88 protein-coding genes, 2 tRNA genes and 3 rRNA genes (2 of these 93 running past the window's edge) are annotated in these 115,343 nt (G+C 62.8%); 43 read left to right on the top strand and 50 right to left on the bottom strand.

Features of this window, described 5'->3' with window-relative positions; translation table 11 throughout:
• The 16 genes from DAD186_RS00415 to DAD186_RS00490 form a co-directional block, all read right to left on the bottom strand.
• A protein-coding gene (locus tag DAD186_RS00415) for a TrbL/VirB6 family protein (protein ID WP_065247041.1) crosses the window boundary here: on the bottom strand, positions 1–1,440 show its beginning. Its footprint begins 2,082 nt before the window's first position; the window shows 1,440 of its 3,522 coding nt (coding positions 1–1,440); it begins with the start codon at positions 1,438–1,440; the stop codon falls past the left edge of the window.
• A complete protein-coding gene (locus tag DAD186_RS00420) occupies positions 1,430–1,780 on the bottom strand; it encodes a DUF6507 family protein (protein WP_065247042.1) in 351 nt (116 codons plus the stop codon). The genes DAD186_RS00415 and DAD186_RS00420 overlap by 11 nt, the downstream gene beginning before the upstream one ends.
• 85 nt (positions 1,781–1,865) lie before the next feature.
• Positions 1,866–2,174: a pore-forming ESAT-6 family protein gene (locus DAD186_RS00425; protein ID WP_065247043.1), complete on the bottom strand. Its 309-nt coding sequence runs from the start codon at positions 2,172–2,174 to the stop codon at positions 1,866–1,868.
• A gap of 48 nt (positions 2,175–2,222) precedes the next feature.
• Entirely contained in the window at positions 2,223–2,558 is a 336-nt protein-coding gene (locus DAD186_RS00430) for a hypothetical protein (protein WP_065248638.1), read from the bottom strand.
• 557 nt (positions 2,559–3,115) lie between these two features.
• Positions 3,116–4,963, bottom strand: coding sequence for a hypothetical protein (locus tag DAD186_RS11015; protein ID WP_157457052.1), 1,848 nt, complete (start codon positions 4,961–4,963; stop codon positions 3,116–3,118).
• Position 4,964: 1 nt separating this feature from the next.
• On the bottom strand, positions 4,965–5,387 hold the full coding sequence (locus DAD186_RS00440; RefSeq protein ID WP_065247045.1) for a hypothetical protein: 423 nt from the start codon (positions 5,385–5,387) through the stop codon (positions 4,965–4,967).
• A 249-nt stretch (positions 5,388–5,636) separates the two neighbouring features.
• Positions 5,637–5,945 carry a pore-forming ESAT-6 family protein gene (locus tag DAD186_RS00445; protein WP_065247043.1) on the bottom strand — a complete coding sequence of 103 codons (309 nt, stop codon included), beginning with the start codon at positions 5,943–5,945 and terminating at the stop codon, positions 5,637–5,639.
• Positions 5,946–5,993: 48 nt separating this feature from the next.
• A complete protein-coding gene (locus tag DAD186_RS00450; RefSeq protein WP_065248638.1) occupies positions 5,994–6,329 on the bottom strand; it encodes a hypothetical protein in 336 nt (111 codons plus the stop codon).
• Positions 6,330–6,819: 490 nt separating this feature from the next.
• Positions 6,820–8,736, bottom strand: coding sequence for a hypothetical protein (locus DAD186_RS11020; RefSeq protein WP_208854261.1), 1,917 nt, complete (start codon positions 8,734–8,736; stop codon positions 6,820–6,822).
• Position 8,737: 1 nt separating this feature from the next.
• Positions 8,738–9,313 carry a DUF6507 family protein gene (locus tag DAD186_RS00460; RefSeq protein ID WP_065247047.1) on the bottom strand — a complete coding sequence of 192 codons (576 nt, stop codon included), beginning with the start codon at positions 9,311–9,313 and terminating at the stop codon, positions 8,738–8,740.
• Between the two features lie 294 nt (positions 9,314–9,607).
• Positions 9,608–9,916 (bottom strand): pore-forming ESAT-6 family protein, encoded by a 309-nt coding sequence (locus tag DAD186_RS00465; protein WP_065247048.1) that lies wholly within the window; start codon positions 9,914–9,916, stop codon positions 9,608–9,610.
• Positions 9,917–9,964: 48 nt separating this feature from the next.
• On the bottom strand, positions 9,965–10,300 hold the full coding sequence (locus DAD186_RS00470; RefSeq protein WP_065248638.1) for a hypothetical protein: 336 nt from the start codon (positions 10,298–10,300) through the stop codon (positions 9,965–9,967).
• Positions 10,301–10,778: 478 nt separating this feature from the next.
• A complete protein-coding gene (locus DAD186_RS00475) occupies positions 10,779–12,620 on the bottom strand; it encodes a hypothetical protein (RefSeq protein ID WP_065247049.1) in 1,842 nt (613 codons plus the stop codon).
• Between the two features lies 1 nt (position 12,621).
• Positions 12,622–12,957, bottom strand: coding sequence for a DUF6507 family protein (locus DAD186_RS00480; RefSeq protein ID WP_065247050.1), 336 nt, complete (start codon positions 12,955–12,957; stop codon positions 12,622–12,624).
• Positions 12,958–13,257: 300 nt separating this feature from the next.
• The gene (locus tag DAD186_RS00485; RefSeq protein WP_065247043.1) at positions 13,258–13,566 is read right to left on the bottom strand and encodes a pore-forming ESAT-6 family protein; all 309 of its coding nucleotides are present in this window, start codon (positions 13,564–13,566) and stop codon (positions 13,258–13,260) included.
• 48 nt (positions 13,567–13,614) lie between these two features.
• Positions 13,615–13,950, bottom strand: a complete 336-nt coding sequence (locus DAD186_RS00490) for a hypothetical protein (protein WP_065248638.1) — start codon at positions 13,948–13,950, stop codon at positions 13,615–13,617.
• Positions 13,951–14,530: 580 nt separating this feature from the next.
• On the opposite strand from DAD186_RS00490, the gene DAD186_RS00495 reads away from it, so the two are divergent.
• Genes DAD186_RS00495 through DAD186_RS00510 form a run of 4 tightly spaced genes read left to right on the top strand, consistent with a single transcriptional unit; the run spans position 14,531 to position 21,901 of the window.
• Positions 14,531–15,832, top strand: a complete 1,302-nt coding sequence (locus tag DAD186_RS00495) for a ubiquitin family protein (RefSeq protein WP_065247051.1) — start codon at positions 14,531–14,533, stop codon at positions 15,830–15,832.
• Positions 15,829–16,578, top strand: a complete 750-nt coding sequence (locus DAD186_RS00500) for a hypothetical protein (RefSeq protein WP_065247052.1) — start codon at positions 15,829–15,831, stop codon at positions 16,576–16,578. Before DAD186_RS00495 ends, DAD186_RS00500 begins: the two co-directional genes overlap by 4 nt.
• Complete coding sequence (gene eccCa / locus DAD186_RS00505; protein WP_082991000.1) at positions 16,575–20,666, top strand: type VII secretion protein EccCa; 4,092 nt, start codon at positions 16,575–16,577, stop codon at positions 20,664–20,666. The genes DAD186_RS00500 and eccCa overlap by 4 nt, the downstream gene beginning before the upstream one ends.
• A 2-nt stretch (positions 20,667–20,668) precedes the next feature.
• On the top strand, positions 20,669–21,901 hold the full coding sequence (locus DAD186_RS00510; RefSeq protein WP_065247053.1) for a DUF6177 family protein: 1,233 nt from the start codon (positions 20,669–20,671) through the stop codon (positions 21,899–21,901).
• Positions 21,902–22,305: 404 nt separating this feature from the next.
• Here DAD186_RS00510 and DAD186_RS00515 read toward each other — a convergent pair whose 3' ends face one another.
• The 5 genes from DAD186_RS00515 to DAD186_RS00535 all read right to left on the bottom strand — a co-directional run bounded on the left by DAD186_RS00515 (position 22,306) and on the right by DAD186_RS00535 (position 28,016).
• Complete coding sequence (locus tag DAD186_RS00515) at positions 22,306–23,550, bottom strand: glycoside hydrolase family 32 protein (RefSeq protein WP_065247054.1); 1,245 nt, start codon at positions 23,548–23,550, stop codon at positions 22,306–22,308.
• A 48-nt stretch (positions 23,551–23,598) separates the two neighbouring features.
• Positions 23,599–24,420, bottom strand: a complete 822-nt coding sequence (locus tag DAD186_RS00520) for a carbohydrate ABC transporter permease (RefSeq protein WP_065247055.1) — start codon at positions 24,418–24,420, stop codon at positions 23,599–23,601.
• Positions 24,421–24,450: 30 nt separating this feature from the next.
• Positions 24,451–25,332: a carbohydrate ABC transporter permease gene (locus DAD186_RS00525; RefSeq protein ID WP_065247056.1), complete on the bottom strand. Its 882-nt coding sequence runs from the start codon at positions 25,330–25,332 to the stop codon at positions 24,451–24,453.
• On the bottom strand, positions 25,332–26,729 hold the full coding sequence (locus DAD186_RS00530; protein ID WP_065247057.1) for an extracellular solute-binding protein: 1,398 nt from the start codon (positions 26,727–26,729) through the stop codon (positions 25,332–25,334). Before DAD186_RS00530 ends, DAD186_RS00525 begins: the two co-directional genes overlap by 1 nt.
• A 159-nt stretch (positions 26,730–26,888) precedes the next feature.
• Positions 26,889–28,016 (bottom strand): LacI family DNA-binding transcriptional regulator, encoded by a 1,128-nt coding sequence (locus DAD186_RS00535; RefSeq protein ID WP_065247058.1) that lies wholly within the window; start codon positions 28,014–28,016, stop codon positions 26,889–26,891.
• Between the two features lie 260 nt (positions 28,017–28,276).
• Here DAD186_RS00535 and DAD186_RS00540 point away from each other — a divergent pair, with 260 nt between their 5' ends.
• Together DAD186_RS00540 and DAD186_RS00545 are read left to right on the top strand one after the other, a co-directional pair.
• On the top strand, positions 28,277–31,084 hold the full coding sequence (locus DAD186_RS00540) for a PD-(D/E)XK nuclease family protein (protein ID WP_065247059.1): 2,808 nt from the start codon (positions 28,277–28,279) through the stop codon (positions 31,082–31,084).
• Positions 31,081–34,701 (top strand): UvrD-helicase domain-containing protein, encoded by a 3,621-nt coding sequence (locus tag DAD186_RS00545; protein WP_065247060.1) that lies wholly within the window; start codon positions 31,081–31,083, stop codon positions 34,699–34,701. Before DAD186_RS00540 ends, DAD186_RS00545 begins: the two co-directional genes overlap by 4 nt.
• Here the strand turns inward: DAD186_RS00545 and DAD186_RS00550 are convergent.
• Both DAD186_RS00550 and DAD186_RS00555 read right to left on the bottom strand, forming a co-directional pair.
• Positions 34,698–36,668: a glycogen debranching N-terminal domain-containing protein gene (locus tag DAD186_RS00550; protein WP_065247061.1), complete on the bottom strand. Its 1,971-nt coding sequence runs from the start codon at positions 36,666–36,668 to the stop codon at positions 34,698–34,700. The genes DAD186_RS00545 and DAD186_RS00550 overlap by 4 nt on opposite strands.
• Positions 36,669–36,759: 91 nt before the next feature.
• On the bottom strand, positions 36,760–37,785 hold the full coding sequence (locus tag DAD186_RS00555; RefSeq protein WP_065247062.1) for a hypothetical protein: 1,026 nt from the start codon (positions 37,783–37,785) through the stop codon (positions 36,760–36,762).
• An 80-nt stretch (positions 37,786–37,865) separates the two neighbouring features.
• On the opposite strand from DAD186_RS00555, the gene DAD186_RS00560 reads away from it, so the two are divergent.
• From DAD186_RS00560 to DAD186_RS00575, 4 genes are all read left to right on the top strand, one after another.
• Complete coding sequence (locus DAD186_RS00560; protein WP_236886261.1) at positions 37,866–41,291, top strand: DEAD/DEAH box helicase; 3,426 nt, start codon at positions 37,866–37,868, stop codon at positions 41,289–41,291.
• The gene (locus tag DAD186_RS00565; RefSeq protein WP_065247063.1) at positions 41,288–42,142 is read left to right on the top strand and encodes an ADP-dependent NAD(P)H-hydrate dehydratase; all 855 of its coding nucleotides are present in this window, start codon (positions 41,288–41,290) and stop codon (positions 42,140–42,142) included. The genes DAD186_RS00560 and DAD186_RS00565 overlap by 4 nt, the downstream gene beginning before the upstream one ends.
• A gap of 82 nt (positions 42,143–42,224) precedes the next feature.
• On the top strand, positions 42,225–43,241 hold the full coding sequence (locus tag DAD186_RS00570; protein ID WP_065247064.1) for a TerC/Alx family metal homeostasis membrane protein: 1,017 nt from the start codon (positions 42,225–42,227) through the stop codon (positions 43,239–43,241).
• Between the two features lie 54 nt (positions 43,242–43,295).
• Positions 43,296–44,027, top strand: a complete 732-nt coding sequence (locus tag DAD186_RS00575; RefSeq protein ID WP_065247065.1) for a VIT1/CCC1 transporter family protein — start codon at positions 43,296–43,298, stop codon at positions 44,025–44,027.
• Between the two features lie 33 nt (positions 44,028–44,060).
• Here the strand turns inward: DAD186_RS00575 and DAD186_RS00580 are convergent, their stop codons facing one another.
• The gene (locus DAD186_RS00580) at positions 44,061–44,993 is read right to left on the bottom strand and encodes a GlxA family transcriptional regulator (RefSeq protein ID WP_065247066.1); all 933 of its coding nucleotides are present in this window, start codon (positions 44,991–44,993) and stop codon (positions 44,061–44,063) included.
• A gap of 321 nt (positions 44,994–45,314) precedes the next feature.
• Between DAD186_RS00580 and DAD186_RS00585 the strand changes: the two genes are divergently transcribed.
• Complete coding sequence (locus DAD186_RS00585; protein WP_065247067.1) at positions 45,315–45,758, top strand: nuclear transport factor 2 family protein; 444 nt, start codon at positions 45,315–45,317, stop codon at positions 45,756–45,758.
• 60 nt (positions 45,759–45,818) lie between these two features.
• Here DAD186_RS00585 and gluQRS read toward each other — a convergent pair whose 3' ends face one another.
• The 3 genes from gluQRS to DAD186_RS00600 are packed head-to-tail and all read right to left on the bottom strand — an operon-like array spanning position 45,819 to position 48,127.
• Entirely contained in the window at positions 45,819–46,832 is a 1,014-nt protein-coding gene (gene gluQRS, locus DAD186_RS00590; RefSeq protein ID WP_065247068.1) for a tRNA glutamyl-Q(34) synthetase GluQRS, read from the bottom strand.
• Entirely contained in the window at positions 46,819–47,391 is a 573-nt protein-coding gene (locus tag DAD186_RS00595; protein WP_065247069.1) for a GNAT family N-acetyltransferase, read from the bottom strand. The genes gluQRS and DAD186_RS00595 overlap by 14 nt, the downstream gene beginning before the upstream one ends.
• Positions 47,384–48,127 carry a hypothetical protein gene (locus tag DAD186_RS00600; protein ID WP_065247070.1) on the bottom strand — a complete coding sequence of 248 codons (744 nt, stop codon included), beginning with the start codon at positions 48,125–48,127 and terminating at the stop codon, positions 47,384–47,386. Before DAD186_RS00600 ends, DAD186_RS00595 begins: the two co-directional genes overlap by 8 nt.
• Before the next feature lie 174 nt (positions 48,128–48,301).
• On the opposite strand from DAD186_RS00600, the gene DAD186_RS00605 reads away from it, so the two are divergent.
• Positions 48,302–48,838 (top strand): peptidylprolyl isomerase, encoded by a 537-nt coding sequence (locus tag DAD186_RS00605; protein ID WP_065247071.1) that lies wholly within the window; start codon positions 48,302–48,304, stop codon positions 48,836–48,838.
• A gap of 20 nt (positions 48,839–48,858) precedes the next feature.
• Positions 48,859–49,809, top strand: a complete 951-nt coding sequence (locus DAD186_RS00610; RefSeq protein WP_065247072.1) for a rhomboid family intramembrane serine protease — start codon at positions 48,859–48,861, stop codon at positions 49,807–49,809.
• A gap of 147 nt (positions 49,810–49,956) precedes the next feature.
• Here the strand turns inward: DAD186_RS00610 and DAD186_RS00615 are convergent, their stop codons facing one another.
• The 3 genes from DAD186_RS00615 to DAD186_RS00625 all read right to left on the bottom strand — a co-directional run bounded on the left by DAD186_RS00615 (position 49,957) and on the right by DAD186_RS00625 (position 52,285).
• Positions 49,957–50,394 (bottom strand): hypothetical protein, encoded by a 438-nt coding sequence (locus DAD186_RS00615; protein WP_065247073.1) that lies wholly within the window; start codon positions 50,392–50,394, stop codon positions 49,957–49,959.
• A 116-nt stretch (positions 50,395–50,510) separates the two neighbouring features.
• Positions 50,511–51,350 (bottom strand): aldo/keto reductase, encoded by an 840-nt coding sequence (locus DAD186_RS00620; protein ID WP_065247074.1) that lies wholly within the window; start codon positions 51,348–51,350, stop codon positions 50,511–50,513.
• 59 nt (positions 51,351–51,409) lie between these two features.
• Positions 51,410–52,285, bottom strand: a complete 876-nt coding sequence (locus tag DAD186_RS00625; protein ID WP_065247075.1) for an aldo/keto reductase — start codon at positions 52,283–52,285, stop codon at positions 51,410–51,412.
• A gap of 99 nt (positions 52,286–52,384) precedes the next feature.
• On the opposite strand from DAD186_RS00625, the gene DAD186_RS00630 reads away from it, so the two are divergent.
• Positions 52,385–54,022 carry an LssY C-terminal domain-containing protein gene (locus DAD186_RS00630; RefSeq protein WP_082991003.1) on the top strand — a complete coding sequence of 546 codons (1,638 nt, stop codon included), beginning with the start codon at positions 52,385–52,387 and terminating at the stop codon, positions 54,020–54,022.
• 3 nt (positions 54,023–54,025) lie between these two features.
• On the opposite strand, the gene nhaA (DAD186_RS00635) is transcribed toward DAD186_RS00630, so the two are convergent.
• The 3 genes from nhaA (DAD186_RS00635) to DAD186_RS00645 all read right to left on the bottom strand — a co-directional run bounded on the left by nhaA (DAD186_RS00635) (position 54,026) and on the right by DAD186_RS00645 (position 58,319).
• Entirely contained in the window at positions 54,026–55,369 is a 1,344-nt protein-coding gene (gene nhaA, locus DAD186_RS00635) for a Na+/H+ antiporter NhaA (protein WP_065247076.1), read from the bottom strand.
• A 175-nt stretch (positions 55,370–55,544) separates the two neighbouring features.
• Positions 55,545–56,927, bottom strand: coding sequence for a Na+/H+ antiporter NhaA (gene nhaA / locus DAD186_RS00640; RefSeq protein ID WP_082991004.1), 1,383 nt, complete (start codon positions 56,925–56,927; stop codon positions 55,545–55,547).
• Positions 56,928–56,978: 51 nt separating this feature from the next.
• On the bottom strand, positions 56,979–58,319 hold the full coding sequence (locus DAD186_RS00645) for a M20/M25/M40 family metallo-hydrolase (RefSeq protein ID WP_065247077.1): 1,341 nt from the start codon (positions 58,317–58,319) through the stop codon (positions 56,979–56,981).
• A gap of 111 nt (positions 58,320–58,430) precedes the next feature.
• Here DAD186_RS00645 and DAD186_RS00650 point away from each other — a divergent pair, with 111 nt between their 5' ends.
• Genes DAD186_RS00650 through DAD186_RS00660 form a run of 3 tightly spaced genes read left to right on the top strand, consistent with a single transcriptional unit; the run spans position 58,431 to position 60,614 of the window.
• On the top strand, positions 58,431–59,618 hold the full coding sequence (locus DAD186_RS00650) for a glycerate kinase (protein ID WP_065247078.1): 1,188 nt from the start codon (positions 58,431–58,433) through the stop codon (positions 59,616–59,618).
• Positions 59,599–59,940, top strand: coding sequence for a hypothetical protein (locus DAD186_RS00655; RefSeq protein ID WP_065247079.1), 342 nt, complete (start codon positions 59,599–59,601; stop codon positions 59,938–59,940). Before DAD186_RS00650 ends, DAD186_RS00655 begins: the two co-directional genes overlap by 20 nt.
• 5 nt (positions 59,941–59,945) lie before the next feature.
• The gene (locus DAD186_RS00660; protein ID WP_065247080.1) at positions 59,946–60,614 is read left to right on the top strand and encodes a nucleotidyl transferase AbiEii/AbiGii toxin family protein; all 669 of its coding nucleotides are present in this window, start codon (positions 59,946–59,948) and stop codon (positions 60,612–60,614) included.
• Here DAD186_RS00660 and DAD186_RS00665 read toward each other — a convergent pair.
• Complete coding sequence (locus tag DAD186_RS00665; protein ID WP_065247081.1) at positions 60,611–62,416, bottom strand: ABC transporter ATP-binding protein; 1,806 nt, start codon at positions 62,414–62,416, stop codon at positions 60,611–60,613. The genes DAD186_RS00660 and DAD186_RS00665 overlap by 4 nt on opposite strands.
• On the bottom strand, positions 62,413–64,374 hold the full coding sequence (locus DAD186_RS00670) for an ABC transporter ATP-binding protein (RefSeq protein ID WP_236886262.1): 1,962 nt from the start codon (positions 64,372–64,374) through the stop codon (positions 62,413–62,415). The genes DAD186_RS00665 and DAD186_RS00670 overlap by 4 nt, the downstream gene beginning before the upstream one ends.
• A gap of 156 nt (positions 64,375–64,530) precedes the next feature.
• On the opposite strand from DAD186_RS00670, the gene DAD186_RS00675 reads away from it, so the two are divergent.
• Positions 64,531–66,744 (top strand): choice-of-anchor M domain-containing protein, encoded by a 2,214-nt coding sequence (locus DAD186_RS00675; RefSeq protein ID WP_065247082.1) that lies wholly within the window; start codon positions 64,531–64,533, stop codon positions 66,742–66,744.
• On the top strand, positions 66,741–67,565 hold the full coding sequence (locus tag DAD186_RS00680) for an alpha/beta hydrolase (protein WP_065247083.1): 825 nt from the start codon (positions 66,741–66,743) through the stop codon (positions 67,563–67,565). The genes DAD186_RS00675 and DAD186_RS00680 overlap by 4 nt, the downstream gene beginning before the upstream one ends.
• On the opposite strand, the gene DAD186_RS00685 is transcribed toward DAD186_RS00680, so the two are convergent.
• Positions 67,562–68,065, bottom strand: a complete 504-nt coding sequence (locus DAD186_RS00685; protein ID WP_065247084.1) for a hypothetical protein — start codon at positions 68,063–68,065, stop codon at positions 67,562–67,564. The genes DAD186_RS00680 and DAD186_RS00685 overlap by 4 nt on opposite strands.
• Complete coding sequence (locus DAD186_RS00690) at positions 68,062–69,063, bottom strand: LysR family transcriptional regulator (protein ID WP_167550745.1); 1,002 nt, start codon at positions 69,061–69,063, stop codon at positions 68,062–68,064. Before DAD186_RS00690 ends, DAD186_RS00685 begins: the two co-directional genes overlap by 4 nt.
• Positions 69,064–69,157: 94 nt before the next feature.
• Here DAD186_RS00690 and manA point away from each other — a divergent pair, with 94 nt between their 5' ends.
• On the top strand, positions 69,158–70,357 hold the full coding sequence (gene manA, locus DAD186_RS00695) for a mannose-6-phosphate isomerase, class I (protein WP_065247086.1): 1,200 nt from the start codon (positions 69,158–69,160) through the stop codon (positions 70,355–70,357).
• An 18-nt stretch (positions 70,358–70,375) separates the two neighbouring features.
• Here the strand turns inward: manA and DAD186_RS00700 are convergent, their stop codons facing one another.
• Positions 70,376–71,758 carry an MATE family efflux transporter gene (locus tag DAD186_RS00700; RefSeq protein WP_065247087.1) on the bottom strand — a complete coding sequence of 461 codons (1,383 nt, stop codon included), beginning with the start codon at positions 71,756–71,758 and terminating at the stop codon, positions 70,376–70,378.
• Between the two features lie 120 nt (positions 71,759–71,878).
• On the opposite strand from DAD186_RS00700, the gene DAD186_RS00705 reads away from it, so the two are divergent.
• Positions 71,879–71,951: transfer RNA gene (locus DAD186_RS00705), tRNA-Ala, on the top strand.
• Between the two features lie 195 nt (positions 71,952–72,146).
• Here DAD186_RS00705 and DAD186_RS00710 read toward each other — a convergent pair.
• Positions 72,147–72,740, bottom strand: a complete 594-nt coding sequence (locus DAD186_RS00710) for a TetR/AcrR family transcriptional regulator (RefSeq protein ID WP_065247088.1) — start codon at positions 72,738–72,740, stop codon at positions 72,147–72,149.
• 84 nt (positions 72,741–72,824) lie between these two features.
• On the opposite strand from DAD186_RS00710, the gene DAD186_RS00715 reads away from it, so the two are divergent.
• From DAD186_RS00715 to DAD186_RS00725, 3 genes are all read left to right on the top strand, one after another.
• Positions 72,825–73,511 (top strand): GAP family protein, encoded by a 687-nt coding sequence (locus DAD186_RS00715; protein ID WP_065247089.1) that lies wholly within the window; start codon positions 72,825–72,827, stop codon positions 73,509–73,511.
• Between the two features lie 343 nt (positions 73,512–73,854).
• On the top strand, positions 73,855–74,631 hold the full coding sequence (locus DAD186_RS00720) for a DsbA family protein (protein WP_065247090.1): 777 nt from the start codon (positions 73,855–73,857) through the stop codon (positions 74,629–74,631).
• Positions 74,632–74,657: 26 nt separating this feature from the next.
• A complete protein-coding gene (locus tag DAD186_RS00725; protein ID WP_065247091.1) occupies positions 74,658–75,659 on the top strand; it encodes a hypothetical protein in 1,002 nt (333 codons plus the stop codon).
• On the opposite strand, the gene DAD186_RS00730 is transcribed toward DAD186_RS00725, so the two are convergent.
• Positions 75,656–77,164: a pyridoxal phosphate-dependent decarboxylase family protein gene (locus tag DAD186_RS00730; protein WP_082991005.1), complete on the bottom strand. Its 1,509-nt coding sequence runs from the start codon at positions 77,162–77,164 to the stop codon at positions 75,656–75,658. The genes DAD186_RS00725 and DAD186_RS00730 overlap by 4 nt on opposite strands.
• 335 nt (positions 77,165–77,499) lie before the next feature.
• Between DAD186_RS00730 and DAD186_RS00740 the strand changes: the two genes are divergently transcribed.
• Positions 77,500–78,716 (top strand): IS3 family transposase gene (locus DAD186_RS00740; RefSeq protein ID WP_157457048.1). Its coding sequence is split into 2 segments (ribosomal slippage): positions 77,500–77,761 and positions 77,761–78,716, totalling 1,218 coding nucleotides; the frame shifts between segments, so codons are not numbered across the junction.
• A gap of 3 nt (positions 78,717–78,719) precedes the next feature.
• On the opposite strand, the gene DAD186_RS10765 is transcribed toward DAD186_RS00740, so the two are convergent.
• On the bottom strand, positions 78,720–80,876 hold the full coding sequence (locus tag DAD186_RS10765; RefSeq protein WP_065247092.1) for an HNH endonuclease: 2,157 nt from the start codon (positions 80,874–80,876) through the stop codon (positions 78,720–78,722).
• A 432-nt stretch (positions 80,877–81,308) separates the two neighbouring features.
• Between DAD186_RS10765 and DAD186_RS00750 the strand changes: the two genes are divergently transcribed.
• The 4 genes from DAD186_RS00750 (at position 81,309) to DAD186_RS00765 (ending at position 84,760) form a co-directional block, all read left to right on the top strand.
• On the top strand, positions 81,309–81,593 hold the full coding sequence (locus DAD186_RS00750) for a GNAT family N-acetyltransferase (RefSeq protein ID WP_065247093.1): 285 nt from the start codon (positions 81,309–81,311) through the stop codon (positions 81,591–81,593).
• A 72-nt stretch (positions 81,594–81,665) separates the two neighbouring features.
• Complete coding sequence (gene dnaB, locus DAD186_RS00755) at positions 81,666–83,021, top strand: replicative DNA helicase (protein ID WP_065247094.1); 1,356 nt, start codon at positions 81,666–81,668, stop codon at positions 83,019–83,021.
• 6 nt (positions 83,022–83,027) lie between these two features.
• Complete coding sequence (locus DAD186_RS10770; protein ID WP_157457054.1) at positions 83,028–83,621, top strand: hypothetical protein; 594 nt, start codon at positions 83,028–83,030, stop codon at positions 83,619–83,621.
• Positions 83,618–84,760 (top strand): protein kinase domain-containing protein, encoded by a 1,143-nt coding sequence (locus DAD186_RS00765; RefSeq protein ID WP_065247096.1) that lies wholly within the window; start codon positions 83,618–83,620, stop codon positions 84,758–84,760. The genes DAD186_RS10770 and DAD186_RS00765 overlap by 4 nt, the downstream gene beginning before the upstream one ends.
• A 12-nt stretch (positions 84,761–84,772) precedes the next feature.
• On the opposite strand, the gene DAD186_RS00770 is transcribed toward DAD186_RS00765, so the two are convergent.
• The 7 genes from DAD186_RS00770 to upp form a co-directional block, all read right to left on the bottom strand.
• Positions 84,773–85,603 carry a spermidine synthase gene (locus tag DAD186_RS00770; RefSeq protein WP_065247097.1) on the bottom strand — a complete coding sequence of 277 codons (831 nt, stop codon included), beginning with the start codon at positions 85,601–85,603 and terminating at the stop codon, positions 84,773–84,775.
• A gap of 5 nt (positions 85,604–85,608) precedes the next feature.
• A complete protein-coding gene (locus tag DAD186_RS00775; protein WP_065247098.1) occupies positions 85,609–87,240 on the bottom strand; it encodes a serine hydrolase domain-containing protein in 1,632 nt (543 codons plus the stop codon).
• Positions 87,209–87,976 (bottom strand): SWIM zinc finger family protein, encoded by a 768-nt coding sequence (locus DAD186_RS00780; RefSeq protein ID WP_065247099.1) that lies wholly within the window; start codon positions 87,974–87,976, stop codon positions 87,209–87,211. The genes DAD186_RS00775 and DAD186_RS00780 overlap by 32 nt, the downstream gene beginning before the upstream one ends.
• Positions 87,973–91,182 carry a DEAD/DEAH box helicase gene (locus tag DAD186_RS00785; RefSeq protein WP_082991007.1) on the bottom strand — a complete coding sequence of 1,070 codons (3,210 nt, stop codon included), beginning with the start codon at positions 91,180–91,182 and terminating at the stop codon, positions 87,973–87,975. Before DAD186_RS00785 ends, DAD186_RS00780 begins: the two co-directional genes overlap by 4 nt.
• On the bottom strand, positions 91,143–92,651 hold the full coding sequence (locus DAD186_RS00790; RefSeq protein ID WP_065247100.1) for a MinD/ParA family ATP-binding protein: 1,509 nt from the start codon (positions 92,649–92,651) through the stop codon (positions 91,143–91,145). Before DAD186_RS00790 ends, DAD186_RS00785 begins: the two co-directional genes overlap by 40 nt.
• Before the next feature lie 434 nt (positions 92,652–93,085).
• Positions 93,086–93,808, bottom strand: a complete 723-nt coding sequence (locus tag DAD186_RS00795) for a winged helix-turn-helix domain-containing protein (protein WP_236886263.1) — start codon at positions 93,806–93,808, stop codon at positions 93,086–93,088.
• Between the two features lie 452 nt (positions 93,809–94,260).
• Positions 94,261–94,899: a uracil phosphoribosyltransferase gene (upp, locus tag DAD186_RS00800; protein ID WP_065247102.1), complete on the bottom strand. Its 639-nt coding sequence runs from the start codon at positions 94,897–94,899 to the stop codon at positions 94,261–94,263.
• A gap of 70 nt (positions 94,900–94,969) precedes the next feature.
• Here upp and DAD186_RS00805 point away from each other — a divergent pair, with 70 nt between their 5' ends.
• The 5 genes from DAD186_RS00805 (at position 94,970) to DAD186_RS00825 (ending at position 100,535) form a co-directional block, all read left to right on the top strand.
• Positions 94,970–95,467 (top strand): nucleoside deaminase, encoded by a 498-nt coding sequence (locus DAD186_RS00805; protein WP_065247103.1) that lies wholly within the window; start codon positions 94,970–94,972, stop codon positions 95,465–95,467.
• A 77-nt stretch (positions 95,468–95,544) separates the two neighbouring features.
• Entirely contained in the window at positions 95,545–97,713 is a 2,169-nt protein-coding gene (locus tag DAD186_RS00810; RefSeq protein ID WP_065247104.1) for a hypothetical protein, read from the top strand.
• 99 nt (positions 97,714–97,812) lie between these two features.
• Positions 97,813–98,826 (top strand): methionine ABC transporter ATP-binding protein, encoded by a 1,014-nt coding sequence (locus tag DAD186_RS00815; RefSeq protein ID WP_065247105.1) that lies wholly within the window; start codon positions 97,813–97,815, stop codon positions 98,824–98,826.
• Positions 98,823–99,527 (top strand): methionine ABC transporter permease, encoded by a 705-nt coding sequence (locus DAD186_RS00820; protein WP_065247106.1) that lies wholly within the window; start codon positions 98,823–98,825, stop codon positions 99,525–99,527. Before DAD186_RS00815 ends, DAD186_RS00820 begins: the two co-directional genes overlap by 4 nt.
• A 153-nt stretch (positions 99,528–99,680) precedes the next feature.
• Positions 99,681–100,535 carry a MetQ/NlpA family ABC transporter substrate-binding protein gene (locus DAD186_RS00825; protein ID WP_082991008.1) on the top strand — a complete coding sequence of 285 codons (855 nt, stop codon included), beginning with the start codon at positions 99,681–99,683 and terminating at the stop codon, positions 100,533–100,535.
• Positions 100,536–100,541: 6 nt separating this feature from the next.
• Here DAD186_RS00825 and DAD186_RS00830 read toward each other — a convergent pair whose 3' ends face one another.
• Complete coding sequence (locus DAD186_RS00830; RefSeq protein WP_065247107.1) at positions 100,542–102,725, bottom strand: S9 family peptidase; 2,184 nt, start codon at positions 102,723–102,725, stop codon at positions 100,542–100,544.
• Positions 102,726–102,912: 187 nt separating this feature from the next.
• Between DAD186_RS00830 and DAD186_RS00835 the strand changes: the two genes are divergently transcribed.
• From DAD186_RS00835 to rrf, 9 genes are all read left to right on the top strand, one after another.
• Positions 102,913–103,003: transfer RNA gene (locus tag DAD186_RS00835), tRNA-Ser, on the top strand.
• A 101-nt stretch (positions 103,004–103,104) separates the two neighbouring features.
• Positions 103,105–104,106, top strand: a complete 1,002-nt coding sequence (locus tag DAD186_RS00840) for a sugar-binding transcriptional regulator (protein WP_065247108.1) — start codon at positions 103,105–103,107, stop codon at positions 104,104–104,106.
• A gap of 82 nt (positions 104,107–104,188) precedes the next feature.
• On the top strand, positions 104,189–104,842 hold the full coding sequence (gene deoC / locus DAD186_RS00845; RefSeq protein ID WP_065247109.1) for a deoxyribose-phosphate aldolase: 654 nt from the start codon (positions 104,189–104,191) through the stop codon (positions 104,840–104,842).
• Positions 104,843–104,874: 32 nt separating this feature from the next.
• On the top strand, positions 104,875–106,266 hold the full coding sequence (fucP, locus tag DAD186_RS00850; RefSeq protein ID WP_065247110.1) for an L-fucose:H+ symporter permease: 1,392 nt from the start codon (positions 104,875–104,877) through the stop codon (positions 106,264–106,266).
• Complete coding sequence (locus tag DAD186_RS00855; RefSeq protein WP_065247111.1) at positions 106,263–107,315, top strand: aldose 1-epimerase family protein; 1,053 nt, start codon at positions 106,263–106,265, stop codon at positions 107,313–107,315. The genes fucP and DAD186_RS00855 overlap by 4 nt, the downstream gene beginning before the upstream one ends.
• Positions 107,312–108,265, top strand: a complete 954-nt coding sequence (rbsK, locus tag DAD186_RS00860) for a ribokinase (protein WP_065247112.1) — start codon at positions 107,312–107,314, stop codon at positions 108,263–108,265. Before DAD186_RS00855 ends, rbsK begins: the two co-directional genes overlap by 4 nt.
• Positions 108,266–108,804: 539 nt before the next feature.
• Positions 108,805–110,322, top strand: a 16S ribosomal RNA gene (locus DAD186_RS00865).
• Between the two features lie 376 nt (positions 110,323–110,698).
• Positions 110,699–113,760 (top strand): 23S ribosomal RNA (locus tag DAD186_RS00870).
• A 113-nt stretch (positions 113,761–113,873) separates the two neighbouring features.
• Positions 113,874–113,990, top strand: a 5S ribosomal RNA gene (gene rrf, locus DAD186_RS00875).
• Together the 16S, 23S and 5S rRNA genes form the textbook arrangement of a ribosomal RNA operon.
• A 455-nt stretch (positions 113,991–114,445) precedes the next feature.
• Here the strand turns inward: rrf and DAD186_RS10775 are convergent.
• Positions 114,446–115,343, bottom strand: partial view of a hypothetical protein gene (locus tag DAD186_RS10775; RefSeq protein ID WP_065247113.1) — the 3' portion only. 29 nt of this gene lie beyond the right edge of the window; only the last 898 of its 927 coding nucleotides appear in the window; its start codon lies off the right edge, out of view; the stop codon is at positions 114,446–114,448.

A 115,343-nucleotide genomic window follows, 5' to 3' on the forward strand; every position in this document is an offset into this window, starting at 1 on the left:
GCCTGCAGCGCGGTGTTCAATCGATGCGGCGGCTCCCGATCGAATGGGCGCGGCACTCTTGCCTGCCTCAACTGCCATGTGGTTGGCGTTCGTCCCCGCGACCTTGGCGGCAGCCCCGGTGTGAGAACTGGCTTGTGGCGCGCCTGTACGTGCGAAGTTGTCGAATTTTCCACCAGCTTGCTTGACACTAGCTCTCGCAACATCGTCCGCGTGGTGGGTGACGCTACCGGCGCCTGCGCGTGCGGTGGTGCCGCCAATTTTGCTGCCGGCGGCTTTCACTCCACCGCGAGCAACCGCACCGGTGCCGATCGTTCCTGCGGCCTTATGCATACCGCCCTTGGCGGCACCCTTGATCGTGGAGAGTGCTCCGGCCTTGACCGCCCCTTGGGTTGCGGCCTTAGCACCCGAGCCAGCGGCGCCCTTGATCGCAGTGCCTGCCGCTGCCTTCACGCCCCCCTTAGCAGCGGTCCCCACGGCAGCCTTGGCACCGGCGGTGACGCCGGCCTTAATTGCGCCGCCAGTGCCGCCGCTCGCGACCGTCATGACGAGGTCTGGCGCTGCGTGGCCCAGGTAGTAAGCCGGGTCCTCCTTGAACTTATCGACCTCGTTGACCACGAAGTTCTTCGTCCCTTTAGCGACGGTGACGGCGGCGTCTTTCGGGCTGAAATTCTTGATGGCGTTCGCAGCCGCGTCCTTCATGCGCCCGATTCCGCCGTTCTTGACGAAATCGTCGAGGCCTCTTGCAGCCTCCATGAGTTCTTCGCGATTATCCCAGAGAGACTTTGTCCCCTTTAACACAAGCTTTCCAAGGTCCACGACGGCCGTGAGCGTCTCTTTGACCGAATCGCCAAGTCCACGCAGGAACCGTTCGGCCACATTGCCTTCGTGCTTGCCGTCCGATTCGTCGGCATTGCCCGCATTACCGCCGCCGAGAGTCCCTGCAAGAGCCTCGTCAGCTTTCTTCATGTCCTCGCGCAGCTTCTTCACTTCGTCTTCGAGACGCGAAAGTTCAGCTTCGGCTTCGGCGATTGCGTCGTCGCGTTCGTCGTTCGGTACTTCTTCTTCCTCGCCGTCCGCATTCGTCTCTGTCTTTGTTTTCGGCATCATGAGTGCCGCAGCCATAGCTAATTCAGCGGCCATGATCTCGAGCTGGAGTCGCGCCTTGCGTTCATGGAACTCTACGAGCTTTGCCGCGTATTCATGGAGTGCTGCTTTGACCTCGTTGGTGCTCTCTTGGAGCAAGGAGGCAGATTTGAGCGGCTGACGCATACCGTTGTAGACGGTTTCGGCCTCCGGGGCCTTGTAGGTTCCGGACAGTCCGTACCACGTTTCCTGTGCAGACGAAACGAGGTCGAAGGTGCGCGAGCCTATCGATTGGATTTCGGATGCGAGGCCGGTAACAGCGCCCGGGCTGTCAATTTCGGGCAGTTCAAGATCCATTGGTGGACACTCCTGGCATGTCGGTGGCCCCGATGCTTGCATCGGCGCTGCTGGCGTTAGAGCTCATGGTGGCATCGCCCTCGAGGTACGAGGTGAGGGCGTCAATCGTACAGTTAATCGTGTTGAAGGCCTGGCCCTGCGACGATTTGACGCTAATCATGACGATGTCCTGAAGGAAGGACATCATCGCGGGTTGACTCGCGGGGCTGTGCTGAAGGGCGCTTCCGGTTGTCGAAATCGCGGAGTTAGTTTCATCGACGGCGATGGAGAGATCTTCGACGATACTTACGGCACTTTCGATAATGTGCCCCGAAGCTTCCGGATCAATGTCGTAGTGCATGGAGAGTGTCCCCCTCAAACTCAAGTGCTCGTAGAGGGGCCCGGCCGCCTGTGTTGGTGGCCGGGCCGTTTGTGTGGTGTGGGTGTTAGCCGATGTTGGCGACGGCGCTGGCGGCGCGTTGTTGGGCGCTGGTGGCGGTTTCGTCGTTTTTGCTCATGGTGGTTTTGACGAGGTCGATGATGCCGCGGACCTCGTTGGAGGCGCGGTGCCAGCGCTGTTCGACGTGGCGGTATTCTTCGGAGACGCCGTCGGCCTGGAAGTCGCTCATGGCGGCGTTGACCTGCTGGTCGCGCATGGAGATGAGGCCTTCGAGGCGGCCGATGATGCCGGCGAGGTCGCCCTGGACGGACTGGGAAACGCCGGTGTCGAACGAGATGCGGTCGGTGGTGGGCATGAGGTGTCCTCTCTAAAGCGTGTGTGGTGGCTTTTGTGGTGTGTGGGTTCAGCTCTGGCCGGAGAAGCGTGCGCCGTCGAAGTTGGCCGAGCCCTGTGCGGAGGTGGCGTTGTCCATCGACTCCTGGTCGCCGGTCTGGAAGGCGGTGTCCATGCCGCCCTGGCCTTCGAGGATGCGGCCGAGGGAGACGTTGAGGTCGTGGCTGATTTCGTCGGTGCGGGCCTTGAACTGGTCGAAGGCGGCGCGGCCGGCGCCGTTGAACTTGCCTTCGAGGGGCTCCACCGAGGCAACGAGCTGCTTGACGAGCGAGCCGAGGTCGTCGTTAGCGCCGGAGGTGTTGGTGGTGAGGGTGGAGAGGGTCTGGTTGCCCATATCGAACTTCATGAGTGCACTCCCTTGCAAAAGTGTTGTGAGGAGTGTGAACCACGGCGTCAGAGCGCGTGCGGTTCCCACGCTTCCCCTTGTGCTGTCCGGGACACACGTCCCGTTATCTGACCGTTATAGAAAAACACAACCGTCACGGGATCTGTTCGGAGTCTTTCTAAAGTTTCCGTTATGTTTCCGTGATGTTCACGCAAGTGGCCGTTGTCAGCGAATGTGTGCACAATGGCATTCGTATATTACTGCCACCACGCTCAGCAGGGGGTTTGAACTGCGTGTACACCTATGACGACCAGCTTCTCGATGCCGTTAAAGTGCGCCGCAAACGGCTCGCACAGGCGCTCTTGCATAGGTCGCCTCGTTGTGTGACCGCTGACAGAGGGACACGAAAAGGTTTGACTCAATTGTTGACTGCCGTAGTTTTGCGAACGGCGGCTGCGCATAATGGGGATGCGGATTCCTTAAAGCGCGCGCGGCCCAGTTCGAGCATCGCGATCGAATCGCGAAGTGCCCTACGGGGCCGCGAGAGAACGAAGGAGAGATTCTCTTGCACTGCTTATTTAGTTGTCGGCATTAGCCCTGGGTGCTGTTAGATCGCTTGAGTTGAGGTCGCCCGAGAAGTTCTGAACGTGCAGGCACTCAGCGCGATCCGGTATCGAAGAAAGGGCCTGATCAATCATGTGTGAGGCTTGTTCGGGTGATGTGTGACCGGCATTGTCGAAAACCTCTTGGATCAAAGCAGCGTCGATTCCGGTTGCTGATGATAGATCCTGAACGGCCTGGTCCTTGAGCGTGAAGAACTCGCGACGGAGAGCGTTGCCAAGGGGCAACGGAGCCCCGGACTTCCGGGAGAGAGAAGGTGCCGGTGCGTCTGGCGCGGAGGCTGGTACAGGCGCCGGGACTGGGTGTGGAGCCGGTGAAGGGGCTGGAGCTGGGTGTGGGCTCGGTGCGGGATCATCAAACACTGGTGCCGGGCCCGGTGCCGGTTTTGGAGCGGGTGCTGGAACCGGAGCTAGCACTGGTGCATCGTCGACGGGTGTCGGTGCTGGTGCAGGAATTGGCTGCGGAGCCGGTGCTGCTTGTGGGCCGGGCGACGGCTGCGGGCTTAGCGACGGAGGTGCCGGTTCTACATGAGGTGTTGGAACCGGGGCGTGCTGAGGGCTTGGTGCGGGTGCTGGTGTAGGCACGGGTGAATGCGGTGTAGGGGCGGGTTGAGGTGCCGATGGGGCAGGCGAGGAAGCGGTCCCTCTACCAGCTGCATCTTCGGAGAAATGTTCTTTGAGGGAACCATAAATGCCGTGGTTAAATGCTTCGCGTGGGACGTCTTTGAAAGGTTTGGCAGAAGCGTCCTTGAGGCCTTGCTTGATGCTCTTGGAACCGACGCCTTTGAATTCTTTAGCGGTAACACCTGTTGCCTTCAGCTCCACGCTCGCGCCGCCTAGGAAAATTGTCGGGACGAGCTTCCCGATTTCTTTGGCTGGGTCGTGTGCGACGGAAACGGCACCGCCTCCTACCCAGGCTATACCGTGCGTTGCGATCGATGGCATCGCGCCATACAAAGCTAGATCCCTGGCGTTTTGATGAAACCATCGTGCTCCCCCCAAGTAGGTATTGTCGTCGGAGTTCTTGCGCAAAAAGTTTCCAAATATAGCAATTGCGCCGAATTGGCTGGGTGCTAAATGTCCGAGAGCCTGAAGTTTGTTGTCCATAAAATAGGACCAAAGATTGTCGCGATGCTTCCAGACGTTGACGGCGTTGACTTTCAAGGTAAGGAGCATGATCTTTGGAAGGTCAATAGCGCCTTCGAGGGCGCCCATCACCAACGAGCCATTCAAGAAGTTAGACAAGGCTGTTTCGCCCGTATGCTTTCCAAAAGTCCCAACAAGAAGCTGTTGGGAAAGTGAAGCATCCGCCTGTTGAACACGCCTCTTGAAGTCCGCGATCGCTGCGGCAACCTCGTCCTCCCGTGATCGCGCTTCTTCCATAGCTTTCGCGCGCTCCGGGTTCTCCTCCCGTCGGGTCTCACCGGGATTGCTCGGATCGGGTTCCTCTACATATTCGTCCATCGCCTTCGCGTCAGCGTAAAGCTGTTCCACTTCGGCAATGTCGGATTCGAGCTTCTTCTTCTCTTTCTCAAACTCGCTGAGCTTCTGCGAGTAGTCCTCGAGGTGACCCTGGAGTTCCTTGGTCTTCGATGCAAGATTCTGTGAGACCTCTGATGGAGTTCGGAAAACTCGTTGGACGTCCGTACTTTCGGGTGCCTTATACGAACTTGCTATAGAGGTCCAAGAGGCGTCAGCCTCGCTGATGATGGTATTGGTGCCCTCCCCCAATGCACCGAAATTTTCGGCAAGGGCTGACACGCGGGTTGGATCGTCCAATTCTGGTAGGTCAGCGGCAGAAATCATTTCAGTCTCCCAAGGGGGTCGTCATTGGGTCAAGGTCAGGAACATTTTTGGTAACGATGCCTTTCCCGGTTGGGTTATCAGGCGTGCAGAGGCTACCTTGCTGTCGTTTAGCCGCATCGAGCCGAGCAATCTCGTCGGCCGAGTGAACAACATTGGGGTTTCGGTTCCCGGACCCGGGCGCGTCAGGCGTGTGAATTGAAGCTTCACCGGCACTGTTGAATTCAGCGATGAGTCCATCGCCATAGACGTACTTGTCGACAGCTTCCTTAACGGATTCAACGTTCTTGCGCGAAAGTCCCTGGCAATACTCAATGTCGTGCAGAATGAAAAATTCGAGACACTTCTGAGCGGCGGTCGAACTTAGAGGGCTGTGCTGGAGGGTGCTGCTGGCGTCCCCCAAGCTGTCGTTGGCGAGGTCGACCATGGCGTTGAGACCATCAAGTTACGAGTGAGCTTCAAGAGATTTTGCCCAAACTTCGTCGGGATTGATGTCGAATTGCAATGTTCGTTCCTTTGATGCACGAATTCGCCCATGTGCTTGGAGGCGTCGGCTGGCTGTATGGCTGGTGTTGTTTTGAGACAGAGGCTTGGCGCTGGGGCTTGCCCTGTATTAGGGAGGGGGTGGGGCCCGGCCGCCTGTGTTGGTGGCCGGGCCGTTTGTGTGGTGTGGGTGTTAGCCGATGTTGGCGACGGCGCTGGCGGCGCGTTGTTGGGCGCTGGTGGCGGTTTCGTCGTTTTTGCTCATGGTGGTTTTGACGAGGTCGATGATGCCGCGGACCTCGTTGGAGGCGCGGTGCCAGCGCTGTTCGACGTGGCGGTATTCTTCGGAGACGCCGTCGGCCTGGAAGTCGCTCATGGCGGCGTTGACCTGCTGGTCGCGCATGGAGATGAGGCCTTCGAGGCGGCCGATGATGCCGGCGAGGTCGCCCTGGACGGACTGGGAAACGCCGGTGTCGAACGAGATGCGGTCGGTGGTGGGCATGAGGTGTCCTCTCTAAAGCGTGTGTGGTGGCTTTTGTGGTGTGTGGGTTCAGCTCTGGCCGGAGAAGCGTGCGCCGTCGAAGTTGGCCGAGCCCTGTGCGGAGGTGGCGTTGTCCATCGACTCCTGGTCGCCGGTCTGGAAGGCGGTGTCCATGCCGCCCTGGCCTTCGAGGATGCGGCCGAGGGAGACGTTGAGGTCGTGGCTGATTTCGTCGGTGCGGGCCTTGAACTGGTCGAAGGCGGCGCGGCCGGCGCCGTTGAACTTGCCTTCGAGGGGCTCCACCGAGGCAACGAGCTGCTTGACGAGCGAGCCGAGGTCGTCGTTAGCGCCGGAGGTGTTGGTGGTGAGGGTGGAGAGGGTCTGGTTGCCCATATCGAACTTCATGAGTGCACTCCCTTGCAAAAGTGTTGTGAGGAGTGTGAACCACGGCGTCAGAGCGCGTGCGGTTCCCACGCTTCCCCTTGTGCTGTCCGGGACACACGTCCCGTTATCTGACCATTACAGACAACCACGAGCGCCTCGTTATCGCACCGTGATCTTCCAAATGTTTCCTTGCTGTTTCCGCGATGTTAATTTGTCCCGTGAGGATCGGTCCTCGAACGAGTTGCTCGAAGCGGCTGCGGGTGCTCGGTGACTGGTAATGGTCCTGAAACGTAAGTGGGCGCGCAGATTTTTGGCGTGAGGAGTACATGTAGGTCACTTCTACATGCCCAGTGCCGGGTGACGATTAAAATTGCTGTTTCGCATCTGCACGTGCAGAGGTCGCGGTTGCAGGGTGAATTGGATTGCGGTCCCGCACTGGCTAAATACGACTCAGTCGCTAGCCTGCACGGGACCGCATTAATTGGCCTCGGTCTTGACAGCCGGTGGGGTTTTAGTTCCCCGTATTGGTGAGAAGTTGATCTAGATCGGCCGCGCTGTAGTTCCCGTTGAGTCCTTCAGCGCGAAGGATGCTCGCCAGTTCGGGGTGAGCCTCGGTGGCTTGATAGAGCATCTGATCAGCCTGAGCGGCCGACACGTTCCCTCCGTTGTCGAAAGCTTCCTGAATCGAGTCTGCATCTATCCCTGACGCCGAGGACAAATCGTCGATGACCTGATTCTTGAAGTCAAAGAACTTGTGAGACAAGCCGTCGCCCGATGGTGTGGGCGGTGCTGGCGCCAAGGTAGGTGCCGGAGCGGGATCTTCCAGAACTGGTGCGGGAGGCTCGGCGACGGGCACCGGTGCGGGGGCGTCCGCAACTGGTGCGGGTGCAGGATCTTCCACAATTGGTGCTGGGGCCGGTGTTGGCGCGTTGACAACGGGTGCCGGTGCGGGTGCGGGAGCGTTGACGACGGGTGCCGGTGCGGGATTGTCCGCAACTGGTGCGGGTGCGGGATCTTCCACAATTGGTGCTGGGGCCGGTGTTGGCGCGTTGACAACGGGTGCCGGTGCGGGAGTGTTGACAACGGGTGCCGGTGCGGGAGCGTCCACAACTGGTGCGGGGGCCGGTTCCGGTGCCGGTTCTGGTGTGGGTTCCGGTGCCGGTTCTGGTGTGGGTTCCGGTGCCGGTTCCGATCCGCCATTGCTGTGTGAGGGAGGAGCGGGAGGAGTTGGTAGGGCACCGGTAGGAGCCGAGTCCTCATGCGGCGGCTCCGGGCCCTCCGGAGCGGGAGCCATAGGTTCAAGGTCAGGCAGGTCCTCGGGGCCTATTTCTGAGTCGTAAGCTTCGCCTAGTGACCCAGTTACGCCATTATTAAAGGCCTCTTGGGCCGGATCTCCGGTGACCTTTTTCTTGAGATCCTTCTTAATCTTGTCTTCAGACTTGTCTGCGAGGACCTTGAAGCCTCCTTTCGCGACATCGCCGGTTACCTTGACGCCAAGACTTCCACCGCTAGTGAAGAGAACTGGGGAAAGTGAGCCAGCCTCAGTGGCAGGCTGATGAGCAATAGTAACGACACCGCCTCCCATCCACGCTAGGCCGTGGGACACGAATGAGGGCGTAATGTCGTGCTCGAGGTCGAATACGGTCTCACTGGCCCACTGTAGGGCCGGTTCTGCATTCTCTTTTGTAAAAAGACTCCGCACTTTCTTTCCGGAGTCAACTGGATGGAGGAAAAAGTTGGCGATGTCCTCTTTATGGTCCCACACGGTCTTGGTGGAAATCTTGACCGTTCCTAGGACCAGTTTGAGGGTCCCGGCTAGCGCCCCGACCGCTCCTCGCAAGGCTCCCAAGGATTCGAAGTCCGAAACCATCTGGCTGAGCGTATGCAGGCCGAAAGTCCCGGTAGCAAATTTCCGGGCGAGAGCGCGGTCGGCCCTATTTACTTCGCGTTTAAATGCGGCTACCTCACGCTCGACATTCTCGATCCGTATCTGTGCGGCTAACACTGCAGGAGGTTTCTCGGGATTTGGGACCATACGTGTTCCGCTAGGACTGTCAGGATCGGATTCCTCAATTTCGTCCTCCATAGCTTCAGCTGCATCGAGTTCGTCATTAGCGTCGTCAATCTCGCGTTCAAGTTCCTCCTTTCGGGTCTCAAAATCCCGCAACTGGCCTGCATATTCGACCAAGTTGTCCTTGAATTCGGAAGTTTTTGTAGCGAGGTTTTCGGCGATAGCTTTTGGTGTCTGGAAAGAGGAGTGTACTTTCCAGTCTTCGGGCGAATAGTAGCCACGGATAACTCCGGTCCACGCCGCTGAAGAGTCTGCAACGACGGTCTTGGTTCTTTCGCCAATCGATAAGAAGCAGTCTCCTAGTTCTTCTACCGTGGCAGGATCGTCGAGTTCGGGGAGATCGGAAGTGGAAACCATGTTACTCTCCAGAAGTTTGTGGTGAAGTCGATTTGAAGTTGGGAGATGTCTGGTACTTGAAGGGTCCTGCATCTTCGGGTGTGCAAACAGGAGGGTGGCTAGGATCCTCTGTCTGCAGCGACTGGTTGAATGCGCCGGGAAGTGTTTCGGATGTCAATAGCGGTACATCGTTACTAAACTCGTAGGGTTTCGAAACATCGATAGGGCCTTCGATGTAGGGGATGCCTTGTGTTCCAGACGTGTTCACACCCGGCATGTCCGGGATGTTCAACGAATTCATGGCCTGTGACGAGTTCTCGCTCATCTGCTGATCGCCATCAGCGTAGTGGCCGACGGCTTCACGCGTAGCTTCCATGTTGATGCTTGCGCGATTGTAGCAATGGTCGACCTCGTTGAGGACAAAAAATTGAAGACAGCGCTCTACCATGATCGCACTAAAGGGGCTATGACTGAGCGCGCTTGCTGCAGCTTGGGTGGTTTCTTCAGTGAAACTCTTAACGTGCTCCATCTCGCTCATTTGCCACTCGGCATATTCAATGGAAGAGTCAACTTCACTAAATAGGATATTTAACTTCATGATTATTTACCTCTATTGAGCAGGCGCTCTCTAGATCTAACGGCGTGCTTCTTCCTCTGCAGTACCGGGCTTCTTTTGATGGCGCCATTGAATGGTGCAGGACATGAATAGTGACCGCCGATTTTCCAGCTGATTGCAAAGGGTTTAGTGGAGGTGCCGGGGCTGGCGTCGGCTGGCTGTATGGCTGGTGTTGTTTTGAGACAGAGGCTTGGCGCTGGGGCTTGCCCTGTATTAGGGAGGGGGTGGGGCCCGGCCGCCTGTGTTGGTGGCCGGGCCGTTTGTGTGGTGTGGGTGTTAGCCGATGTTGGCGACGGCGTTGGCGGCGCGTTGTTGGGCGCTGGTGGCGGTTTCGTCGTTTTTGCTCATGGTGGTTTTGACGAGGTCGATGATGCCGCGGACCTCGTTGGAGGCGCGGTGCCAGCGCTGTTCGACGTGGCGGTATTCTTCGGAGACGCCGTCGGCCTGGAAGTCGCTCATGGCGGCGTTGACCTGCTGGTCGCGCATGGAGATGAGGCCTTCGAGGCGGCCGATGATGCCGGCGAGGTCGCCCTGGACGGACTGGGAAACGCCGGTGTCGAACGAGATGCGGTCGGTGGTGGGCATGAGGTGTCCTCTCTAAAGCGTGTGTGGTGGCTTTTGTGGTGTGTGGGTTCAGCTCTGGCCGGAGAAGCGTGCGCCGTCGAAGTTGGCCGAGCCCTGTGCGGAGGTGGCGTTGTCCATCGACTCCTGGTCGCCGGTCTGGAAGGCGGTGTCCATGCCGCCCTGGCCTTCGAGGATGCGGCCGAGGGAGACGTTGAGGTCGTGGCTGATTTCGTCGGTGCGGGCCTTGAACTGGTCGAAGGCGGCGCGGCCGGCGCCGTTGAACTTGCCTTCGAGGGGCTCCACCGAGGCAACGAGCTGCTTGACGAGCGAGCCGAGGTCGTCGTTAGCGCCGGAGGTGTTGGTGGTGAGGGTGGAGAGGGTCTGGTTGCCCATATCGAACTTCATGAGTGCACTCCCTTGCAAAAGTGTTGTGAGGAGTGTGAACCACGGCGTCAGAGCGCGTGCGGTTCCCACGCTTCCCCTTGTGCTGTCCGGGACACACGTCCCGTTATCTGACCGTTATAGAAAAACACAACCGTCACGGGCGGGCACCGAAATACACAAACGTTCTCGTCATGTTTCCGTGATGTTCATCTTGGGGGTTGTCAAGGGGATCGAGGTTGACTGCTCCTCGAGGGGCTATTGCGACGTTTCGTCTATTTTGCCCAGTGGCGATATTGCGGTCCAGAACTACTTGCGCAGTGGACTTGGGTTGTGTTTCTGGTAGGAATGCCATGTCCGCGATAGTGGTTGCGTCTGCGCTGTTTGCATGGGAATGAGCAGTGGGCGGTCGACACTACAAGGCGGCCCCATCCCATGCGGAAAAAGCTTCCACATAAGATGGGGCCGTACCGATTATGCCGGATATTACCGCGCGAGTGGGTTACTTAGCCAGGGCTGCGAGGATCTCCTCGAGGTCTTGGAGGTGAAGGTCGCCCGTGAAATCCTTCTCGCGAAGGACTTTCAGTAGCTCTGGATTCGCCTCAATAGCATGCTCAAGTAGGTCGCTTACCTTGTCCGATGAAACATTCCAGCCTTGGTGGAGAGTCTCTGAGATCGCGGCTTTGTCGACCCCTGCAGCGATCGAGAATCTGTCGGCGGCTCGGTTTTCGAGGTGATGGAGATTCTCGAGCACAGTGTCCTCAGGGCCGCTAACGGGTCGCGCTGTTTCTAAGTTACTTGATGTATCCGACACTGGTGCAGGAGTTGGTTGTGCAGACTCCTGGCTAGTGTCCATCGTTTCTGGGGTCAATATCGGCAGGTTCGCAGGATTCGTAGTCGCATCCGGCACCGTAGGCTCAGCTGAGACTTCAGCTATTTCTGCAGGACTTTCTATGGGTTGTGTGTAGCCCCCGGTCTGAGGCAAAGCTGCCTGTGGTTGTACGGCCGGAGGCGCCGGTGGGACGTTGTATACCTTCAGACTCGGTTTGGGTGAGGGCGGTCCGATTATTGGAGAGCTTCCCGGTGCCGAATGAGAAGTGCCGGAAGTTACTCCAGTGCTGCTGACCCCATCTGCTGTTTGGTCACTGCCGGGCGTAGTGACGTTGGGATCTTCTGGAGGTGCAATGGGCGTCCGCGGATTTTCCTCGCGCCAATCAGCAACTGCTTCGTTGTAGGCGCCGATAAGGCCCTGATCCAGCGCCTCTTGGGGGACGTCTGTACCTAACTTCTTACCGACTCTCTTAGTTGAATCGCTAAAGCCGTCGGAACCGACCTTGAAATTCTTATACGCAAGTTTTCCGCCCTTTTCGATGACGACTTTTCCGCCTCCCGTGAAGGCTGTGGGTGCAAGCTCCCCGACGGTGCGTGCGGGGTCGTGGGCGATGGTGACGGCGCCCCCCGTCAGCCAGGCGGCTGTATGGCGGACGACCGAAGGTTGGACTTCCGGGTCGGGGTTTATAAAGTCAAGGTAATTTCGCCAAACACCACGTCCGAGGGCATTGATGCCTCCACCGAAAAAGAACCGCTTCTGATTTTGGTACGGCCTTACAATCAACTCTTCAAGTGGAATAGCGGCCGCCCTGAAGAAGAACTCCGTTCCATTCTTGGAGTATTTGAGTGCGTCGATAAGCTTAAGCTTTCGGTTTCTCCATTGTAGTTTCAGAATTCCGAAAACGGCATCGGAGAGTCCGTCGAAGAAGCTTCCGTTAACATACTTCCCGAATGCTGACGACACTGTGTGCGGGCCGAAGCTAGCCGCAGTGAATTTGGCGGCGAGTGCGCGGTCGGCCGTTTGGACTCGCATCAGGAACAGGCTGACAGCTAGTTCGGCGGCAGCGATAGCTTGGTGAGCGGCAGCCAGTTGCCGTTCCTTTTCAGGGTTGGGTACTTGTTGAGGCTCGCCTTCGCCGGAAGGATTCTCCTCGGGGACGGTATCGGGCAGCTGTTCGGCCGCTTCAAGTGCGGCGATTGCGGACTCTATTTGAGCTTCTAGCTTAGATTTTTCATCAGTAAGCTTTTCTAATTCGTCTGCGTACGCCCGCAAATCAGCCGCGCGCTGGGTGTTCCGATCGTAAATTTCTTCCGCGATCTGAATGGGGTTGACCATGGCCACCTGCACCAAGGAGCTTTCGGGCGACATCCAAACAGGGTCCATGGTGGCCCACACCATTCCCGCTTCACCGACAATAGATTTGGTGTCTTGAGCAATGTTGTCTAGTGCGTCGGCGAGCGAATCAACCTCAGTTGGGTTGTCTAGATCTGGGAGGTCTGCAACGGATACCATTTTATGCTCCTGGTGAGTCGATCTCGGGCACAGATGCCAAGGCGGTCTGGGAATTGCTCGCGGCTTGTGCATCGCCCTCAAGGTAGGACCGGCAAGCATCGTCGGTGCAAAGGATGTTGTGCTGAGCTAAATCATGACAACCGTCTACCCCGAACTTCACCAATACTTCGAGGTAGTGCTGGACTGCGGAAGAAGCAGCCGGACTATGCGTCAGTGCGCTGCCGGCGTCCGATATTGCGGAGTCGGTAGCGCCTGAAACCGCCTCAAGTTGGTCGACCGTTTGGCGGGCTTTGCCGATGATGATTCCGACGGCGTTAGGTTGAATGTCGTACTGCAATTGCTTCCCCTTAATTGCGGATATGAGACGGCTGTATTGGAGGTGCTCGATCTGTCTTGTCTCATGGGTCCCGGGCGTGTATCTGACGCGTGAGGGGTGTGAGCTCAGCGTCGGTGTGGTGAGCCCCTCAAGACGCCACGGTGCTATGACGTGGGATAGCAGGTCCGCAACTGTGCGCTGGTGCTGGTCCGGTGTTAAATCTTGCGCCCGTCAGTGTGACGGGTTCATGTAAGTTCAGTTCGCAGTGGTACGGGCCCGGCCGCCTGTGTTGGTGGCCGGGCCGTTTGTGTGGTGTGGGTGTTAGCCGATGTTGGCGACGGCGCTGGCGGCGCGTTGTTGGGCGCTGGTGGCGGTTTCGTCGTTTTTGCTCATGGTGGTTTTGACGAGGTCGATGATGCCGCGGACCTCGTTGGAGGCGCGGTGCCAGCGCTGTTCGACGTGGCGGTATTCTTCGGAGACGCCGTCGGCCTGGAAGTCGCTCATGGCGGCGTTGACCTGCTGGTCGCGCATGGAGATGAGGCCTTCGAGGCGGCCGATGATGCCGGCGAGGTCGCCCTGGACGGACTGGGAAACGCCGGTGTCGAACGAGATGCGGTCGGTGGTGGGCATGAGGTGTCCTCTCTAAAGCGTGTGTGGTGGCTTTTGTGGTGTGTGGGTTCAGCTCTGGCCGGAGAAGCGTGCGCCGTCGAAGTTGGCCGAGCCCTGTGCGGAGGTGGCGTTGTCCATCGACTCCTGGTCGCCGGTCTGGAAGGCGGTGTCCATGCCGCCCTGGCCTTCGAGGATGCGGCCGAGGGAGACGTTGAGGTCGTGGCTGATTTCGTCGGTGCGGGCCTTGAACTGGTCGAAGGCGGCGCGGCCGGCGCCGTTGAACTTGCCTTCGAGGGGCTCCACCGAGGCAACGAGCTGCTTGACGAGCGAGCCGAGGTCGTCGTTAGCGCCGGAGGTGTTGGTGGTGAGGGTGGAGAGGGTCTGGTTGCCCATATCGAACTTCATGAGTGCACTCCCTTGCAAAAGTGTTGTGAGGAGTGTGAACCACGGCGTCAGAGCGCGTGCGGTTCCCACGCTTCCCCTTGTGCTGTCCGGGACACACGTCCCGTTATCTGACCGTTATAGAAAAACACAACCGTCACGGGATCTGTTCGGAGTCTTTCTAAAGTTTCCGTTATGTTTCCGTGATGTTCACGCAAGTGGCCGTTGTCAGCGAATGTGTGCACAATGGCATTCGTATATTACTGCCACCACGCTCAGCAGGGGGTTTGAACTGCGTGTACACCTATGACGACCAGCTTCTCGATGCCGTTAAAGTGCGCCGCAAACGGCTCGCACAGGCGCTCTTGCATAGGTCGGAGAGGCTGCGTCGCACGTGGACAGACGGTCTTGGCAACATGCTGGGCAGTATTTTTCTTGCGGTGCTTGCCTGTGCAGTGTGCGTTGCAGTCTCGTTTGTGATGCACCTGCTCGCGACCGACACGACCTTTAAACGAAATCCTATGCAAGGCACGTCCGTAACGACCCCCGCTAACGCCACGCCTACGCCGGACGAAAAACCGGCCTCATCCGGAGAGGACGATCGATGACTACGAGTCCCTTTGTTCGCTTAACGATCCGCGGAAATGAGCGTGCCGCAGACGTCGTGATCCCGGGTTCGCTCACGCCTTCTGACGTGATCCCCGAGTTCATGGAACTCGTAGGAGAAACGACGACGATTTCAAGTCTTGGACTTTTCACGGTGCTTGGCGAACGCCTAGATCCGACGATCCCCGTGGGTGAGCAGGATCTGCTCGACGGTCAAGTCGTTCAAGTTCTCCCGCTTGCTGATGCGCCACTCGAGCCCGTCGTCCACGACGTGGTTGATCGCCTTACGTCGACCGACGTGAGCGGTCTCTGGAGCGACAAGACCCGCCCGTGGGTTCTCGGCATTCTCTCCACGGCCCTCCTCCTTCTCTCCCTCTGGTTCATCCCAGGTGCTTTCTCCCGCCCGTGGTGGCCCGTCTCCGGTATGTTTACGTTGACGATCGTCGCGGCGGCCCTTCAGGTCCGCACGCTCGCGTGGCCGCTTTTCGCCGGTTCGCTTCTGCTTACGGTCCTCGGCGGCCTCAACTTCGAGTTTGGGGGCAAGGAGAGCGCGATCTGGTGGCTCAGCGCGTTCGCCTCAACGCTTGCGGTATTCGGGGTTCTCCGCCGACGCTTCCGGGCGCTGTGGACTGCTCTGCTCACTCTCGCTGCTGGCGTTGGCATTTTCGTCGCGGCGACCTCTCTCGGCGCGACGGTTGAACAGGCCGGTGCGATCGTCGCCGTTGTCGCGCTCGCAGCGCTCGGTCTCGTGCCGCGCTTCGCGATGCAGGGCGCAGGCCTTTACACGGTGCAGGATTCTCTCGCGGAAGAGGGCGACGTGAAAGCGAAGCGCGTCGATGTCGCTATTTCCGAGGCGTACGAGACGCTCACGATGGCGGTCGGCGTCCTCGCCGTGATTCTCGCGATCTCTCTTGGGCTTGCGTCGGCGCTCGTCGTCGAGAACACCTTCGCCGCGATTACCGTGGCAGCCGTCGCCATCACCATGGTGTTCCGTACTCGCCACTTCCCCTTCGCCCTCCACCGGGCATCGCTCTGGGGCGCCGCGATCGTGACAGGCGTGTGCTGCGCGCAAGCGATTGTCGCCTCGAACCCCGACCTTTCGGTCTGGCTCGGTGTGGGCGCCATCGTGATCGCCGTTGCCATTTATACGATTCCGCGCTTTGCCTTCCGCAGCTCCGTGAACTCGGCGCTCGGCCGTCGAATCGCGGGCGTCGTTGAACGTATTTGCACGCTCGCGACCGTGCCCGCGCTCGTGGGAATTTTCGGTGTGTATAGCGAACTGTTGAGGACTTTCCAGTGAACCAAAAAGACCGCGCTCTCAAGATCAGCAAACGTAAGGGTGAAGGCGGCGCACGCCGCGCGCTTCGACGTGTCACCGGTTGGATCGGTAACGACGAAACCCCCACCCGTATCGCCCAGGCGCAGCGCGATGAGCAGCTGCCCATCACGACGGGCCGTCGTGTCGTCTTCCTCGGTGCCCACGGCGGTGCGGGCGTGACCTCGCTGCTCGTCGCGTGCGCCGGTTACCTCGCGCAAGCGCGCGGTGGTTCCGTGACGGTTGCCGGGCTCCGCTCGACGAGTGACCTTGCGTGGTTCCTCGGCGACAACCACCATCAGCGTGGAGTGCGCCTTCACGACACTCCGCTTGTGAATGCCCGTGAATCGATTGGTGAAATTTCGCGCGCTCAGCAGGTGCTTCTCGTGGACTGCGATTCGCACGTGACCGACGAAGAGCTCTCGATGCTCATGCCTCACGTGATTGTCATCGTGGGACGCCGTACCGTTCAGGGCATTGAAAAAGTGGAGAACATCCGCGAAGCTCTCGGCGACAAGCACGGTGCGACGATCCGCCTACTTCGCGAAACGCCCGAGAGCGGCCTCGGCAAGCCGCGCGGCGGTATTCAGCTCGGCGACCTCGTAGTCATTCCGCAGGACCAGCACCTCGCGGGTGATTCCCACGTGCGCGTCGAAAACATTTCCGAACCCTCGCGCGTCGCACTTGAGGAGCTTGGCGCGCTCATGATGCAGCTGGCGGTTAGTCGTTGAGTACCCGAATCGTTCATCGCCCCGCCCGTACATCGCCCTCTGCCCCGGGCGTAGCTCGCCACGAAATTGAACTTCCGCCGGCGTTGCCCGAAAATGACGGCACGGCAAACTTCCTCATGCTCATCCCCATGCTCGGTGCCGCTACGAGTATGACCCTCATGATGCTGTTCAGGGGTTCCGCGCTCGCCGCCATCGGCGCCCTCATGATGATCGTGACCGTCATCGCGTTCATCATCATGTTCATGAGCAATCGTGGTCGGTCAGTCAGGCGTCGGCAATCCCTTCGCGATCGGTACCTGACCTACCTAGACCGCCAGTCTAGTGAGTTGTACGAAGCCGAACAGGAACGAGCTCGGCTTGCGCGCACCGCCGAACCTCACCCTGGTGCGCTCCTGAGCCTCGTACGCTCCACGTCGCGCCTCTGGGAGCGTCGTCGTGATGACCAGGACTTCATGAGGCTCCGTCTTGGCATCGGCTTTGCTCCTTCCGTGGAGTTCGAGCGCGTAGGCGAGGACAACGCCATGAGTTTGGACGATGAGTTCATGTCAAGCGAGCTCGACCGCGTTGAAGAGCGCTTTTCCACGATGCCCGACGCACCCGTGACGGTGCCCTTCGACTCCGTGGGCAACGTGAGTATCGTCGGCGACCAGCCTTTCTGCCGCCGGATCGCTGTACTCCTCACTTCGCATGCGGCTGCGCTTTCCTCGCCTGAAGATATCGAAATGGCCCTCACCTATCCCGAGGGAAAGACGGGGGACTATTGGAAGTGGATGACGTGGCTTCCGCACATGGCGGACCAGGATCGCGCAACGCATCTTGGGCCGATCCGCCGCATAGCAAAAGACGAGGAACAACTCGCGGAAGTACTCCGCCCCGAGCTGCACCGTCGTCTTACCGCTGCGGCGCAAGTTCGTCGTAATCGTGGCGGCGGGGATATCTCGAGCACCATGGCCCGCATGTGGGTCGTTTCTGATCATCACGGTGAAGATGCAATTGACCTGCCCCTCGGCGACCGAGAAGTCCGCCCTTCCGATGTTGGCGTCACGATGCTTCACCTCCTCGCCAGCCGCGAGCACGAACCGGACGACATTACGCTGCGCATCAGCCCCTCGTCGGTCAAGGCCGACGAGGCGATCATTGAACGCTACGAGAAGCGCGATAAAGAACCGGAGCGCATCAACGTGAAGCTCGATGAGTTCACGCACGAGGAGGCGCAGGCACTCGCGCGCTACCTTTCGGGCGTGCGCCTTGCACCAGACTCTCTCGAACACGATGAAGCGCAACAGGCTATGCGAGCGTCGGACCTGCTCGGTGTTGAGGATCTTACGAATATCAACCTTGAGGAGGCGTGGGCGCCCCGCCCCCGCTCGAGCTTCCTGCGCGTCCAAATCGGTACCGATGATCAAGGCGCACCCGTCATGCTCGATCTCAAGGAGTCAGCGCAGTACGGCATGGGCCCTCACGGCCTCGCAATCGGTGCGACTGGTTCGGGTAAATCAGAACTTCTTCGTACTCTCGTTCTCGGTCTCGTTGCCGGGCATTCGCCCTCCGACGTCAACATGGTTCTCGTCGATTACAAGGGCGGTGCGGCCTTCGCACCGTTCGAGAATCTTCCGCACGTCGCGGGCGTCATCACGAACCTCGGTGACGACGCGAACCTTGTGGAGAGGGTCTACGCGAGCCTTGAGGGTGAAGTGAAGCGCCGCCAGCAGCTTCTCAAGGATGCCGGTAGCCTCTCGGACATCACGACCTACCGGCGCCGGCAGGCTGCCGAAGGCGGCGAGAACATGGAGCCGCTCCCGCACCTCCTCGTAATTATCGACGAGTTCGGTGAGCTCCTCACGGCCCGTCCCGACTTCATCGACCTGTTCCTGTCGATTGGCCGTATCGGTCGTTCGATCGGTGTGCACTTGCTTCTTTCGAGCCAGCGAATTGAGGGCGGTAAGCTTCGCGGTCTTGACACCTACCTGTCGTATCGCATCGGTCTGCGCACGCTGTCCGCGGCGGAGTCGCGCACGGTTATTGATACGGTCGACGCGTTCTCGCTTCCGCCGCTTCCCGGATACGGCTACCTCAAGGTCGACACGACGACCTACACAAAGTTCCGCGCAGGGTACGTTTCCGGTCTTCTGCCGAAGAATGAAGAGGACATTGAGGTTGAGAACCTCCCACACGTGTCTCTGATCGACGAGTTTGCGGTGCTGGATCGCGAAGAGCAAGCTGACAAGCAGGCAACTCCTGGCGGTGCTGACGACGAGGACGAAGAGGGCGATACAGTACTCTCGACCGTCGTCGCCCAGCTTGAGAAGCGGCCGCGTGTGACACGCCCGATCTGGCTTGACCCCCTTGAGCACGTTCTCACGCTGGATCAGGCAGCCGGCAAGCCCATGGCGACCCGTCGTGGACTTCGCATCACGAAGGACAAGCTCCTACGGATTCCGATTGGCATGATCGACGATCCGGCGCACCAGTGGCAGGGCAAGCTCAACCTTGATCTCGCGGGCCCCGGTGGTCACGTGTTTGTTGTAGGTGCGCCCCGCTCGGGTAAGACAACGGTGCTTCAAACGATCGCAGCGTCGCTTGCCCTTACGCATCCTTCGGCCGAAGCAATCGTGTATGGCGTCGACCTGCTCGGTTCGGGCCTCATGTCGATTGAGAAGCTTCCGAACGTGGCGGGCGTCGCGACACGCCAACGCCGCGAAGCAGTGCGTCGCACGATTGAAGAAGTGCAGTCCGCAATGCAGGCTCGCGAAATGCTCCTGCATCAAAGTCAAATGCCCGATCTCGAAACGGTGCGGCGTTTGGCCGGCAATGAAGTCGACTCGAAGCTCATGAGCGAAATTGTGCTTCTTGTGGATGGTTTCGGTCAGTTCAACGAGGAGTTCAACGACCTCGAAGAGAACATCAAGGACATTGTGCGCCGTGGCGCTGGTCTTGGCGTTCACGTGGTCGCGACCGGTTCGCGCCTCAACGACGCTCGCCTGTCGATGCAAACCTACTTCGGTAATCGCCTCGAGCTTCGACTCACCGACCCCGGTGAGTCGAGCGTCGCCCGCAAGCTTTCGGCAACGATTTCGGCTGATCGACCCGGCCAGTGCCTCACGTCGGACGGGTTGTTCGGGCAAATCGCACTTCCGCGAATCGATTCGAATCCCGACCGTGGATCGACATCTGAGGGGCTGTCAGCCCTTGTGAAGGCCGTTTCGGAAGCGACGACGGATCGTGCGCCGAAGGTTCGACTGCTGCCGCAGGTAGTCACACCCGACATGGTCGAGAAGGCCGAGTCTAAGAACCTCATCCCCATCGGCCTGTACGAGACCCAGCTCAATACCGCGCAGCTCGACGTGTCCGGCACGGACTGGAACGTTGTCGCGATTGGCGCCAACAAGACTGGTCGCACAAGCATGCTCAAGTACCTCGCGCGCGAAATGATGAAGCGGTGGAGCCCGGAAGAGTTGGTGTTTGCCGTGTTCGACCCGCGTCGTGGCCTGAGCGACCTGATTCCGGAGCCCTATCTTGGCGGGTATGCGTCCTCAGCGACGCTCGCCGAGAAGCTTGTTAAGGCGATCATTCCTGAACTCCAAAAGCGTGTTCCGGGCACGGCTGAGTCGGAGGAGAACAACGATAGTCAGCCACGTATCGTACTTCTTATCGACGACTATGACGTTTTGACCGCGGGCAACATGAGTCCGCTTCAGGCGCTTCAGCCGTTCCTGGCAATGGGACCGGAAATCAACCTCTCGGCGATCATTGCTCGTCGTGTTGCGGGTGCCTCGCGCGGATTGTTCGAACCCGTTTTCAACACGGTACGCGAGAGTGGAGCGACGGGCTTCATGTTTTCCGGCGACCGGACCGAGGGTCTGCTTCTCGGCGGCGAGCGTGCTCGTAAGCTCCCGACGGGTCGTGCACGCATGTTTCGTACGGGACAGCCCGGTGAAACGGTGCAGCTCGTTTGTGACGAGCCTGACGAGGACCTGCAGGAAGCGCGGGACTTCGAACGTTCGACTCACCGCACGGGTGGTGGCAGCGCCGCGAGCGGTTCTGCACCTTTGAACGCGTCCACCCCGCCCCATCACGGAAGGCACTGACTATGGATCAGCAAGCGATAATTCGCCTGCATAGTTCGCGCGAATGGACGGCAGAAGCTCTTGCCGACGTCGTGAGCGCTGTGTTCACTCCCGAGCACGAACTGTGGTCGACTGATGGCGACGCCATCGCTATCACTGATGCCTCATGCTCGACGCCGCCGATCTGGTTTATTGAGGAAGCCCTCACGGCTGCCCCCTACTATGCAGCTGAGATCGTGGGGCCGCGGGCTGAGACGATTGCGTTTGCCAAGGCGTGCGCGCGTGAGTTCGCCGCGACGGCGACGGACGTGAGTATCGACCAGCAGCTCGTCGACGATCCCGGATGGGCTGCAAGAAGGCCCCGTGAGGAACTGAAGCGGGGTGCATTCTATGAAGATGGCTCGCCTCTCGTGCCACGTATCGTGGATATGCCCGTTGCCGTTCTTGATTTTGGCCCATGGATTTCTTCGCTCATTAAGAGCGCGAAAGAAGAGTCGCATTCACTTGTTATCCGCACGCCGGAATCGACGACGATCACGCCGTACATGCGGCGCTTGTTCTATACGTTCCAAGTTGTGTGGATCCGTGAAACCGCAAACGGTCCAGTTGAGGCGCTTACCGGTCTCCCGTTCTCGTGGAGTGACGAAGGCCTACTCGGCGAGCCCGAGGATGACCGCGAACGGGCCCAGGTGGCGTTTTCGAACCTTATTATCCGTTTGCAAATTCTCCATCCCCTCGATGACACGGGAACGGTGAGCGAAGCGACTGAGCGCTTGCTCGCCGCAACCGTCGGACTCCCAAACGTGACCGTAGGTCGGACTGAGATCTCCCGAGTTCCATGGGACCGCGAGTTGGTCGTAAAGATGTCGGCTGAGGCTTCTCCCGAGCCGTTCCTGTGGTGCGTAGACGGAGGTCCGATGCACGGCACTCTCGATATTCTGCCGTCCAATCAGGGTGTCCTTGAGGACCTCACGATTGAGTTGCCGAAGGGACGAACCCCTGTGAGTGAATCCGACGCGCGCGCGCTGTGGGACATGGTCAAGGAGTATCTGCCGCTCGGGTTCATCATTGCCGAAGGAGGCGAGACCAGCACGGTTCTCGTACATGAATCTTCCGAGCATGCTGAAAAGGACGGTCTTGAGCCGTGGGACGGCGGCTACGGCTACCTTGGCTACCTCGGTGGGAGGCCCGCTGGGGAGAGCGCGGGGGAGGGGTCCGACGCTTCCTCGGCCTCCGATGAGGCTCAGGCTGAATAGTCGATACCCGAGCCCCGGAATCACCGGGCGTTCGGAGGAGATATAGAGAAGCGCCCGTCGGACCCCCTCCGCCGGGCGCTTCTCGTACCGCGGAAATCCCCTCACCGCGGCACCGCCTCACCCGCGCGACGATGTCAGCTGCGGGTGGCGATGGGAACGCCGACTGGCGGCGCGGGCGTGAGCCCTAGCTTGTGGAGTGAGGGGCGCGGCTGTGTCGCGTTGAGGCCAGTGAGGCCCGCGACACGAGCAACATCACGAATATATAACAGCCGCAGGTCAAGCGCCATCCAGAGACGGTGTTATGGAAAATTGGCCGCTGTGCGCTCGGCCACTATATTGCAGTCGACTCCGTGCCCCACACGTCTCGCGCCGCGACCCCTCAACCAGCACTCAGCACGGGGCCGTTAGTGAACGCGAATCTCGCCGTACACGCGCAGCGTTTGCGGGGTCCCATGGGAGGGGAGCACCTCGATGATCGACGCGTCGACCGCGACGGCGCCCGCGCCCTCGAGCCGTGCCACTTCGCGCTCGACGCCCGAAGAATCCACGACGGTGAGCAGGCAACCGTCGGAACCGAACTCCCGCACCCCTGCCGCGCCCGCGCTTGCGAGCACTTCCTCCGGGAAGCGAGACACGAGCAGATCGCCCTCCACGTGGAGCTCTCGCGGAAGCGTGAGGCAGCCCGCCCAGCCCTGAGCGTCGGTCTCCTCCTGCGTGCGTGAGGCGTTCTCCCACGACCACCCCCACAGGAGAACCCGGTCGCCATCGACATATGCTTGCGGCGCATAAAAGTCCGGGCCCTGATCCACGAGACCGTGAGCCGTCACGTTGTGAAAGCGCAGGCCGCACGGCGTATCGCCGTCAAACTGCACCTCGAGCGAGCCGAGCGCGTAACCGGAACCTTGAAGAACGGGCTTGCCCTCCGCCTCATTTTCGCCGTGCCACAGCCCTACGATGAGCACCCAGTGCCCATCGACGCACACGAGCTGCGGGCACTCCCACAGCGTTGAACGGGTCATATCCCGAAGGCCCGGGTCGGCACTCGAGGCGACCTCACCGAGGTACACCCAGTTTTCGAGATCGTCAGCAAGCCAGGCGAGAAGCACGGCATCGTGCGAACCATCCTCGCGTTCGATCCCCGCGCCCTGGAGCACGAAACGGTGACCCTCGGCTTCGAGAACGAACGGGTCGCGAATGCCGGTGAGGCCCTCGATGTCGGGTGTGGGGGCGGCAACGGTGAAGCGGTCAAAGATTGACTCGTCCGAATTGCCGCGCGCAACGATCGCACTCGCGAACTGAGGATTTGCCTCCTCAACACCCGAATACACAAGCGTCGGAGTACCACCCTCCCTCGTGCCCGGGCCGTGATCCACGAGCCCCACGCCGCTCCAACAACCAGCCGAATCCGCCTCACCCTCGCGCGGAACAAGCGCCGCGGGACGCTCCTCCCAGTGCACGAGATCGTGCGAGACCACGTGACCCCAGTGAATGCGGTCGTGCCGTGCCGAATGCGGATTCCACTGGAAATACACGTGCCACGTGTCGCCATTCTTGTGAATCCCGTTCGGGTCATTTATCCACCCGCGAGTGTGGACACGGTGGCGGTGCGGGAAGAACGAGGTGGGTTCCGACGCTTGCTGGGCCGTCATCGACGGTCTCCTTTCGAGAGGTGGCTGGCTTGCTGGGGCGGGAATCGACTACTTCGAGACGCCCGCCGTGAGGCCCTCTTGGAGGGCTCTTTGGCCGAAGAAGAACACGACAACCGCGGGAATCATCGAGAGAATCACGCCGGCGAGCACGATCGAGATGGAGCCGGTGCCGAGGTTACCTTGAAGCGTGACGAGGCCTAGCGGGAGCGTGTAGTTCTGTTCGCTCAGCATGAAGATGAGCGGACGGAAGAACTCGTTCCAGTGAAAGTTGAACGCGAGAACGCCCACGATAGCCATGCCCGGGACGGCGAGAGGCGCATAAATCGAGAAGAACGTGCGCCACGGTGAGGCCCCGTCCACTGCTGCCGCCTCGGCAAGGTCTGGCGGAAGGCCCATGAAGAACTGCCTCATGAGGAACGTTCCGAATGCGGTGGGAATCGCCGGCAGGATAAGCGCCCACAACGTATCCGAAAGGTTGAGGCCGCGAATGATCATGAACACGGGCACGATGGTGATCTGCACGGGCACCATCATCGTCGAGAGAATGATGCCGAACAGGAGGTTTTTGCCGCGGAACTTCATGCGAGCAAAGACGTAGCCAGCCATGGCGGCACTCAGCATTTGACCTAGCGCAATGATGCCCGTGACGAGCGCACTGTTGAGTACGAGCAGCGGCATTTTGAGCTGCTCGAACACCGCCCTGTAGCTTGAAAAATCGGGGTTGAGAGGGAAGAAGCTTGGCGGGTTCGAGAAAGACTCGGCTGCCGGCCGAAGAGATGTGGTGAACGTCCACCACACTGGGCCGAGAGTGAGGATCACGGCCACGGCGAGAATCACGTATTTCGCGATGGAAGCAAATTTGGACTGCATTGTTCTACTCCGATGCTGCGTGAGGCGTGATCACTGGTAGAAGACCAGGGCGCGCGAAAGACGGAACTGAATGAAGGTGACAAGCATGATCGCGAGCATCAAAACAAGACCGATCGCACTCGCGTACCCGAAGTCGAGTTGGCGGAAAGCAGTCTCGTAGATGACCATGACGACCGTGCGGGTTGAATCGCCAGGGCCGCCCTTCGTAAGGACGTAGGGCTGGTCGAAAATCTGCATTGCGGAGATCATCGCCATGACGGTTGCGACGAGGATCGTGGGGCTCACGAGAGGCAGGGTGATTGAACGGAATTGCTTCCAGCCCGTTGCCCCGTCGATCGAGGCTGCTTCGTACACGTCTCGCGGAATCGCAGCGAGTCCACCGATGAAGAGCAAGAAACTAAAGCCAAACTGCTGCCACACGTACACGGCGATCACCACGACCATCGCCCATTGGCCACTCGTGAGCCACGGGACGGCGGGAATATTGACGAGACTTAACAACCAGTTCACGACGCCGAACTGCTCGTTGAACAGGTATTTCATGAGAATCGAGACGCTCGCGGCCGAGAGGATAAGGGGGAAGAAGAATGTCGAACGGAGGATTCCGCGAAGCCAGCCGGGCATCTTCGATTGCACGAGTACCGCGAGCAGCATCGCGACGATGAGCTGCAATGCAACGGCGAACACCACGAAAATCGCAGTATTCACGAAGCTCACGCGCACGGTTTCATCGCCGAGGATGCGGCTGAAGTTCGTGAGCCCGACGAACTGGGGATCCGTGATGATGTCCCATCGGAAGAACGCGAGAACGAGCGAGCCGATGATGGGAAGAAGTGTGAAGACGCCGATGCCAATGAGAGTGGGCGCGAGGAAAAGCCAGGTGAGGAGCTTTGCGCCTTTCTGGTGAGTCATCAGTTCTCTCCTTCCGAATTTGAGGTGAGCGCGGCTTTGAGGTCGCGATCAAGATTCTTAAGGGCGCGCGTCACCCCATCGGCATTTCCACTGACGGCCACCGAGACGTTTTTAATAAGGGCGGTCTCAACGGCGGCTTGCTGGGGCGGAGCTGGGATGGGGCCTGAGGTTGGGAAGCGGTCGAGCGTGTTGTAAAAGCGCTCCCAGTGTGCGGGTCCGATCTTGCTGTAAAGGTTGTCGTTCACCATCGAGCGGCGAGTAGGAGTTGTTGCCGGGATGGGGAACTGGAGCTGCATAGCTTCCTTGGAGGCGGAATACTTGATCCACTCCCAGGCGAGGTCTTTCTTTTGAGAGGACTTCATGATCGCGTAGCCCGCCGCACCGAATTGATGGCGCTGGGTACGCCACTTCGGGAAGAATGCCACGTCGTACTGATCGGGACTCATCCCGCCTTCGTGGAGCCCCTGGACCCAGTAACCGCCTGCAGGTGTGGAGCCGATGCGACCCGAGGCAAAGAGACCTACGAGCGTGTTTCCGCCGCCTTCTTCGGGGCGCACCGCGAGGCGGTTGGCGATCATCTCGCGCATGAATTCGAAAGATTCGTGTACGCGCTCATCGAGGGCATTGGATTCCTTCCAGAGGTATCCGCCAGAGCGGTCTGTTTCCCCCGGGTAGAACGTCTCCCAGATTGTTTCTCCACCGTCGACACGTTCCTCGGTGAGAAAGCTTGTGTCGTTGACATAGAGCCACGGGACAATGCCGCCGAAGAGACGATTGGTCCAGAAATACGGGGTCGCATCGCCCTTCATTTCGGAGAGCATCGCGACATAGTCATCCTTGGTCCACTCATCGTCGGGCATCTCGAGCCCGTTTCGTTCGAGAACGTCGAGGTTGAGATACATGTTCGCGGCATTGAAGTCGAGGGGGAGCTGGTAGAGGCTGCCCTTATACATGAAGGCCTCGATGAGGCTCGGGTGGACGTCCGCGAAGTAGTCCTGCATCTCTTCGGCATCGCGTTCGATGTATTTGTCGAGGGGCTCGCCGAGACGATCCGCGAAAAGCTGGGCGCCTTCGGTGGCGACGTACACGACATCGGGGGCGACGCCCGCGGCCACCATGGTGAGGACCTTTGCGAAGAAGTCGCCCCAATCGGTTGCTTGGACTGCCATGACCCGGACCTTGGCTCCGGGGTGGTTTTCCATGAAGGCATCGGCGATTTTTTGTCGGCCTTCGGCATCCGAACTGTTGCCGATGATGAGGATTGTGAGTGCGTCGTCCCCGCGCCCTGGGATATCCATGGCTGAGAGCCGTGGCCATGTCGCAGCGAGGCCGGCGAGGCCCGCAAGCGCACCGCCGCCGAGAAGGGCGCGACGGCCGAAATTTGAGGATAGGGCCATGATTCCCCCTGTCTCTTCTTTGAGGGTTGAATGGGTGGATGTACGCGGGAAGCTCGAGTTCACGAAAGCTTTACACGTGTCTAAGTGGCTCCAGTATGCCTCCGGCTTTTACACGTGTCAAGGCTGCGGGGGTTTTCGCGGTTTCTGAGCTTATCGTCGCTAGGACAGGCCTTTCGGGCGTGCGACCGTTTGGCGCTCGACAAGCGGGCACGTGAAAACTGATCGATCAGGGACAACCGACTTCGGTTGTTCGATTTCGTCGATGAGCGCGCTCATGGCAGCTCGCCCCATCTCGATGTGCGGAAGAGCAATTGTGGTAAGCGGAGGGGTGAGGCGTTCCGCAAAATAATCCTCATCGTCAAAACCGATCACGCTCAAGTCGTGAGGAACATTGACGCCCGCGACGGCAGCAGCCTGCAAGAGTCCCGCTGCCACGCGATCGCGGATGCAGAAGATCCCCGTTGGTCGGCGATTAAAGGGTTCTGCGAGGACACGAGAACCCGCGCGAAAGCCATCGTCCAGCTCCCATCCCGCTGAGACAAACCGCGGTTTGATGCCGGCCTCACGGCACGCGTCGAAGAAACCCGCATCGCGTGCCCGCTTGGCGATGACGACGTCGTCGCCCGTGAACATGGCAATGCGTTCGTGGCCAACATCGATCAAACGCTGCGCGGCGCGGAAGCCGCCCTGGTAGTCATCGGGGCCAAACTCGGGGAAAAGGGTCGGCCCGGTCACGGTGACCGTCGGACCTTCCTCCTGCGTCAAGCGTTCCTCGGCCGTGAAATCCGGTGGTGGGGTGGAGCTCGCTGGCGCACAAGTGTTGAAGCAATTGAGGAGCGCGATCGGGATGGGTGCGGCCCCCGGTTCCACTCGAACGTGGACGGCGCCCATGGTCGCGATCATGAGTCCGTCGACTTCTCGCTCGAGGAGGGTGTGTATTGCGCTTTCTTGCGTGATGCCCTCGATCGAGCGATCCATGCTGAGCGTGAAATACCCGCGTTCGTGCGCGGCTTGGTTAGCGGCGCGCAACATGCGCCCAGCCCAGGGGGAGGTCATAATTTCGTCGGAAATAATCCCGATCGTACGCGTGTGCTTTTCACGCAGCGTGAGTGCCGCCCGTGAGCGCGTGTACTGGAGAGTTTTTGCTGCTTCGAGCACGCGCTTGCGCGTTTCCTCTGAAACCGTTCCTTCGGTGCGGTCGTTGAGCACCATGGACACGGTTGCGCGAGAAACTCCCGCGAGCGTGGCAACGTCTTGCGAGGTAGCGCGTTTACGCGGCGTGGGCATGGGCCTCCTTACTCGGTGCGGGCCGGGGACCGCTCTCGTACGAAACCGTGGGGGCATTGAATACAACGCGTGCGAGTCTATCTCTCCGACCCTCAGGGTCGAGAAAACCACCTGGGTAAGCCGTGAAATGGAGTACTGACGCAATTTTTTCACCCTGCAGGGCGGGGCGAGTGGGGCAGGGGCCGACGGTTGCCGGTTTAAATGTCTCACCCTCGGGATACCGTTGTGGGTATAACGGGAAATGGTCGAGAGGGGCCCTCGTGAAGATTCGATTTGGGTGGCTTGCCGATGGCGCCGCGTGGGCGCCGCGCGGGGCCGGCGCGGAGCGTTCGTGGGACATGGTCGCGGGCCCCCGTGAACTCGTGGGCGTTCTGCTCACGCGCCTGGGGTTGCTGCATCCTGATACGCCGTATGCGGTGCGTGTCGCGCATATGCAGCGGCTCATGGGCGAGGTCCATCACCCGTGGTACGCGCGCTCGCGGGAGCGAGATTCGTGGAATACGGCGCGCGCGATGCTTCGGTTGCGCGATGAAGCACTCGAGGCGGGGTGGAGGCCGCTTGAGTCGGGGGAGTTTGATGGGGCGAGCCATCCGCGCCTCAGTGCACTCGTCTCTCTGGAACGGGTCATCAACGTGGGTGTTGCGGGGGTTCCCGGCGCGAATCTTCCGCCGGGTTTTGCCGACGATCTCGCGAGCGTGCACGCCGAGCTCGAGGCGATTGTGGATTCCGGTGAGGCGTGGCCGCTTGGAATCGACGTGATCGAGTGCGCGGAGGAACCCGCGTCGCTCCCCGGGCGTTGGCCCGCGATTTTCGCTCTTCTTGAACGCTGCGGCGTAAAAATCGAGGTCAGGGCGGATCATCAACGGGTGCCGGTGGAACTTTCTCTCGTGCGCGTGCCCCAAGAACTATCCGCCGGTGAGATTGCCGCGCACATCCTCGAGGAGGAATGCGGCGGTGCGGCTCCCGTGACCGTCCTCGCGGGTCGTGACACGCTCCCGCTCGATATCTCGCTCGTGCGCCGGGGTTTGCCGCCCGTCGCGTATAACCCCGAGGCTGCGCCGCGGCTCGCCGCGCAAGTCGTGCCGCTTTTTCTCGAGGCGAGCAGTTCCCCCGTGAATGTGCGGGCGCTCGTGGAGTTTCTCAGTGTCGAGGTGCCGTGTGAAAAAGCTCGGGAAGCAGCGGGGGAGGGGCAAGCGTCGGCCCCCGTACTTCCGCGCAAGGTCACGCGAGCGCTTCTGCGCGCGCTGGGCACGGAAGCGGGGATTGATACTCGCGACCCGGAATCGGCATTTTCCAAGGCCCTCGTGCAGATCGGCGAGGATGCCGAAAATGGCGCGCAGAATCTCGCCATCGTGCGGGAGTTGTGTGCGTTCACTGCGGAAACGCCGAGCGAGGTCATGGAGGCTCGGGACCTCGAGCGTCGTCTCGCATTCCTTGACGCGCGCGTGGAGGCAATGCCGCGCGCGGCAGGGCCCGCCAAGAGTGTCATTCGCCAACACCTCTCCGCGCTGCGGGATCTTCTGGACCTTTCGGGAGCCGAGCGCCTCCAGGAGCGTGAGCTCAGGGAACTCGTGGCGGCATCGGCGCCCTCACCACGATCGGTGCTTGCGCGCCCCTCGGTAACACCGTGGAACACGGCCGCGAATGAAGCTCACGTTGAAGGGGGAACGGTGCTGTGGTGGGGTGCCGCCGGAGTGCCGAGCCGGCGAAGCGCCACGTGGGGCAAGTCCGAGATCGAGATTCTCGAGACGGGCGGGGCACGCATTCTCGAAGCGGAGGATCTCGAAGCGCTCGAGATGGAAACGAAGCTCCGTGCCCTCGGCAGCGCTACGAGAATCGTTGCCGTTGCCGCCGACGTCGTCGACGGTGAGCACGCGAGCCTCAATCCCGTGCTCGCCCCTCTCGCGGGAGCGTGTCTCGACGCGAATCCCGATATGAAGGCGCGCGATCCTGAGGAGTCGGACCCGACCCGCCACCGCGCGGTGAGTACCGATGCGCGCGCATGGGCCGCCGCGCAAATCGAGTCTGGCCGTCGCAGGAGGCCCGAGGAACTCCGGTTCATGCCGCCATCAAGCCTTGCGCGCGAGGTCGCGCCCGGCATGCACCTCATGCCGCACAAACTGTCGTACACGCAGCTCGACACTCTCCACCGCGACGCCCTCGCGTGGGTACTTCGCTATCCGTTCGGCATCAAGCCGGGCAACGCCGCGAGTGTTCCGAGTGGCAACCGTGCAATCGGCACACTCGTGCACGCCGTGATCGAAACGCTCGTGAAGGAGGGGCGCGTTCCACCGAGCTACGAAATCCCCGAAAGCACAATCGACGAGATCTTCACGCGCCTCGTGCCTCGTTATGCGAGCGACCTCGACCTCCCCGGAAACGAAGCCCAGCGCGCCTTCGTTCTGCGCCGCGCGAAAGCGAGCATTCACCTGCTCTTTCGCACGCTCAGCACCGCGGGCATCGGCGTGCTCGACATTGAGCACAGGCTCGAGGGCGTGCCGCTCGAGTTCACGGTCGAGGGGTCCGACGCTTCCCAGCGCATCACCGTGCCCCTTTCCGGCTCGATCGACCTCGCCGGCATCGACGAGCACGGTGCACCGGTTCTCCTCGATTTCAAATGGACCAATAGCACGTCCCGATACGCGGGCTACGTTGCCGAAAACGCCTCGCTCCAGCTTGCGACCTACGCCTGGGCCTACGGCACGCAGCGAGCTGAGGTGCACGAGCCGCGAACCGGGTACTTCATGCTGCGCCAAGGCGAGTTCGTGACGAACGATCGTGGCCTCGGCGGGCGCGGCGCGAGTAGCGAAGGTGGAGCCCTCGCGCTGTTCGAGAGGTTGCGCGCCACGATCGAGGATGAGCTGAGCGCGATCGCGGCGGGCCACGTCACGAGCGCACTCGGGGATCTCGCTCTCGCAAGCGGTCTGTCGAACTACGAGACCGCCCACAAGAAAGCCGCGGCAGAACTTGCCGAGGCGCGTGCGGAAGCCGGGCGCGTATTCGTGGATCACAACGCCGGCTACAGCGACTACCGCCTGCTCACGGGACTCACGGGAGACTACTCATGACCTTCACCGTCATCACAGCGTCGGCAGGATCCGGCAAAACGTACACGCTCACGACCCGCCTCGCGGACGCGCTCGCGGGAGGGGTGCGCACGAGCGAGATCATCGCGACGACCTTCACCACCAAGGCCGCCGCTGAACTGCGTGAACGCCTCCAACTGCGTCTCCTCGAACTCGGCCAGGTGGAGAAAGCCAACGAGATTGGTTCGGCGCTCATCGGCACGGTGAACTCGATCGCCGGGCAGATCGTTCAGGACTACGCGATTGACCTGGGGCTCAGCCCCGAGCTTCGCGTTCTGAGCGAGGAGGAAAGCGGCACCATCCTCACGGCGTCGATCAACCACACCCTCGCGGAAGTGGAAGAGCGCGAACACGCACTGCTCGCGAGACTCGGGTACGAGGGGACTCCGGGGCAAAGCGCCAATTCTTTCCAGAGGGAAGAGTCGTGGGCGAGCGCCGTCAGAGACCTGACGAAGCTCGCGCGCACGAACGCCGTGAGTCCCGCCGCGCTCGCGCGCAACGCCGAGGAATCCATCGCGGATTTCCGCGCGATGATCGAAGCTGCAGGGTACGAGACTGGTCCGGACCAGCGGGAGCAGTGGAGGAGGACCTTCGAGGGCTGCCTCGCGGAGCTCAAAAAGGACCTCGATGCGGCCCTCGCGGCGCAGGCCCAGGGCGAGGAGCTCACCGAGTGGCCAAGCGACGGCGCACCGGTGAAACGCCTCGGATCCACCCTCGGGAATGTTCAGGGCTCAGTCGTGACGCTCGAGGCCGCCCACCGCCGCATGAGCCGCGACATGAGCGCGGTTCCGTGGCGCGAATGGATGGCGCTCGCCGATGTCAGCGGGATGGCGGCGTCGCAGGGAGGCAAGAAGCCCGGGGCGAGACCGAAAGCCGTTTTTGCGCCGCTCGCCGCGCTCATCTTCGGTGAAAGCGATGGCGTGGGAGTGCTCGGCAACGAAGCGTTCCTCGCCGATGTCGAGCGGCTCATTCGCCTCGCGTTTTCGACCGCCGCGCACGCGCTCGAAGCCTATGCCGAGCGGAAGGCTGCCCTCGGCGTCATGGACTTCGCCGACCAGGAAATCCTCGCACTCGACCTCGTGGGTGATAGCGACCGCGTGCCGGCCTCGCTCAAGAAACGCGTGCGTGCCTCTCTCAAAGAGCGATTCCGGTTCCTCGCCGTCGATGAATTCCAGGACACCTCGCCGATCCAACTCGAGTTGTTCATGCGGCTCGGTGACCTCGTTGACGACGTCGTGTGGGTCGGCGACCAAAAACAGTCGATCTACGGTTTTCGCGATGCCGCTCCCGAACTCATGGCGGGCGTCGTGTCCGCCGTGCGCAAGCAGCACGGCGGTTTCGCTGGCGGGAGCGTCGAGGCACTCACGGATTCATACCGCAGCTCCGCGGCACCGCTCTCCCTCTCGAACGCCCTGTTTACGGCCATTTTCCGCGACATGGATCCGTCGACCGTCGCTCTCGACATCCCTGAGAGGCGGGAGAGCACGCGGCACGAGGGCGGCATCGAAGTGTGGAAGGGGCCAGAAACCCTGCCGCGCGCGAAGGATTCGGCGCTGCGAAGCTCGATCGCGACCGGAATTCACGCACTGCTCACCTCGGGCGCCACGCTTGACGGCAAGCCCGTGAAGCCCGGCGACATCGCCGTCCTCGCGAGGGGCGGCGGGTCGCTTTCCACCGTCACCGATGCGCTCGAAACTCTCGGCATTCCCACGACGGGCACGGAAAGGAACCTCTGGACGGGCCGCGAAGCGCACTTGATGCGCGCGGGGCTCGCCTCGCTTCTCGACCCGAGCGATACGCTCGCGCTCGCCGAACTCGTGGATCTCATCCCCGAGCACGCCTCGCACGAGACCTGGTTCCAGGAGCTCGGCGCGCTTCCCGATCGCGCAGAGCGCGAGGGTCGCATGAAGGCGTGGCGTGAGGATCCGTCGCTCGCGAGTCTCGAAGCTCTCCGTGCACGCGCCGCGCAACTGAGCCCAAGTGAAGTCGTGCTGGCACTCATCGACGCGCTCGAGCTTCCCCGGCGCGCCAAGCAGTGGAGTACGACCGAAGATCGCCTCGCCGTGCTCGACGCGTTCCACGCTCTCGCGCGCACGTACGAAGACGACTGCGCAAGCCGCGGTCGCGCCATGGGACTCGCGGGTCTTCGTGCTTTCCTCGACGAGCACGGTGAGGAGCACAAACTCGCGCATGACCCTAATGCCGTCACCGTGGGCACGATCCACGGGGCGAAAGGTCTCCAGTGGCCCGTGGTGATCACGATCGTCCCCGACAAGGCCAAAGACGCTCGTGATTCCGTCACGGTGAAGCCAAGACCCGCCGATGAATTCGATGCTGAGCACCCTCTCGAGGGCCGCGGACTGACGTTTATCCCGATTCTCAACGACGCGTTCCCGCCCATGGCGAAAGCGCTCGCCCTCAACCCCGATGTTACGCGCGCTCGCCTCGAGAATCGCGCCGAGGAAGCCCGAATCCATTACGTGGCCCTCACGCGAGCGAAATATCAGCTCGTTCTCGCGGGTCACAAGGACCTTGCCGAAACCCTGTATGCGCAGTTCTCGCCCGAAGTTGTCGAAGCGGAAATAGCCGAGGCCGCCGCTTGGACGCCCGATCGGGACGATTCGCCGAAGGCCTTGAAAGAACGCAAGGTGGCGCGGGATCAGAAGGCCACCTACACGCTCAGCCTCACGGAGGAGTCCGACGGCTCCGCGGCTCTCACCGTGACCGGGGCTCGCGTACCGGTCGGCCTGCCGGGCCAGAGTGAGCCTCCCTGCTCCGCTGATGCTTGCGAGAACGCCAAGGCGGGCAAGTGTGAGTGCGGTGCTCGCGTCTCCACGATCCCCGTGACGGTTCTCCACCACGAGACTCCCGAGGAACTGGAGGAATCCGAGTCGCCTCTCGAGCCGTACCGCCAGGAGCGTAGCCCTCTCGCAGCGTCGGTCGCGGCCAGGCCCGCGGGCACGCCGTCGAGCTTCGTTGAGCACGAGGGCGGCCTTCCCGCGAGGTTCGCGGCGAGCGCAGTCGCATCCGTGGGCATCGACGCGAACGTGACGATCCACGCGAAGCTGGGCGCTCCTCTCGTGGGTGAGGGTGGGGAGCATCGCGAACTCGTCGGCGAAGCGGTCCACGCGTACCTCGCGACCCCCTATGCGCTGCTTCCCCGTGAGCGCCAGCTCGCCCTCGCGCGAAGGATTACCGAGCGCTGGCTTGGTACGGACCCCCTGCTCAAGGCGAAGGTCACGCCCGAGGTTGTCATTGAGGCGGGCGAGCGGTGGCATGCGTGGTCCGCGCGGGAGTTTCCCGGGCACACCGCCGGCACCGAAGTGCCGGTCGCGTGGTGGAATGCCGACGGCCAAGCCATGGAGGGCTGGATCGACTCGCTGCTCACTCTCGAGAACGGTCACAGCATCGTCGTGGATCACAAAACCAATTCACGCACAGACCCGGTCCAGGTCCTCGACTACATCCGCAAAGAGTACGTGGGTCAACTCGCGACCTACATGAGCGCCCTCGAGGAACGCACCGGGCGGCGGCCCGAGTATGCCCTCGTGCATCTCCCGCTCAGCGGCTACGTCGTGAAAGTCGAGATCGGGAGCTAGCCCCGCGCGGGCAGGAGACCGAGAATCTCGGCAATCGGAACGGCGCTCGCCGCAGCCCATGCCTGCGGGCGGCAGCTTGCCGGATAGGGGAGCGGCAGTTGCACGGCAGCCGTCGGATCCCCCGCGAACAGTTCGGGCAGGCGCCACTCAAAACCGCGCGCCGCACGCACGAGCGCCCTGGCGATCTGCTGTGCCTCGCTTGTGAAACCCGCGCGCAGGGCCTGACGCATGATGAACGCTGTGTCATGGCTCCACACGCTGCCGCCGTGGTAGCGAGTGGGGAAGTAGGCGCCATTGTCGCTCGAGAGGGTGCGGATGCCGAAGCCCGTGAACATCGTCGAGTCCATGAGCTGGTCGACGACGAGGCGCTCTTCGCGCTGATCGAGAAGCCCGGTGCCAAGAAGGTGCCCCATGTTGGAGGCGACGCCGTCCACGGGACGCTTCTTGCCGTCGAGCGCGAGGGCAATGTAGGCCCCCTTGTTGTCCTCCACCCAGAACTGGTCACGGAAGGCCCGCCGGAGACCGTCGCACCGCTCACGAAGCCGTTCCCCGAGTTCGTTCGCGCGCTCGTGCCCCCACTGTTCGAGGAGGCGCGCGGCCACGAGCCCAGCTTCATAGGCGTAACCCTGCACCTCGGCGAGGGCAATCGGGCCCTCCGCAATCGTGCCGTCCGCGAAACGCACGGAGTCGCCCGAATCTTTCCAGCCCTGGTTCGCGAGGCCGTGGCCGGATTCGTCGATGTATTCGAGGAACAGGTTGCCGTCGGCGTCGGCGTGGTCGAGGAGCCAGTCGGCGGCGCGTGCGACGTTGTCGGCGAGGTCGCTCACGTCGAGCCCAAGGTCGGTGACGTCGCCTGCGAGGAGAATCCACAGGGGCGTCGCGTCGATCGTGCCGTAGTACACGGGTGGGAGGTACGAATCGCCCATATCCATCCCCACGGCGCGCACTTCGTGAAGGATCTTTCCGGGCTGCTCGGCGGTATCGATGTTCTTCGCGGTGCCCTGCTGAGTCGCAAGCGTGCGCAGAGTACTCGCCGCAAGTTCAGGATGGAGCGGCGCGAGGAAGCTCGCCGCGATGAGGGAGTCGCGCCCAAAAAGCGTGAAGAACCACGGCGCGCCGGCTGCAAGAAACGCCTGATCGGGGTCATTGTGGCGGGCGAGGCGCAGGCTCGTGAGGTCCGCGAGGGATTGGGTGAGGAGGGTTCCGACGGCCGTCTGCTCAGCATCGTGCGGCTTCTCAAGTGCGATTCCGGCACCCAGGTTCGGGGTGTCGACGCCGGTGAAAGGTGCGCGATCGTCGCGCGCGGTGAGATCCCACGCGACGGTCGCGGTCGTGTTGGGCTCGAGGGTCGTGCGCAAGCGCGCGTGGAGAACCCGTCCCTCCTCGGTGGACGTGGCGAGCGTTGTGCCCTCACCTTCGATGCTGAGGCGTGCGCGCGTTCCCTCTCGCCAGCTCCATTCGGCAGTGCTGCGGTTAAGGCTCGCGGTAGGGGCCGCTACGGCAAGTTTCTTAGCGAGGTGCGGGTCTTTGACGGCCGCCATGGGGCTCGCGTCGAGGTCGAGCGCCACGTCGAGTTCGAAGGCAACGGGGTGGTCCGCCGCGGAGGTCACCGTGAGCGTTTCTCGCACGCCGTCGATGCTGGCCTCGCGCTCGCGAACGAGCCGCACGACGGGATCGACGGGGAGCCCCTCGAGCGACACGACATCGGTGAAGCGGAGCTTCTTCGCGCCAAAGGTTTCGAGGCCCATGCTCGAGAGCTCGCCTTCCGGGAGCTGCTCGGGGGCGGCACCGTCGGTGAGCTGCGCGCCGCGAACCTCCAATTCGTAGGTCTTGATGAGGCGGTCATCGGCGAGGAAGAGCCCCTCGGCGCCCTCGCCTGTCATTGCCCCGCTCGGGGTGGACCATGCGTGAACGGGCGCGGCAAAGACGCCGCAGAGGTCGTGGACGAAGGGCTGGTGGAGGGGCATGGGGTGTCCTTTTGCCGCTTCCGGCATTCAAGGGGATCTAACCCCAACAATTGTGGCGGAACTCGATCTCCTACCGCCACAAACGTGGGGGTTAGTTCCCTAGGGCGCCAGCTGCGTCGCTGCCCGTGTCGCGCAAGCGCTCGACCCAGCGCTCGTGGAGTACGCTCGCGGGGCTTTGTTCCTCCTCGGCAATGCCGGGTTCGAGCGGTTCATAGGTGAGGTCTTCATTCACGTCGTCCTCGGCGACGTCGAAGCGCAGCACGATACGGGTAGGAACCGGCTCGCCCATGGCCTCGAGAACGTCCTGGAAATCGGCCGTGCTTTCGGTGAGCGGTTCGAGGAGATACTCGACCTGCTCCTCGATCGGGCTTTCGAGCTCGGGGATTGCTTTACCGAGCTCGTGCGAGCGGACGATGGCGCCGTCGATCTCGTAGACGGCGTTCACCGAGACGGCTCCGCCGAGGTGGGCAACGACCCATACGCGCTGAAGTGAGTCGTGGCAGTCGGCGAAGCTATAGGCGACCTGCAAGCAGTATGCCGACCATTGGTCGAAAGGTGTCTCGACGGCGGTGGGGTCCGTCGGCTCGAACTCGAGAGTGGTGGCGTGAGCGTCCTGTTCGTCGCCGGATTCCTCGGGGAGTGCGGATGCCGAATCGACGCCGGTCTCGCGTAGTCGCTCTATCCACCGCTCGAGGAGTTCGGTATTGCTCGCCTGCTTTTCTTCGGGAACTCCGGGTTCGAGCGAGTCGTAGGTCATGCTCGCCGTCAGTTCTTCCTGCTTGACGTCGTAGCGCAGCACGATGCGAGTGGGCAGTTCCTCGCCCGCCTCGACGACGGCGTTTCGCAGTGCAACCGAGTTCTCGAGGAGGGGATCGAGGAGTTCGCCCTGCGCGTCGGGGGAGCAGTCGAGTTCAGGGATCGCCTCGTTGAGGTTGTGAGGCTCGTAAATGCGACCCGCGACCTCGTAGGCGGCGTACGGCGTCACGGTTGCACCGAGGTGCGCGATCACCCAGAGCCGGTCGAGTGCCTCGTGGCCGTCGGCGTAGGTGTCAGCGAGTTGCACGCAGGCGGGTGCCCACTGTTCGAACTCACTCTTGAATGTGTCTTGGTTCACCATGGCTCAAGGCTAAACGCTTCCGCCTGGGAGGGCTCTTGCTGGTCCGACGACACCTTTTCTTGGCCTGTACCCTGGAAGTTATGGCTTCTTCCGCGCGCACCCCTCAGCCGCCGTTTCCCTTCGTGCCGAAGGCCCTCATCGAACCGATGTTTGGGCGCGTCGTCGTGGAGCGCGCGGTCGATTACGCGAACGACGAGCATATTCGCCTGCCCAATTGGGTGACGACCTCGACCGGCTCGAAGGGCGAGCTCATCGGTGTCGTGCACGGTCGCGGCCCGGATCCCTACCGCGTGCGCGTGTCGCTTCACCGCGTTGACGATGAGGAAAGCGACTCCGAGGAGGCGCTTCCCCTGTGGATTCCCGTGCAGTCGACGTGCACGTGCCCCGTGGCCATGAACTGCAAGCACGGCGCTGCGCTTGCCCTGTGGTCGGGGCAGCAGGCAGAGGCGTGGGAGGAGGCCCGCGAAGCGGAACCCGAGGAGCAGCCAGCCTCGTGGCTCGAGACCCTCGCGCCGCTTCTGCGCGCGAGCGAGGAAGAGACGGAGGATACGACCCCTCTCGCCCTCGGCTTCGAGCTCAAAGCCGAGCAACTCACGAAGACGAGGTTTTCGTGGGGGTATGAGCCGTTCACGAAAGAGCACCTCGAGGCGGGCAAGAGTGTGTATCTGTCGATCCGCCCGCTGCGCCGCGGCAAGCGCAACAACTGGATCAAGTCGGGGCTGTCGTGGCGCACGTTCGAGTACCGCATGAACGGTCGCGGCTTCGACCCCGCGCATGCTGACGCCCTGACCAGGATCTTTGCGCTCTCGGAGGCGGATCGCAGTCACACTGCCGCTGTCGAGCAGCTGTGGATCAACCAGTTTCGCTCGCCGATCCTGTGGGAGGCTCTCGCGCGCGCTCGCGAGGCGGGGGTGGCGTTCGTGGGGCTCGAGAGCGTGGGTGAGGTCAGCCTCGGTGAGGGGGCCGACGTTGGCCTGGACCTGAGTGGCGCCGATGCTCTCAAGGTGCGGGCCCTCGCGCATATCGACGACGAGCCGAGGCCCGAGGCGCGCATGCTCGGTTCGAACGGCGTCATTGATATCTCCCCAGGCAAGAGCGGCACGTTCAATATTGAGTTTGCGGCAACGTCCGCACCCGTGCCGATGCCGGTGCAGCGCCTCCTTGAAGCCCGGACCCGCATTGACGTGCCAAAGAGCGACCGCGAGGCCTTCTTCGAGAGTGCGCTTCCTCGCCTGAACCGCGTCACGAGCATCGCGAGTGGCGACGGGAGTGTCGCGATGCCTGCGCCCAAGAAGCCGCGGCTGCAGCTCGAACTCACATATAGCGGCGCCAATGCCCTTGCTCTGACGTGGTCGTGGCTGTATCCGTCGACGCGCCGCCGCTTCAGCGTGCATGCGCGTGACGGCGCCGACCGCGATCACGACTACGAGGATGAGCTCCTCGCCGAGGTGCGCGAGGTGTGGCCAACGGTGGGCGGCGCGCGCCCCGATGACCGCGCCCCCGAAGGCACCGAGAAGCTGAGCGACGTGGACACCGCGCACTTCACGACGCGCGTTCTGCCCGAGCTCGAGGCGATGGACGGCATCGACGTCACGATCTCGGGCACACGCCACACCTACCGCGAGCTCGACGGCGCCCCGTCGGTGCGCGTGCGGCAAACCGAGAATCCCGCGAAGAACGACTGGTTCGACCTGGGGTTTGAGGTGACGCTCGAGGGCAGAACGATCCCGTTCCCTTCCCTGTTTGTGGCGCTCGCGAAGGGACAGTCGAAACTTCTTCTCGAGGATCGCACCTATTTTTCGCTTGAGCACCCGGCCTTCGATGCCCTGCGCGCCCTGATCGCCGAGGGGGAGGCCCTCGCCGAGTGGGAGCCCGAACGCCAGCAGATCTCGAAGTATCAGGTGGGTTTTTGGGAGGATCTTGCCGACGCGGCGGATGCGACCGAGGCTGCCGACGGTTGGGAAGAAACCGTCGGAAAACTGAAGAAACTCGAGGCCATCCCACATACGCCCATTCCAGCCGGGCTGCACGCGAAGCTGCGCTCCTACCAGCGCGAGGGCTTCGAGTTCCTTGCGCTTCTGTATTCGCTCGGGCTCGGCGGGATTCTTGCCGATGACATGGGCCTCGGCAAGACACTCCAGGCGCTTACGCTTATCCAGCACGCACGCGAGACGGCGAGCACGGGGGAGGGGAACGGCCCGGTGACGGCGGGCGCGGGGGAGACCCCCGCCCAGGTAAGTGCAGGTCCGACGCCTGCCGGCCCACATCGCCCCTTCCTCGTCCTGGCGCCGAGCAGCGTGCTCGGGGTGTGGCAGGCGGAAGCCGAGCGCTTCACGCCCAACCTGAAGGTCGCGCTCGTCGATCGCACGAGGCGCGCCCGAAAAACGGAGCTGCGGCGCGAAATCGAAGGCGCCGATATCGTCGTCACGAGTTACACGATCGCCCGCATCGATTCGGAGGATTTCGCACGCGAACAGTTCGCGGGCCTCATCCTCGACGAGGCCCAATTCGTGAAGAACCGCGCCTCGCGCATCCATCAAGCGGTCAAGCGCATCAAAGCGCCTTTCCGTCTCGCCATTACGGGCACGCCCATGGAGAACTCCCTCGGGGACCTGTGGGCGCTCATGTCGATCGTCGCGCCGGGCGTGCTCGGCCCGCACGTGCAGTTCCGCACCCACTTCACGCAGCCGATCGAATCGGGCGAGCATCCGGAGAAGATGCCCGTGCTTCGTCGTAGGCTCCGCCCGTTCATGCTGCGCCGCACGAAGGAACTCGTCGCGAAGGACCTTCCTCAGAAGCAGGAGCAGGTCGTCAAGGTCGAGCTCGAGGGCGCGCACCGCAGGATCTACGACTCGGTGCTTCAACGCGAGCGCAAGAAGGTCCTCGGCCTGATCGACGACATGGACAAGAACCGCTTCATCGTGTTTCGCTCACTCACACTCTTGCGGATGCTCGCGCTCGATCCCGCGCTCGTGGACGATGGCGGCGATAAGAACGCGCCGTCGACGAAGCTCGCGGTTCTTTTCGAGCGGCTCGATGAAGTCGTTGCCGAGGGGCACCGCGTGCTGGTGTTTTCGCAGTTCACGAGCTTCCTCGCGCGCGTCGCGGAGCAACTGCGCGAGCGGCAGGTCGCCTACCAGTACCTCGATGGTTCGACCCGCGATCGCGCGGACGTCATCCGAGACTTCCGCGAGGGCGATGACCCGGTCTTCCTCATCTCCCTCAAGGCTGGCGGTTTCGGCCTGACGCTCACCGAGGCCGACTACGTGTTTCTCCTCGATCCGTGGTGGAATCCCGCCGCCGAAAACCAGGCGATTGACCGCACGCACCGCATCGGCCAAACGGAGCGCGTCATGGTCTACCGCCTCGTCGCGGCGGATACGATCGAGGACAAGGTTCTCGCGCTCCAGGAGAAGAAACGCGCGCTGTTCGATTCGCTCACCGACGGTGGCGAGGCGTTCAGCGCACAGATCACCGCCGACGACGTCAAGGAGCTCTTCTCGTGACCGGTCTCGCCAACCTCGCCCGCTTCTGGCCCGCGCCTACCGAGCGCGACCACAAGTACACGCGCGGCGTTGTGTGCATGGCGACGGGCAGCGAGCACTACCCGGGCGCGGCGCTCATCGGCTGTGAAGCGGCGGCCCGCTGCGGCGTGGGCATGGTGCGTTACCTCGGGCCCGAAGCCGTCGCGCGCATGGTGATCGCGCGTACACCCGAGGTCGTCCCCGCCGTCGGCCGTGCACAGGCATTCGTGGCTGGCTCCGGATGGGAAGGGCCGGGCCGTCTTGAGGCCGTGCGCGCGTGCATGACGGAAACCTCGCCGGGTGCCCTTCTGGTCGCGGATGCGGGCGCGCTTGGACCCGCCCTGGCGCGTGCGAATTCCGACGGTTTCTCCGCCCGCCTCGTCCTCACCCCTCACGCGGGGGAGGCCGCGAGCCTGCTCGATGGCTGGGACCGTGGCCGCATCGCGTCCTCACCCCGCGAGGCCGCGGAAACCCTCGCCGAGCGCACCGGCGCGACGGTGATCCTCAAGGGGCACACGACATGGATTGCCGCGCCGGGAGAGGACACTCTCGCGGTCACATCGCCCACGACGCGCCTCGCGACCGCGGGAACGGGCGATGCGCTCGCGGGCATCACCGGGGCGTTGCTGGCGCTCAACCACGCACAGATCGCGCAAGGGCTTGAGCGCGGCGACCGTCGGACGCTCCTTGCGGTGTGCGAAGCCGCTGTGACCCTGCACGCTCACGCCGCGGCCCTCGCAGCGGGTGAGGGCCACGCGCCGATTCTCGCAAGCGACATTGCGCAGGTGATTCCCGACCTCTTCGCTCGACTCTCGTCCAAGGTGAACACGTAGACTAGACACAATCCGAAGACGGGCGCCCCATGATGTGAGGCGCCCTCGTCATTTCCACCGCCCCCAGCCCGAAGGGACCCCGATGGGTGAGATTTCCCTGCAGTTCGAGGTCATTTCGCTGATTGTCCTCGTTGCGATCCTCGTTATCGACCTTCTCCTCGTTCTCAAGCGCCCCCACGTGCCGTCCTTCAAGGAATGCATCGGCTGGGTCGTGTTCTACGTGGCGCTCGCGCTCATCTTCGCCGTCACGCTCTACTTCCTCGCCGGCCACCAGGTCGCGGGACAATTCATCGTGGGCTGGCTCACCGAATACTCGCTCAGTATCGACAACCTCTTCGTGTTCATTGTGATCATGTCGAAGTTTGCTGTGCCGAGGAAATACCAGCAAGAGGTGCTCATGGTGGGCATCATCATCGCGCTCATCGCGCGCGCGATCTTGATTTTGCTCGGCGTCGCCGTGATCAATTCCTTCGCGTGGGTGTTTTACATCTTTGCGATCTTCCTGTTCTACACGGCCTACAAACAGGTCCAGGGCGAGGAAGAGGAGGAGGCCGAGGACGGCTTCGTCATGAAGAACCTTAAAAAGGTCGTCCACGTCCACGATCACTACGACGGGAGTAAGATTCGCACGGTGGTGAACGGCAAGAAGGTCTTCACGCCGATGCTGCTCGTGTTCCTTACGATCGGCCTGACCGACGTGATGTTCGCGTTCGACTCGATCCCGGCGATCCTCGGCATTACGCAGAACCCGTTCATCGTGTTCACGACGAACCTCTTCGCGCTCATGGGGCTTCGCCAGCTGTACTTCCTACTCGGTGGGCTCGTGGACCGCCTCGTGTACCTCCACTACGGCCTCGCGGCGATCCTCGCCTTCATCGGCGTGAAGCTCGTCATTCACGCGGCCCACGAGGCGCCGCTGTGGCCTAAGGATTCAGGCTTTGGTCACTTCGTGCACTCGATCCCCGAGATCCCGATCTGGCTTTCGCTCGCCGTGATCGCCGGCTCGATGATCATCGCGATCATCGCCTCGCTTCTGTGGGCGCCGAAGACGAACGACGATCAACCGGCGGCTGCTGTCGAGGGTGGCGAAGGCCGCTAAGGGTAGGCTTCCCGGTCTAGCGGGCAAGGTTTTTAGCGACATAGCGTGAGAGCTATGAGTAGCTCCACCCCTGCCCCAGAAACCTCCCCCGAAGACACACACGACCGCGCCGCGTCATCGGCGAACCTCAACCGCCTGCGTGCCGGCGTACTCGGCGCAAATGATGGCATCGTGTCCGTCGCCGGCATGGTCGTTGGTGTCGCCGCCGCAACCCCGACCTTCGGCGCTCTCGCGATCGCGGGCGCCGCCGCGCTCAGTGCCGGCGCGCTCTCGATGGCGATGGGCGAGTACGTGTCCGTTTCGACGCAGCGAGACACCGAACGTTCGCTCCTCGAGCGTGAGCGGCAGCGCCTCGCCACGGACCCGGAACGTGAACTCGCCGCCCTCGCGGCCTCTCTCGAGGAGACCGGGATCCCCGAAGACCTTGCGCGCGAAGCCGCCGAACGCATGAGCGCGCACGACGCGCTCGACGCTCACGCCCGCGTGCGCTACGGCATCGAAGAAGAGTCGATCGCCTCGCCCATGGGTGCTGCGTTTGCTTCCCTCATCGCGTTCACTCTCGGTGGCCTCCTTCCGGTGATCGCTGTTCTCTTCACGCCCGTTGCCGTGAAGATTCCCGCCGTCGTGGCGTCGGTAGTGCTCGCACTCGCCCTCACCGGTTTCATTTCGGCGCGCCTCGGCCAGGCGAAAGCGGGCCGCGCCACGATCCGCACGATTCTCGGCGGTACGGCTGCGATGGCCGTCTCCTACGGCATAGGCACGCTGCTCGGCGTGAGCGTGATCTAGGTGTGCTGACCAGAGAGGTTGATCGACCCGTCCTTAGTCAGCGCGGAAGGTGCGCCGGTAGTTCGTGGGAGTCACGTCGATCTCACGACGCAGGTGACGCCGTAGCGTGCTAGCTGTTCCCAAGCCAGTGCGCTGGGCAATGACATCGACTGACAGGTGGCTGTTCTCCAGCAGGTGTCGGGCGGCAAGGACTCGCTGGTGCAGGATCCATTGCAGGGGGGTCTGTCCCATCTCGGCAACGAAGCGTCGCGCGAGCTGCCGCTCGGACAAGTGCGCCTGGCGCGCCAGGTCGGCGACGGTGAGGCTCTGGTCGAGGTGGTCCACGATCCATGCGGCGAGTTCGGCGAAGCCATGCGCCGTGGGACCAGCCGCTGGCTCCATGTATTGGGCCTGGCCGCCTGCTCGGTGGGGCGGTACCACCATGCGGCGAGCGATCCGGGCAGCGGCCCGCTCCCCAAAGTCCCTGCGCACCAGGTGCAGGCACAAGTCGATTCCGGCTGCTACGCCGGCGCTGGTGGCGACCTGTCCGTGGTCGACATAGAGCACATCGGGTTGCACCGTGATGTCGGGGTACAGCCGCTGCAACTCCGCGGCGTCCTGCCAGTGCGTGGTGGCCGTTAGTCCGTCAAGGAGTCCGGTTGCAGCGAGAGCGAAGGCGCCAGTGCACACCGACGCGACTCTTGTGCCGCGCTGGTGGGCGTCACGGAGCACCTTCAGCGTGCTTTCATGAGGGCGGGGATAGGGCCGGTAGCCAGGGATGATGATCGTGTCGGCGTGGGCCAGCGCGTCCAGGTCATGGACGGCGCCGATGCTGAATCCGCTGGAGGTCATTACGTCGTCACCGCCGGGCGTCGACACCGCAAAGGTGTACTCCTCCTCGGCGGGGTGTCCGAAGACCTGAGCAACCGTCGACAGGTCGAAGGCGACCACTCCGGGCAGGGCGAGGGCGACAACATGGTGTGGCATGTAGCAATAATGGCAGGAACTGCGCGTTATACGTCATTCCCGCCACTCGCACTGGGCAGGGCGCCCCGGTAGGTTTGAGTCCATGAGCAAGCGGGTGGTCACGGCAACCGGCGTTTCGGCAGGCTTCGATATGGCCCTCCTCTTCGTCGGACGACTCGCCAGCCCCGAACGCGCCCGACAAGTACAGGACGGCATCGAGTACCACCCGGCGCCGCCCATCTGGCCAACGCCCTTAAACCACTGACACATCCCATTGAGCCACCAAGCCAAGTCTCCGGACATGCCGGGGCGGTTCACATTCCCAGATCGAGGAGTAATCACATGACCGAAACACGCAACCCAATCCCACCGTTCACCGCTGAAACCGCCGCCCGTAAGGTACAGGCCGCCGAGGACGCATGGAACACGCGCGATCCCGAGAAGGTCGCGCAGGCCTACAGCGTCGACACCGTCTGGCGAAACCGTGACCAGACGATCACCGGCCGCGACCAGGTGATCGCCTTCCTCACCACCAAATGGGATCGGGAACTCGACTACCAGCTTCGCAAGAACCTGTGGGCGTTCACCGATGATCAGATCGCCGTGCGATTCCAGTACGAATGGCACGACCATGACGGCCAGTGGTGGCGCTCCTACGGTAACGAACTGTGGCGCTTCGACGCGCACGGCTACATGACCCATCGCGAGGCCAGCATCAACGACCGCCCCATCAGCCAGGAGGAACGACGCATCACCCCAGGCCGGGGCGAACTTCCCACTTGGTGACACTCCGCCGCCCTTCTCGCGATTGATCACCGTCCCCGGTCAGTACATCTAGGCGCCGGCTCACTCGCCGGGAGTGTAGATCCACGGCGCTCGCGGCAAGGCTTCAGGGTCGAAGGCCTCGAGGATGTCGCGGGCGCTTCGGCACCCCGGAAGCCCCAGGGAGTCTCCGATGGTTTCGGCGACGTCCTCGGGGCTTTCCCCTTTGGCGAGGCGATCCCTGAGCGTCACGGCTCCGTCTCGCTTGGCGAGCCTCGCCCCATCGGTGTTGAGGGCGAGCGGGACGTGAATGTAGGAGAGTTGCGCCGACGGATGCGGCGGCGAGGCTGTCCCGGCGACCGTCGGACCCGCGCTGAGCCGATCGGGGTGCGGGAAAAGCCAGGGCGCGGCCTGCGCGAGCAGATCGGTGAGGTAGGCCTGGCGCGGGCTCGAGCTGAGGAGATCATCCCCGCGCACGACCTGGTCGACCCCCGTCTCGATATCGTCGACCACCGCCACGAGGTTGTAGGCGAACATCCCATCGCCGCGCACGAGCACGAAGTCGTCGACATCGCCCACGGTGTGCCCGGCGTACAGGTCGGTGACCTCGTAGGAGTGCGTATCCGCGCGCAGTCGCAGCGACGGTTCCCGATTTAGTGCGCGCATCTTCTCCCGGCCGGCCGTTCGCTCGGCCTCGGTCAGCTCACGGCACGTCCCTGGGTACGCCCCCGGCGGGGCGTGAGGGGCCGACGGCGCCTCGTGAATCTCGCGGCGGGTGCAATAGCACTCGTAGACGAGTCCGCGTTCATCGAGGGCAGCCACGACCCGCTGATACAGGTCAAGTCGCTTCGACTGCCAGGCGACAGGGCCGTCCCAGTCGAGGCCAAGCGCCTCCATGTCCTCGAGTTGCCGTGCGGCGCTTCCCTCTTTCACCCGGTTGAGGTCCTCCATGCGCATGAGGAAATCGCGGCCCGTGCGGCGCGCGAATACCCACGCGAGGATCGCCGTGCGGAGGTTGCCGAGGTGGAGGTCGCCGCTCGGCGAGGGCGCGTAGCGGCCCGCGAAGCCCAAGGGGGAGTGGGAGTCAGGAGTAGTCATGGAGATCGAGGAGGTAGACGACATGCGCGCCCGTTTCGGTTGGGTCGCTTTCGGTGGAAAGGGTGAAGCCGAGGCGTTCGGCGAGGCGACGCGCGGGGAGGTTCTGATCCGCGGTAATAAATGCGGCTTCGCGCGGGGCGTCGCGGAGGGAGGCGACAGCACGCAGACTCTGAGCGAGGGCGGCCGTGGCAAGACCCGTGCCCCATGCCTCGGGTGCGAGCCTCACGTAGGTGTTGGCGACCCAGCGCTCGCCGAGCGGCATGCCCGAGAGGCCTGCGACACCGAGGAACGTTCCCGCTCCTCGAGTGCGAATCGCGTGGTAGCCGTAGCCGTCTCGCTCGTGCGAGGCGATCCACACACCGAGAACGCGCTGCATCTGGTCGACGGTCTCAAGTGGACCGATCGAGTCGAGCTCGAACGCGCGTGGATCGGAGTGGAGGAGCCACAGCTCAGGGAGGTCCTCGGTGCTCAACGGTGCGAGGACGTGCGAGAGAGCCCCGCTCCCACGGAGTGCGTGGGGAACGGGGCTCTCGCTGCTCAGAGGCGAAGTGTCACTCACCCTTGTGGGTGTTTTCCTTCTCGCCATCGGCGAGCGACTCGGGAACGTCGCCAGCCTCGGCTGCGGCCACCGAATCGGAAACCTCGGTCGAATCCTCTTCGCTCACGCCTGCGGCGGGGTAGTGCGAGCGAGCGAAGTCAGCCGGCGGAGCCCACGGATCCTCGACGGGGCGGGTCTTCTGCCACGCGAGGTAGCCGGCGGTGCCGGCAACAGCGGCAATGCCGAGCACAACGAGGACGGTGCCCACCTTCGACTTCTTCTTGTCGGCCACGGGGCTCGTGGTAGCGGCGGTACGGATTTCCGGAGCGCCCTTCTCCCACTCGGCGCGAGCGGCATCGACGGCGGCGGCAACAGCTGCGCCGAGGGTCGTGTTCGCGGCGTCCGCCGTGCGGCGAGCGCGGGGGAGGTAGTCGGCCTCAAAATCGCTACGGAACTTGCGTGCGCGGGGGCCGACGTTGCGGTCGAATTCATCGGAAAGACGGCCCGAAAGCCCGCTCACGCGTGCCTGGCCGGCGTTGAGGCCCTTGCGCACGCGCTTTTCCACCTCGGGGGCGTAGTCGCCGTAGAACTTCTCGGCGCGCTTACGCGCCCCCTTCGAAGCCTCGTTGAACAGCGGACCGGCGTTATCGAGCGCCTTGCGCCACGTGCTCTGGGCGTGCTTCGCCTGCTTCTTGGCGTTCTTTGCGTGCTTCTTCGCGGCCTTCTTGGCCTCGCGCTTGGAATTGGTGAAAGCCATCGCTGACCCTTTCGTTCGTGCGCCGGAAACCCCGGCGGCGGTCTGGAAGTGCGGGTGGTGGCCACGCCGCGATGTCTCAAGCCTACTAGCGGTACATCGGCGGATCACAGTTTCTATGCAGAATGGGTGAGCGCCGTTCAGCGGTTTTCAGCGAGGGTATGGGAGGATCGAGGCATGTTTGCAACGCTTCACACTAATCACGGCGATATCCGCCTCGAACTGTTCCCCAACCACGCCCCCAAGACCGTCGCGAACTTCGTTGAGCTCGCCAAGGGTGAGCGCGAATTCACGAATCCGGTGACGGGCGACAAGGAAAAGCGCCCCTACTACGACGGCGTGATCTTCCACCGCATCATCGATGGCTTCATGATCCAGGGCGGCGACCCGACCGGCACCGGTACGGGTGGCCCCGGCTACAACTTCGACGATGAAATCTCGGAGAAGAACTTCAACGAGCCCTACGTGCTTGCCATGGCGAACGCCGGTAAGCGCATGAACGCCATCACGGGCCGCCCCTCGGGCACGAACGGCTCGCAGTTCTTCATCACCGTTGCCCCCACCCAGTACCTCCACGGAAAGCACACCGTGTTTGGCGAGGTCGCTGACGACGAGTCGAAGAAGGTCGTTGACGAAATTGCCAAGGTCGACACCGACATGCGTGACCGTCCGCTCGAGGATGTCGTCATCACCTCGGTGACCATCGAGGACTAACCCGCAGGGTTTCACCGTCAATGTCCCAGAGCTACGGAAAAGGAGCCGATCCGAAGCCGGGCGGGGGCGAGCCGGACTACACGAGTAGTGCGGCCCCCGTGTGCCCGCGCCACCCGGATCGGCCCTCTCTTATCCGCTGCCAGCGCTGCGACCGCCCCGCGTGCGTCGAATGCCAGCGCAGGGCCGCCGTAGGCATCCAATGCGTCGACTGCGTGAGCGAGGCCGAACACAGTCAGCGTCAGAGTGCCCCGCGAACCGTTGTGGGAGCCGAGCCCGTGCGCACCCTCCCCGTCGTGACGTACACGATCATGGGGCTGTGCGCCGTGATCTTCGCACTCCAGTTCATCGGGCTTGATCACACACTCTCGCAGTGGTTCATGTTCGCGCCGTTCCGCTCGCTCGCGATGCCGTGGACTTTCCTCACGAGCGGCTTCCTCCACGGGGGAATCGCACACGTGGGGTTGAATCTCTACGCGCTGTGGGCCGTTGGGCAGTATCTTGAGCGCGCGCTCGGGCACTGGCGATACCTCGCGGTGTTCCTCGTGAGCGTGCTCGGCGGGCACACCGCCGTGCTGCTTCTGTCAAGCATCGGCACGGATTCGTGGTTCACGGGCACGGTAGGCGCTTCGGGCGGTCTTTTCGGCATGTTCGGCGCGCTCCTGATCCTCCAACGCCGGCTCGGTGCGGAGAGCACGCAGGTTCTTATCCTTATCGTGCTCAATTTCGTGATTGGCTTCATTTACCCGGGTATCTCGTGGCAGGGCCACCTTGGAGGCCTCGTTGTGGGGGCAGCAGCCGTCGGCCTGTTCTTCGCAACCCGACCCACCGCCGAACCTGGCGCGGATCGCGTTGCTGTCGCGAAAAAATCGACGCTCATTCACGGCGGCGTGATCGCGGGAATCGTCGTGTTGCTGATCGCCGCGTGCGCGGTCAAGTGGTGGTTCGCGGCGCAGACGGGCTACCTCGCCTAGGGTTGCTCCAGCCACCACCGCACAACTGAGTTATCCACAACGTTGTTCACGGTTGGGGAGAACTACAGCGGTGTCATTCACGCGTGAACAGCACCGATGCCCCGCCCACACGGGCGGGGCTTTCGCGTATGCGGTTGGGGCGAGCCCTTAGAGCGCGCGGTGTGCCTCGTGCTCGCGTGCAACCTCGGCTTCGGCGGCGGCCACGCGCTCGCTCCACACCTCGCGGAGAGATTCGAGGGCCTCGTGCGAGGGGGCCTGCTCCACATCGAGTTCAAGAATGGTCGCGCCCTCGTCCTCCATCAGGGTGGCCTGCACGATGATGCGAGCGTTCACGAGCGGGCTGTCGTACTCCACGCGAATGCGGTGCCCGAGCGCCGAGCCGAGCACTTTGCCGATGATCTGGCGGTTCTTACCGGGATTCTTGACGAGTGGGCCACCCACCATGAGCGGGATCGACGGCAGGCCCAGCCAGGCGGGAAGCCACTGCTGGGTCATGCGGTCCCACGCCTCGTCTTGTGAAAGCGCGAACTGGCCGCGTGCGCGGAATGTGTAATCGGTGCGTGAAAGGGTGCGTGCGTCACTCATGCCTCCAAAATAGGAAGGCCCGCGCCCCCCTGGGAAGAGGGCGCGGGCAGGATCCGCACAGTGTTCGGGAACTTGTTACCTTCCGCTTAACGGAACGAAACTTCGCCTCCGACGGTTTACTTGAAATCCGCCGTGGCCGGGTCCGGGCCGCCGCGGCCATCGGCACGCGAAAGAGCGTTGATCTTCTCGATCTCCTCGCCGCTGAGCGTGAGGCCAAGCGACTCCCAGTTTTCGGCGATGCGCGAAGGCGTGACCGACTTCGGAATGGCGATCGTGCCGAGCTGGCGGTGCCACGCGAGGATGACCTGCGCGATGCTCGCGTCGTGGGCTTTCGCGATGGTCTCGAGGGCGGGGTCGCTCAGAACGTCTCCGCCCTGGCCAAGCGGGCCCCATGCCTCGGTGGCAACGCCGTACTTGGTGTTGGCCACGCGCAGCTCCGCCTGGTTGAAGTAGGGGTGAAGCTCAACCTGGTTGAGAACCGGGGTGACGCCGCTCGTTTCGATGAGATCCTCAAGGTTTTCCGCGGGGAAGTTCGACACGCCAATCGACGTGATACGGCCCTGCTTCTGGAGTTCAATAAAGGCCTTCCACGTGTCGTTGTAGAGGCCGAAGCTCGGGCATGCCCAGTGGATGAGGTACAGGTCGAGCACCTCGAGGCCAAGCTTGCCCATGGACTCGTCGAACGCGCGCATCGTCTCGTCGTAGCCCTGGTTCGCGTTCCACAGCTTCGTGGTGATGAACAGGTCCTTCGGGTCGATGCCCGCGGCGTCAATACCCTGGCGCACACCCTCCTCGTTGCCGTATACGGCTGCGGTATCGATGTGGCGGTAGCCGGTCTCAATCGCGGCCTTGACAGCAGCGGCGGTCTCGTCGTTCGGGACCTTGAACACGCCGAAGCCGAGCTGCGGGATCTGCTTCCCGTCGTTCAGGGTCGTGAGTGGACTTTCGTAGGCCATGGGTGTCTCCTTACAGTTAGCGGTCACACTTTTCTTGGTCTGCGTGAAATGCGTGGTGCTTAGCCCTTGTAGCCCGCACCCCGCACCATCGTTTCCGGGTCGAAGCCGGTGCGCCCGGCCTCCCCGCGATCGAGGGTCGCGATCGCCTCGAGATCCTCGGACGTGAGGTGAACGTTCAGTGCAGCGAAGTTTTCGCGAATGCGGCTCGGTGTCACGGATTTCGGAATGGCGATCGTGCCGAGCGCGAGGTGCCACGCGAGCACCACTTGCGCGGGCGTCGCCCCGCGGCGCTCGGCAATGTCGCGAATAATCGGCTCGTCGAAGAGGCCCTTGGCTCGGTGAAGCGGTGCCCACGCCTGGCTCAGCACGCCGCGTTCGCGGTTGGCCTCGCGAAGTTCTGTTTGAGCGAAGTAGGGATTGAGTTCGATCTGGTTGAGAACCGGCGCAACGCCCGTCGCGGCCGTGAGCTCGTCGATGCGGCGTGCGGGAAAGTTTGCCACGCCGATCGAGGTGGCGAGGCCCTCCTCGCGGAGCCTGATGAGTTCCTCCCAGGTCTCGACCGCGAGACCATTCATGGGCATGGGCCAGTGGATGAGGTAGAGGTCCACGTAGTCGAGACCGAGCCGCTCGAGGCTCTCCTCGAACGCGCGGCGGGTCTTCTCACGACCGTGGTCGTCGTTCCACACCTTCGTCGTGACGAAGAGGTCGGAACGCGCAAGACCCGAGTGGCGCACGGCCCGCCCCACGCCCTCCTCGTTGTCGTAGAGCTTCGCCGTGTCGATATGCCGGTAGCCAGCCTCGAACGCGCAGGCGATGGCGGCTTCGACCTCGTCGTTCGGGGTTTTGTACACCCCGAAGCCGAGCTGGGGGATCGTCCTGCCGTCGCTCAGTGTGAGCAGGGGGCTTGCAGTAGCGGCATCGCTCGCGGAGGTCATCTCATCCTTCTTCCTAAAGCCTCGCACCAGCCTATAAACCTCCATCGGGTGGTCCCTGAATCATCACGATGGTGAAGCTGCGCCCGTACAATGAGCGTCATGGAGGCTTACGGGGCGCGTGCACGCGCGGAGGCGCGGCAACCGTCGGATCCCCTCCCCCTTCCCGAAAAGCCGCGCGTGGTTCCCCGCCCGCCGCATACGAAACGCACCCGGTTTGCGAAGTGGAAGCGGCCCGTTCCCCTCACGTACCCCACGTACGACCACGCGGCGGGCCACGACCACGACCGTCCGCGCCTCGAGATTTATCCGCGACTCGATGCCGTGTTCGTGCTGCTCGCGACCGTGCTCTCCCTCGTGCTCGCGTACGTGTTTCTTCGCCAGGGCCTTACGACCAACCCGAGCCGCCTCATTAACCTGCTCGTGTTCTGGCTCGTGTTCACCTACGCCGCGCTCCCGCGCATTCACCAGGCGCTCACGGCCGTCTACGTTCCCGATTACTTCATGGGACGCACGCGCACGGCGGACGGGCTGCTCGGCGACCCCGTCAACCTCGCGTTCGAAGGCTCAGCCGAGGACATTCACGTGGCGATGCGTAAGGCCGGCTGGGTGCTCGCGGAAGAAAACACCCTGCACAGCGCCCGCCGCACCGTGGTGGCATTCCTCTTGAGGCGCTCGTATCCGAGGGCGCCCGTGAGCTCGCTCTTCCTCTTCGGCAGGCGCCATGAGTTTGCCTATCAGCAGGAGGTGGGCGGTACAACGCTCAGGCGCCATCACATTCGCTTTTGGCGCGTGCCACACAAGTGGGTCATGCCGGGCGGGCATCGCGTGACATGGCTCGCCGCCGCCACCTATGACCGTGGCGTGGGGCTTTCGCGATTCACGCTCCAGGTCACGCACAAGATCGACGAAAACACCGACGTTGAACGCAACTACGTGGTCGATACGCTTCTGCACGCCGATCACGCGATCCCCGTGGGCGTCATCAAGGACTATTCAACCTCGTACCACCACGTGAATGGCGGCGGTGACCCGCTGCGTACCGACGGCCACCTACCCGTTGTTGACGTGACGGGTGCCGAGGCCCGCTCGACCGGTTCCACCGCCGTGATCCAGCCGCGCAACCGCGCGACGGGCATCTTCTACTTGCGGGGCCGCTCGCTTCGCCCGGGCGAGCTCATGCAATCGCTCGAGCGCGAATGGCACGGCGCACGCGAGGATTTCCTCCAGGCGATTCGTAACTTCGGCGACCACCACCTCCCGCCCCCCTCGATCGGGTTTGTGGGGCTCATGATCGCTCTTGAAACGATCGCGGTTCTGGGGCTGTGGTGGCTCGTGTGGGCGAAGGGTTCGGGCGCAACGGTGGCCGACGGCGTCACGCGCGCTCTTGGTTTCGAGCGTCTCGGTGATGCTCCGCTTGTGCCTCTCACCGTGCTCGTCGCGGGGCAGATTGTGCTCTTCCTGCTCATGCTCGGTCGCAATCGATGGGCGAGGCTCGGCCTCATGGCGCTGCTCGCGTTCGATTCTCTGACGCGCATCAGCGTGGCGGCACTTGAACCGGCGGGGGCGGCGAGTGCCTCCGAGCTTCTCGGCGTAGGCCTGAGCACCCTCGCGCTTCTCACGCTCACGTCGGATGCGGCCCGCATCTGGGTGCATACGGACCGCATCGCGTATTACGCCGCGCGCGAGAGCGCGAACGATGAAGGTTCCTCCTGCGGCGAAGATCCCGACCGAGCCTGAGGCTTACGGCGTGCGCGCGGAGTCGTCGGAGAACACGTCGGGGATGCCGTCACGGTTGGCATCGACCTTCTCGCGTTCGGCGATCTTCGCGTAGCGGGCGTTGCGCGGTGCGAGGATGGCCGCGCCGGCGATCGCGGCGAGCACCGAGGCGGTCAGCACGCCCACCTTCGCCCAATCGTGCGCGGGGTTGGACACATCGAAGCTGAGCTCGGCCACGAGAAGCGACACGGTGAAGCCGATGCCCGCGAGCGCCGCGACGCCCGTGAGGTCGATCCACTTGATGTCAGGGTCGAGGCTCGCGCCGCGGAGGCGAGTCACGAGGAACGTCGTTCCCACGATGCCAAGCATCTTGCCCGCAACGAGGCCCACGATGATGCCGAGCGCAACGCTCGACGTCCACGCCTCGGTGAGGCCGCTCAGGCCTCCCACGGCGACGCCCGCGCTGAAGAACGCGAAGATCGGCACGGCGATGCCCGAGGAGAGCGGGCGGAAGCGGTGCTCGAACGTCTCGGCAAGCGAGTAGCGCTCGCCGTATTTCGAGAGGGGGTTCACGGGGATCATGAACGCGAGGGCCACACCGGCGATGGTGGCGTGAATGCCGGAGTTGTAGAAGAGCGCCCACACGATGAGGCCGAGTGGGAGCAGCACGAACCAGGCCGCGCTGTAGTGCTTCTTGAAGAGCGCCTCGGCTTTGTTGGCGACGAGCCAGTAAAGGGCGAGGGGAATGAGTGCGAAGGCGAGGTAGTGGAGCTTGAGGTCGCTCGAGTAGAACACGGCGATGATCGTGATGGCGATGAGGTCATCGACGATGGCGAGGGTGAGGAGGAAGGTGCGCAGCGCGGCGGGAAGCTTTGACCCAACAATGGCGAGAACGGCGACGGCGAAGGCGATGTCGGTCGCGGCGGGGATCGCCCAACCATCGAGAGTTTCGGGGTTCGCGGCGTTGAAAGCCGTGTACAGCAGGGCCGGGAGCGCCACGCCACCAACGGCTGCCGCGACGGGCACAAACGCGCGGCGTGGATCGCGCAGATCCCCCTTTGTGAGCTCCATCTTGAGCTCAAGTCCCACGAGGAAGAAGAAAATCGCGAGGAGGCCATCGGCTGCCCAGTGCGCGAGGGAAAGGTCGAGGTCGAGCCAGCTCGTGGAGAAGCCGACGTGCATGTCGCGAAGCGAGAAGTAGGCGTCGGCGGCGGGGGAGTTCGCGAGGATGAGCGCGAGAATGGTGGCGCCTACGAGGATGAGGCCGCCCGTGGTTTCGGCCGTGAGAATTTTTTCGATGCGCGTCAGTTCGCGATAGGTGCCGCGCGCGAGAATCGTGTCGGTGCGGCTTTGATGGTTGCTCGTCATGGGGAGAGTCCTTGGGGGCTCGGCGGGCATTATCAACGGGCCGCGGTCTCGGCCGCGAGGCCCGTGCCGACCAGACTTCCCGGCACACCAAAAACCGAGTGTACATGCCGTTTCATTGCGCATGCGAAAGGGGCCCAGGTCGTGTGACCGGGGCCCCATTCATGTGCGGGGTGCGCTACTGCTGAGGTGAGCGCGAGGTGTCGTCGGAGAACACGTCGGGGATGCCGTCCTTGTTCTCGTCGCGCGATTCGAGCTCGGCGATCTTCTTGTAGTGATTATTGCGAGGCAGCAGAATGAGTGCGCCCACGACTGCCGCGAGCAGGGAGGCGGTGAGCACACCGATCTTCGCGTCTTCCACGAGCGGGCTCGTGGGATCGAAGCTCAACTCCGCGACGAGGAGCGACACGGTAAAGCCGATACCGGCGATGGCGGACATGCCGATGAGGTCGATCCACTTGATCTCGTCGTCCAGGTTCGCCTTCGTCAGCTTTGTGACGAGGAAGGTTGTGCCGGTGATACCGATCATCTTGCCGCACACGAGCCCGATGATGACGCCGAGGGCCACGGTTGTCGTCCATGCATCGAACAGCCCGCTGAAGCCGCCCACGGCGACGCCCGCGCTAAAGAACGCGAATACGGGAACGGCAACGCCCGTGGAGAACGGGCGGAGCCTGTGCTCGAGGGTTTCGGCGAGTGAATGCTGCTGGCCGTAGGCGCTGCGAGCGTGGACGGGCACGCAGAACGCGAGCACAACGCCCGCGATGGTGGCGTGGACGCCCGAGTTGTAGAACAGGATCCACGTGATGACCGCGAGCGGGAAGAGAATTATCCACGCCGTCGAGTAGTGCTTTTTGAAAAGCCACTCGGCCTTGTAGGCCACGAGCGCGTAGATCGCGATCACGGGCACCGCCGCAAGGAGGTAGAGCAGGTTTGTTTCTTCGGCGTAGAAGAGCGCAATGATGAGAATCGCGATCAGGTCGTCCACAACGGCGAGCGTGAGAAGGAAGGTGCGCAGCGCCGCGGGCAGCTTCGAGCCGATGAGGGTGAGCACGGCCACGGCGAAAGCAATGTCGGTCGCGGCGGGAATCGCCCAGCCGTGGTGAGAGGCTTCGGGGCCGGCGAGGTTGACGAGCGTATAGATCACCGCGGGGACCGCCACGCCACCGGCGGCCGCGAGCATGGGGACAAGCGCGAGCTTCGGGTCGCGCAAGTCACCGCGAATGAATTCGTGCTTGAGTTCGAGGCCCACGAGGAAGAAGAAGACGGCGAGGAGACCGTCGGCGGCCCAGTGCGCGATCGACAGGTTGAGGTTGAGCCAGCCGAGATCAAAACCGAGATGCGCGTCTCGCACACTGAAGTACAGATCCGAAAGGGGGGAGTTTGCGCAGATGAGCGCGAGGATGGTCGCGATGACGAGGGCAACACCACCCGCAGATTCTTTCGTGAGGATTTCTTCGACGCGGCTGTATTCGCGGAAGGTTCCCTGCTCAAGGATTTTCTTGGGCGTGCCCGGCTTGGGTGCGGGGAGGTCGCTATCCGACGCCTGCTTGCTATTCACTGCGTGCTACTCCAATGGGTTGATCGTCGTGAAGGATTCGGGTTTGTGGTCTTAGTTGCTCAGGCGCTCGAGAAGCGCGAGGAAGAACGCTTCGCACTTGTCGAGTTGGTCGAGGGCAACGTATTCGTTCGCGCCGTGTGCCTGGGCGATATCGCCGGGGCCGATGACGACGGCGCTCATGCCCGCAGCTTCGTAAATGCCGGACTCGGTTCCGTAGGTGACTTTCGTGGGGCTGATGGTCACGCCGAGTTCACGCGCGAGCTGTACGGCCTCGCCCTCGGTCCCGCAGTCGAGCGGGTAGAGAAGCGTGCGGATCGTGAGGCTCGCGCCCACGTTTTTCGCTTGCTCGGGATCGGCCGGATCGGCGGGAATTGCCTTCTTCATCTCCTCGTCGAGTTCGGCGATCTTCGCTTGGATGCGGCGGGCGATCGCGATCGCGTCGTCGCTTGGGAGGGCGCGGTATTCGAGAAGAAGGTGCGCGTGCGCTCCGACCGTGTTGATCGCGTTGCCGCCGTCAAAGCGGTTGACGCCGCCCGTGATGTGGGGGACGAGGAAGGCGGAATCGCTCGGGCCTTCGGCGATACCGCGGTCGATGATCTCTTCGTGGAACCAGGTGGTGAACATCGCCGCGTAGCGGTTCGCGTTGAGGCCGCGGGGGAGGAGGCTCGAGTGGGCGGCGATGCCCCGGAAATCGGCCTCGAAGGAGTTCATGGACTTGTGGGCGGTGATGACGTCCATCATCGTGGGCTCGCCAACGTAGGCAATCCGCGGTGCGATCTCGAGCGTGTCAAGTTGCTTGACGAGTTCGCGCGCACCGTTGCAGCTCGTTTCTTCGTCCCATGTCGCGGCGAGGTACACGGGTTCGGTCAGCTCGGCCGCGAGGAAACGATCGGCGAGGGCCGTGAAGGTCGCGATGTAGCCTTTCATGTCGGCCGTGCCGCGGCCGTAGAGTTTGCCGTCGCGCTCGGTCGGCTCGAAGGGCGGGCTTACCCACTCTTGTCCCGTGACGGGCACGCAGTCAGTGTGGCCCGCGATGAGGATGCCTCGGCGTGCGGCGTCGCTCGCGTGTGCAGGCGTGCTCTCGCCCTCGAGTCGATCCACGCCCCCGCGGCCCGTACCGTAGTCGCTACCGAGCACGTCCTTTGCTGCCCGATCGGTGCTGTCGCCAGCGCTTTCCCCCTTCGCGGGGAATACGGCAACGAGGTTCGCATCGAGCCCGTCGTCTTCGCGGAACACGTGGGTCGTCACGCCCTTGCTCGCAAAGATCCGCTGCAGCAGTGTGATCGTCTCGAGGTTCCCGGTGTGGGAGGTGCTGTCGATTCGCACGAGAGCCTCGAGGATGTCGCGCGGGCTCGTGGGCAGGTTCGACTCGGGGTTCTCAGTCTGGGGCATAATTCCACGTTACCCCCTTGACGGTCTCCACGGGAGAGACGGTAGTTTCACTGTGAGAGAGCTGTCGAGGAAAATCCAGGTCGTCATGGCTCGGGAGCAGGGAGGCTCACCGTGAGGGTGGTAATCGCGCCCGATTCCTTTAAGGAGTCGATGAGCGCCGGGGAGGCCGCAGCGGCGATCGCCCGTGGGGTGCGTGCAGCGGTTCCGGGGGCGGCGTGCACGCTCATTCCCGTGTCCGACGGTGGCGAGGGATTCACCGCTTCCCTCTCCTCCGCTCTCGAGGCCACCCGCCATCCCATCACCGTCGCCGATGCCCTCGGCCGCCCCGTGAGCGCGGAGCTTGCCCTTGCCTTGGAAGTGGAGCCGCCCACCGCCGCCCTCGAGATGGCGAGCGCCGCGGGCCTCATGCACCTCACGCCCGATGAGCGAGACCCGTGGAGGGCGAATACGCGTGGCGTGGGGGAGCTCATTGCGCACGCCCTCGACCGGATCGGCGAGGGTGGCCGCCTCATCATCGGCATCGGCGGGTCCGCCACGAACGATGGTGGGGTGGGCATGCTCGGGGCGCTCGGCGTGCGCTTTTTTGATTCCGACGGTTGCCCGCTTCACCCCGCTCCCTCCTCACTCGCGGGAAAGCTCGCGCGTATCGATGTGAGCGGCCTCGATCCACGGCTTTCGCAGGTCAGCATCGAGGTTGCGTGCGACGTCACGAATCCGCTTCTCGGTCAAAGCGGCGCAAGCGCGATCTTTGGCCCGCAAAAGGGTGCGGATCGCACTACGGTGGCGAAGCTCGATGCTTTCCTTGGGGAACTCGTGGAGGCTGCGGAAGCGTCGGACCCCGTCCTTCGCGCCCGCGCCCACGCGAACGAACCGGGCGCCGGAGCCGCAGGCGGGCTTGGGTGGGCACTGCGAACGTTTCTCGGTGCGCGCTTCGAGCCGGGCTTCGATCTCGTCGCGCGCACGGTGGGGCTAGAGCAGGTGATCGAGAATGCTGACCTCGTGTTCACGGGTGAAGGGGCGATCGACGCACAGACGCTCCACGGCAAGGCCCCCGCGGGTGTCGCCGCTCTCGCAAGGCGCCACGGCGTGCCGTGCGTGGCGTTTGCGGGGCGCGTAGGCGAGGGCGCCGAGGTGCTTTACGCTCATGGTGTGAGCGCTCTCGTGCCGATCGTGCAGGGAGTGACGACTCTCGAAGAGGCGCTCAATGACGGTCCGCGCAACCTCGAGCGTGCAGCGGCAACCTCGATGCGACTCATGGAACTAGGAAAAGGAGCAGTTCATGGCGACGAATCAGGCTGAAAAGCGTGTGCGTTTTCGAGACGTCAAGCCATTCGAGGTCGCGGATTCGCTCGAGGAACTCAGAGGGCCGTCGGAAGGCTTGCTCACTCCACCCGTGGACGTTCATTGGTCGGGGTTGCGCACCACGTTTGATGTGTCGAATGAGCGGCAGCGTCGTCGCCTCTACCAGGCGGTTCTTTCCAATGGCCGCCAAGAACATCTCACCGCTTTTCTCAACCGTGATCTCCTCCTTCATGACTGGCCGACCCTCACGCTCGACACTCGCATCGTCGATTCTTGGGCGCGGCGATTTCCTGAGATTGAGCAACGCCGACGGAGGTAGAGGCGATGGACGAGGAAATTAGGCGCGAGGTCGCCCGGGTAATGCTCTCCGCACTACGCGGCACCGGATTCGTTTTAACCGGCGCGGGTGCACTTTCTGAGCACCGAGTCATTTCACGTCCCACACGAGACGTTGATCTTTTTGCTACCGATCAGTTCGCTGGCAAGGTGCCAGAGATCGTGCCTCGTCTCCGCTCAGCTCTGCTCGAGAAAGGAGCAGAGCTGATTATCGGGCGTGAGTTCCAGTCTTTTGTCGACGGACGAATTCGCTGGGAGGGACACGAGGTCGGGTTTGATCTTGGCATCGATTGGCGGGGGTTTCCACCGACCGAGCTGCCTATTGGTCCCGTTCTCGACATAAGGGACTGCGTGGGATCAAAAATGGCGGCCCTCTATAGTCGCCATGAGCAACGCGACTACATGGACGTAGCCGCGATAGTGCTCGACGGCAGGTGGATGCACCCGGAGATCCTTGATATGGCGAGGCACAACGATCCAGGTCTTGAATTCACTATTCTTGCCGCGCTTCTTGACCCGGAGCATCCCGACTTTCCTCGTCGTGAGGACTTCGAGGAGTATGGATTCGGACTCGACGAAGAAGCGGATATGCGCGGTGCGCTTGGGCTTTTTCGCGAGGCGATTTTGGGGCGAGGGGCCGCAACCGAGGAACCCTAGAGCGAATCCTGCCACGCCTTGTAGAGCGCGGCGAAGCGGCCACCCTTCTCGATAAGCGCCGCGGGCGTGTCGTCCTCCACCACGACGCCGTCATGGAGCACGAGCACGCGGTCCGCGATCATGACGGTCGAGAGGCGGTGCGCGATGATGAGTGCCGTGCGGTTGCCGAGGAGCTTCGTGAGGCCCTCTTGCACGAGCCGCTCGCTCGGGAGGTCAAGCGAGCTTGTCGCTTCGTCGAGGATGAGCACGTTCGGGTTCGCAAGGAACGCACGCGCGAACGAGATGAGCTGACGCTGACCCGCGGAAACGCGGCCGCCGCGCTTGCTCACGTCCGTGTCGTAGCCGTAGGGGAGGGCTTCGATGAACTCGTGGGCGCCGATCGCCTTCGCCGCGCGGATGATTTCCTCGCGGCTTGCGCCGGGACGCCCTAACTCGATGTTGTCGGCAACGGTGCCGCTGAACAGGTAGGCCTCTTGCGTCACCATCACGACATTGCGCGTGAGTTCCTCGCTCGTGAGCTCGCGAAGATCCACACCGTCGAGCTCGACCCTGCCTTTCGTGACGTCGTAGAAACGCGACACGAGTTTCGCGATCGTCGACTTACCCGCACCCGTTTGTCCCACGAGCGCGACGGTCTGGCCCGCGGGAATCGTGAGGTCGAGGGGCTTGAGCACGAGCGGGCCATCCTCGCTATAGCGGAATTCGGCATCCGTGAACTCGATGGCGCCCCGGCCGCTCGCAATGGATTTCGCGTGTGCGGCGTGGGGGTCGGCAACCGTCGGAATTTCCCACAAAAGCGCACTGATCTTCTCCAGTGCCGCCGTTGCTGACTGGAACGAGTTGTAAAAGTTTGCGATCTCATCGACCGGCTGGAAGAAGCGCCGCGCATACAGCACGAGGGCGAGGAGCACGCCCACGCTCAAGTCACCCGAAAGAACGCGGAAGCCGCCCACGACCAACACTGCCGCGACCGTGACGTTCGCGAGCAGGCGCAGAGCAGGCTGGTAGATGCCGAACACGGAGATCGAGTTGAGGGTTGCGCGGCGGTAGTTTTCCGCGAGGGCCCGGTACTCGCGCGAGTTCGATTCCTCTTTGCGGAAGGCCTTCACGGCGCGGATGCCGTTCATCGCCTCGACGAACTGCACGATGAGCGCAGCCGAGTGGGTGCGCATGCCGCGATACGCGATACGCGAGCGCACCTGGAACCACACGGTCAGCGCGATGCAGGGGATGAGCAGCACGAGCATGATGAGGCCCGTGGGCCAGTCCATCGCGACGATCGAGGCGGCCGTGAGAACCATCGAGAGGCTCGAGCCGATGAGGATCGGCACGCCAAACTCGAGAAGCTCCCGCAGAGCTTCCATGTCAGAAGTCTGGCGAGAAACGATACGCCCGGAGGTGTAACGTTCGTGGAATTCGAGGGAAAGGCGCTGCGTGTGCCGGAAAACGCGGCGGCGCAGCTCAAGGAGGAGTCGCTGGCCGATGACGGAGGACTGGCGCGTAAAGACGAAAGTGAGGGCCGCGGCAATGATCGCGCACGCCGCGTGGAGGCCAGCCACGCCGAGTGCAGGCAGCGCGTCGCCCTCGATGAGGGCGGGAAGACCGTGGTCGATGCCCCACGCGAGAATCGCGGGCCCCGCGACGACCGCGGCCTGCGCGAGAACCACCATGATGGCGACCAGCGCGATCGAGGCCTTCTCGGGTGCGAGAAGTTCCCGAAGAAGGGCGAATGAACGCTGACGCGAGGCACGGTTTTCTTCTTTCGTGAACTCGTGGTTTTCGTCGGTGACAACCTGACTCATCGCGCACCTCCCTTCTCTTCGGCCGCGGCGCGAATCTCGGCAACCTCGAGGCTTCCCGTCTCCGTTGCCACGCGCGTGAGGTTCCGATTGCCGCGCGCTTCCTCTTCCTGATTCGCGATCACGTAACGGTAGCGTTCACTCGTGGCCATGAGCTCGGTGTGTGTGCCCACGGCCGTGATGCGGCCATCCTCGAGGAGCGCCACGCGGTCCGCGAGGGCGACCGTTGAGGTGCGGTGCGCGACGATGAGCGTGGTCGTGTGGGAGAGAACCTCGCGCAACCGCTCCGTGACGCGTTCTTCCGTTTTCGTATCGAGCGCGGAGAGCGGATCGTCGAGCAAGAGCACCGTGGGCTTCGCCGCGATCGCGCGCGCGAGGGCGAGACGCTGGCGCTGGCCGCCCGAAAGGCTCATGCCCTCCTCGCCGATGTGGGTGTCGACGCCCTCGGGTAGCTCGTAGGCGTAGCGCGCGTCGGCGGTGTCGAGGGCGAGGTCGAGCGCCTCGTCAAGCTCGGCACTGCGCGTGGAGGTGCGCGTCAATGGGGGCACGGTGCCGTCGGAACCAAAAAGCCGGTTCGAAAACTCCACGGTTCCGACGGTTCTTTCGTACCCGGGCGCCCCAAGGAGCACGTTGTCGCGAACGGAATCGCTGAAAAGCGTCGCATCCTCGAACGCGAAGGCCGTCATGCTGTGGAGGGTGTCGAGGGGGATGTCGCGCACGTCGTAGCCGTCGATCGTGATCGAGCCTGAGGTGACGTCGTAGAGGCGTGGCACGAGCTGGAGCAGGGTCGATTTGCCGGAGCCCGTGATGCCCACGAGCGCCATCGTTTCGCCGGGCTTGACCTCGAGGCTCACACCGTCGAGGAGGTCAGGCATGTGCGCGGGCGAATCGGAGTAGCGGAAGTGGACGTCGTGGAGGGCGAGGCGCCCCTCGAATGTGCGCCCGGGTTCGATTGTGGGGTGCTCGGGGTCGGTGATCGTGTTCGCGGCATCCTTGACTTCGAAGTAACGGTCGAGGGCCGTGTTGGTGTTGATGAGCATGCCAAAAAGCTGGCCGAGCATGCGCACGGGGCCCGTGACGAGCACGGCGGTCACGAAGTAGGCGCTGAGCTGGCCGAGGTTCATGTGGCCGTGTGCCGTGAGGTAGATGCCGAGCAGGAGGCTGATGGAGGTGGCGATCTCCGGGAGGCCATACATGAGCATGTCGAAGCGGGCGATGGCCGTGGCCTTTTTGACCTCGGTGCCGCGCAGTTCGTTGGCCTGATGCGTGAACTGTTCGAGGGCCGTGGGGCCGCGCCCGAAGGCCTTGAGCACGCGAATGCCCTGAACCGACTGCTCGATTGTGGTGGCGAGATCGCCGTTTTGATCCTGCGAGAGGCGCGAGAGAGTGGAGAATTGGCGGTTGAACCGGAACGAAAAGATTCCAATCGGGATCGCCGCTGCAATGAAGACGAGGGCGAGAATCCAGCTCGAGCGAAGAAGCAGGATGATGCCCACGATTACGGTGACCGCCGTGGTCACGCCCATGATCACGCCGAAGGCGATCCAGCGGCGGATGAGGTTCGTGTCGCTCATCGCGCGTGAGAGGAGCTGCCCCGAGCTCCATCGGTCGTGGAAGGCGACGGGCATGTGCTGGATTTTGTCGTAGAGATCCGTGCGCATGTCACGTTCGACTCCGGTCGCGGGCACGAGGGCGAACACGCGGCGAAGGAAAAGAAGGAGGGCCTCGAAGATGCCGAGCACGAGAACTGTGGCGCCGGCGGTCCACACGGCTGCGGCGGTGCCACCTTCAACGAGATCAGAGTTCACGAGGCGCTCGAGCACCTGCGGAATCATGAGGCCGAGAACGGCGCTGCCGATCGCGCACAAAAGCCCAAGGACGAGCCTTATGCGGATGGGTTTCACAATGCCCCACAGGCGAATCATGGGGTGCGGGCGCGGGGGAGCGGCACTGTTCTGCATGATGTACACAATCTTAGGGATGGTGGCGGTTTCGTGTGTGCTGTTTCACGAAGTGAGCGGTCATCAACGCCTAGATGAGAACCGTTCTCAATAGTGTAGGGTGGTGCCCACCTGTTCACGCGCCGAGTTCCGCGGCGCCCAGCCGAGAAAGAAGCCATGTCCCTCACAACGCCACGGGCCTCGATGTCTCGACGCCTCTTCGCCACGATGGCGGCAACCGTCGTCACCGTTACTCTCGCTATCGCCCCGTTCCATACTCCGCCCGCAAGCGCCGCGCCGGGCGAGATTCCGCGCGACTCCTCCCTTTTCGTCGCCGAAAAAGGCCACGTCGACAGCCCCAAGGTTTTCTACAAAGACGGTCATTTGAGCCTCGAAACCGAAGCCAAGGGAGAGAGGCGACCGATCGACACGGCGATCCACAACCTCGGTCACGGCTATACGCGAGAGGGCAAGCAAAACTTCATCTTCACCGTTCCGAAGAATGCCCCCGAGCTCGACTTCCTCGGAAAACCCGGGACCGACTTGTTCATGTCCCCCATGATCTCCAACCTTCCGCACGACCCGATCTGGGCAGGATTCGGCGCGGACACGGGCGTACCGATCGAAAACTTCCGTGACGGTGCCTTCACGCTTGACCTCGTCGATGTCAAGGGGCCGGGCCGCGTGGAACAGTTCCGCTGGAGTCCAGGCGGCGAAGGAGAAAGCGGATATTTGACCCGCATGCTCAGCAGTAGCGACTCCCGCTACCGAAGCGCGCTCCTCACTGCCGGGACGCACACCCACAACTACACCACGTTCTCGCGCCCGGGCCGCTACGAGCTCACGTATCGCGCGAGCGCACGCACCAAGAGCGGCTCGCTACTAGCGACGAAGGAATACACGACCCAGTGGCAAGTGGGCGGCAACCGCCCCGGAGCCGCGATGACAAGCATCGCTGAAAAGACACCCTCTCAGGCGAAACACGGATTGACGATCACCCCCGCCTCCGGCGTCGAGGGGAGGGACTCGGCAGTCGAAGGCAAGCTCCATACGCTCGAGGTCCGCACCCCGGAAGTGGAGAAGGGCACCGCAGAATTCACCGTCAACGGCTCTCACCTCGCCACCGTCGGCCTTTCGCACGGTTACGCGGGCTTCCATGAACTCCTTCCCGCCGATGCGTCCCGGTACCAGGTCAACGTTCGCGATGAATCCGGCGCTCTCCGCTACACCTCCGCGCCGCTCTCACTCAAAGACGCCAAGGCCAGCACAGGCGAAAGCGCAGACCCGCTCGCGCCGAACGCCGAAAAATCCGAAAAATTCGGCGCGAAGGAACTGAGCATCGGCTCGCGCCGCGTATCTGCCTCCTTCGCCCCCGCGAGCAACGGAACACACGCGCTCACGGTGACGGTCGACGACCCCCAATTCGCGGGCTTCGTCTCGCTTGGTCAGTTCAGCTCCGAAAAAGACGACCTGCCCAACACGACGTTTGACACCGCGGTTCGCGGCGGCAAAGCCACCCTCAGCGTCCCGAGCAGTTACCTCGACAGTGGTGACGCGCTCAAGCTCAGTCTCACTCCGCATCCGCTCGTGCGCAACGCCAAGAAAACCTCGGTGACCCTCGCGTCCTCATTCAACGCACGCGACACCTTTAAGAAAACGTTCGAGCTGAGCCCGGATGGGGCAACATCACCGAGCAATGATCAGCCGCGCCCCGACCCCTCGCAGCCGTCGGACCCGACCACTCCCGGCGAGGCACCAACGTGCCGCGACCGCCTCCTGATCGACCACGGTCACCTCGATCTCGCCCTCCAGGGCGATGCGAGCGGCGTGAGCTCAACGATCAAGGACGACAGCCGAATCGGCGCGAAAAATACCGTCGATCGCGATGGCGGCGAGATTGCTCTTGTCGTGAGCGATGCCGCCAAGGAAGCGCGCACCAAGGCGCAGGCTGGCAAGGAATGGGACGGCATTCTCGCGCCCGTGGGGGAACCGACGTGGGTGCTCCCGTTCTCGCAGAATCCCTCCCTTCCCTGGCCCGGGTACAGCACGGAACGCGTCAAGGAAGGAGACTTCTCCTCCTACGAACTGACGCTTGAGAAAGTCACGGGCCCCGGCGACGTGTCGCTCTTCGTCCCCGACGGCCTCGGCGGAAAACCGAGGACACTGCTGGCCTCACGCAAGGGGGCCCCGCGCTCCCTCCCGATCGAAGGCCCCACACACGCGCACACTGCGTGGGCCTTCACCAAGCCGGGCACGTACACCCTGACCTTCACCTACAAGGCGGTGAAGCCCGACGGCACCACGGTGACCTCGAACCCTCAGACCCTCACGATCCTCGTGGGCAAGAATGCGAAAGACGAGTTCTGTTCGGCGACTACGCTAGAGCCATGATTCACTCACGCATGGATTTTCACTCGCCCGCACACGGGATGGGCACGAGCGCGGTGGTGCTTTACCCGCAGCAAACCGACGGCCAGATCGGTATGGCGGGAGGGATCGACCTCGACGAGAACGGCGAGCCGCGCGTTCCGGTCCTGTACCTCCTGCACGGCCTGAGCGACGACTGCACGGGATGGACGCGCCGCACGAGCATCGAACGCTACGCCTCCGCGAAGGGGATCTGCGTGGTGATGCCCGAGGTGCGCCGTTCGTTTTACGCCGATGAAGTGCTCGGTGAAAAGTACTGGACGTACGTGAGCGAGGAGCTTCCCGCGCTCATCAACCAGACCTTCCGGATTTCGACGGCTCGCGAAGACACGTTCGTTGCTGGCCTCTCCATGGGCGGCTTCGGCGCGATGAAGCTCGCGCTCAACCAGCCCGAGCGCTTCGCCGCGGCAGGCTCATTCTCGGGCGCGCTTGCGGTTGCGGAGCGCGACTACACCGAGTTCGGGCATGCAATGCCCGCGCGAATATGGGGTCAGGGCCTCACGCCCGAGGACGGAAGCGTGTACGAGTCGTACTTCGAGGGCGTGGAGCAGGGCGCGTTTCCCGCGATTGACGATCTCAACGCGCTCGCGCAGAAGGCCGAGCCGGGCTCGCTTCCGCGATTGTGGATCGGGTGCGGAACCGAAGATTTCCTGCTTGAGGAAACGCGGGCTTTCGTGAGCACGCTCGAAGAGGCGGGGCATGCGCACGAGGTGACGTACACGCCCGGGGCCCACGAATGGGCCGTGTGGGACGAGTACGTGCGTCGCTTCCTCGACTGGATCTAACGCTCGGGCGCTTCGCCGGAGTCCTTGGTGCCCTCGGTGTTCGTGCTGTCGAGTGCGTCGAACACCTGCCCCGATGTCGCGTTTTCCAGAACCCGCTCGCCGATGAGAGCGATCGGGAGTGCCGCGAAACCGCCGTGTTGCTGCGCGAACGCCCACGCCTCGGTGTCGTGGTGGTAGTTGACCCACGACGTGCGCGGATCGGTGGGCTGAAGCGCGATCTGGATTTGGGCGCTGTGCTTATCGGCGGGTGACCACACGATGATCGCGTGGTCCGGGGCGCGGCGCGTGAGTGCGTCGAGCCACGGGGTGTGCTGACCCTTGCGGGCGGGGGAGACCCACCACGCGAAGAACAGGGTGGGCACGAGGATGATCGTCATCGTGATCCACCACCCGTAGTACGCGCAGATCGCCGCGGCGACCGCCCCCACGAGCAGAAACATGGCCGTGCGCAGCCACAGCCGGATCGCAGGCGGGTGCGAGCGGGAGTTGCGCGTGCTCATGACTGCGCCTCCTCGCGCGCGTTGTTCTCAATATCCGCGAGGGCATCGAGATTGTCGATGTCCTCGGTATCGAGGTGCACATGGGCGTGCGTGAGCGTGCACCCGTGGGCGTTCGCGTTGTGGCGAAGCGTGTTCACGAAGGCCGCGATCGCGGGGATCTTGAGCGCACCGGGGCGGTTGACGATGCCGATCACGCGGTTGTCGAGCTCTTTCACTTCCTTGATGACGACCGTGTCGTTCGGGTAGGCCTCGAGGGCAATCTCGGGAAGGAGCGCGATAACGCCCGTGTTGTGCCCCACGAGGCGCTGGGCCACCGTCGAATCGTCCGTGCAGTACCGAATATCGGGTGTGAAGCCCGCGACCTGTGCGTGGTGGTGGAGGTTCGCGCTGCACCTATCGCAGCCGGCAACCCACGCCTCGCCGTTCAAATCCTTCATGCTGATGTCGTCTCGCTTCGCGAGAGGATGCCCCTTCGGGAGAATGAGCCGCACCGGGTCGGCGAGGATCGGCGTCCACTCGAGCGCTTCGTGCTCCTCGGGTGGGGTTTGCGAGTAGCGGAAAATCATCGCGACGTCGAAGTTATTGCCGCGCACGCCTTCGAGTGCCTCGGGCGGCTCGCATTCGGTGAAGCCCAGTTCTATGCCGGGGTAGTCCTTTTCCATGCGGGCGAGGGTTGGAGGTAGCAGCATCGCGGCGGCCGAAGGAAAAGCCGCGCAGCGCACGAGGCCCTTCTTGAGGGCGGCGAGGTCGTTCATTTCGGTCTCCGCTGCCTCGAGGTTCGCCGCAATCGCGGCAGCGTGCACGGCGAGTCGCGCGCCGGCCTCGGTGGGGGTGACGCCGCCCGAGCCGCGCACGACGAGCTGCATGCCAGTATCTTTTTCGAGGGCAGCGATGTGCTGGGACACGGCGGGCTGGGTCCAGCCAAGCTCACGCGCCGCGGCGCCGATCGAGCCATTGGTGACCACTCTGTTGAAGATCACGAGTCTGCGAGGATCCATACGCCCGAGTCTACAGGCCTCCAAAGGGTTTCTTATGGGGTGTGTGCTACGTCTAGGATTGATTCTCGTAACAGGTTCACTCGGGAGGCACCGGATGCGGCGACTCAGCGGCCATCTCCAGCGCTATGCGTGGGGCTCGCCCACGCACCTGCCTGAATTCCTTTCGGTTGAGGCTGACGGCACCCCGTGGGCGGAACTGTGGTTCGGCGCCCACCCGCTTGCGCCCGCAACTCTCACGGCAAGTGGCGAGGCCCTCAACGAAGCGATTGCCCATCACCCGGAGAGCATGCTCGGCGAACCTGTCACGCGTGCCTTTGGAAACGCCCTCCCGTTCCTCCTCAAGCTCATCGCTCCTAAGGAGCCTCTCTCACTCCAGGTGCACCCCACGCGAGAGCATGCGCGCGAATGCTTTGCCGCCGAAAACGCCGCGGGCCTCGCGCTCGATTCGCCCGAGCGCAACTACCGCGATGCAAACCATAAGCCCGAGATGGTGCTCGCCCTCGAACCCTTTGAGGCGCTGTGCGGCTTCCGCACCCCGCGCAAGGCCGCTTCGATTCTCGAGGGGCTCGAGGCTCCGCTCGCGAAGCGCATACTCGCCTTGCTTGAGGCCCAGCCGAGCGCGCACGGTATGCGGGCAGCGTTCCGCATGCTGGTGGCCCCCACGATGCGCCCCGATCCGGGCGAGATCGTCGCGCTCGCCGAGGAATGCGCCGTGCGCCTGCGGGCACGCACCTCGCCCTCGCCACGCATCGACCGCGCCGTCGCCCTCCTCAACGAGAAATACCCCGGCGACCCGGGCGTTGCCGCGACCCTCTTGCTCAACCCCGTATCGCTCAAGCCGGGCGAGGCGATGTTCGTTCCGGCAGGCGCCCTCCACTCCTACCTGAGCGGCTTCGCGGTCGAAATCATGGCCTCGAGCGACAACGTGCTACGCGCAGGCATCACCCCGAAGAAGGTGGACGCCGACGAACTTCTGCAATGCGTGTCCGTGAGCGCCGCCCCGCCGATTCGTATCGCGCCAGAGCGCCTCAACGACGCCACGAGCGCGTACTTCGCCCCAATCGACGATTTCGAGCTCTCGACGTTCACGAGTGAGGCGGGCGATGACTCCTCGGCCCAAACTTTCGTGGGCACGGGCCCGCGCATCGTCGTGTGCCTCGACGGGCCCCTCGTGCTCGACACTTCCGCGGGCAGCGACACACTTGAGCGCGGCGAGGCCGTGTTCATCGCCGCTCACGAAGGCGCGCTCACGGTGCGTGGGCACGGCCGGCTCGTGCAAGCGGGCGTGCCGTAGGCCAGTTCCGACGCTTGCCTACGCCTCAGCGCCCCCGTGTTCTCCAAGGTGCATCCACGCGTCACTTCGGCCGCGCCACCAGAGCGTCGCGGCGCGCGAGGCCAGGAACACGAAGGTGAAGATCGCCCACAGAAGCGCCAGTGCGAACGGGGAATCGGCGGGAAGTAGGCCGGCGTCGGACACCCACCAGAGCCCGAGGGCAAACGGGAGATACGCACCCATCGTGACGAGCCCGGCGAGCCCAAGATAGCGGGCGTCGCCCGCGCCCATGTACACCCCGTCGAGCACAAAAACGTACCCGGCGAGTGGCTGCGCGACGAGCAAAACCACGAGTGCCCACGTGAGCGAGCGCTGCACCGCGGGGTCGGGCGTAAACACCTGGGGGAGCACGAACGACGCAAGAAGGAGCACGGTGGCGACGGCGAGCCCGCCGACGAAAGACCAGCGCACGAGCGTACGCGTCACGGACTCGACGCTCTTGCGGTCGCCCGCCCCGAGATGCTTGCCGGTGAGGGCTTGCGCCGCGATCGCGAGGGAATCGAGGGCGAGGGCCGTGAGGGAGAAAACGGAGTTCATGAGTTGATGCGCGGCGAGCGTGACCTCGCCGAGCTTGATCGCGATAGCCGTGGCCGTGAGGAGCACGACGCGCATCGTGACCGAGCGGATGAACAGCCAGCGCCCTTCTTTCCACGCGGAGCTCACGCCCGAGAAGTTCGGGGCGAGGCTTACCGAGCGGCGTTGGGCTCCGCGCACAATGATCCCGATGTACCACGCCGCCATGCCCCACTGGCAGATGAGCGTGCCGATCGCGGAGCCCGCGATACCGAGATCAAGGCCGAAGATCAGCGCCCAGTTGATGGGCACATTGAGCACCGCGCCCACGCCCGCGATGATGAGCGTGATGCGCGTGTCCTGGAGACCTCGCACGAGCCCGAGGGCCGCCTGGATCATGAGCATCGCTGGAAGGCCCGCAGTGGAAATGCGCAGGTAGGTGGCCGCCTCGTGGGCGACCTCGGCGCGAGGCCCGAAAAGCCCGATCACGACGTCCGCGCCGAAGCCCAGCACGAGTGCGCACCCGAGGCCAATGAGGGCGGCGAGCCACGTGGCATCGATGCCCTTCGTGAGGGCGCGAGTCATGTTCCCAGCGCCCACAGCCCGCGCGACCGCCGCGGTCGTCGAGTACGCGAGGAAAATTGCGAGGCCCACGACCGTCGTGAGGATCGTCGAGGCGATCGAGAGGCCGGCGAGAGCCGCCGTGGACACGTGCCCCACGAACGCCGAATCCACGAGAATAAACAGCGGTTCGGCAACGAGAGCGCCGAGGGCGGGAATCGCAAGTGCAAGGATTGCGCGCGCATCGGTTCGGGGCTGAGGCGAATCGGTGGGGGCAGAAGAACTCACGCGTCGATGCTACGGTGCGCATCCGCGTCCACTCGAGCGCCAGGCGCGCCAAACGTGACGAGGAAGTCACGGCCTCAATTCGATGAGCGCTGCTTCGTGCGGTAAAGTGGATCCGGTTCAGGGGCTATAGCTCAGTTGGTAGAGCGTTTCGTTCGCAATGAAAAGGTCAGGGGTTCGATTCCCCTTAGCTCCACTGAAACAAAGCGACCTCCACCAGGACAAACACCCGGTGGGGGTTCTCTTTATCCAAACTGAAGCGGCGAGTTGCTACACATCTTGTTACACATCTTGAAAAGTGCTCGACTCCGTTTGGTTTGTTTCCGTGCAAAAACTAACTGGTCCGGCCAGCGCCACCTGTCACGGCGGCCCCTGCGGGTTTTATGTGGCGTCACCGGCGCAGCAGCGCCAGGCCCGCTTCGAGGTCCGCGATGATGGCGTTGCGAGTCGCGTCCGGGTTGTTCAGGCTGTCGAGCGTGAGCCCGTTGACGAGGGCGGTGACAATGCGGGCGCCGCGGGCCGGGGTGATGCCCTCCCGCAACTGACCCGATCGCGCGGCGATATCGAGGGCTGCCGCGGTTTGTTCCTGAAAGAAGTTCAGCTCCGCGGTGTAGAGCGCTGCGAGCCACTCCCGCGTTGAGGCGGCGGCGCCGATGATTACCCAGGTGGCCGCATCTTCGCGCTGTTCCGGGCCGATGGGGAGTAACTCAGCGAGTACCTCGACCAAGGAGGTTGCTGGAGTGGCGCGTTGCCGCGCTTCCTCGGCGCGGTGGACCTGACGCTGAATGGACCGAACGAAGGCTTTCGCGATTAGTTCATCGCGGGTACCCATGTGGTACTGCACGGTGCCGGGAGCGACGTTGGCCTGTGCGGCGACAGTGCGGACGCTGAGGGCATCGAAGCCGTCGCGGACGAGAACGGTGAGCGCGGCGTCAGCGATGTGTGCAGCTGCATGGCTGAAGCGGTGATCGCGCGTGATGTCCATAGTGGATGCTCGTTTCCTTGACAAACGCGGGACTTATTCATACGATTGTACTACGTAATACGTTCGTACGAGAAGGTTAGTTGTATGTCGCTCCTTTCGCTGGTGGGGCTCGCCCTCGTCGATTCGCTGAGTGTGGGCACGCTCGTCATCCCACTGGGGCTCATCATCGTCTGGCGTGGGCTGAAGCCTCGCCTGTTTGGGACGTATTTGCTGACGATCTTGATCGCTTACTTTGGGCTCGGGATGACGCTGCTGCTCGGGTTCACAGCACTCTCCTCCTTCATGGCCGAAGCGAGTAAGAGCAGAGGTTTCACCATTGTCATGCTCATCGTCGGTATCCTCCTTGCCGCGTACGGCATTCTGGCCCCCACCCCGAAACAGCGCGATCACACCGGCGACGACAGTCCGCAGATGACCAAGTTGCAGACCATCGCATCCGCTCCAGAGGCGATGGTGAGCCTTGCGCTGGGGGCTTGCGTCATCGAAGCCGCCACGATGCTGCCCTACCTTGCCGCCGTCGGCATCGTCGAATCCTTCGACTTGCCCTTTACCGTGAAGGCACTCATCATGGCCGGGTACTGCATCGTCATGATCGTGCCCGCACTCATTGCTGGCGTGCTGGCGCGCATCATGGGACCCACCATCACCCGCACCCTGACGCGCTGGCAACCCCGCCTTGAATACGAGGCCAAGGTCACACTGTTGTGGATCGCCGCGATCGCCGGCATCATCATCGCCGTGAACAGCTTCGGTGCTCTGTCGCGCATGTGACGTGGTCGAACCGGCCGCGCGTTGACTAATTTCTAGGGCCGCACAGTTTCCCCGCTGCCCATGGCGTCCCGCACCTTCTCCTGCAACCGACACCCTCCCCGCATCTTCCCCTTCATCTCCGGGCGCCTTGAAAGTGGTGAAAAATCGCCTCTAGACCCGAGAATTCGACTGCTGGGGGTCGTTTTTCACCACTTTCGAAAAGGAGAGGCGAGGGCGGCTAGGTCCGGCGCCCGTGTTCCACCGCCCGTGGCCTGCCGCTCACATCGTGAACACTTTTCACGATTTTCGTCTCAGTTCCCATGGGTCCCGAGGCTTCTTCAACGGAAGGCGTCACAATAGCTCCATGACCAGTCCCAAGACTTCACACGAATCGGCCCTCAGCCGCCTTGTCACGACCCGCCGCGCCGCGCTTGCCGCGGGAGGCGCAACCGCTGCCGTGCTCCTGGCCGCATGCGGAAACTCCGGGAGCAAGGAAGGCAAGCAAGCGTCGGATTCTGGCGCTTCCGACGCCACCCCCGCTCTGCCCGAGCCCACGCAGAGCGCTGCCGTTAGCGTGCCGTTCGACGAATCGAAGCCCTACCTCGAGTTCAACCCCGATTCCGAGGGGCCGGTCGTCGAGTTGCTCGTTGACTACCGCTGCCCTCACTGCAAGCTCTTTGCCGAGGCGCAGGATAAGGACATTCGCGAACTCGTCGAGAAGGGCTACATCAACTACCGCGTCTACCCGCGCCCGATGCTCGACATGCGCACCGGCCTCAGCTTCTCGAACGATACGGCGAGCGCTGTCGTCGCCTCGTGGGTCGAGGATCCGAAGCTGTTCTGGGACATGAACGAGGCGATGTTCGCCCTTCAGCCGGAATCGCCCGAGGATCACACGCCCGACACCGCGGAGGTGGCCGAGGCAGCCGTCAAGGCCGGTGCGAGCGAAGAGGTCAAGAAGGCAGTTCTCGACGAGAAGTACCGCGACTACGTCGCGACTATCGAAGAGGTCGGCCAGGAACGCCAGGTTGGCACCCCGACCGTGTATATCGACGGCGAGGAGTGGATGGGCGACGGCGAGCAGCCGGGAACGCTCAAGGTCGATCTCGTGAAGGCGATTGCCGCGAAGGCAAAGAAGTAAAAATTCCCGATTGATACCCTTCAGTCATGGAAAAGCGAGCCGCGCACGAGGGTGATGTCGGCTCGCTTTTCACGTGGCACGTGCCGCTTTTTGCGGTTGCCAATCGTCGAGCCTTCGCGCGCGAGCGGCGTGCACGCGTGGACGCGTGGTGTGCGGGGCAAGCGTCGGATTCTCTCGAAAGGCACCTGGTCGAGCTCGTGACTGCGCCCGAGGCGCCCTCGGCAGCGCTCTGCCATGCCGCCCTAGAAAGATCCGCTTCCGCCCCGGGGTTTTCGGGCCCTGACCAGTACCTTCGCGCCGCCTTGCTGCAGCGCTTTGCGCTCTCGGCAGTGGACCCGGGCGGCGCAGGCGGGGGTCGGCGGGCACGCGCATTTGGTCCGACGGATGCCTACGATGCCGCAGCAGAGGCGTTCGCGTGGTGTGAAGCCTCGGGGGAGAACGACGCCGTGGCCCGTGTTCCCGACGTTGCCGTTGAACTGGGCCTTACCCTCGTGCGCGCGGCACTCGTGGCTGAGCGCGGAGAGGCGGTGGAGCGACCTCTTGCCGTTGTGGCGGAGCTTGCGCCGAACGTCGAGGCTTCGCATGTGCGCTTCCATGCGTGGTCGTCGATCGCGATTGCACGCCTCGCTCTCGGTATTCCGGAGGAGGCGTTGATTCCCGTTAATCGCGCGAAGATTCTTGCGGATCGCGCAGGCGACCTCGCAGGGCAGTGGCACGGCGAGCGGATCCGGGCGCAAGCGCTCGGCATGATGGGGCGGGAGCGGGCTGAAGTTGCCGCGCACGCTGAGCTCGCAGGCCTTGCCGAACGTGTCGCCGACGACCTCGATAGCACTCCCGAGTTGCGGCGCGATGCGACGATTTCGGCACTTCAGGCCCGCGCGCACGTGCTCGCACACATGCGAGCCGATGGCCGGGACCGAGCCGCAGCGAACGAGATTGAGGCGATGCGACGTCGAATGGCACGCGCTCGCGCTGCGGGCGATGCGGACGATGCAGTTCTTGCTGAGTTCGAGGCTCTCGCGAGCTAAGCCATCGTGTCGCGCAAGACTGCGATCACGCGGTCCGCTTCCGTGTCGGGGTTGACGAAGACAAGTCGCAGCACCGTTTCGCCGCCGTGCTTGGTGGGGATGCACAGGATCACGCCGTCGCGGGCCATGCGCTGCGACCACTCGTGATACTGCTCGTCGGTCCAGCCGGGGCGGCGGAACACGAGAACGCTCAGCTCGGGTTCGATGACCATTTCGAGGTGGTCAATGTCGTCGATGCCGCGGCGCACCGCGCGCGAGGTCGAAAGGCACTTCTCGATCGCCTCGGAATACTTCGCCGTGCCGTGCGTCAGCAGCGAATACCACAGCGGGAGACCGCGGGTGCGTCGTGAGAGGTGGGCCGCGAGGTCGCTCGGGTTAGCGTCGGACCTCACGATCGAATCCAAGTATTCGGCGTGCTGAGAATGCGCGCGGTAGGCGGGGCTCGGGTCCCGGTACACGAGGGCGCAGCAATCGTATGGGGCGAAGAGCCATTTGTGGGGGTCGACGATGAAGGAATCGGCTTGTTCGATGCCGTCGAAGCGCGGGCGGGCGCTCGGGGCAGCGAGGGCGGCGCCACCGTAAGCGCCATCGATGTGGACCCACACGCCGCGTGCGTGAGCGACTTCGACCACGGAACGGATGTCGTCAACGATGCCCGCGTTAGTTGTGCCGCCCGAGGCGACGACTGCGAACACGCCCGGGTTCTCGTCGAGGGCACGCGCGAGATTCGGACCGCTCAGGTGGCCGCGCTCATCGACGGGAACGGTGACGACTTCGACGTCGAGAAGGCGCGCCGCGCTGCGGATCGACGAGTGGGCGCTGCTCGCGCACGCGACCTTGAAGCCCGTTGTGGGGCGGCCGTCCATGAACACGCCGCGGGCGGCCCATTCCTCGCGGGCTTTCTCGCGGGCCGTCGCGAGCGCCGAAAGGTTGCCGCTTGTGCCGCCCGAGACGAAGGCGCCAGCGGATTCTTCGGGCCAGCCGAGGAGATCCATAAGCCAGCGCAGTACCTGGTTTTCGGCCCAGATCGCGCCGGCGCCGGCCTCCCACACGCCACCGAACACGTTGGCGGCGCTCACGACGTTGTCGAAGGCAACGGCCGCGCGCGTGGGGGCGCCGGGGATGTAGGCGAGGTTCATGGGGTCATCGGCGGCGCGGGTCGCAGGGATGAGAATGTTTTCGTAGATCTCGAGGGCTCGATCGGCGCCGATGCCCTCTTCGGTGATCATGTCGCCCGCCAGCGCCTTGACGGCTTCGTCAAGCTCGGCTGCGGAGCGTGCCGTCGCCTTCGGGTCATGGGCGAGAGCCGTGTGCTCGCGCGCCCACTTCTGTGCGGCCTCGACGGCGTGCTGCTCATCCCCCCACACGCTCGACAGCATGCGGCTGGGGCGTCGGGTGGCGTAGGCGGTGGAGGGGGATTCAGCGGGTGCGTTGGCATCCGGGTTGTCGTTCCGACGCTCGCCCGCGTCCTGTTGAAGCTCATTCTTCTGTTCGTTAGTGCTCACGCTCTCAATTTTAGGTGCGGCAGCCCGGAGCTGCCTCAGGTCAGCTGCGCCTCGTCGTTCTTCAACACGGGACGCTTCCCGCCCCTCGGACAATCTCCACAATTGGCGTTGGTGTCCTCGCGCTCATGGCGGCGTGCCGCTTATGGCCGCACGGCCGCTTCCTCAGGCGCTCGATTCTGTCGCGAGCGTTCTTCCCCGTGTTTTTCAGGTTGCCTAACTGTCGTATCTGGGTGTGGCGCTGGTGTAGGTGCGCCCGCTCTGCGTGGTCCAAATGGTGAGGTTACCCTCGTTTAGTGGACACCCTATTAGTGCGGATCTTGTGTCCGTAGGAGAGGATGTTCATTGTGAGTCAACAGCGCAAGAAGTACACGCCGGAGTATCGGCGTGAAGCCGCGAACCTGGTAATAGAGTCGCGGCGTCCGATTGCTCATGTGGCTAAGAAGATTGGTGTGTCCGCCGGGCTTTTAGGCCGGTGGGTCAAACTCGAGCGTGAGCGCCGAGGAGCATCAGATGGGATGAGCGAGGCTGATCTTCGTGCTGAGAATGCTCGTCTTCGTCGGGAGCTGGCTGAAGCCAAGATGGATAACGAGTTTTTGTCAAAAGCGACAGCCTTCTTCGCTGCGAAGCAACGCGAGCAGAAAAGTTCGAATTGATGCAGCAGGAGAAGGCGAACTACAGCATCAAGCGCATGGCACGGCTTTTAAAAGTGTCTCGGTCTGGATACTACAAATGGGCCCATACGCAGCAGAAGCGACTATCGGGCGAAGATGATCGTGCAGCATTTTACGATGATGTTGACCGCAAGATTCACCGGATTTGGAAAGACTCCGATGAGGTTTATGGTGCGCCGCGGATCACCGCAGAACTTGCCGAGCGCTACCACATTGCGCTTAACCGTAAGACTGTGGCTAAACGGATGTGCATGATGGGGATTGAGGGGATTTCACCGCGGGCCTTTGTCCCGGTGACAACGATTCAAGCTAAGCGTAAGTCCACGCTTCCTGACCTGGTCAAGCGCATGTTTGATACTGGTGAGCTCAACCGGGTGTGGATGTCAGATATTACCTACTTGCGCACCGGTGAAGGCTGGTTGTACTTGTGCGCGGTCCGCGATGGCCATTCCCGCCGGGTGCTGGGCTGGGCTATGGATAGCGTTCAAGATACTTCCCTGGTCGAGCGAGCCCTGCGGATGGCGCACACGTTGCGTGGTGACGTTCCTGATGGGCTGGTGTTTCACGCTGACCGCGGAGCTCAATTCACTAGCGAGCAGCTCTGGGAGGTTTGCCGCAGCCTGAGCATTGCTCAGTCCGTGGGGCGTACTGGTGTGTGCTTCGATAACGCGATGGCTGAGTCGTTCTGGTCGACGCTTAAAACCGAGTTCTACGACCGTAAGCGCTGGACGACCCGTGATGCTGCACGCAAGGCCGTTGCCTACTGGATTGAAGTCGTCTACAACCGTCGACGCCGACATTCCGCACTCGGTATGGTCAGCCCCGTCGACTTTGAGAACCAAATTGGTCTAATCACTAGCAGAAAAGGAATAGCTGCCTAACCACTAGGTAGCTCCACTACGTGTCCACGATTTGCGGGTAACCCCAATGGTGCTTGTGCTTGCGGTGGTTTCTGTGTTGGCGAGTGTGACGGTGAGGGCTTCTTTTGCGAGGTTGCAGCGAGCGCAGAGGCCTTGGGCGTTGGTGAGTGTGGTGGGTCCTCCTTGGGCGTGGCGTTGGATGTGGTCGATGTGGGTGATGGGGGCGTCGCAGTAGGGGCCGCGGCAGGTGCGGTCTCTGAGGCGAACGAGTTCGGCGAGGGCTTTGGGGAAGAGTCTGGAGCGGGAGTCCATGGCGAGGATTTCACCGGTGGTGGCGCTCGTGAAGATCCTTTTGTATTTGACGAGGACGTCGTTGTCGAGCAGTTCGTTCAGGTAGTCGAATCCGGCTTTCGCGGTGATGGGGCCGGCGTCGGGGATGTAGGCGGTTGAGGTATCGGGGTTGACGGGCACGAGTAGCCCGATTTCGAACCTGCGGGCGCGCTCTGATCCCCGAACCTGCAAGGTGGTGGTCTCGGGTTCGGTTGGGGTGGTTTCGGTTTCTCTGTGTGTTTCTGTTGGTGGTGTTTGTGGTGGGGGTGGAGTGTCTGGTAGCGGGTCTGTTTGCCTGGCGTTGCTGGTGTTGTGGGTGAGGTTCCCGTTGTTGGTGTGGGGGTGGGGTAGTGGTGTCCAGGGGTCGAGGGTGATGCCTGGGGCGGTGCTGGGTGGTGCGAGCTGTGTGGTGGGGTGGTTGGGGCGTGTGTTGAGGAGGGTCTCGACGAGGATGTCGATAGCGAGGTTGTTTTTCGTGTGCGCGGGTTTTTGGTAGTGGCCTCGCCATGCCCCACCACGTGGCTCTACGGTCACGTCGTGTGTTCCGTCTTTGGTTTCTAAAATTTTGAGGTGGAGATTTTCCCGTTCAAGCATGGTTTTGAATTCGTGTGCTTTCTTGCGGGAAGCGTCGCCTGTTTTTTCCTGTTCGAAATGGTCAAGCGATCTGGGATGAGTGGCCTGATTGAGGAAGGCTCCTGGTGTGCGGTTGAAAGCGTTGAAGCTTTCGGGGGTGTGTGGGGTGTTTGTGAGGTGGTGGAGGGTGAAGTCGCCGTTTTCGAGGAGCGAGTGGAGTTTGGTGGTGGTGTGTTGGGCGTGGTTGTGGACTTTGCGTTTGGCGGTGGTGATTTCGTGTTGGTTGAGGGTGTTGTAGGCGCGGGCGGCGTGGTGGGTGAGCAGGTCGTGGATGCGTGTGGCGTCGAGGGTGCGCAGGGTGAGGGTGAGGCTGCTCATGCCGTTGCGTAAGGTTCTCAACGTGAGGCGGCGTGTGGTGAACGCTTTCTTTTCCCGCTCCAGCGCGGTTTGAGGATCAAGAGACAGGAGGGCGGTACTGGTGTAGTTGCGCCAGTGGGATTTTCCGGCGTGTGGGGAGCGTTCCAACTCCCGTGCAATCGGCGCATCCAACATCTGTGCGTGGGTGCTTGTGGCATCGCGCAGGCTGTTCGTGATCGCGTGGGTTTCGTTGATGGAGATGCGGCCTTGTTCAAGGTTCGAAAGGAGCGTCGGCAGATTCTTCGTGAGCATTCGTGCGCGGGCAATCTCGACGCTCGTCGCGTAAGGGGATTGTTTGAGGATCAACGACACCTCATGCGCGAGAGCCCGCCGCACAGCGAACACTCGTGCCCGATCCTTGTCACTGAGGGAATCTAGGCCCGCAGACGGATCAACCCCGGCAGCATCCTCGCTCGTGCTCTGGGCAGCGGCAGCGGCGGCAGAACGCTCGCAAGGCTCCGTGCGGGAGGGGGCACTGGTGGTGTTGGTAGCGATCTCTTTGCTGGAGAGGTGGCCGATCCCGTCGGTCTCGTCGAGCTCGGTGAGAATGTGCGCTTTGACTGCTTCGGTTAGTTCGGCGATCCGAGTCAACGACTCCAGCACGTCCAGGCGGATAAGGAGATCCGGACCGTCAAGGACACGCGCGGGCGTCGTTGCCGGGTGAGCCGGAGCGGCGGCATGGGAATTATTGGATGTGAGTGCCGTGGGGAAGGCTTCGAGCATGCCCGTCAGCGAGGCCTGCCAACCCTCGGAGCGGGCAAGGAGAAGGTTCAGCACGTCCGTGCGGGTCGGGGCATCCAAGCTCGCGACAATTGAAGCGCGTGAAGTGGTGGCGTTGTGCTCGGTGACTGTCGCGGTCATGATTTTGTTTCCTCCTTCCCCAATGAGGGCCCTCAATCTTGAGAGCTTTGTGTTCGATATTGATACCTCGAGCCTATAAAGGGGGTGAGACATTTAAACTCGACCAATCCCGAAAAAGAACCCTCGAATAGGCAGGGGATGTGGATAACTGAAAACCGCGAAACCGTAGCGTGTGAAAAACCTGAAATATTTGTGGATAAAAGCAGATTGTGGAGCACGAGCCACCGCATAAAACACCGCGACAACAAAACTCCGTCAACAGCGGACGGATTGGCGAATGTGGACAACCTCTCCAGAACTGAGAGTCCGACGGTTGCCCGGCAAGCGTCGGAACCGGACGGGCCAAGCGAGCAAGGCCCATCCCTCGAGATGCCCCGACCTGATGACCCAAAAAAACTTTCGCAACCCTCACGTTCCTGCGACACTTGAGGCATGGCTACCGTGACTCATTTTTCTGACCAACAGCGCTTCAGCGCCACGGAAGGTGGCGTGGAGGCTGGTTACCTCGAATACGACCGCGAGAGCGATGGCGCCGTGTTCGTCGCCACGCATGTCGTGACGGATCCGGAGTTTCGCGGGCGAGGCATCGCGGGCGAGGTGACCGCCGCGGCGTTCGAACATGCGCGCCGTCACGGCGTGAAGGTTCGTCCCGTGTGCCCCTACGTGCAGGGATGGCTTGAGAAGAACCCGGAAGCGCGCGACCTCGTTGCCGAGTAGCGCTTCGCGGTAGGATTCTGGGGCATTCATGCCCTGCCTCGGGGCAGCCACACCGAGACTTGAGGAGGTCGTATGTCGAGCGCCCTTTTGGAGCCGGGTCCCGATCAGGGGATGGACCGCCTCCCGCCGCAGGATCTAGGTGCTGAGCAGGGCGTTCTTGGCGGCATGATGCTGTCGAAGGATGCGATCGCCGACGTCGTCGAGAAGCTCCGCAGCAACGACTTTTACCGCCCCGCGCACGAACTCATTTACGAGGCGATCATCGACCTTTACGGTCGCGGGGAGCCGGCCGACTTCGTGACGGTCGCCGATGCGCTGCGTGAGAAGGGCAACCTCGAGAAGGTTGGCGGAGCCCCGTACCTCGCCGATTTGATCGATGCGGTTCCGACGGCCGCCAACGCGGGGTTCTATGCCGAGATCGTCGCGGAGCGGGCCACGCTCCGTAGGCTCGTCGAGGCTGGCACGCGCATCGTGCAGCTTGGTTTCGCCGCGGATGGCGGCGAGGTTGATGCCGCCGTCAACGAAGCGCAGGCGCAGGTGTACTCGGTCACGGACCGCACGAAGTCCGAGGACTACGTGAAGCTTTCCGAAGTGATTGAGCCGACGATGGACTTCATCGAGATGCTCCAGTCCAGAGGCGGGCAGGTCAACGGCGTGCCCACGGGATTCGCGGAGTTCGATGAGCTGACCCAGGGCCTGCATTCCGGGCAGATGATCATCTTCGCGGGGCGCCCTGCGATGGGTAAGACGACTCTCGGCATGGACGTGATGAGGAGCGCCGCGATCCACAACGGGATGGCGTCGGCCATTTTCTCCCTGGAAATGGACCGCCAAGAGATCATGATGCGCATCATGGCTGCCGAAGCGCAGGTGCCGATGAGCCGCCTTCGCGACGGCACGGTGGATGATCAGGACTGGGAGCGCCTTGCGCGCGCCACGACTCGCTTCATGGATGCGCCGCTGTATATCGACGATTCGGCGAACATGACCCTCATGGAGATTCGCGCGAAGTGCCGTCGCCTCAAGCAGAAGGCGGATCTCAAACTGGTCGTGATCGACTACCTGCAGCTCATGAGCTCCGGTAAGCGCGTCGAATCGCGCCAGCAGGAGGTTTCGGAATTCTCGCGTGCGCTCAAGCTCCTCGCGAAGGAGATCGAGGTGCCCGTGATCGCGATTTCGCAGCTCAACCGCGGGAACGAACAGCGCACCGATAAAAAGCCCATGATGAGTGACCTTCGCGAATCCGGCTCGATTGAGCAGGATGCGGACCTCATCGTTCTCATCCACCGCGAGGACTACTACGAGAAGGAATCGGCCCGCGCGGGCGAGGCGGACCTCATCGTCGCGAAGCACCGCAACGGCGCAACGAAGACCATTCCCGTGGCGTTCGAGGGGCATTACTCGCGTTTCAAGGACATGGCGCAGTAGCGAACCATGTCGACACTGATGGACGAACTCGGAGGTGAGGACGTGTCGCTGAGCGGGAATGAGCTGGCGGGCGCTGAGCCTGCACCGCTTCGCCGATCTTTGCCTGCGACAATCGCGGAACCGCTCGCCCGATTCGTGTCCCCCCTGACGCCCGCGGATGCACTGCGCAACCTCGTGTACGTGAGCGCGGCCGGGGCCGACGGTGAGCAGCTGTGCCGCGTGGATGCGGTGCTTGACATTCGTGGCGTGTGGGTCGCCCATCGAGGCATACCCGCCCCACTCGCCTCGGTGCAGGGACTCGAGGAACACCTCGCACCCGCGTGGGAGTACGCGCTCGAAGCGGCTCGCGAGGCCCAATACCCGGCGGTCACGGGTGTCGAGTTTCAGCTCGATCGCACTGGCGAGGCTCTCGCGCGGATTTTCGCCAGCGCCGCGCGCCCACCCGCGGATTCGGGCGCGGATTTTCACGTGTGGCATCTCGCGCCCGAGCTCGATGAGCTGTGGGAGCGCGTGAAGCCCGAGTCGTGGTGGGAGCGCAGGCTCGAGGATCTCCAGACCCTGTTAGGACGCGTGCGAACGCGGGGACAGGGGGGACTGTGAGCGCGCGAAGCAAGCGTTTCATCCCGATCGATGTCATCGCCTACTCGGGCACGGGTGAGGTCTGGCGTGCATGGGATTGCGAGCGTGAGGATCAGTGCGCGCTCAAGATTCTGGGTGCCGGGCAGTTGGTCCCGGCGAGGCGGATACTCGAAGATTCCGACGGCGCCTTTGCCCACGAACACCTCCTTCGACCGTATGCGCTGAGCGAGCACGAGTCGCTCATCGCGATGCCTCTCGTCTCCGGCGGCTCACTCGCGGAGGTCGTAAGCCTTCGTGGCACACTCGGGGAATCAGCAGCTCTTGCAGTTCTCACGCAAATGCTCGAGGCTCTCGCCACGATGCATGAGGCAGGCTGGGTGCACCGCCGCGTGGGTGCCGACACGATCATGTTCCGCGAGGATCGCCCGCCCGTGTTTAGCGTTCTCGCAGGCATGAGCGCTGCGATCCCCGCCCACGAAGCCGCGGAGTTTCCCGTTCTCGACGCCGCGACCGTGGAGAACTTCCGCGCGCCCGAGGTTGTTTTGGGAAGCGTCGATACGGCCGCGAGTGATGTCTACGCCCTCGCCGCGTCGATCCTGTTCGCGCTCGTCGGTCCTTCCGCGCTCAACGACACCACGGTTCCTGCACATCTTTCCCCCGCGCTTGCGCGCACGCTTTCCGCGATGCTCGCCGAGAGCTCCGACGAGCGCCCGAGCGCGCGGGAGGCCCTCGCGCAGATCCCGAGCGTGGAGCCCGGTTCCTCGGCTCTTCTTTCCGACGGTTCCCCGCTAGAAATTGTGGACCTCATGCCGGATATTCCGGAGGATTTCGATCCGTACGAGGGGGAGCCGCCCACCGTTGAGCCGGTGCCGTCGCCCGTGCCGCAGCGGCCCCCAAGCGCCGCGATTATCGAAGAAGTGGATGACGTCGAGGCGCCGTTCGATCCGCCCGAACCACGGATGCCTCCCGCGGTTTCACTCGTGCCGTCGAGCCCGGATGAGCACGACGTCGATATTCGCACCGGAAAGCGCGGGCTGGGTGAGCGTGCGCGCAGCTATGACCGGATGACTCTCGTGGGGTGGGCCGCGATCATCGCGGGCATGACGATCGCGATCGGCGCTGGCGCCTTCGCCTCGCTCACGCTCATTGGCTTCCTGTAAAGCGCGGCGGAGCTAAGCGCCGAGGACGTCCCGCCACGGCTCCACGACAGCGGGATGGGGCCCTAAGGCTCGTACGCGCGAGGCAATCTGCACAAAATCCTCGCGAGCCGTGAGGGGGCCCGCCACGAGAATCGAGTTGCCCGTCGCACGGGAGTGCGCGACGTGAGTATCGGTGAGGATCCAGGGCTCGGGGTAGCCCCGCTCGGCGCACGCGGCGTGAAGCTCTCGCGCCTGCGCGTCGAGGAAGCGTTGGGGCTCGTCGTCGCCGATGTTGACGAGGAGCACTCCCGGATCTTCAGCTTCCGCGTCGAGCACGTCGAGTGCGGCGCCGTAAAAGTCAGCCGTTGCGAGGTGAGGCGCGGTCTCCTTCCCGCTGAACACATCGAGGACGGCGGCGTGGAACCGTCGGACCTCGCCGCTCGAGGCGGAGGCGGAGCCCGCGTGCTCTTGCGAGAGTGCACGCACCTGTGCGAGGGCATCGCCCACGCGGTGCTCGAGGCGCGTGCCCGCTGGAAGAGGCAGGTTCTCGAGCACGAACGTGACGAGGCGGGGTTCGATGTCGACCGCGAGCTGCATGCTTCCCGGGCGCGTGGCCTGCACGTACCGCGCGAGTGTGAGCGCGCCCGCGCCGAGGTGGAGAATGGTGATCGGCGCGCCCGCCTCGAATCCTTCGTCAAGAACGTTCGCGATGCGCCTCAAGTACTCGTAGCGGATCTCTCGCGGATCGGCGGGATTGACGTGAGACTGCTCGTGCCCGCCGATCGTGAGGATCGTGCCGCCCCAGTCGAGATCGTCGACCAGGGCGGCATCGAGGTCGCTCACCTCGAGGTGGATGTGCGGCATGAGGCTCAGATTCCGATGGGTGCGGCGCCCGAGGCCTCACCCTTGTCTTTCGATTCACCCTTGATGTTGAGCGCCTGGATCTGGGAGTTCTTGCGCGGATCCATAAGCAGGTCGATGAGGACCTTCCCGCTTTCGCCCTCGAACGTGCACACCGCTTGGAACGGTGAAAGCACCTTCAGGCTCGCAGCCTTCTCGAGCGTGAGGTCGGCGCGGTCGAGGCCGGCGATCCGCAGGGCCGCGTCACGCAGACGCACGCGTTCGGCGCGCGAGACGTCCTGATCCATGTTGGTCGCAAACAGCGCGAGAAGCGGGTCGCTTTCCTCGCTCACGCCCTGCTCGGCGCGGTTCGCGAGCACGGTGCGCGCCGAGCCGCTCGGCACGAGGGTCGTCGGCTGGCCCTCGAGCTCGACGTCGCGCAGCCACGCGAGAGCCCTCTCGAGGGCGTCGCGCGTGGTGGGCGCGAGTTCACGCTTTGGCGCTTCGACGAGCTCGGGCTGGTGGGTGCGGATCGCCTCGAGCGCGTCGAGCGAGCAGGGGATCGCGGGCGCGTACTTGGAGTTCGCGAGGGCGATCACGGTCAGGCCCGTGCCGCGCAGCCACACCATGTACGAGCCGTAGCCCGGATACCCACCGGAGTGGGAGATGACATCGCCGAGCTTCGGGAATTTCTCGACGACGAGGCCGTAGCCGTAGCCGCGAACGCGACCGAAACCGTTTCCATCCTCGAGAACCGGCCACTTTTGGATGCGGTGAATCTCCTGCATTTCGCGGCGCGAAGCCGGCGAGAGCATCGCGCGCGAGTCGTCGTTGATGCCGTCGGCGCCATGCACGCCCACTTCAGCGAGGAACGCCGTCCACTTTGCGACGTCGGCGACGGTCGAGAAGAGTCCCGCCATTGCGCCGAAGGCGCCCGGAGTGTCGAAATCGACCTCTTCAAAGCGCTTCGCGCCCTCCCCGTCGCCCACGCGGTGACCCGTGAGCACGCGCGAGCGCTGGTCATCGGTCATCTCGGCGAGCGAGAACACCGTGTCCTTCATCCCGAGAGGATCGATAAAACGACGGCGAATCTCGTCGCGGAAGCTCACGCCCGTGACCTCGTCGATCACGCGTCCAAGGAGAACGAAACCGGTATTCGAGTATTCGAATCCGCAGCCGGGTTCGGCGATGAGCGAGAGACCACCGGCGATGTATTCATCGAACTCGTCGGTGCTCATCGACTCCTGCCGGTCACCCCACGGGTTATCCGTCACGAAGCCAGCCGACATCGTGAGCGCGTGGCGAAGCGTGAGGGCGGGGGAATCCTCGCTCAACGATCCGATGTGCGCGGCGACAGGAACGTAGGTCGCGATCGGGTCATCGAGGCGCAGCTTCCCCTCGTCACGAAGAGCGAGGATCGTCGCGGCCGTGAACGACTTCGTCATCGACGCAATGCGCGAGATTGAATCGACGCGAGGCGTGAAGGCACCCTCGGCCCTTTCGCCGCCCACGAGCGCGCTCGAACCCGCACCACCCGAGGCGAGCACCTCGCCGCCCGACGCAATGCCCCACGCGACACCCGCCATGCGGTGCCCCGCGACAGCCTTGTCAAAAATCGCCGCGACGGCGTCAATCGTCTCCTGTGTCAGCTCGTGAGCCATCGCCCTGGCCCCGTCCTTTCGTCTCGATGTGCGGCACGTCGCCGCCTCTTTGTGCTTCAGCGTAGAACGCGGCCACGAGAGCCGCGGACTCTTCGCTCATTGCTCTCACCAGTATCTCGGACTCGAGCCGCGCGGGATCAAAACGGGTGCGGGTCTCCACGTGGGGATCTGGTCCGACGGTTGCCGGGGGAGCGTCGGACACTCCTTCCGTGAGGTGAAGCCTCTCCACGTCCAACCCCAGAAGCGCAAGGTAATCCGCCGGCGCCCGGTCGATGTGCTCGGTGAAGGCGACGGCGAGCGCCCACACGTGTTCGCACACGTCGGGCCAGCGCAGGCACGTGCAGCCGAAGGAGAGGGGAAGTTCGGCGCTCGGGAGGAGGGAGAGGCCTTCGCGGTCGAGGGCGCGTTCGTCGGCGTTGTCGTAGGTGCCCGCGAGCACGGCGAGGATCTCGTGTGGGTCGCGCGCGGCGCGCGCGACGAGGGCGTCGATGTCGTGAGGCAGGCGCGGCCCGAAGTCGAGTTGCGGATGGGTGAGCGTCCCGTCGATCGCGGCGGAGACCTCAGCCTTCACGTGCCCGAGCGTCACGTCGAGCCATTGGACGGCGCCCGCGCGCGCGAGGCGCTTACCGGCCGCGAGTCGCGTGCGGCCGAGCTGCACCTCGGCGCGGGCGAGAAACTCGGTCGCGAGGAAGCTTTCGCCGATCGCGCCGCGCTTCGAGGCCATCTCGATGCTCATGGGCGTCTGTCCTTCCGCGCGTCGCCGAGCGAGACGATCTCGGCGAGTTTCTCATTGCTGAGTTCCGTGAGCCAGCCTTCGCCGGAGCGGACGGTGTGTTCTGCGAGCTCGAGTTTTGAGCGCAGCACATCGTCGATCTTCTCCTCGATCGTTCCGATCGAGATGAGCTTGTGGACGGAAACGTCTCGGGTTTGGCCGATGCGGAAGGCGCGGTCGGTGGCCTGGTTTTCGACGGCGGGGTTCCACCAGCGATCGAGGTGGATCACGTGATTGGCGGCCGTGAGGGTGATGCCGGTGCCGCCTGCGCGGAGCGAAAGCAGCATCGCCCCGGGCATGCCGGGGGAGTTCTGGAACTCGCGCACCATCTCGTCGCGCTCGGCCTTCGAGATTCCGCCGTGGAGGAACGGCACGCGAATGCCGAATGTTTTTTCCCAGTGCTCGAGCATCGTGGGGGCAAACGCCGTGAACTGCGTGAAAATGAGGGCCTTCTCGCCGCTCGCGACGACAGAACCGAGGATCGTATCGAGCCGCTCAAGCTTTCCGCTTCTGTGCTCGCCAGTGGCATCCAGCAGGGGTGAGCCGTCGCCGAGGAAGTGCGCGGGATGCCCGAGGACCTGCTTCATTTTCATGATCGTGGTGCTCACGATCGTGCGGCGCCGGCGGTCGCGGGCGAGAGGGTCAGAAACTTTTGCGAGCTGCTCGAGCTCTTTCGTCATGTCCTCGACGAGCGCCTTGTACAGCCCGGCCTGCTCCTCGGTGATGTTGACGAGCTCGCGCTCCTCGCGCTTGTCGGGAAGATCCGAAATGATGCTGCGATCAGTCTTGACGCGCCGCAGGATGAAGGGGCGCGTCACCAGACTCAAGCGTTCCTGCACGGCCCGGTTGCCCTCGTTGATCGGCTTGACGAACCTCTCCCTAAACGCGGCCTCGCTCGGCAGCAGCCCCGGCGTTGTGATCGAGAGGATCGAGTGGAGATCCGTGAGGTCGTTCTCGACGGGCGTGCCCGTGAGAGCAAGCCGCCGCCCCTCGGGAAGGGCCTTGACGGCTTGCGTGACGCCGGTGTCGTGATTCTTGACGTGTTGCGCTTCGTCGAGGATTACGCGGTGGAACGTCGCGGAGGCGAGATCGTCGAAATCGCGTGCAACGAGTGCATAGGTCGTGAGGGTGAGGTGGGAAGCGCGAGCGCGCTCGCGGAACGCCTCGCCGTGGAGTCGATCGGGGCCGTGGTGGATGTGGACGTCGAGGCTGGGGAGCCAGCGCTCAGCCTCGCGCTGCCAGCTACCGAGGACCGACATGGGACACACGAGAAGCGTGGGGCCGATCTGGGGGAGCTTCTCGCGTTCGCGCGCGAGGAACGCGAGAACCTGCATCGTTTTGCCGAGGCCCATGTCGTCGGCGAGGATCCCGCCGAGGCCGCGCGAATCGAGGAACGTGAGCCAGTCGAGGCCGCGCTTTTGATAGGGGCGAAGCGTCGCCTTGAGCGTGCGGGGGGCGGGGAGCGCGGGAACGGAAACCTTATCGGTGCCAAACAGCAGCTCGTCGCCGTTGTTCGTCGCGGCCTCGACGCTCAGGTCGAGATCCTCGAGGCCACTCTCCGTGAGGAGGCCGCGAAACTGCACGTCGGTGAGCGCCTCACGTTCCCTCTCGCGAGGGTTTGCCGCCGCCACCCGGCGCGCGCCCTGGAGGAATGCCGTCGCGGCACGGAGCGTCGAGGAATCGAGGCGCACCCACTGCCCGCGAATGTTCACGAGCTCGCGCTGCTCCTCGAGGAGTTCCTCGAGTTCCTCGGGGCTCAGCATCGACTCGCCGACGGCGATGCCAAACTCGAACGACGCCATCGCACCCGAGAGTCCCACCGACTTTGTGGGGCGATTCTCGGGGTCCTCCTGCGGCGTTGCCACCGTCGCGACCACGCTCACGCGCTGCTTCGTCCACTCGCGCGGCAGCATGACCGCGATCCCTTCGGTCTCGAGCACGGCCGCGTCATCGGTGAGGAAGCGCGAAAGCTCCTTCGTGGAGAGGTTCCACGTGAGCCCGCCCGGCTCGGCGTGGATCGCCGCAAGCGTCGGAGAAAGGCGGCGCACGTGGGAGGCATGCTCGAGCGCACCTACGCTCGTCAGGTCGCCCGCGTTCACGAGTTCCCCGAGCAGGTGCACGCGGCCCGACGTTTCGGTGAGGCACACCTCGACCTGCCAGCGGGCGGCACTGGAGTACACACGGAGTCCGACGGTTGCCGAGCCGGCGTCGTACCCCTTCTGTTGCGCCTCGCGCACGCGCACCGTGAGGCGTGGCTGCCTCTCGCTCAAGAGAACTCCGGCGAGCGCCGAATCCACGAAGGAATCGAGGGTTTTACGCACGCGGCGGTCGCTGACGGTGTCGAGCGCGAGGAGCGTGTCGCTGGTGTCGAGGGCATCGAGGAGCGCCGCGCCCACGGGGTCGAGGGCCGCGAGTTCCTCGGCGCCCGGGAGCTTTCCCGCCCGTTCGCGTTCCTTGCGCAAGCGCGTGAAAGCGACGCGTGCGTGGGCATCGACGAGGTGTTCGAGCGCGGGATGAACGGGGGAAGTGCCCACCGCGAGACCCGGGGCGAGGCGCCAGCGCACGCGAGAAGTGTCGTGGGCGCTCTCGGGCCCGGGAACGACGTCACGTCGGTCGACAATTTCTCTCGCGTGTGAATCGAGATTGAGGACCGCGAGGGTTTCGGGCGCGAGGAGGATTCCCTCACCGAGGTCGAGTGGGCGACCGGCCGCGGCGAGCTCACCGATGAGGCGGGTGATGCCCTCCGTGCTCGTATCTCTCGGCGTTGCCGACGTGCGTGCGAGGTGAGCGATGCGTGCGCGCAGAGCCGTGGTGAGCTCAGCGAGGTGCGCGCTTTCAAGCGCGAGGGTGCGCACGCGGGTGCGGCGGCCAAGGAGCTCGACCTCGATCACGTGACGCATGGGCCGCGCGAGCCACGCCCCGATCGGGGCAAGTGGCGCGGGTCGACCGCTGTCGGGAGAAAGCGCCGTGAGTGCAGGTTCGAGAGCGTCGAGCGTATGCGCGCGGCGCTCGGAGTCGGTCACGTGGGCCCACAGGCTCACGCCGAGGGCGGTATCAGCGTGAAGGTGGAGCGTGCACGAACGATACGCGAGAGCGGGCCTCGGCTCCGCCTCGTGGGTGCCCGTGGTGCTCAGAGGCCGTCGGCGACCGTCGCGGTTGCGCTCATCCACGCCTCGCGCGTCTCCTTCGAGAGCTTGGCCCATTCGAGGCTTCCGCCATCCACGAAGTGCGGCTCGAACGGAACTTCGAGCACGGCGCGCGTGTGAGCGCCGAAGTGGTGAAGGAGACGCTTGCGCAGCACGCGGTCGATCTTGCCGCGCGAGGAGTGCGACAGGATCGTCACCGCGTTCTCGACCTGTTTCTTGTGGCCCGTCATGCGCAGTTCATCGATCATCCACGCCGCGGCGTTGAAGGTGTCCTCTCGAACCGTCGAGACGATCACGAGCTGATCGGCGCCTTCGACAGCGGCGAGCCAGTTCGAGGCGCGCACGTTATTGCCGGTGTCCACGACCTTGATGCGGTAGAAGCGCGAGAGCGTGTCGTTGAGGCGATTGAAAGCATCGCCATCGATCGACGCGGCCGAGCCCGGATCCTCATCGGAAGCAAGAATGTCGAAGTTCATGTCGCCTTGCGGGCGCACGTATTTATCGAGGTCAGCCACGCGCGCATCCGTGCCCGCGAAGTGATCGAGGTTGTGGAGAAGATCGAGGGCCGTGAGGTGGTGCTCGCTCGGGATGCCGCGCCAGCCGAGGGTGCCTCGCGTTTCGTTGTTGTCCCACGCGAGCACGCTTCCCCCGCGGAACATGCCGAGGGTCGCGGCGAGCATGAGCACGCTCGTGGTTTTGTGGGCGCCGCCCTTGAGGTTCACGACCGCGATGTTCTTCGGTGCGTCAAGCCGCTTACGGATCCGCTCAATCTGATCGAGTTCGAGGCGCTCGGCGCGGCCGGGCCCGGGCTTAATGAGACCGAAGGTGGCCTGGCGGATGAACTTGTTGAAGCCTCGCGTGGCGACCGGCTTGCGGTGGGCGTCGTTGCCCGCGCGTAGGTCATCGAGCGTCGGCAGGTCGTCCTTGGGAAGCTCGCGCTTCGGTGCCACAACGGGCTCGTGCGGCTGTGCCGTCGAGGAGGGGGTGAGCTCGTCGCCACCTGCGCGACGCGTGCCATCGAGGGCCTCGGGAGAGGACGTGGAATCAGCAGCGGGGCGTTCCTCCGCAGCGGCAAGGCGCTTCTGGAGATCGGCGAGAGCGGCGGCGGAGGCCGCGCTCGCGGAGCCAGGGGAGGAGGCGCTTGCGGGTCGCGGGGTGTTCCCGGAAGCCGGGCTCGTGGCACTCAGCGCCGAATGACGCCCTCGCTTTTGACCTGCGGCGGCAGGCATCGCGGCATTCGAGGCATACAGCGGGCGTGAGTCCGCCTCACGCGGCTGGATCCGGCCGTTGGGTTCCACGCGAAGATTGTGGGTTGCCGGGCCATCAAAAATGACGACATCGATCGGGCCGTCCTGCTTACGAGCTTCTGCGACGAAGGCGTGCTTGATGGCGGTGCGCACCTCGTTCCTGCTCTCGCCTTCGATGCGTTCGGCGCGGTCGGCGAACTGAATCGTGGCGTCCTTCGCCGAAACGATGCGTGCGTGAGCAATCATGAAGGTCCTCGCTGCGAATGTGCGGATGCTGGTTAAAGGCGCCTGCGCGCCCTGACCCCCCATCGTAACGGCCCCACCTTAAACGAGGGGAGGCGAGGTGAATCACTCGTGGAGAACCCGCCGCCGTGAGGCGTCGATCTGAGTTCACTTTTACCCCAATGTGTTTTAGAATTGGAGTACCGGCGTTGCCCGCTCCGCGGCATTCCGGCGTCGCATGAGCGGCACAAGCACGGCACATGTGCCGGAACATAGCCGCCGCACAGCGCTCACCCCCTTGCGCGTGCGGCCCGGCGATCGGCAGTTCCCCCGAACCCGATCGCCGCTCCGCAGGGACCTCCCCCCTTCGTCCCGCGGAGCCAGCGAACGGACCGTGAGCCCCATCTGTGCGCGCTCCGGTCCGTTCGTCTGTTAATCCCGGTGCTTGCGCAGGCTCTCTACTTCGTTCCCAAAAGCGCGACATCGCTCCCAAGCTCGAGCCGGTAACCCGAACCTCGCACGGTCGAAATGAGCTTCCGGTAGCGCCCCAGCTTGTTGCGCACACGGCGAATATGCACGTCAACGGTGCGCTCGCCCGCCTCGCTGCCCGCCGAGTTCCACACCTCGCTCATGAGTTCTTCGCGCGAAACGATGCAGCGCGCCTTGCGGGCAAGATACGCCAATAGCTCGAATTCGCGATGCGTGAGGTCCACGTCCTCACCGTCGATCCGTACGCGGCGCCCAAAGAGGTCGATCACGAGTGAGGGCTGTGCGAGGCGGGCACCCCGGCGCCCGGGAAGTGATGGGCTCGCGGGGCTGAGCGCGCTCGCAGCCCCCGGAGCACTTACCGGACTCACCGAGCGTGACTGAAGCAGACGCAAACGCGCAGCTTCGGCATCGCGCCTCGCGGGAGCGTTCGGTGACACGACTCCGGCTTTGCGCGGGCGCAGCGCTTGCGGTTTGCCTGCGGGGCGCGGCGGGATCGAAGCGGTCGCGCTCTGGCCGGGCACGGCGGTAAAACGGGCGGGGCGGGGTCCGGGTTCCGACGCCACCTGCACGTGCGCGGTTCCACCTTTGGCGGTGGCGAGCGAGTGGGCGTGGGCACGCAGCGAATCCGCGAGAAGCGTGACCTCACGCGGATGGCTCGTAGCGGGAAGCTCAACGGTGAGCGTCACGCTCACCGTCCGGGTCGAAGTGGAAGCGAGGGGGCGATCAAAAGCAACGGTGATGGCGATTCTCCAGGATGCGGCGCCGCGTGGCGCAAAAAGATGAGGAATCCGAGATCTCGCGGGGGAGTGAAGTGAACTCGCGTGCGAGGCGTGCTCCCGGTGGGCACCTGGAGCCCACGCCCAGTGGCCGGCTCCTGTCAGCCGGCTCTTTGCAGTGCGCTTAGAGGCGCGGCTGACCCTGCATCATGGACATCGCCATGTCCATCATCATGCCGCGCATCATGAAACGGGAGACCGAACGGGTCCCCTCGTTGATGGTCGATGCGGCATGGAATGTCATGCCACAAGTGTGAAACATGAATGACGCCGGCGCAAGTGGGCGTTCACATACTGAAACACTCGGGGGATTCAGCCCGTGGGGAACGCGCGCCGCGCCGGCGCCGTGCACAAGAGAAGAGTGGTGCTTAGTCGACGACTCCGAAGAGGCGATCGCCCGCATCACCGAGGCCCGGAACGATGTAGTTCTTTTCGTTGAGTTTCTCGTCGATCGCCGCGGTCACCACCGTAATGTTGGCGTTCTTATCGAGCTTCTGCTCCATCGTGGCGATGCCCTCGGGGGCCGAGAGGAGAGTGACGCACGTGATGTCGCGAGCGCCCTTTTCGAGCAAGTAGTTCACGGAGGCGATGAGGGTGTGGCCCGTGGCGAGCATCGGATCCACCACGAAGCACTGGCGGCCCGTGAGGTCATCGGGGAGGCGGTTTGCGTAGGTCGTGACCTCGAGGGTTTCGTCATTGCGCACCATGCCGAGGAAGCCCACCTCGGCCGTGGGAAGCAAGCGAGTGATGCCATCGAGCATGCCGAGGCCCGCGCGGAGAATCGGCACAACCATGGGCTTTGGATCCGTGAGCTTACGGCCAACCGTCGTCGCGACAGGGGTCTCGACCTCCGCGGGAGCAACGGCGACATTGCGAGTCGCCTCGTACGCGAGGAGGGTGACGAGCTCATCGGCGAGCTGGCGGAAAACGGAACTCGGAGTGTTCTTATCGCGAAGGACGGTGAGCTTATGGGCAACGAGCGGGTGGTCAATGTTCAATACGCGCATGAGGCCAGCCTATTACGATGAAAGCCGATCCGGCGCGGCCACAGGGCCCAAACATGAAAGCGAGGCGCGCATGACACACGCGGTTCTCGAATTGGACCAGCTCATGCAGCCCGCGATCAACGAAGCGCGCACCGCCTCGACGCCACCGCGCCGCGACATTCCCATCGGTGCCGCCGTGTACGACGAAGAGGGAAGGCTACTCGCGAGCGCCGGCAACCGTCGGGAAGCGGATGAAGACCCCACCGCCCACGCCGAAATCCTTGCCCTTCGCGAAGCGGCCCGCGTGCGCGGGCGCTGGAACCTGAGCGGCTGTACCCTCGCCGTGACCCTCGAGCCCTGCACGATGTGCGCGGGTGCGATTGTGCTTGCTCGCATCAAACACCTTGTCGTGGGCGCGATGGATCCCAAAGCGGGAGCGGCCGGGTCGCTCTACGACCTCGTTCGTGAAGAGAGGCTCAATCACCGAGTGGAACTCACCACGGGCGTGAGAGCCGAAGAATGCGGCGATATGCTCCGCGATTTTTTTCGCGCCTTGCGTGAACGACGCAAGGGGCTACGCGAAGGGTAAAAAGTCCCGTACGATGATGCCCGTGACACACGCGTAAAAAGAGGACGAGCGCGTGCGCCGACGAGCAAGGAATCGACATGTCAGAAAACCCCCCGCAGCAGAATGTGCCTCAAGGCGACGGCCAGGGCACTCCCTCGAATGTTCCGCCTTCGGCGCCCTCGGCCCCGGCGGCACCGAACGCCCAGCAGGCGTCGGAATCTGTGCCATCCGCCCCCCAGTACCAGGCACCTCAGTACCCGCAGAGCCAGCCGAGCGCGCCGCAGTACCCGCAGGGGCAGCCGAGCGCGCCGCAGCAGTACCCGCAGGGTCAGCCGAGCGCGCAGCAGGGCTACCCGCAGTTCCAGCCGCACCAGGGGCAATTCCAGACGGGTCAGCAGAACCCGCAGAATCACCAGGGCCAACAGGGCCAACAGGGACAACAGGGCCCCGATTTTGGCAAGCAGCTTGGCCAGGCCGCGTCATTTATCGGTAATCCGCTGCCTACGCTGGGCGCTGCCTTCGCCTCGTACGTCACCGGCCTCATCGTGGCCGCGATCGTAGTGGGCCTGCCCATTCTCGGGTCGATGGTTCTCGACATGCCGAGCATCGTTCCCGACCCGAAGACCGGCCTCACCTCCGCCGCCGGCGGCCAAGTGGATCCGGACACCCCCGAGTTCCTCTACATTCTCGGCGCTCCCTTCCAGGTCGTGTCGATGGCTTTCCTTGGCTCGTACACGAATAGCTCGACCGTCAAAGGGAACTTCGCCGGTCAGGACGACGCGACCCTCACCGCCTACTCGCACCTCGGACTCGTGCCATTCCTGGTTCTCGCTGCCGTGCTCGTCGGCGCTTTCTTCGCGTCGCGCTTCGTTGCCAAACGTAGGCCGAACGAAGGCGCTGTCGCGATCTGGGTTCAAGCCGTGATGGCGAGCTTTGCCGTTGCGCTCGTGTCGACCCTTCTCACGTGGGCTCTTGCCGTGCGGGCGAGCGACAAGACGGATGCCTACGGCATGAAATATGAGTCGCACTTGAGTATTCACGCAGCCGGGATCCTTCCGTTCCTCGGCATCCTCGTGCTCCTCACTCTCGCGCTTGTGGCTGGCCGCTACAGCGTGCGCGCCCTGCCGAAGAAGTGGCCGCTTGTGAGTGAATACTTCGATGCAGCGAAGCTTGTGCTTCTGTACGCCGTGACGGCAGCGATCGTGGGGTCGCTGAGCAGCGTAATTGTTGTGCTCATCACCGCCATCAACGACGGGCACTTCGGCGACACGCTCAAGTCGCTCGTCATGCTCGTCCTTACGCTTCCAGCCACACTCTTGACGGTACTTTTCACCCACTTCGGCCTCGTGACTTTCTCGCCCGTGAACTACGCTGCGGGCAACGGTCAATACGCCGGCCTCTTGCTCAACCATGAAGACGACATGGTTTCCGTGTTTACCCTCCCGCACTGGTGGATGATCCTTCCCGCGATCCCGTTCGCGTTTGTGCTCATGTTCGTCTTTGCGGGTGTATGGGCGAAGTCCCGCCGCCGAGTGCAGGGCAACATGCTCGCCACCGTGACCTCATGGGCTGCGCTCCCCGCCGTGTTCTTCGTGCTGAGCGTCATCGGCATCATTTTTGCGACGATCAACACGAGCTACGGCGCAAGCGGCGCAAAAGAGGTGTTGGAGGCCGCCGGCCTCACGAACTTTGAGGGCGATGCGCACGCGGGTGTAAGCCTCGCGACGCCGTTCATCGCCGCGATCGTGGGCATCCTGATCGAGGTCATCTCTCGCTTCATCGCCCCGTTCTACTCAGCGTTTGTGCCCGCCGTTGTGGGCGGTTTTGTGCACAAGCAGCACGGTGCGAACGAGGAATATCCCGCAACCGAGGTGCAGCAGAAAAAGGTGGACTTCGCTGCCCTCGCGGCGAACGTGCAGAACCAGGCGCAGAACTTCGGGCAGCAGGCTCAGCAGGGGCAGCCGGGTGCTCCGCAGGGACAGCCGAGTGCTCCGCAGCAGAATCAGGCACCGCAGTACGGCCAGCAGCCGAGCGGGCAGGGTTACCCGCAGGGCCAGCCGAGTGCTCCTCAGCAGGGTTATTCGCAGGGCCAGCCGAGCGCTCCGCAGTACGGTCAGCAGCTGAACCAGCAGCAAGGGGCGCCCCAGCAGGGTTACCCGCAGAGTCAGCCGAGCGCCCCTCAGGCGCCCGGATTCACCCCCGAACAGGCCTACGGCTACGGGCAGGGCAACCAGCAGAACGAGCAGCAGCCGCCCCAGAATCAGTAGGCGTCTGCGCGCCCCGGCCAAGGCCGGCGCGTGTGAACTGTGTGTCCTTTCATGAACTGACATCTGCCATCGCGCCGCGTTTCACGGATACTGGAGCGCGTGATCACACTTGACGGACTCACCAAAGTTTTCCCCGGCACCGGCGGTGCCGAGGTTCGCGCCCTCGACGGCATTTCACTTGATGTCGCCGACGGCGAGATCCACGGCATCGTCGGCCGCTCCGGCGCCGGTAAATCAACGCTCATTCGCTGCCTCACGGGCCTCGAGAAGCCCACGAGCGGCACCGTGCGGATCGGCGACACCGATATCGCCGCCCTCAACGGGCCCCAATTGCGGGCCGCGCGACGGAAGATCGGCATGGTTTTCCAGCACGCAAACCTGCTCGATTCCCGCACTGCCGCACGCAATATTGCGCATCCGCTTGAGATCGCCGGCTGGTCTCGCGGAAAGATTCGCGAGCGCGTCGCGGAACTCGTGACACTCGTGGGCCTCGAAGGTCGCGAAAACAACTACCCGGCGCAGCTCTCCGGCGGGCAGATCCAACGCGTCGGGATCGCACGCGGCCTCGCGGCCCGTCCCCAGGTGCTTTTGTGCGATGAGCCCACGAGCGCGCTCGATCCGGGGACGACGCGCCAGATCCTGTCCCTCATCAAGAACCTCAACCGCCGCCTCGGCATTACGGTTCTTCTCATCACCCACGAGATGAGCACCGTGCGCGAAATCTGCGATCACGTGACACTCCTCGACGCCGGAAAAGTTGTGCAGACCGGAACGCTTCTCGACGTCGCTTCCGACCCATTCGGTCGCCTCGCAAAAGAACTCATTCCGCTGCCGCCCGCACCCACGGGTGTCGATGCGAAGATCGTCAACCTGGATTACGGCAAATCACCAGCGGTCAAGAATGTGAATGACATCGTGCGCTTCACCGAAAAGCACGACGCTCTCGCCGAGGTCGTCGCCGCGTCGATCGAAACGATCCAGGGCCAGCAGATCGGCCGCGTGCAGCTCGCGCTCCGCAACGCCGATAACAGTCCCATTAGCGCGCCGGGCTTCGCCAAGTTCGTGCAGGACTGTGCCGACAACAACATCGTCGCCGTGGAGGTGCAGCCATGACCCAGTGGATTCAGGAGTTTTTCTCCGACCCGATCTTTACCTCGACGAGCACGAATAACTCACTGTGGATCAACACGGGACTCACGATCTACATGGTCGCGTGGACCATGGTGCTGAGCGTCGTCATCGGCATTCCCCTCGGGATCGGCCTTTTTGAACTCTCGCGTGCCTACGGCCGCGTTGCCCGACTCGCCTATCAGGTGCTCGGCTTCATCGTGAACGTGCTGCGCAGCTTCCCCTTCGTCATCCTCATCATCGCCCTCCTGCCACTCGCGAAGGCGATCGTCGGGCGAGGAACGGGGCCAAACGCCGCGATCATCTCCCTCACGATCGCCGCCGTTCCCTTCCTCGCGCGACTCGTTGAAACCGCGCTCAGGGAAATCCCCGCCGGCAAGCTCGAGGCAGTCGAGATGATGGGAGCGAGCCGATTCCAGGTGATCCGCCACGTACTCGTTGCCGAGGCGCTTCCCGGCATCATCGCCGGCATCACCACGACGACGATCGGAGTGGTCGGTTACACCGCGATGGCGGGCACCGTCGGCGCTGGCGGCCTCGGCGACCTCGCCTTCCGCAAGGGGTACTTGAGCTACAACAACACGGTCATGATCACCACCGTCGTCGTGCTTATTCTTCTCGTGGTGCTCGTGCAGGTCGTGGGGGATTGGGCCGCGCGAGCGGTTGATCACCGAGCGAAGGGCTAATGCACGCGCAAACGGTTGAGGGCAGTCCGACGTCGGACCCCGCCCCAACGCGCCCGGCACCCGCGCCAATGTCACGAACCGTCACATTTCTCGCGCCAAGGTGCGCACGCACTGCAAGCTAGAGCCAATCGAGAACAGCAAAAGGAGATCATCATGACCAACCTCAACCGTCGCACCCTTCTCACCTCGGCCGCTGGCCTCGCGGGGCTCGGATTCTTGAGCGCGTGCGTGTCGAACTCGCCGGGTACCGGGGGCAAGAGCGGTGAAGCGAGCGTGGACTCGTCGCTCAAGATCGGTGCGTCACCGGTTCCCCACGCGGAGATTCTCCAGTTTGTGAAGGACGAGCTCGCGAAAGACGCGGGCATTGACATCGAGATCGTCGAATACACCGACTACATCCTGCCGAACAAGGACCTCGAGGCGGGCGACACCGACGCGAACTTCTACCAGACCCCGAACTTCCTCAAGAACGAGATTGAAGAAAACGGCTACAAGTTCACGGCCGGCAAGGGCGTGCACATCGAGCCTCTTGGCCTGTATTCGGAGAAGGCGAAGAGCGTCGAGGAGATCGCCGAGAGTGGCGAAATCGCGCTCAACAGCGATCCCGCGAACACCGCGCGTGGCCTGAGGCTTCTCGAATCGGCGGGACTCATCTCGCTCGGTGACGCCCCCGAGGACGCACTCGTCAAGCCCGAGGATGTCAAGGAGAACCCCAAGAACCTCAAGTTCACCGAGCTCGAGGGGGGCCAGATCCCACGTTCGCTCGGAGACTTTGCCGCCGCCGTGATCAACGGCAACTTCGCGCTCGAGGCAGGCCTCAAGCCGAACGAAGATTCGATTTTCCTTGAGCCGGGCGAAGACAGCCCCTATGCGAACCTCCTCGTATGGCGAAGCGAGGATGACGGAAACGAGTACCTCAAGAAGCTCGAGGAGCTCCTGCACTCGGACGAGGTGAAGGCCTTCATTGAGAAGACCTACACCGACGGTTCCGTCATCCCCGCTTTCTAAGGGGAATTAGATCAGCTCGGTCGCCCCGAGCTGATCGAGCACGAAGGCGTATTCCTCGGCGCGCTGCTCCCACCGGGCGTAGCGCCCCGAGCGGCCACCGTGGCCAGCGACCATCTCGCACTTGAAGAGGATCGGGTGAGCGGGAATCGCCTCGCCGCCCTCATAGTTGCGGGTCTCTTCGCGAAGGCGAGCCACCCACTTGGCGGGCTCCACATAAAACACGCGGATGTCGTTGAGACTCGTTGTCGCGAGGATGGCCGGGTACTGCACATTTCGGATGTTTTCGTACGGTGTGTACTCCTTCATGTACTGGTACACCTCGGGATCCTCGAGCGGGTTGCCCCACTCCTCCCACTCGCCGACCGTGAGCGGGAGGCTCGGGTCGAGGATCGTCGTGAGCGCATCCACGAACGGCACGCCGGCGACGATGACGCGGAACGTTTCGGGCGAGAGGTTCGCTACCGCACCCATGAGCAGGCCGCCCGCGCTTCCACCATTTGCCGCGATGCGGTTCTTGTCGAACCAGCCTTCGCTCGCGAGGAACTGTGCGGATTCCACGAAATCACTGAATGTGTTCTTTTTTGCGAGCTTTTTGCCGTTCTCGTACCACTCACGGCCCATCTCGCCTCCGCCACGGATGTGCGCGATGGCGACGACCACGCCGCGGTCCATGAGGCTCAGCCAAAACACCGAAAGCGTTGGATCACTGGGGATTTCGTAGCTCCCGTAGCCGTAGAGGAAGCCGGGGTTCGTGCCGTCGGGTTCGACGTCGGCGCGTGCCATGAGCGAGATCGGGATCTTCGTGCCGTCATGAGCCGTCGCCCACAGGCGCTTCTCTACGTACTTCGTGCGATCGAAGTTCGGGACGGGAGTTTCCTTGAGGATCTCCGGTTCGCCACCCGAGGCGGGAATCTGTGCGACGGTCGTGGGTGTGAGCATCGAGTCGAGCGTGTAGCGAATCGTCTCCTCGTCCCAATTGCGATTGTGAGCAAGATAGACCGCATCGAGTTCGCCGCCGTGCGAAATGTCGAATGCGGAGGCGGTATCCCACCCCGTGCTGCTTTCGGTGTTCTGCTCGCCGCTCACCTGATCGCGCTGCAGTACGCGCACGGTGGGCAGCCCTGCTGCGCGCATGGTGATCGCGACGTGGCTCTCGAAAGCGTCGGCCGCCTCGATGCGCTCGCCCTCTGCGGGGGCGAGGATCTCGCGCCAGGTTTCTTGCGCCTCGGCGCCGCTCGCATCGAGCTCCTGGCGCGCAAGGGCAAATCCCTTGTGGTCGCGGTTGTGGATGACGAGGTAGTGGTCGCCCGCGTGCTCGACCGAGTACTCGACGCCTTCGACGCGGCCGGCAATCGAGCGAGGCTCCTGAATGGGGCTCTCGAGTGACGTCACGAGCGCCTCAGCCGTGACGCGCGAGGCAGTCTCGATGATGAGGGCCTTCCGGTTGCGGCTCGCCCCGGCTGCAGTCGTGAACTTTTCGTCGTCCTCCCGGAACAGAAGGCGGTCGTCCGACGCCTGCGTGCCTACCGTATGCACCCAAATTTCGCATTGACGCCAGGCTTCGTCGTTTTTCGCGTAGACGATTTCCGAGCCGTCGAGCGAGAACGCCAGACCGTAGGCAACGTCCTTGACGGAATCGTCGATCACGTCGCCCGAAGCGAGGTCCACGATGCGAAGCGCATACACCTCGCCGCCAGAAGTATCCACGCTGTAGGCGAGGCGGTTCGATTCGTCGTTGAGGGTGATGCCGCCGAGCTGGAAAAATTCCGTGCCCTCCGAGAGCGCTTGTGCATCGAGATAAACGTGCTCGCCTGGAAGCAGTTCGTCGTTTTCGGCATCGACAACGGGACGCTCGGGGCTATCCGCGAGGGCGATGCGGCTAAAGCGCGGGTAGTTGTCGCCCTCCCGCGTGCGCGAGATGTACCAGTAGTCCCCATCGCGAAACGGAACCGAGCTATCGGTCTCCTGCGTGTGGCTCTTGATCTCCGAGACGATCTGATCGCGGAGCGGGTGAAGCGGCTCGAGAATTTGGTCAGCGTAGGCGTTCTCGGCATTCAGGTGGTCGAGGACCTCCTGGCTTTCCTTGTCACGCAACCAGTCAAAATTGTCCACGACCGTGTCGCCGTGATGTGTGCGCTCGATGGGCTTCTTCGCCGGTACCGGCGGCTTCATGAAAGTGTTGTCAGTCATAGGCACAACCCTATAGGGGCCTGAGCCGTCGGACCTGCGGGTTCCGAGATGCGTACCGAGGGCCCTTGCACTCGTGCTCTTTCGGTGGCCGCTTCGCGAGTCGTTTTCCCTTGCACGCCACGTGACCTGCCTCCCACCAGGTAGCCTCAACTTTGACGTAAGGCGACGAATCGGTAAAGTGTTCCGCGGTAGCGTGTCCGAGCGGCCGAAGGTGCAACACTCGAAATGTTGTGTACGGTAACCCCGTACCGCGGGTTCAAATCCCGCCGCTACCGCCACGAAAACGAGCCGTAGCCTCAAGCTTTGGGGTTGCGGCTCGTTTGTTCATCCGGCCCGGGGTGCGAGCGGCGGCTCGTGCGCGACAACGAGGTGGCGAGAAATGGCCAGAACCGATCGTCACGGTTTGACCGTGAGGGATCGACTCGCCCTCGATGCGGCCAAGCTCTACTATTCGGGACTTTCGCAAGCCGAAGTCGCCGAGCGTCTTTTCGTTAATCGCGCGACCGTGTCGAAGCTTCTCTCGACTGCCCGACGCAAGGGGCTCGTTCGTACGGTGATTCGTGATCCAAGGGAAATGGACACGGAACTGTACGGAGCGCTCAACGCCGCCTACGATCTCTCGAGCCTGCGCCTCGTGGTGCCGGTGGGCCGCGGCCCCATGGATAAACGCCATGCACTCGGTGTCGCGGGCGCCGAACTCCTCGAAGGGCTCGTGCAAGTCTCCGACACCCTCGGGATGTGGTGGTCGCAGACGACGTGCGAAGTTGCGCGCGCATTCCGTCGCACGGCAACCCGAGGAGTGAGAATTGTGGGGCTCAACGGCAGCGACGATTCGGCGCACGACCTCGCGGCGTGGGAATCCGCCCGCGAGCACATTGAACGGGAGCTCGGGTGGGAGACCGTGGCCGCGCGCAGCCCGCACATTTACTCGAGCCTCAGTGACAAGCTCGAGAGTGAGCGCACCCCCGAGGCGAGGGCGGTGCGCGCCGCCCAGAACGCGTGCCGCATCACCGTGTTCAGCACCAGCAGCGCGCACGCACTCATGGCGCGCCTGCCGGACACGCTGAGTGAAGACGAACGTGCGAGGATCGAGTGCACGTCCGTTGGGCACATATGCGGCCACTTCATCGATGCCGATGCGCGGATATGCGAGCCGATCGTCAATCAGCGCACCTCGGGTCTCCCGCTGGCAACGCTCCGTAACGTCGAGCAGAAAGTCCTCGTGGCATGCGGGCCCGACAAGGTTGCCGCCATGGATGCGATCCTCGCCAACAGGTACGCGAACCACCTCGTGACCGACATCGACACGGCACGCGATCTCGTGCGCATGAGCGAGGACCGTCAGCGAACCCGCGCGGATTCGCCAACCGCCGAGCCCTAATGGCACATATGTGCCAAATCGGCCTCCCGAACGGTGCGAGCGCGTCCCTAACCTAGTGCTCTCTTCACACAAAGGAGTGAGCATGACTACACCGAACCAGATTGTGGACCACACTCTCCTGGCACCCACGGCAACGCCTGACGAAATCGAGGCCCTTTGCCGCGATGCGCGCGACAACCGCTTCTACTCGGTATGCGTGAGCCCCACCTATGTTGCACAAGCAGCGAGCCTGGTTGAGGGGAGTGACGTGCACGTGTGCACAGTCGTTGGCTTCCCGTCGGGCGCTCACACGAGCGCCGTGAAGGCCTACGAAACTCGCGCCGCAGTCGAGGACGGGGCTGACGAGATCGACATGGTCATGAACCTCGCATCCGCAAAGGCCCACGACTGGGCCGCGGTCGAGAACGACATCCGCGCAGTCGTCGAGGCGGCTCAGGGGCGAGTCGTTAAAGTCATCCTTGAAACGTGCGTCCTTGAGGACGACGAGATCGTCGCGGCGTGCACCGCCGCGCGCGCTGCCGGCGCCGACTTCGTCAAGACCTCAACGGGATTCGCGGGCGGGGGAGCAACCACCCACGCGGTTCAACTCATGCGCGAGACCGTCGGACCCGACATGGGCGTCAAGGCCTCAGGCGGCATTCGCACAGCGGCAGACCTCGACGCGATGGTCGCCGCAGGCGCAACACGCATCGGATCCTCCGCAGGCGCCGCTCTCCTGACCGCGCAGGGTAACTAACACACCACAATTGACGAAAGAGGAGGTCACCGGTGACTTCACCACAGACGACGAACGTCGACCAAGGGGTTCCCAACACGAGCTGGGGGCTCATTAAAGATCCGACCCGACAGCTACGCGACGGGTACTTGACGAAAACCCCAATCTTCCAATTCATTCTGCTGTCGATCTGCTTCCCCATGTGGGGCGCCGCGGCAAGTATGAACGACATCCTGATCACGCAATTCAAAGCCGTCTTCGACCTTTCGGACGTTGCCTCGGCATTCGTGCAGTCGGCGTTCTACGGTGGCTACTTCGTCATCGCGATTCCCGCTTCTCGCGTCATTCGACGCACCTCGTACAAGACCGGCCTCCTCATTGGCCTTACGGTTTACATCGCGGGCTGCATGCTCTTCTTCCCCGCGTCGACGATGGCGACATACACAGTGTTCCTTGCCTCGCTGTTCGCGATCGCCATTGGCCTTTCCTTCCTCGAGACGTCCGCCAACACCTATTCCTCGCTCATTGGCGATAGGAAACACGCGACGCTTCGCCTCAACATCTCCCAGACCTTCACCGCGCTGGGGTTCCTGTCGGGCGCCGTTATGGGCAAGTTCCTCGTCTTTGAAGACGGAGATGCTCTCCATAGCCGCATCGCCGCGGCAGGCTCCGAAGCCGCACGTATGGAAATCACCGAAGCCGCACTCGGTCGAACCCTCGGCCCCTACAAGATCATCCTCGCGATCCTCGTCGTCCTCGTCGTGCTTATTGCGATCACGCAGTACCCGCACTGCAAACCGCTCAATAGCGACGCGAAAGAGGCCGAAGCTTCCATCGGCGAAACACTTGCCTACCTTGTGAAGAACAAGATGTTCATCGGCGGCATCATCACTCAGTTCTTCTACGTTGGCATGCAGACCGCCCTGTGGTCGTTCACGATTCGACTCGCGCTCAATCTCGACCACTCGCTCAATGAGAAGACTGCCGCGAACTACTTGATCGCCACGTTCATCGCCTTCTTCATCGGCAAGATCATCGCTAACGTTCTCATGACCAAGATTAACGAGGACGTCGTGCTGCTCATCTACTCGGGTCTCGGCATGATCACGATTCTCTACATCGTTCTCGCGCCGAACTTCACGAGCGTCTACGCGGCGATCGTCGCCTCCGCACTCCTCGGCCCGGGCTGGGCAACGATCTACGCACGTAACCTCGACACGATCAAAGACAAGCGCTTCACCGAAACGGGCGGCGCCATCATCGTCATGTCGATCATCGGCGGCGCGGTCATTCCTGTCGTCCAGGGCTTCATTTCCGATTCGACGGGCTCCATGCGCTTCAGCTTCATCGTGAACTTCGTGTGCTTCCTCGCGATCTTCATCTACTTTGTTGCGCAGTACAGGTCTTCCCACAAGGAATCGCTCACGACGGAGGCAACGAAATGACCCTGACAATCCCGCTCAGCGAGGCGCAGTTTCCGCAGAGTCCGCACACCCTCTGCGCGAACGAGTCGTTCACCGTAGAAGCATTCCGCTACCCGAACGGCGTCGCCTCCATCACCCTTCGAAACTCGCGAGGCTCGCTGGAGATCCTGCCGTTCATGGGCCAGATCATCTGGGGAGCCGAGTTCGACGGCATCGACCTCACGATGACCAACATGTTCGAGCAGCCCATGCCGGCACGCGAGATCGTGGACACCTACGGGTGCTTCGCTTTCCACTCCGGCCTGCTCGCTAACGGGTGCCCGAGCCCCGAGGACGACCACCCGCTGCACGGAGAATTCCCGTGCCTGCCGATGGCGAGTGCCGGCCTGGACATTGACGACGACGCTCTCTCGCTCGTCTCCGTCGGCGAATACGTCAAGGGATTTGGGTATCACTACCGGGCGGAGCCCCGCGTGACACTGCGAAAGGACAGCGCGATCTTCGACATCGGCATGGCCGTCACGAACCTGTCCGCGTACCAACCGATGCCTCTTCAGTACATGTGCCACATGAACTACGCCTTCGTGCCGGAGGGGCAGATGTCGCAAAACCTCCCCGAGGGCGCCTTCAAGCTGAGGTCCACGGTTCCCGCACACGTGACACCGACCCCGGCATGGGAGGCCATTAACGCCAGCATCACGCGAGGCGAAGTCGACGCAGACTCCTTGCACGGCGCCGAAGCCTTCGATCCAGAGATCGTGTATTTCGCTGACGACCTCGCGCAGTACGGAGAACGCGTGCACTGCGAACTGGCGTTGCCCTCCGGCCCCCGGTTCGCGACGGAATTTTCGAGCGAGGAGTTTTCCACGGCCACGCGGTGGATCCTCCATAATCCTGATCAGAAAGTCGCCGCCTTCGTGCTCCCCGGCACGTCACGGCCGGAAGGCTTTATGGCGGCAAAGGCCCAGGGGACGCTCATCCAACTGGAAGCCGGACAAACGCGCGAATTCTGCGTGAGGACCGGGCTACTTGCCGAGAACGAAACACTTGACGAAGGAGAACTGTCGTGAGCATCGCTGTCGTGGGGTCGAACATGGTTGACCTCATTTCGTACATCGACCGCATGCCTGCCGAGGGCGAAACCGTCGAAGCCCCGAACTTCACAATGGGGTGCGGCGGTAAAGGTGCCAATCAAGCCGTTGCGTGCTCGCGTCTCGGCTCGAACGTCACCATGGTGACGAGGGTTGGCAACGACATCTTTGCCGAGAACACGATCCGGAATTTCCAGGACAACGGCATCGACACCACCCACGTGCTCACGACCGAGGCGACGAGTGGCGTGGCCCCAATCTTCGTTGATCCTGATTCGAAAAACTCGATCATCATCGTCAAAGGGGCGAACGCGCACCTGACCCCGCAAGACGTGGAGAATGCACGCGAGGACATTGCGAAGTGCAGCCTCATCATGCTTCAACTCGAGATCGAGCTGGAGACCGTGTACTCCACGATTGAGCTCGGTAACGAACTCGGAATCCCCGTTCTCGTCAACCCCGCACCGGCATCTCCCGAGCTGCGCCTCGACAAGATCCGCGGGGCCGAGTTCGTCGTGCCGAACGAAACGGAGCTTTCGCTTCTGTCAGGTATGCCCGTCGACGACATGGACGATGTGTTGAAGGCTGCTCAGGTGCTCCTCAACGTCGGTATTCGCAACGTGATCGTGACCCTCGGCCGAAAGGGTGCCGTGTGGGTCCACGAGGGTGGCTCGACGTACGTCGATGGACGTGCGGTTGATGCGGTCGACACCACGGGTGCGGGTGATGCATTCATCGGGTGCTTCTCCCACTACTGGGTTGAAACCGGAGACATCGAATATGCCATGCGCATGGCGCGCCTGTATGCCTCCGACTCCGTGACGCGGCACGGCACTCAGACGTCCTACGCCACGGGGGAGGACTTCCGTGGCCGTCTGGCAGGTGACATCGCCGAGGTGAACCTTCCGGGCGCGGCCGACGAGAAGTAGGCGTAGCGACGAAGATCCCCTTCGTAAACCCGCGGGGACTACGGGCGGTCGGCTCGTAGTCCCCGTCTTTTATGTGACCTAAGGCCCTAAAACCGAGTCAAATGAGCGGCTTTTTGGGTTGTTTTATGGTGTGGGCCACGAGTTGGGGTGTGTGGTTTGCGCAGGGGGGGGTGTGGGGCGTAGTATTTTTCCTCGTTGCCCCGGAAGGGATGCGGCGGATGCGGACCGGTTGAGACTGGTTTGCATGTGGCGCATTTTGGCTTGGTGGGCTGGGTTTTCACTCTTGTTGGTGTTGCGGATCACGTGGCATGGATTTGACGGGGTGGGCCTGGTTCGGTAAGTTGTAGGGGTTGCTCCAAAACGAAGTGCTCTGGTGGGTGCGGGTGTTTGGGTGCGCATGTTGTTTGATATCTCAATAGTGTGTCTGTTTATTGATGCCAATTTTTTTTGGCAGGAACATTGAATTTCTTGTTCAATTTCTGGATGGTCAGCGTAATGTTGATTGTTTTGTTTCTGCTGGGTTTAGATTTTTCTGTTTTTTAATGGAGAGTTTGATCCTGGCTCAGGACGAACGCTGGCGGCGTGCTTAACACATGCAAGTCGAACGATGAAGCTGTGCTTGCACAGTGGATTAGTGGCGAACGGGTGAGTAACACGTGAGTAACCTGCCCTTCACTTTGGGATAACTCCGAGAAATCGGGGCTAATACCGGATATGACTACTGGCCGCATGGTTGGTGGTGGAAAGTTTTTCGGTGAGGGATGGGCTCGCGGCCTATCAGTTTGTTGGTGAGGTAGTGGCTCACCAAGGCGATGACGGGTAGCCGGCCTGAGAGGGCGACCGGCCACACTGGGACTGAGACACGGCCCAGACTCCTACGGGAGGCAGCAGTGGGGAATATTGCACAATGGGCGAAAGCCTGATGCAGCGACGCCGCGTGGGGGATGACGGCCTTCGGGTTGTAAACCTCTTTCAGCAAGGAAGAAGCGAAAGTGACGGTACTTGCAGAAGAAGCGCCGGCTAACTACGTGCCAGCAGCCGCGGTAATACGTAGGGCGCAAGCGTTGTCCGGAATTATTGGGCGTAAAGAGCTTGTAGGTGGCTTGTCGCGTCTGCCGTGAAAACCCGAGGCTTAACCTTGGGCGTGCGGTGGGTACGGGCAGGCTAGAGTGCGGTAGGGGAGACTGGAATTCCTGGTGTAGCGGTGAAATGCGCAGATATCAGGAGGAACACCGATGGCGAAGGCAGGTCTCTGGGCCGTTACTGACACTGAGAAGCGAAAGCATGGGGAGCGAACAGGATTAGATACCCTGGTAGTCCATGCCGTAAACGTTGGGCACTAGGTGTGGGGAGCATTCCACGTTTTCCGCGCCGTAGCTAACGCATTAAGTGCCCCGCCTGGGGAGTACGGCCGCAAGGCTAAAACTCAAAGGAATTGACGGGGGCCCGCACAAGCGGCGGAGCATGCGGATTAATTCGATGCAACGCGAAGAACCTTACCAAGGCTTGACATGCACTGGATCGCTGCAGAGATGTGGTTTTCTTTGGACTGGTGCACAGGTGGTGCATGGTTGTCGTCAGCTCGTGTCGTGAGATGTTGGGTTAAGTCCCGCAACGAGCGCAACCCTCGTTCCATGTTGCCAGCACTTCGGGTGGGGACTCATGGGAGACTGCCGGGGTCAACTCGGAGGAAGGTGGGGACGACGTCAAATCATCATGCCCCTTATGTCTTGGGCTTCACGCGTGCTACAATGGTCGGTACAATGGGTTGCGATACTGTGAGGTGGAGCTAATCCCAAAAAGCCGGTCTCAGTTCGGATTGGGGTCTGCAACTCGACCCTATGAAGTCGGAGTCGCTAGTAATCGCAGATCAGCAATGCTGCGGTGAATACGTTCCCGGGCCTTGTACACACCGCCCGTCAAGTCACGAAAGTCGGTAACACCCGAAGCCGATGGCCCAAGCTTTTTGCGGGGAGTCGTCGAAGGTGGGATCGGTGATTGGGACTAAGTCGTAACAAGGTAGCCGTACCGGAAGGTGCGGCTGGATCACCTCCTTTCTAAGGAGTTTACTTTTGCCCTGCACTGCCACGTTTGTGGTGGTGTGCGTGTTCTGTGCCGAGTGTGTGCAGCGCGTATGGGCTGGGTGGAACATCAATAAAAGACGTGTTGCTTTGTGCTGGTGCTGAGTACGCCCCTCGTGTTTGTGGGGTTGGAATGGTGCTGGTTTCGAGGTGGCGTGTTGTGGGCACACTATTGGGGTGTGAGACTGCATGTGCGGTCTTTCCCCCCCTGGGGCTGCTGGCTTTGTGGTTGGTGGTTTTCGGGTGTGGGGGTGTTGTTTGTCAACTGCATAGTGGACGCGAGCATCTTGTAAGCAATTTTTTGTTACAGATAGTTCAATGATTTTTGGTCTATGTGTTCATTTTCGAGTGTTTCTAAGTTACTTAGAGCATACGGTGGATGCCTGGGCACAAGGAGCCGATGAAGGACGTGGGAGTCTGCGATAAGCCTCGGGGAGGTGACAACCGACCTGTGATCCGGGGGTGTCCGAATGGGGAAACCCGCCGCGGCGTGAGTCGTGGTACCCGCCACTGAATGTATAGGTGGTGTGGGGGGAACGAGGGGAAGTGAAACATCTCAGTACCCTCAGGAAGAGAAAACAATAGTGATTGCGTGAGTAGTGGCGAGCGAAAGCGTAGGAGGCTAAACCATGCTGGTGTGAGACTCGGTAGGGGTTGCTGGTGTGGGGTTGTGGGGTGCATTTACATGACATCTACCGGTGTTGTGGCGTTGTGGTGTGTGGTAGGTGAAGCCTTGTGAGTGAGGCGCCATAGTGGGTGTGAGTCCCGTAGCTGAAACTGCATGGCCAGGCGTGGTGTTGCCCCGAGTAGGGCCGGGCTCGTGGAATCCGGTGTGAATCTGCCAGGACCACCTGGTAAGCCTAAATACTTCCTTGTGACCGATAGCGGACTAGTACCGTGAGGGAAAGGTGAAAAGTACCCCGGGAGGGGAGTGAAAGAGTACCTGAAACCGTGTGCTTACAATCCGTCGGAGCCTTGAGGGGTGACGGCGTGCCTATTGAAAAATGAGCCTGCGAGTTAGTGGTCGGTGGCGAGGTTAACCTGTGTGGGGTAGCCGTAGCGAAAGCGAGTCTGAATGGGGCGTTGAGTCGCCGGCTCTAGACCCGAAGCGAAGTGATCTATCCATGGGCAGTGTGAAGCGCGGGTAAGACCGTGTGGAGGCGCGAACCCACTTCAGTTGAAAATGGAGGGGATGACCTGTGGATAGGGGTGAAAGGCCAATCAAACTTCGTGATAGCTGGTTCTCCCCGAAATGCATTTAGGTGCAGCGTTGCGTGTTTCGTGCTGGAGGTAGAGCACTGGATAGGCGATGGGCCCCACCGGGTTACTGACCTTAGCCAAACTCCGAATGCCGGTACGTGAGAGCGTAGCAGTGAGACTGTGGGGGATAAGCTTCATGGTCGAGAGGGAAACAGCCCAGAACATCAGCTAAGGCCCCTAAGCGTGTGCTAAGTGGGAAAGGATGTGGAGTTGCTGAGACAACCAGGAGGTTGGCTTAGAAGCAGCCACCCTTGAAAGAGTGCGTAATAGCTCACTGGTCAAGTGATTCTGCGCCGATAATGTAGCGGGGCTCAAGTACACCGCCGAAGCTGTGTCACTCCATTTTTGTGGGGTGGGTAGGGGAGCGTCGTGTGGCCGGTGAAGCTGCGGGGGAACCCAGTGGTGGAGGCTATGCGAGTGAGAATGCAGGCATGAGTAGCGAAAGACGGGTGAGAAACCCGTCCTCCGAATGATCAAGGGTTCCGGGGCTAGGTTAATCCGCCCCGGGTTAGTCGGGACCTAAGGCGAGGCCGACAGGCGTAGTCGATGGATAACGGGTTGATATTCCCGTACCGATAGTGTGAGGACCCATACCGAGGCGTGTGATGCTAACCACCCGAGCTTCCCCTTCCTTCCCTTTGGGTTGGTTGGTGGTGGTGAGGCTGGGAACCGAGCGCGTATTAGGTCAGCGTGTGGGATGACGCAGTGAGGTAGCTTCCGCGGGGTAATGGTTGTCCCCGTTCAAGCGAGCAGCCCGAGTGCGAGTAATGTTGCGCTCTTTAGGGTGAGTCGTGATGAGGACCCTTTGTGGGGTAGGTGGGTGATCCTGGACTGCCGAGAAAAGTTCCGGCGTGACGAGCACTATTGCCCGTACCCTAAACCGACTCAGGTGATCAGGTAGAGAATACTAAGGAGTTCGAGAGAATCGTGGTTAAGGAACTCGGCAAAATGCCCCCGTAACTTCGGGAGAAGGGGGGCCTGAGGTGTGAGAGCACTGATGGCCGCAGAGACCAGGGAGAAGCGACTGTTTACTAAAAACACAGGTCCGTGCGAAGACGTAAGTCGCTGTATACGGACTGACGCCTGCCCGGTGCTGGAAGGTTAAGAGGACTGGTTAGCCCCTTGTGGGCGAAGCTGAGAATTTAAGCCCCAGTAAACGGCGGTGGTAACTATAACCATCCTAAGGTAGCGAAATTCCTTGTCGGGTAAGTTCCGACCTGCACGAATGGCGTAACGACTTCTCCACTGTCTCAACCGCGAACTCGGCGAAATTGCATTACGAGTAAAGATGCTCGTTACGCGCAGCAGGACGGAAAGACCCCGGGACCTTTACTATAGTTTGGTATTGGTGTTCGGAACGGCTTGTGTAGGATAGGTGGGAGACTGAGAAGCTGGCACGCTAGTGTTGGTGGAGTCGTTGTTGAAATACCACTCTGGTCGTTTTGGATTCCTCACTTCGAGCCATGATCTGGTTCAGGGACAGTGCCTGATGGGTAGTTTAACTGGGGCGGTTGCCTCCTAAAGAGTAACGGAGGCGCTCAAAGGTTCCCTCAGCCTGGTTGGCAATCAGGTGTTGAGTGTAAGTGCACAAGGGAGCTTGACTGCGAGACAGACATGTCGGGCAGGAGCGAAAGCTGGAACTAGTGACCCGGCACCTCATTGTGGAATGGGTGTCGCTCAACGGATAAAAGGTACCCCGGGGATAACAGGCTGATCTTGCCCAAGAGCTCATATCGACGGCATGGTTTGGCACCTCGATGTCGGCTCGTCGCATCCTGGGGCTGGAGTTGGTCCCAAGGGTTAGGCTGTTCGCCTATTAAAGCGGTACGCGAGCTGGGTTTAGAACGTCGTGAGACAGTTCGGTCCCTATCCGCTGCGCGCGTTGGATATTTGAGAAGGCCTGTCCCTAGTACGAGAGGACCGGGATGGACTAACCTCTGGTGTGCCAGTTGTTCTGCCAAGGGCATGGCTGGTTGGCTACGTTGGGAAGGGATAACCGCTGAAAGCATCTAAGCGGGAAGCCTGCTTCGAGATGAGATATCCGTACATTTTTGTGTGGGAGGTCCCCTGTAGATGACGGGGTTGATAGGCCAGATGTGGAAGCGTAGTAATGCGTGGAGCTGACTGGTACTAATTGGCCGATGACTTATCTAGCACTCTTCATGGTTGTTTGTTTGTGTGTTCGCGTTCACTGTGTGGTTGACATTCCACACCCCCTTTTTTTTCCTGGCCCCGTTTGTTTGGGTTTGGGGGGGTTGGTTGGTTGTTTCGGTGGTCATTGCGTTGGGGAAACGCCCGGTTCCATTCCGAACCCGGAAGCTAAGCTCAACTGCGCCGATGGTACTGCACTCGGGAGGGTGTGGGAGAGTAGGACACCGCCGAACTACTCGTTGTGGGTTGAGCCCCGGCCGTCACGGCCGGGGCTCCCCGCATTTAAAGTCACGAGAACCCCCGACCTTAGGCGTGGGGCCTTCTTTTTGTCTAGCTGCCGACGTTCGCGTCACCCTCATGTTTCCAACGACGTTGTCTACCTGAGGGAGAGCCGGCCAGCTGATCGCATGAGCTCTTGCGGTCGTGGGACCCGATCGGCCGTTAGTGCATCGAGGAGAGAAGCTGATCGCCCCACCTTGCAACCGACGCGAGATCTTCCGTCCCTGAGACGATAATGAGCACTCCCGCGCACGAAGACACCGCCAGCAGCGGCGAGCACGAGGAGGGTTTCACGCCAAGCCCCAGAGCTACCCAAAGCGCAGTTTCGGGAGCTTGGCGTTTGACCCGCCCTGAATAGTCATCGTCGTTCTATTTCGCTATGCACGACCTAGGTGATGAGATGAGCGCCTTACCCCATCTTCGAAATGAATTCGTCGCCCCAGGCGGTAACGTCTTCTGCGCTCAGTGTCCCGGTGTTCGCGCCGATGATGTAAACGAGTGCGCCGGAAGAATTCTGTTTGAAGCACGTTTGGGTGTTGTCGGAGACGGATTGGCACGTCCAGCTGCCTACGGTCTTCTTTTCCCCACTTCCGTACTTTGTCAACATTTCCTGGGTTTCCTTATCGCTGATGATCGAAGCGGTGTAAACGAGGGTCATACCCTGGGCGACGTAGGTTCCGCCAGCGTCACCGATTCCGGTATCGCCGAACGAAGGATCGAGAGTTGTCGAGCCAACCTGTTGAGGAAGGTTCCCCGACGCTGCTTTGCCTCCACCGCCGGGCTGCGGAGCGTCTCCACCGCCTTGTCCCGGCTGGGGGTTATCCCCGCCGCCTCCGGGCTGTGGAGCGTTTCCACCACCAAGTCCCGGCTGGGGGTTATCCTCGCCGTCCCCGGGTTGCGGGTTGTTGCCCCCTGCGCCAGGCTGAGGGATGTTCTTTCCGCCGGGCGCGGGATTCGGAGCAGGGTCCTCACCCCCGTTGCCATTCTTATTGCCCTTGTCGCCCTTGCCACCGCCGGAGCTTTTGAGGTCCTTTTCCGCGGAGCTCACTTCTGAGGCGGGAACCTCTTTTTTGTCGTTGCCGTTTAGGAGCGTGTATGCGAGGACGCCTCCACCGACCAGGAGAGCGAGCAGGAGGAGAACACCGCAGCCGATTCCAACCCACAGTCCAGTCTTGCTCTTCTTCTGTGGAGGCATACCGCCACCGGGGTATGTCGCGGGCTGGTTGTATTGCCCCTGGAGGTTGCCCTGATCGTATGCAGGCGGCTGGTTGTAGCCCTGGTTGCCGTTCCGATTTGCACTCGAAGCG

Origin of the sequence: Dermabacter vaginalis, assembly GCF_001678905.1 — a bacterium.
Taxonomy (GTDB): Bacteria; Actinomycetota; Actinomycetes; order Actinomycetales; family Dermabacteraceae; genus Dermabacter; species Dermabacter vaginalis.

Coding starts and splice junctions, on each gene's coding strand:
- DAD186_RS00460 (WP_065247047.1), bottom strand. CDS start 9,313: ATGAAGTTAAATATCCTATTTAGTGAAGTTGACTCTTCCATTGAATAT.
- DAD186_RS00855 (WP_065247111.1), top strand. CDS start 106,263: ATGACCCTGACAATCCCGCTCAGCGAGGCGCAGTTTCCGCAGAGTCCG.
- DAD186_RS11020 (WP_208854261.1), bottom strand. CDS start 8,736: ATGGTTTCCACTTCCGATCTCCCCGAACTCGACGATCCTGCCACGGTA.
- DAD186_RS00750 (WP_065247093.1), top strand. CDS start 81,309: ATGGCTACCGTGACTCATTTTTCTGACCAACAGCGCTTCAGCGCCACG.
- DAD186_RS00430 (WP_065248638.1), bottom strand. CDS start 2,558: ATGAAGTTCGATATGGGCAACCAGACCCTCTCCACCCTCACCACCAAC.
- DAD186_RS00710 (WP_065247088.1), bottom strand. CDS start 72,740: ATGGACATCACGCGCGATCACCGCTTCAGCCATGCAGCTGCACACATC.
- DAD186_RS00655 (WP_065247079.1), top strand. CDS start 59,599: ATGGCGACGAATCAGGCTGAAAAGCGTGTGCGTTTTCGAGACGTCAAG.
- DAD186_RS00790 (WP_065247100.1), bottom strand. CDS start 92,651: ATGATTGCTCACGCACGCATCGTTTCGGCGAAGGACGCCACGATTCAG.
- DAD186_RS00615 (WP_065247073.1), bottom strand. CDS start 50,394: ATGAGTGACGCACGCACCCTTTCACGCACCGATTACACATTCCGCGCA.
- DAD186_RS00440 (WP_065247045.1), bottom strand. CDS start 5,387: ATGGTCGACCTCGCCAACGACAGCTTGGGGGACGCCAGCAGCACCCTC.
- DAD186_RS00805 (WP_065247103.1), top strand. CDS start 94,970: ATGACACACGCGGTTCTCGAATTGGACCAGCTCATGCAGCCCGCGATC.
- DAD186_RS00715 (WP_065247089.1), top strand. CDS start 72,825: ATGTCGCTCCTTTCGCTGGTGGGGCTCGCCCTCGTCGATTCGCTGAGT.
- DAD186_RS00645 (WP_065247077.1), bottom strand. CDS start 58,319: ATGCCCCAGACTGAGAACCCCGAGTCGAACCTGCCCACGAGCCCGCGC.
- DAD186_RS00820 (WP_065247106.1), top strand. CDS start 98,823: ATGACCCAGTGGATTCAGGAGTTTTTCTCCGACCCGATCTTTACCTCG.
- DAD186_RS00475 (WP_065247049.1), bottom strand. CDS start 12,620: ATGGTATCCGTTGCAGACCTCCCAGATCTAGACAACCCAACTGAGGTT.
- DAD186_RS00685 (WP_065247084.1), bottom strand. CDS start 68,065: ATGAGCACGCGCAACTCCCGCTCGCACCCGCCTGCGATCCGGCTGTGG.
- DAD186_RS00660 (WP_065247080.1), top strand. CDS start 59,946: ATGGACGAGGAAATTAGGCGCGAGGTCGCCCGGGTAATGCTCTCCGCA.
- DAD186_RS10770 (WP_157457054.1), top strand. CDS start 83,028: ATGTCGACACTGATGGACGAACTCGGAGGTGAGGACGTGTCGCTGAGC.
- DAD186_RS00465 (WP_065247048.1), bottom strand. CDS start 9,916: ATGCCCACCACCGACCGCATCTCGTTCGACACCGGCGTTTCCCAGTCC.
- gluQRS (WP_065247068.1), bottom strand. CDS start 46,832: ATGACTACTCCTGACTCCCACTCCCCCTTGGGCTTCGCGGGCCGCTAC.
- DAD186_RS00725 (WP_065247091.1), top strand. CDS start 74,658: ATGGAAAAGCGAGCCGCGCACGAGGGTGATGTCGGCTCGCTTTTCACG.
- nhaA (WP_065247076.1), bottom strand. CDS start 55,369: ATGACGAGCAACCATCAAAGCCGCACCGACACGATTCTCGCGCGCGGC.
- DAD186_RS00665 (WP_065247081.1), bottom strand. CDS start 62,416: ATGAGTCAGGTTGTCACCGACGAAAACCACGAGTTCACGAAAGAAGAA.
- DAD186_RS00675 (WP_065247082.1), top strand. CDS start 64,531: ATGTCCCTCACAACGCCACGGGCCTCGATGTCTCGACGCCTCTTCGCC.
- DAD186_RS00780 (WP_065247099.1), bottom strand. CDS start 87,976: ATGAGCATCGAGATGGCCTCGAAGCGCGGCGCGATCGGCGAAAGCTTC.
- DAD186_RS00605 (WP_065247071.1), top strand. CDS start 48,302: ATGTTTGCAACGCTTCACACTAATCACGGCGATATCCGCCTCGAACTG.
- DAD186_RS00495 (WP_065247051.1), top strand. CDS start 14,531: ATGACTACGAGTCCCTTTGTTCGCTTAACGATCCGCGGAAATGAGCGT.
- DAD186_RS00580 (WP_065247066.1), bottom strand. CDS start 44,993: ATGCCACACCATGTTGTCGCCCTCGCCCTGCCCGGAGTGGTCGCCTTC.
- DAD186_RS00425 (WP_065247043.1), bottom strand. CDS start 2,174: ATGCCCACCACCGACCGCATCTCGTTCGACACCGGCGTTTCCCAGTCC.
- DAD186_RS11015 (WP_157457052.1), bottom strand. CDS start 4,963: ATGATTTCTGCCGCTGACCTACCAGAATTGGACGATCCAACCCGCGTG.
- DAD186_RS00600 (WP_065247070.1), bottom strand. CDS start 48,127: ATGGCTTTCACCAATTCCAAGCGCGAGGCCAAGAAGGCCGCGAAGAAG.
- DAD186_RS00450 (WP_065248638.1), bottom strand. CDS start 6,329: ATGAAGTTCGATATGGGCAACCAGACCCTCTCCACCCTCACCACCAAC.
- DAD186_RS00680 (WP_065247083.1), top strand. CDS start 66,741: ATGATTCACTCACGCATGGATTTTCACTCGCCCGCACACGGGATGGGC.
- DAD186_RS00575 (WP_065247065.1), top strand. CDS start 43,296: ATGAGTAGCTCCACCCCTGCCCCAGAAACCTCCCCCGAAGACACACAC.
- DAD186_RS00810 (WP_065247104.1), top strand. CDS start 95,545: ATGTCAGAAAACCCCCCGCAGCAGAATGTGCCTCAAGGCGACGGCCAG.
- DAD186_RS00825 (WP_082991008.1), top strand. CDS start 99,681: ATGACCAACCTCAACCGTCGCACCCTTCTCACCTCGGCCGCTGGCCTC.
- DAD186_RS00545 (WP_065247060.1), top strand. CDS start 31,081: ATGACCTTCACCGTCATCACAGCGTCGGCAGGATCCGGCAAAACGTAC.
- DAD186_RS00560 (WP_236886261.1), top strand. CDS start 37,866: ATGGCTTCTTCCGCGCGCACCCCTCAGCCGCCGTTTCCCTTCGTGCCG.
- upp (WP_065247102.1), bottom strand. CDS start 94,899: ATGCGCGTATTGAACATTGACCACCCGCTCGTTGCCCATAAGCTCACC.
- DAD186_RS00830 (WP_065247107.1), bottom strand. CDS start 102,725: ATGACTGACAACACTTTCATGAAGCCGCCGGTACCGGCGAAGAAGCCC.
- DAD186_RS00610 (WP_065247072.1), top strand. CDS start 48,859: ATGTCCCAGAGCTACGGAAAAGGAGCCGATCCGAAGCCGGGCGGGGGC.
- DAD186_RS00840 (WP_065247108.1), top strand. CDS start 103,105: ATGGCCAGAACCGATCGTCACGGTTTGACCGTGAGGGATCGACTCGCC.
- DAD186_RS00485 (WP_065247043.1), bottom strand. CDS start 13,566: ATGCCCACCACCGACCGCATCTCGTTCGACACCGGCGTTTCCCAGTCC.
- DAD186_RS00775 (WP_065247098.1), bottom strand. CDS start 87,240: ATGGCTCACGAGCTGACACAGGAGACGATTGACGCCGTCGCGGCGATT.
- dnaB (WP_065247094.1), top strand. CDS start 81,666: ATGTCGAGCGCCCTTTTGGAGCCGGGTCCCGATCAGGGGATGGACCGC.
- DAD186_RS00620 (WP_065247074.1), bottom strand. CDS start 51,350: ATGGCCTACGAAAGTCCACTCACGACCCTGAACGACGGGAAGCAGATC.
- manA (WP_065247086.1), top strand. CDS start 69,158: ATGCGGCGACTCAGCGGCCATCTCCAGCGCTATGCGTGGGGCTCGCCC.
- DAD186_RS00670 (WP_236886262.1), bottom strand. CDS start 64,374: ATGCAGAACAGTGCCGCTCCCCCGCGCCCGCACCCCATGATTCGCCTG.
- DAD186_RS00555 (WP_065247062.1), bottom strand. CDS start 37,785: ATGGTGAACCAAGACACATTCAAGAGTGAGTTCGAACAGTGGGCACCC.
- DAD186_RS00470 (WP_065248638.1), bottom strand. CDS start 10,300: ATGAAGTTCGATATGGGCAACCAGACCCTCTCCACCCTCACCACCAAC.
- DAD186_RS00530 (WP_065247057.1), bottom strand. CDS start 26,729: ATGGCCCTATCCTCAAATTTCGGCCGTCGCGCCCTTCTCGGCGGCGGT.
- DAD186_RS00585 (WP_065247067.1), top strand. CDS start 45,315: ATGACCGAAACACGCAACCCAATCCCACCGTTCACCGCTGAAACCGCC.
- DAD186_RS00720 (WP_065247090.1), top strand. CDS start 73,855: ATGACCAGTCCCAAGACTTCACACGAATCGGCCCTCAGCCGCCTTGTC.
- DAD186_RS00525 (WP_065247056.1), bottom strand. CDS start 25,332: ATGACTCACCAGAAAGGCGCAAAGCTCCTCACCTGGCTTTTCCTCGCG.
- DAD186_RS10765 (WP_065247092.1), bottom strand. CDS start 80,876: ATGACCGCGACAGTCACCGAGCACAACGCCACCACTTCACGCGCTTCA.
- DAD186_RS00445 (WP_065247043.1), bottom strand. CDS start 5,945: ATGCCCACCACCGACCGCATCTCGTTCGACACCGGCGTTTCCCAGTCC.
- DAD186_RS00690 (WP_167550745.1), bottom strand. CDS start 69,063: ATGGATCCTCGCAGACTCGTGATCTTCAACAGAGTGGTCACCAATGGC.
- DAD186_RS00625 (WP_065247075.1), bottom strand. CDS start 52,285: ATGACCTCCGCGAGCGATGCCGCTACTGCAAGCCCCCTGCTCACACTG.
- DAD186_RS00510 (WP_065247053.1), top strand. CDS start 20,669: ATGGATCAGCAAGCGATAATTCGCCTGCATAGTTCGCGCGAATGGACG.
- DAD186_RS00630 (WP_082991003.1), top strand. CDS start 52,385: ATGGAGGCTTACGGGGCGCGTGCACGCGCGGAGGCGCGGCAACCGTCG.
- DAD186_RS00520 (WP_065247055.1), bottom strand. CDS start 24,420: ATGCAGTCCAAATTTGCTTCCATCGCGAAATACGTGATTCTCGCCGTG.
- DAD186_RS00570 (WP_065247064.1), top strand. CDS start 42,225: ATGGGTGAGATTTCCCTGCAGTTCGAGGTCATTTCGCTGATTGTCCTC.
- DAD186_RS00515 (WP_065247054.1), bottom strand. CDS start 23,550: ATGACGGCCCAGCAAGCGTCGGAACCCACCTCGTTCTTCCCGCACCGC.
- DAD186_RS00420 (WP_065247042.1), bottom strand. CDS start 1,780: ATGCACTACGACATTGATCCGGAAGCTTCGGGGCACATTATCGAAAGT.
- DAD186_RS00490 (WP_065248638.1), bottom strand. CDS start 13,950: ATGAAGTTCGATATGGGCAACCAGACCCTCTCCACCCTCACCACCAAC.
- DAD186_RS00770 (WP_065247097.1), bottom strand. CDS start 85,603: ATGCCGCACATCCACCTCGAGGTGAGCGACCTCGATGCCGCCCTGGTC.
- DAD186_RS00535 (WP_065247058.1), bottom strand. CDS start 28,016: ATGCCCACGCCGCGTAAACGCGCTACCTCGCAAGACGTTGCCACGCTC.
- DAD186_RS00550 (WP_065247061.1), bottom strand. CDS start 36,668: ATGCCCCTCCACCAGCCCTTCGTCCACGACCTCTGCGGCGTCTTTGCC.
- deoC (WP_065247109.1), top strand. CDS start 104,189: ATGACTACACCGAACCAGATTGTGGACCACACTCTCCTGGCACCCACG.